Consider the following 113,509-nt stretch of genomic DNA (forward strand, 5'->3'; position numbering starts at 1 on the left):
CCAACGACGGACGGCGCATTTTCCAGGTGCAACCCGACGAGGCGCTGGCCACCCGCGTCAGCCGTCTCGTCGCGCGCGAACTGGCCGACAACGCCGTTGCGGTCGACGTGATGCGCGGCCCGGCGGATGCGCCGCTGCGCATGACCGGACTGGCTGGTTTGCCGACCTACAACCGGGGCGTGGCCGATCACCAGTACCTGTTCGTCAACGGCCGTCCGGTGAAGGACCGCTTGCTGATCGGCGCGGTGCGCGGCGCCTATTCCGACATGCTCGCCCGCGACCGGCATGCCGTCCTCGCCCTATTTCTCGAGGTTCCGGCGGAGGAGGTCGACGTCAACGTCCACCCGGCCAAGACCGAGGTGCGGTTCCGCGATCCGGCCATGGTGCGCGGCCTCATCGTTTCGGGGCTGCGCGATGCGCTGGCAGGGGGCGACCGGCGCAGCGCGCAGGCGCCGGACGCGGCCGCCATGGGCCTGTGGCAGCGCGAGGGCGACCCGGCCGGAACCGACACCGCACCGGTCGCCCGAGACAATCGCCCGCTGTTCCAGGGCTGGCAGCCGCAGCGCGGGCCGATCACGCCGCCCGTCTGGCACGAGGCGGAGCGGACGATCCTTGCCGACGACTTCATGCCCTCTGCCCGTGCCGAACAGGCATTGGAAGAGGCTGGCGACGCCGCGCGCTTTCCGCTGGGCGTCGCGCGCGGACAGATTGCCGAGACCTACATCGTTGCGGAAGCCGCCGACGGCCTCGTCATCGTCGACCAGCACGCCGCGCACGAGCGCTTGACACTCGAACGGCTGAAGGCGGCGGGGGCGGACGATGCCGTCGCCCGGTCGCAGGCGCTGCTTCTGCCCGAAGTGGTCGAGATGGAGGAGGCCGACTGCGACCGGATCGAGGATGCCGCCGGAGGGCTGGCCAGCGTCGGCCTTGCGGTCGAACGTTTCGGGCCCGATGCCATGCTGGTGCGCACCATGCCCGCCGCGCTGAAGGGTGCCGATCCCGCCCGGCTGCTGCGCGACATAGCCGACGACATCGCCCAGAACGGACCTGACGAGCGCAAGGGCGCGCTGCTGCTGGGCGAAAAGCTCGATCTCGTGCTTGCGACGATGGCCTGCCACGGCTCTGTCCGCGCCGGGCGCAGGCTTGGCGTCGCCGAAATGAACGCACTGCTGCGCGAGATGGAAAACACCCCGCGCTCGGGCCAGTGCAATCATGGACGACCGACGTGGGTCAAGCTGTCGATGGATGACGTCGAGAAACTGTTCGGGCGCAGATAGGACAAAAGGCAAGATGCGAAAGATGATGGTGGCGGCGACGGCGATGGTCCTGCTGGCCGGTTGCGGCGACGAGGCGAATCCGGCGAAGGATGCGGCCGACGTGGCGGAAATCAATGCCATGCACGACATGCCGGCGGTGCAGCCGCTGACCCCGGAATCGATCGCCTATTCCGATGTCGAGAAATTCGGGCTGAGCGGCGCGGGTTGCAGCTTCGCGCCCGATGGCGGCATCGCCGTCGTCTTCATCGGCCAGGGCGAGCACGGCTACATGCTTCAGAATGGCAAAGTCGTCGACTTCGCACCTGACAAGGGCAGCGCGAGATTGCCGGTGGCGGGATACGAAAAATACGATGGCAAGGAATTCGCCGTCGCGTTGAAGGTGACGGGGGAACCCGGCGACGGCATCACCGCCAGCCAGTATCCCGGCAGCATGACGGTGACCGACAGCAAGGGCCGGGTCGTCTACGACAAGAAGGGCGCCCTCGGCTGCGGCAGTTAGTCGCGGCCCGCCGCATCGCGCGTGCGTACCAGCCCCATGGTGCGCATGGCCATCACCGGCTCTCCGGTCGCGTCCAGCGTCTCGATCTTCTGGTCGAGGATGCCCATGCCGGTCCGCGCCTTGCTGCGCCGCTTTTCGAGCACCACCGCGCGCACCGACAGCACGTCGCCCGGCCATACCGGGCGCAGCCAGTTGAGTTCGCGCACCCCGGCACCGCCGAGGCTCGTCCCTTCGTGGCCGATCCAGCCTTCGACCAGCATGTTCATCGTCACCGCCGCCGTCATCCAGCCGCTGGCCGCCAAGGCACCGAACGGCCCTTCCTTTGCGGCATCGTCGTCGAGGTGGAACGCCTGCGGATCGTAGCGCGAGGCGAACTCGATGATCTCCTCGCGCGTGATCTCGTATCGGCCAAAATGGTGGACTTCGCCGACCTCGATGTCTTCGTAATAGGGCATGGCCGCCCGCCTAGCATGCCGGCGGGCGGCCGCAAAGCATCGCTCTAGCTGCGGAATGCCGGCTTCATGCCCGAAGGATCGAGGTCGGGAATAATGCGGTACTGGGCGAGGATGAGGCTGAAGATACCGAACAGCAGAAGGCCGATCGCGACGAGCGTGAACAGCATGCCCTGGCCGATAAGCGAGGCGACCGCATCGCCCAATGTCTTCACCTGACCCGATCCGCCCGAAAGGAAACCGGCCTTGACCAGCGACCAGCCGATGATGAGGTAGACGACGCCGCGCGCGACATAGCCCGCCCCACCGACCCAGCGGGTGAAGCTCGGCGCGCGCGGGCTGACATAGTGCATGAAGCTGCCCGAAATGCCTTGCTTCGCCTGCATGAAGGCTGCGACCAGAAACGCGATGCCCAGCAGGCCCAGGACCACGCCGCCCAGCGAAATGGACAGCAGGCCTGCCGCCATTTCCTGCGCGCCGCCGCCGGACGTTTCCGCACTGCCTTCGTAGCTGGCGAACTTGTAGGCGGTCCAGGCCAGCGCGGTATGACCGATAGCACTGCCGATGTGCCCCGCGCGCTTGGCCATGCCCTTGGAATCCGAACCCTTGTGCTCGAGATCGAAGATGCCGGTGGCAAACCGGAACAGCGCATAGGCGGCCAGACCCACGACCATCAGCCACAACAGTGCGGTACCCGCCGGGATGTTCTCGATCGCCTTGAAGATGCCGTCGGTGCCTTCGGCCATCTGGCCCGCACTGGTCAGCGCGATATAGCCAAGCATGATGTAGAGAATGGCGCGCGACAGGTAACCCAGTCGCACGAGCCATTCGAGTTTTTCGGATTTATCGACCATTTCGGCATGTCCCCTTGTGTTGGCAAGGGAACGGGCGAGCGTCCGATTGGTGCCCGCAGCCACTGCCGACATCGGCAACAGCGACGGCATGGCAAGGCTTCAGCTCAGACGAGTGGCGCCCGGATCATCAACGCCCGCGGGCCCGGATGAAACCGATCAGACGTTGAACTTGAACATCATCACGTCGCCATCCTTGACGAGGTATTCCTTGCCTTCCTGGCGCAGCTTGCCCGCCTCGCGGGCGCCGCTTTCGCCGCCCAGCGCGATGTAGTCGTCATAGGCGATCGTTTCCGCGCGGATGAAACCGCGTTCGAAATCGGTATGGATCTCGCCGGCGGCCTGCGGTGCCTTGGCCCCGTCGGGAAAAGTCCAGGCGCGCGCTTCCTTGGGCCCGGCGGTGAAGAAGGTCTTGAGGCCGAGGAGGTCGTAACCGGCGCGGATGACGCGGGCGAGACCCGATTCGTCGAGCCCCATCTCGGCCAGGAACTCGGCGCGGTCGGCCGGGTCCATCGCGACGATCTCGCTCTCGATCGCGGCCGAAACGACGACCGCCTGCGCGCCCTCTGCCCTGGCCTTTTCGAAGACCTTCTCCGTCAACTCGTTTCCGGTCGCGGCATCCTCTTCGGCCACGTTGCACACGTAGAGCACGGGCTTTGCGGTCAGCAGCTGCGCCTGGCGGAAAACGCGGGCTTCCTCCTCGTCTTTCGGCTCGGTCAGGCGCGCGGGCTTGCCGTCGCGCAGAAGTTCGAGCGTCTGGCCCAGAACGCTGGCGATCAGCTTCGATTCCTTGTCGCCGCCGGTGGCGCGCTTGGCGGCGGCGGGCACGCGCTTTTCGAGGCTTTCGAGATCGGACAGGAGCAGCTCGGTCTCGACCACCTCGGCATCGGCAAGGGGATCGACCTTGTTGGCGACATGCTGGATGTCGTCATCCTCAAAACAGCGCAGGACATGCACGATGGCGTCCACCTCGCGGATGTTGCCGAGGAACTGGTTGCCCAGGCCTTCGCCCTTCGACGCGCCTTTCACCAGGCCGGCGATATCGACGAAGGCGAGCTGCGTCGGCACGATCTTCGCGCTGCCGGCGATGCGGGCGATCTCGTCCAGCCGCGGATCGGGGACGCCGACCTGGCCGACGTTGGGCTCGATCGTGCAGAACGGATAGTTCGCCGCCTGCGCCGCCTGCGTCTCGGTCAACGCGTTGAACAGCGTCGACTTGCCGACATTGGGAAGGCCCACGATGCCGCAACGAAAACCCATGAAATGCTCCGTCAATCAGGTGTGGAGGCCCGATAGAGCCAGAGGGGCGGAATGGCTAGGGGGAATACCGGCGCCAGGGGGAACGCCGGTTTGCCGGCGCAGCGCGCGGCGCATTGCCGGATGGGCAGGGCAGGCGTAGCTTCCCCCGCGCCCGACAGGGGCGTAGGGAGACACAGACATGAAGAAGCTCGTTCTCGTGGCGGCCATGGCCGCCCTGTCCGCCTGTTCGCAACCCGCCGAACAGGCACCTGCCGCCCAGGCTACCGACACGGCGCAGGCGGCACCCGCCGCGACCGAGACCGCTGCCGCATCGATGGCGGTGGACGGCAAGCCCGACACTGGCAATTTTCAGATGTCCGGCCCCGACGGCGCCAGTTTCAAGCTGACGATGAACGGCGACGGGACGCTGGTGACCGATGTCGACGGCACGACGACCAACGGAACCTGGACCAAGACCGAGCCGGCGACCTACTGCATGACGATGGAGGGCGAAGCGGAAGCCAAGTGCTACGTCGACGTGATGGACGGCACGACTTGGCGTTCGACCAACTCCGCCGATCCGAAGGACACCTGGACCGTCGTCCGCATCAACTGATCAGGGCCATCTTTCCGCCCGCGATCGTTGGGGGAACGTCGCGGGCGGGCTATTCCCGGTCGGGGTTCGTTCTGCGATACAGCAGGCGGCGGCCCTTCGGCCGACCGACGGGAATCGGGCCGGGATGAAAGCAGAAGAGGTCGGCCAAACGCGCTCGGTCCGCTCGGTCCTGGGGCCCGGCCTCGTCACCGGGGCGGCAGACGACGATCCCAGCGGCATCGGCACCTACAGCCAGGTGGGTGCGCAGTTCGGCTACCAGATGGCCTGGACCATGCCGTTCGCCTTTCCGCTTCTGGCGGCGATCCAGGAGATCTGCGCCCGCGTCGGCGCTGTCACCGGGCGGGGGATCGCGCAGAACCTGCGGCGGCACTATCCACGCTGGCTACTGCGCACCGTCGTCCTGCTCCTGCTGGTCGCAAACATGATCAACCTGGGTGCCGATCTCGGCGCGATGGGGGCGGTGATGGGCCTGATCCTGCCCGGCCCGGTGCTAACCTACACCGTCGGCTTCGCGGTCGTGTCCGTGCTGCTGGAAGTGCTGGTCAGCTACGATCGCTACGCCGGGATACTCAAGTGGGCGACTCTCTCGCTGTTCGCCTATGTGGGGGTGCTGCTGTTCGCAGAAGTCGATTGGGCCGCAGCGGCGCAGGGGGCCTTCGTGCCCCGGTTCGCGATGGAGCAGGCGCAGCTGATGGCGCTGGTCGCGGTTTTCGGCACGACGATCAGCCCTTACCTGTTCTTCTGGCAGGCGGGGCAAGAGGTCGAGGAGCAGCATCGCCGCCACGTCAAGCCGCTGCACGCCTCGCCGCGGACTGCGGGGGCCGAACTGCGCCGCATCAGGGTGGATACGCTGGTCGGCATGGGATTCTCGCACTTGGTCGCCCTGGCCATAATGATTGCGACGGCGGCGACGCTGCACCAGAAGGGAATCACCGACATCGCATCGGCGGCGGATGCGGCGGTGGCCTTGCGCCCGATCGCGGGGGATGCGGCGTTCGCGCTGTTTGCCATGGGCATCATCGGCACCGGGTTGCTGGCGGTGCCGATCCTGGCCGGGTCCGCCGCCTATGCGGTCAGCGAAACCTTCGGCTGGACCGAAGGGCTGGGCCGACGGCCCAAGGAAGCAAAGGCGTTCTACGCCGTGATCGCGATTGCCACGCTGGGCGGAACGGCGATCAATTTCGTCGACATCGATCCGATGCGCGCGCTCTATGTCGCGGCGGTGGTCAACGGCGTGCTCGCGCCGCCGCTGATGATCGTGCTGATGCTGATGGCGACGAACCCGCGCGTGATGGGGCACCTTACGATATCACGCCGGCTTGCGGCGATGGGCTGGATTGCCGCAGCGGTGATGATCGGGGTGGTGCTGATGTTTGCCCTCGCCTGATCGCGGTTCGCGCCGGCGTTGCGAGAACAGGGAAGGGGCGGGGTGCGCCCGCCCCTCCGGCTTTCACAGGTCCTCGTCGATGCTTTTGCTGACGAGGATGTTGACCGAAACCCGGCGGTTCTGGGCCTTGCCTTCCGCCGTGCTGTTGTCGGCCAGCGGGTCCGACGCCGCCATCCCGGTCGGGCTGAGCATGCGCCACGGCTTCCAGCCGCAGGCCTGCTGAAGATAGTTGACGACCCGTCCCGCGCGCTTCTCGCTCAGTTCCTGGTTCACCTCGTAGCTGCCGGTGGAATCGGTGTAGCCGACCACCAGCAACAGCGCGTTGCCCATCGCCTCCGCCTGCGAGGCGGCGTCGCACAGGTTGCGCTCGCCCTCCGGCGTCAGGCGGTACTTGCCGCTGTCGAAATAAACGTTGGTCGTGCCCTTGACGTTATAGTTGTCGATGTCGGCCATGCGGGTGCGCAGCGCTTCGACCATCTTGGCGTTTTTGCCGATCGCCTCGTCATGCTCGCCGAATTTCTGCGCCGTGCCGTTGTGGACGATGGCGGCCATCTTCAGGTCGCTGTTCTTCATCGCGACTTCAGTGGCGACGAGGCCGTTGGCGTACTGCACCGTCTGCACCGTTACCGGCAGCCCGTTGTAGAGCGAATTGGTGTCGAGCGTCTTGCCGCCGCCCAGAAAGCCGCCCTTCGCCTTGACCTTGGTCTGGTTGTCGTAGGCGACGACAACGCGCGTGCCGTCGGGCTTGGTGATCTGGAGCTTCTCATCGGTGCGCCGCGTGATGACGCCTTCTACTTTCGGACCCTCGGCGACACGGGCACCATAGACGGTGGTGAGCACGTCTTCGTTCGACGCAAATTCCTGCGCATGCACGGTGCCAGCGACCGGCATGGCCAGCATGGCGAGCAACACGATGCGCGCCGGCCTCTTCGAAACGAAATTCATCACGGTACTCCCCTTGGTCCCCGGCCAGAATAAACACGGCGGTCCGGAAGGTAAACCGTTCCAGACCGTGGTAAAGGTGAGGTGAAGAGTTATGGTAACGGTAATTAAACCATCGCCCTGGCCGCCAACGAACCGGCTGTTCAGGGCTGTTCCGATCCCGCTTCTGAGAATTTCGCCGCGCTTTCAATGCGGTGGCGGGCGACATGCTTCTGCAGGTTGGCCAGTGCCCAGATATCGTAGAGCGTATGCCCGACGATCGCGGCGAGAAGGCTGCCCGACCAGGCGAACGGCAGCGCGATCGCGAGGCCGATGACGAACTGGATCAGCATGATCGGCGGGCGCGAAAGGTGGATGGCGGCAAATCCGGCGGTGGCGAGGATGACGCCGGGCAGGGTGCCAAGCTGGTCGGACAGCCAGGTCTGCGCTCCTGCGCGAAAGGCGATCTCCTCGCCGATCCCCGCGCAAAGCGAGAACCATAGGAGCGCTTTCCAGCCAAGCGGTTCCTGCAGGAAGGGGTAGGCCCGCGCCTGGTCGATCAGCAGGCGGTGCGACAAGTCGGGAGCGAGAGCCTGGAGACCGGCGGCGGCGGCCACCAGCACCGCCGCGATGCAAAGGCCGAGCAGGACTTGCGCCCCATCGAACGAGATCATCGCGGACAGGGGTCTGCCGCCGGCCTGCCAGACGGCACCGCCAATCACCGCGAGCCCCACGGCCTGCACGCCGATCAGCGCCGCTGCCCCCCGCACGCCGATTACGCGCGCTTCGCGGGCCATGTTCAGTCCTGAAGGCGGAGCGCGAGATCGCTCATGAAGCGGGCGTCGTCGCCCTTGGCCAGCCACTCTGCCTCTGCCGCGATGGCGCCCAGCATGTCGGCAAGGTCGTCCATTTCCGCCTTGGCATAGTTGCCGAGGACGTGGCCGGTGACGCGGTCCTTGTGCCCCGGATGACCGATGCCGATGCGCACGCGCCGGAAATCGGGGCCGAGATACTTGTCGATGGAGCGCAGGCCGTTGTGTCCCGCCAGTCCGCCTCCCATCCGGACCTTCACCTTGAAGGGCGCGAGATCGAGTTCGTCGTGAAAGACGGTCAGCGCGTCCATGCCCAGCTTATAGAAGCGCATGGCCTCACCGACTGAAACGCCGCTTTCGTTCATGAACGTCGCGGGCTTGAGCAACAGGACTTTTGCGCCGCCGATGCGGCCTTCCTGCAGCCAGCCGGAGAACTTCTTCTGGACAGGGCCGAAGTCGTGCACCTCGGCTATGGTGTCCATCGCCATGAATCCGATGTTGTGACGATTGAGCGCGTATTTCGCGCCGGGATTTCCAAGGCCGACCCAAAGCTGCATCACGGGCCCCTAGCCAAGAACGGCGCAAAAGAAAACGCCGGCCCCGCAAGGGACCGGCGTTTTCGGTGTCGTTGTCGCAAAAAGGCGGAGAGGCTCAGGCCTCCGCTTCGCCTTCTTCGGCTTCGCCGGCGGCAGCGCCTTCGGCCTTCTTCAGCGCCGAGGGAGCGACCAGCGTCGCGATGGTGAAGTCACGATCGGTGATCGCGCTTTCGCTGCCCTTGGGCAGGGTGACTTCGCTGATGTGGATCGCATCGCCGACATCCTTGCCGGTGACGTCGATCTCGATCTCGCTCGGGATCTTGTCCGCGTCGCAGACCAGCTCCAGCTCGTGACGGACGACGTTGAGCACGCCGCCCTTCTTGAGGCCGGGCGAGGCGTCTTCGTTGGTGAAGACGACCGGCACCGCGACTTCGACCTTGGCGTTCTTGCTCAAGCGCAGGAAGTCGACGTGGGTCGGACGGTCGGAAACCGGGTGAAAGGCGACGTCCTTGGGCAGGGTGCGGACCGACTTGCCGTCGATCTCGATCATCACGATCGAGTTGGCGAAGTGGCCGGTGTGGAGAAGCTTAGAAAGAGCACGCTCCTCGACGTGGATCGTCTGGGGCTCTTCCTTGCCGCCGTAGATGACTGCAGGGACACGACCGTCACGGCGCAGTGCACGGGAGGCTCCCTTGCCTGCCCGATCGCGCGCCTCGGCCGCCAGGGTAAGCTGATCGCTCATGGTTCTGACCTTCGAAACTGGTTGATACAATAACGCATGCCCAGCGCCTCCAGGGATGACCGACAGGGCAAGCGAAGGCGGGCGGCTAGACGCAAACGCGCGCAAAAGCAAGGGCGGATGCGGGCCTACTGGACGCGGGTGGCGGTGTAGCCGCGTTTCGCCAGCAGCGCGATCAGCCCGTCGGAATTGCCCATGTGGCCTGCACCCACTGCGACGAAGGGCCGGTTGCCCGACTGGAGCTGGTCGACGATCCGGCCGATCCACCGCTCGTTGCGACGGGACAGGATCGCCCCGCGAAGGCCGCTGTTCTGTTCAAAACCCATGTCCATCAGGGCGCCCAGCCGGTCGGCATCGCCGTCGATCCAGACTTGGGCCAGCTCGTCTGGCTTCATTTCCCCGGACTGGCGCACCATCGATTCCAGAAGCGTCTGCTGTTCGTTGCCCGAGAGCTGGTCGAAGATGCGGAACTGCTCCTCGGTCGTCTCGAAGCCGACGATCGGCTTGTCCCGCCAATCGGCGATCAGCGCCTTGTCGACCCCGTGCGCGCCGTCCATCGTGCTCTTCTGCTGTATCTGGGAGGCGAGCATCAGCGCCGCCGCCCATGTCTCGACGTAATGAAAGGCCTCGGGGTCGGCCCCGGCCTCGTCCATCAGCTCGTCCAGTTCGTCACGCCAGACGGGCGACACCCGCTCCTCGATCGGGGGCAGGGTGGGGTCATAGGCCAGTTCGGTGAAGTATTTCTGGCTGTCCGCCTGGTTGAGGTCCTTGATCTCGACCATGAGGACGCCGGCCTCGGCCAGAGCCTGGTCCAGTGTTTCGCCGTGCCAGTCGGTCCCGGCCGGCAGCGCGTGGATCGTGCCGAACAGCCATCCGGCCGGGGGCGAGCCTTCGGGTGCGCCGGCCTTGTCGATGCGCCACAGCGCCGGCTCCGCCTTCTGCCCGCATCCGGCCAGCAGCAGCGCCGCCGGCAGCAGGAGCCACGTCAGCAATCGATAAACCAAATGCGCGTCCCCCCCGCAATTGGCGCGTGTCAGTACGCCACGCGGCTGGCGGTCAGGCCCCGTTCGGCCAGCCGGACCTGAACCGAATCGTCGCCCGCAAGGTGCCCGGCGCCCACCGCCACGAAGACGGTGCCCGGCTGCTTCATCCGCGCGTCGATCCATTCGGCCCAACGCTCGTTCCGCTTGGCCAGAAGCACGTCGTAAAGCACGGGGGTGTCGTCCATCCCTTCGTTCAGCAAGGCGGCGGCCGCGGCGGTGTCGCCGGTCGCCCACGCGGTTTCCATCCTGGCGAAGGTCTGGTCCATGTCGCCCATCTCGTCGACGCCGGACATCAGGAACGCGACCTGATCGGCCTCGCTGAGGCTGGAGAAGAAGCCCATCTGCTGTTCGAAAGACTCCAGCCCGACCTGCTTCAACCCGCGTTGAGCCGCGGCGGCCAGCAACACCTTCTCTGCGCCCTTGTCCGCTTCGTATCCCATCAAGGCCAGCGGTGCGGCGGCCAGCGTGATCCCGGCAAACCAGGGCTGCATCGGTTCGAGAGAGGCAGGTGCTATGCCGATGCGCTGCGCGGCGACGGCGAAGCGGACATACTGTTCGGTGGAGAGAAGCTTCGACAGGCCCCGCCCAGGCGCGGCCAGCGCCGATTTCTGCAACACGGGCGCGATCGCGGCCGGCTCCGGCTCCAGCATTTCCAGCACCAGTTCGTCGGATTCGGCAAAGGCGGTGGCGACGCCGTCGTCGAACCAGACAAGATCGGGCTTCAGCGCATGCATCGTGCCGAAGAGGTAGATCGTGGTGTCGTCGTCCTTCACCACCCAGAGCGCCGGATCGGCATCGCTGCGATCGAACGCCGCCTCTTCCGCCACGGCGGGAGAACCGAAGCCGAGCAGGGCCGCAAGCGGCGCCAGGCGACGGACGAGAGACTTGAGCTTCATGGCAACCCTTGGCTGGCGAGCCTTTCGGCCCAGTCGCGACGATATATGAAGCCGAAGAGTGAACGGGAAGTGATCAGGCTATCCTTTTGCATCCGAGACGTCCGCCCTGGCCGGGACAGAAGGTACCGCGGGGCGCCGATTCCCAATGCGCTCTTGCAATACCCCGGCAGCGTCCCATTGACGCGCCGCCCGCGCTTGCGCCATGGCGCGGCGCATGACACGCGATCCCACCCGGTCCTTTCAGGACATGATCCTCGCGCTCCACGATTTCTGGAGCGCCAGGGGCTGCCTGATCCTGCAGCCTTACGACATGCGCATGGGGGCGGGCACGTTCCATACCGCCACCACCTTGCGCGCGCTCGGGCCGGAACCGTGGAACGCCGCGTTCGTTCAGCCCTGCCGCCGCCCGACCGACGGTCGCTATGGCGAGAACCCCAACCGGTTGCAGCACTACTACCAGTACCAGGTCATCCTGAAGCCGAGCCCGCCCGCCATCCAGGACTGGTATCTGGAAAGCCTGCGGGTGATTGGCATCGATCCGCTGAAGCACGACATCCGCTTCGTCGAGGATGATTGGGAGAGCCCGACGCTCGGCGCCTGGGGTCTGGGCTGGGAAGTCTGGTGCGACGGGATGGAAGTGACCCAGTTCACCTATTTCCAGCAGATGGGCGGCTTCGATTGCAAGCCGGTCGCGGGCGAGCTGACCTACGGGCTCGAACGCCTGGCGATGTACATCCAGGGTGTCGACAACGTCTACGATCTCGACTTCAACGGGCGCGGCGTCACTTACGGCGACGTCTTCCTCGAAAACGAGAAGCAGATGTCGAAGTGGAACTTCGAGGTCGCCGACACCGAGGCCCTGTTCGACATATTCGCCAAGGCCGAGGCCGAATGCAGGAACGCCCTTGCCAGCGACGTGCCGATCGCCGCCTATGAACAGGCGGTCGAGGCAAGCCACGTCTTCAACCTCCTTCAGGCGCGCGGCGTCATCAGCGTGCAGGAACGGGCCAGCTACATGGGCCGCGTCCGCGACCTGGCGCGCTCATCGTGCGAGAAATACGCCGAGAAGATGACCCCCGCCTGGCAGGCGAAATATCCGGAGTGGAGCCTGTGAGCGACTTCCTCCTCGAACTTCTTTCCGAAGAGATCCCGGCGCGGATGCAGGCCGGTGCGCGCGCCGAACTCGAACGGCTCTTCCGTCGCGCGATGGAAACCGCGGGCGTTGCGGCGGGCGAGGTTACCGTCTGGTCGACCCCGCGCCGGCTCGCCCTGATCGCACGCGCGCTGCCGCAAGCGACCGAGGCGGTGAGCGATGAAGCCAAGGGTCCGCCAGAGGGGGCGCCCGATGCCGCCATCGACGGATTCTGCCGCAAGAATGGCGTGAGCCGCGACCAGCTGGAACTTCGCGACGTCAAGGGCCGCAAGACATGGTTCGCGGTCATCGAGAAGCCGGGCAGGGCAACGAGGGATGTGCTTGCACAGGCGATCCCGGCGATCATCCGCGACTTCGCCTGGCCCAAGTCGATGCGCTGGGGCGATGCCTCGCTGTCGACAGGGTCGTTGCGCTGGGTGCGACCGCTCAAGGGCATCGTCGCCATTCTCGGCGAGGAACTGGTACCGTGCGAAATCGACGGGATCGCCGCAGGCTACGCGACGCTGGGCCACCGCTTCCACCATCCGGGCGAAATCACCATCGGCGGCGCGCACGACTACGCCGAAAAGCTGCGCGCCTGCCACGTCATCGTCGATCACGCGGAGCGGCAAGACATGGTTCGCGACGCCGCGCTGCGAGTTGCCGCGGATGCGGGCCTGACGCTGGTCGAGGACGAGGGGCTGGTGATCGAGAACGCGGGTCTCACCGAATGGCCGGTGCCGCTGCTCGGCCGGTTCGAGGACAGCTACCTCGACGTGCCGCCCGAGGTCATCCAGCTGACCGCACGCACCAACCAGAAGTATTTCGTCTGCAACGAGGGGGCTGAAAAGGATGGGGCGGGCAGGCTTGCCAATGCCTTCGTCTGCACGGCCAATATCGCCTCGGAAGACCCGTCGGTCATCGTCGACGGAAACCGCAAGGTTCTCGCCGCGCGGCTTTCGGATGCGCGGTTCTTCTGGGACCAGGATCAGAAGACGCCGCTTACCGAGCACGCGAAGAAGCTCGAGCGCATAACCTTCCACGAAAAGCTGGGCACCGTTGCCGACAAGGTCGAGCGGGTGGCGAAGCTCGCCCGCTGGCTGGCGGAAGAAGGCATCGTGCCCAGTGCCGATCCGGCTCTGACCGAGCAGGCGGCGCGGCTCGCCAAGGCCGACCTCGTCACCGAAATGGTCGGTGAATTCCCAGAACTTCAAGGGCTTACGGGCGGATATTACGCCCGCGCCGAAGGTCTGCCCGATGCCGTCGCCGAGGCAATCCGCGATCACTACAAGCCGGTGGGCCAGGGCGACGAAGTGCCGACCGCGCCGGTGACGGTGGCGGTTAGCCTGGCCGACAAGCTGGATACGCTGCGCAGCTTCTTCGCGATCGACGAGAAGCCGACCGGGTCCAAGGATCCCTTCGCCCTGCGCCGCGCCGCACTCGCCGTCATCCGGCTCATCACCGCGAACGACCTGCGCCTGGCCGTGGCCGATGGCGACCTGCTCGACTTTTTCGCCGACCGTCTGAAGGTGCAGCAGAAGGAAGCGGGCATCCGCCACGACCTGATCGACGCGGTCTTTGCGCTGGGCAACGAGGACGATCTCGTCCGCCTTCTCGCGCGAGTGAAGGCGCTGCAGGCGTTCATGGAAGGGGGCGAGGGCGGGAACCTGCTCGCGGGCTACAAGCGCGCCGCCAACATCCTCAGGAAGGAAGGCTACGAGCCGGTCGAGACCCGCATCGCGCGCACCGGCGAGGAAGACCCGCTGTCGCTGGTCGACGATCCCGATCTTGGCGAGATCTACGCGCAGCGGGGGCAGAACCCGGCCTACGACCTAGAACCTGCCGAAGCGGCCCTTGTCGCCGCGCTCGACAACGCCGAACCGGCAGCCTTCGACGCGGTGCGGGCGGAGGACTTTGCCGAAGCGATGACCGCGCTCGCCTCGTTGCGCGCGCCCATCGACGCCTTCTTCGACGACGTCACCGTCAACGATGCCGACCCCGTCAAGCGCGCCAGCCGGCTCGCGCTTCTCGCGCGCTTCGTTGCTGCGGTGCACAAAGTCGCGGACTTTTCCCGGATCGAGGGCTGACTTGGCGCAATGTAGCGCCTAAGGGGGCGCCACCGGACGAAAGACGACCTTGCGGCGCCGTCGCTCTGTTGCGCTGCAAGGTCGAGCAAAAGAGGGCACGGCCAACATGACGCAGTATGTCTACACCTTTGGCGGCGACGCGGTTTCGGACGATCCCCGGGCGAAGGACAAGACGATTACCGGCGGCAAGGGCGCGAACCTTGCGGAGATGGCCGCGATCGGCCTGCCGGTGCCGCCGGGCTTCACGATCACCACCGAGATGTGCGTCAAGTACTTGGCCGAAGGCGCGAACTTCGACGATGCGCTGCGCGCCGAGGTCGCTGCCGCACTGGGCCATATCGAGCGGACCGTCGGCAAGCGCTTCGGTGATGCGGCCGATCCGCTGCTGGTCTCGGTCCGGTCGGGCGCGCGGGTGTCGATGCCGGGCATGATGGACACCGTGCTCAACCTCGGCCTCAACGACGCGACGGTCGTCGGCCTCGCGGCCACGTCGGGCGACGAACGCTTCGCCTGGGACTCCTATCGTCGCTTCATCCAGATGTATGCCGACGTCGTCCTCGGCCTCGATCACGGCCTGTTCGAGGAAGCGCTGGAGATCGCCAAGGAAGACAAGGGCTACTACAACGACGTCGAACTGACCGCCGACGACTGGAAGGCGCTCGTTGGCGAATACAAGGACATCGCCAGCCGCGAACTCGGCCGGCCGTTCCCGCAGGACCCGGCCGAACAGCTGTGGGGCGCGATCGAGGCGGTCTTCGCGAGCTGGGATTCGGACCGCGCGAAGGTCTATCGCCGGCTGAACGACATTCCCGGCGGCTGGGGCACCGCGGTCAATGTCCAGGCGATGGTCTTCGGCAACATGGGCGACACCAGCGCAACCGGCGTCGCCTTCACCCGCGATCCGGCGACGGGGGAGCGGGCCTATTACGGCGAATACCTGATCAACGCGCAGGGCGAGGATGTCGTCGCCGGAATCCGAACGCCGCAATACCTGACCAGGGCCGCGCGCGAGGCGGCGGGCGCGCAGGCGCCATCGATGGAAGAATCGATGCCCGATGCCTACACTCAGCTGGCGCGCGTGTTCGACCTGCTCGAAAACCACTATAGGGACATGCAGGACATCGAGTTCACGGTGCAGCAGGGCGTGCTGTGGATGCTGCAGACCCGCAGCGGCAAGCGCACCGCCAAGGCGGCGCTGAAGATGGCCGTCGACATGGTCCACGAAGGCCTGATCGACGAGGCGACGGCCATCCGCCGCATCGATCCGATGGCGCTCGACCAGCTGCTCCACCCGACGCTCGACCCGGCGGCCGAACGCCACGTGCTGGCCACCGGCCTGCCGGCATCGCCCGGCGCGGCTTCGGGCAAGGCGGTGTTCGATGCCGATACCGCGGAAACCTGGGCCGAACGGGGCGAGGACGTGATCCTCGTCCGCGTCGAGACCAGCCCCGAGGACATCCACGGCATGCACGCAGCCAAGGGCATCCTGACCGCGCGCGGCGGCATGACCAGCCACGCCGCGGTGGTCGCCCGCGGCATGGGCCGCCCCTGCGTGTCGGGCGCGTCAGCCCTGTCGATCGATCGCAAGGCGCGGGTCGCCCGCATTGGCCGGACCGAGATCGCCGAGGGTGACGTCCTCACGCTCGACGGATCGACCGGCGAGGTCATGCTGGGCGCGGTGCCGACGATCGAGCCCGAACTGGTCGGCGATTTCGCAACGCTGATGGAATGGGCCGACGCGAAGCGCCGGATGAAGGTACGCACCAACGCCGAGACGCCCGCCGACTGCAGGATGGCCCGCCAGTTCGGGGCCGAGGGCATCGGCCTGTGCCGGACCGAGCACATGTTCTTCGACGCCGGCCGGATTTCCAGCGTGCGGCAGATGATCCTGGCCGAGGACAGGAAGGGCCGCGAGGCCGCGCTCGCCAAGCTGCTTCCCGAACAGCGCAGCGACTTCAAGGCGATCTTCACCGAGATGGCGGGCCTGCCGGTCACCATCCGCCTGCTCGATCCGCCGCTCCACGAATTCCTGCCGCAAGGCGATGCCGAGTTCGAGGAACTGGCCGAGATCACCGGTTACGGCGTCGATCACCTGCGCCGCCGCGCCGACGAGCTTCACGAGTTCAACCCGATGCTCGGCCATCGCGGCTGCCGTCTCGGCATTACCTTCCCCGAGATCTACGAGATGCAGGCGCAGGCCATCTTCGAGGCGGCGATCGAGGTCGCGGTGGAGAGCGGCGAGGCGCCGGTGCCGGAAATCATGATCCCGCTGGTCGCCACCCGGCGCGAGCTGCAGATCCTGAAGGCACTCGTGGACAAGGTCGCCGGAGAGGTCTTTGCCGCCAAGGGCCGCACGCTCGACTACCTCGTCGGCACGATGATCGAACTGCCGCGTGCCGCGCTGATGGCGGGCGAGATCGCGGAGGAGGGTGCATTCTTCTCCTTCGGCACCAACGACCTCACCCAGACCACGCTGGGGGTGTCGCGCGACGATGCGGCCCGCTTCCTCAACCCCTATGTCGAGAAGGGCATCTACCCCCGCGACCCGTTCGTGACCCTCGATATCGAGGGCGTGGGCCAGCTGGTGGAACTGGCGGCCGCGCGCGGCCGGGCGACCCGGCCCGGGATCAAGCTGGGCATCTGCGGCGAACACGGCGGCGATCCGGCATCGATCGCGTTCTGCGAAAAGGTCGGCCTCGATTACGTCTCGGCCTCGCCCTACCGCGTTCCCATCGCCCGCCTCGCCGCGGCACAGGCCGCGCTCAACGCCTGAGCCAGCGCAGGGGCAGAAGGCGAGGGCCTAGAGGCGAGGGGCGGGGGACCAGCCGCTCAGCGTGACGACTTCGAATCGTTCGCGGACCAAGCCATCGTCTCCGGCCCGGTCCGCGAACGCGGTCTGCGCCCGCACAAGGGCCGATTTGCCCAGCGACGGACCGGGATCGTTAAGGACATTGCCCAGCCCCTGCGCCCGCAAGTCGCCGACGAGCTGTTCGAGGCTTTCGAACGCGACTTCGAAGCCCCAGCCATCGACCACGGGGCTGGCGAAGCCGATCCGGGTCATCAACTGTCCCGCCGCGCGAACGTCGACCTGCGGGTGGATACGCGGAGCGGGGCGATCGCCATCGGCGGCCAGCATGGCCGCCCGCAGCACCGGCAGGCTGCCCGCACCAAGGAAACTGGCGAGCATCAGGCCGTCCGCCGCCAGCGCCCGCCGCATCAGCGCGAGCGCGCCGGGCAGGTCGTTGACGGTGTCGAGCAAGCCGAGCGAGACGATGAGGTCATAGGGACCGCCGGGAAGGGGGCTCTCTTCGTCGAGAGGCGTTCCCAGCATCGCGCTCGGATCGGCGCGGAGAGTTTGCGTTGAAGCGCCCAGACCCTCTGCAAAACCCCCGGTCACGTCGCCGATGACGAGTGCGTTGGTGAAGTCGCGATTGAGGAAACCGAGCCGGTCCAACGCGTCAGCCGCCAGCTCGCGCGCGACGGTCGACACGGCCTTACCGCCGAGCCGCTGCCGGGCCATGCGGGCGCGGACGGCAAGTCGGCGCTGCTTCGAAAAGATCCGGGGCGGGGGCGGGGCGACGTCCATTCCGCGCCTCTGCCGGGGAACGCGGCCGGGTGCAACCTTGCGCAGGCGGCGGCGCAAGGGCAGACGATGCGGGTGTCGCTTCGCCAAGTTCTTGCCCCGGTCATCGATTTCGTGTTTCCGCCCCGCTGTCCCGGCTGCGGCGATGCGGTCCTGGCCGATCCGCACGGCGACGATGCCCTCTGCGCCACCTGTTTCGCCCGGCTGGAGCTGCCCGGCGAGCCCAGCTGTGCGACCTGCCAGCGTCCGTTCGGGGCCGATCACTTCGCGGCCGAGGCCCGCTGCGCCCGGTGCCTTGCCGAACCGCCGCAGCACGATGGCATCGTCGCGGCGACGATCTATGGCGACGTGTCGCGCCAGATGGCGCTCGACCTGAAGCACGCAGGGCGAATCGCGCTGGCCGGGCCGATGGGCCGCCGGATCGCGGCGCGCATCGGCGATTGCGCGGGGCCGGACCCGCTGGTCGTGCCCGTGCCGCTGCACAGCTGGCGGATCTGGCGGCGCGGCTACAACCAGTCGGCGATGATCGCCCGGTCCATTGCCCGCGACCGGGGATGGAGCCTTTTGCCCGATGCGCTGATCCGCAATCGCGCAACGCGCAGCCTGGGCGGCCTGAACCCGGATCAGCGCCGAGCCGAACTGCGCGGGGCGATCGCGGTTTCGCGCCGCGCCTTGCCCCGGATCGGGGGGCGCGATGTCCTGCTCGTCGACGACGTGCTGACCAGCGGCGCGACCAGCGATACCTGCGTGCGAGCGCTGAAGCATGCCGGGGCCGCGCGGGTGGTCATCGCGTGTTATGCGCGGGTCATTGCCGGCGACCCGGTCGCGCCGCTATCGCAGGACGAAGGCTCTCCGGACCCGCCCGGAAACGCGAAACGCCCGGAACCTGTCGGCTCCGGGCGTCCCGCGTGACTAATCGGACTGTTGGCGCATCAGGGACCCCGTCGATCCCGAGCTGCCGCCCGATCCCCTCAATGTTCGGCGGAGCCCCCCGGCACCGCCAATTTCCCTGAACGTAGACCGCATCAGAGGACGTCTGCGATAACGTCTGCCCTTTCGGGCGTCCGGCTCCCTCAAGCCGTGGGCGCTTTGTGCATGGCATGGCCGCTTTGTGGAAGTGGCCATGCGTGATTGGCATGGATATTATGCAACGGTGTGCCTAACGTGCAACAACCGGTGTGTCAGACCTGTCCTCTACGCATCTTTCCCCAATCGTTTGAAAGCTCCGCATGTCCGCAGATGCCATCGATACGACCCTCGAATTCCGCCCCCGGTTCGATGCCGCCGGCCTCATCACCGCGGTTTGCGTCGACGCCGCCGGGGGTGATGTGCTGATGGTCGCGCATATGAACGAGGACGCGCTGCGCCTCACGCGCGAAACGGGATTCGCCTATTTCTGGTCGCGATCGCGCGGCAAGCTCTGGAAGAAGGGCGAGAGCAGCGGCCACGTCCTGCGAATTGTCGAAATGCTGGTCGATTGCGACCAGGACTGCCTCGTCCTCCGCGTGGAACCGCACGGGCCGGCGTGCCACACCAACGCGCGGTCTTGCTTCTTTCGAAGGGTTACAGATGACGGTCTCCAACGGCTTGCTTGACGTTGACGTCAACGTCAACTAAATCTGCGGCATGACCGACGCCTCGCACAACATGGACCCGCAGGCCACCTGGACCATCGCCGAACTTTCGGCGGAGTTCGGCGTGACCGCCCGCGCACTTCGTTTCTATGAGGAGCGCGGCCTGATCTCGCCCCAGCGAGTGGGCAGCCAGCGCATCTATTCGCAGCGCGACCGTGCTCGCCTGCACTGGATCGAGCGGGCCAAGGGCGTCGGTTTCTCGCTCACCGAAGTGGGCGAAATGCTCGATCTCTACGATCTCGACGACGGTCGCACCCTGCAGCGCCGCGTTACGATCGAGCGTTGCCGCGAACAGCTCGCCAAGCTGGAGCGGCAGCAGGAAGACATTGCATGGGCCATGGGCGTCCTTCGCGACTTCATTCACGAGGTCGAGACGCAGATGGTTCCGGACCAGCGAGAGGACTGACATGCCTACCTACACTGCCCCCGTTCGTGACAGCCGCTTCGTGCTCGAGCAGGTCATCGGCCTGCCCGGACTTGCCGGCACGCCCGGGTTCGACGAATTCGATGCCGACATGATCGCGCCGATCCTGGAGGAAGCGGGGCGTTTCTTTGCCGAGGTCGTGGCACCGACCAATCATCCCGCGGACCAGGAAGGCTGCACCCGCCACGAGGACGGGTCCGTTACGACCCCGGCCGGTTTCAAGGAAATGTACCAGCAGGTTCGCGAAGCGGGCTGGAACACGCTGGCGCTGCCGGTCGACCGCGGTGGGCAGGGCATGCCCGGCGTGCTCAACTTCGCGGTCGAGGAATACCTGACCAGCGCGAACATGGCCTTCGGCATGTACTTCGGCCTCACCGCCGGTGCGATCGAGGCGATCGAGGCGCGGGCCTCGCAGGAACTGCGCGACCTTTACGTGCCGAAGATGGCGTCGGGCGAATGGTCGGGCACAATGAACCTGACCGAACCGCACGCCGGCACCGACCTTGGCCTGCTGCGCACCCGCGCCGAGCCCAATGGCGACGGCAGCTGGTCGATCACCGGCACCAAGATCTTCATCTCCTCGGGCGAGCATGACCTGACCAGCAACATCATCCACCTCGTGCTGGCCCGCACGCCCGACGCGCCGAAGGGCACGAAGGGGATCTCGATGTTCATCGTGCCCAAGTTCATCCCCGATGCCGAAGGCAATCCCGGTGCGCGCAATTCGCTGTCGTGCGGCTCCCTCGAGGAAAAGATGGGCATCCACGCGAATTCGACCTGCGTGATGAACTACGACGGCGCGACCGGCTGGCTCGTCGGTGACGAGAACAAGGGCCTGGCCGCCATGTTCATCATGATGAACGCGGCGCGGCTCTGGGTCGGGTTGCAGGGCTTCTCGCAGGCCGAACTCGCCTACCAGAACGGGGCTGCCTATGCGCTGGATCGCCGCCAGGGCCGCGCGCTGACCGGCCCGAAGGAGCCGGGAGAGGCCGCCGATCCGCTGATCGTGCACCCCGACGTGCGCCGCCTGCTGCTCGACGCCCGCGCCCGCGTGGAAGGTATGCGCGCGCTCGGTCTGTGGATCGCGTTGCAGAACGATCTGGCCCATGCCGGGCCCGAGGACGGCCGCGCCGCGGCCGACGACATGGTCCAGCTGCTCACCCCCATCGTCAAGGCGATCGGTACCGACATCGGTATGCGAGTCGCGCAGGACATGCAGCAGGTCTGGGGCGGCCACGGCTACATCGTCGAGAACGGCATGGAGCAGTTCGTCCGCGATGCCCGCATCACCCAGATCTATGAAGGCGCGAACGGGGTCCAGGCGATGGATCTCGTCGGGCGCAAGCTGGCCATGCACGGTGGCCGCGCGATCCAGAGCTTCTTCGGCATGGTCGACAAGGATTGCGCCGACGCCGCCGATCCGCGCGTGGCGGCGCTGGCCGAGGCGCTGGGCAAGGCCAACGGCGAACTGAAGGCCGCGTCGATGTGGCTGATGCAGAACGGCATGGCCAACCCCGACAACATCGGTTCGGCCGCCTATCACTACATGGAGATGCTCGGTCTCGTGTCGATGGGCTGGATGTGGCTGCGCATGGCGAAGGCGGCGTCCGCCTCGCTGGACGCGGGCGACGAGGACAAGGGCTTCATGGAGGCCAAGCTGGTCACCGCGCGCCACTTCGCCGAAAGCCACCTGCCCGAAGCGGGCGCGCTGCGCCGCAAGCTCCAGGCCGGGGCGACGACGATCATGGACCTGCCGGCCGAAGCCTTCCTGCGCGTGGGCTGAGGCCCTTCGCGTAGGCCGGCTAGCGGGGAAAGACCTCGTCCAGCACCATCATCGCGGCGGACCAGCTCTGCCGGTCGGCCCGCGCATGATAAGCAACGGCGTCCATGCCCCGCGTGTCCGAGGCGGGATCGGTGAAGCCGTGCTTCGCCCCGCCGAAGACCAGCAAGGACCAGTCGGCTTCGGCCGCGTCCATTTCCGCCTCGAAGGCGGCGACATGATCGCGCGGCACCATCGGATCGGCGTCGCCCTGGCAGACCATGATGACCGGCGCGATCCGGTCCGAGGCTGGCGCATCGGTCTGCAAAAGGCCGTGGAAGCTGATCGCGGCACGGATGTCCGCCCCGTCGCGGGCCATTTCCAGCACCGCCATGCCGCCCATGCAGAAACCCATCGCGGCAAAGGGCATGCCCGGCGCCGCGTCCTGCGCGGCAGCGAGGTTGGCCGTCAGCATGGACCGGAAAGCCGCAGGCTCCGTCATGATGGCGCGCCCCCTGGCCATCATCTCATCGCCTTCCGGCCCGTCGATCCCGTAGAAATCGGCGATCGCCGCGACGTAGCCGGCGTCGGCCAGCATCCGGGCGCGGCGATCCATCGCATCGTTGCGGTTGAAGATCGTCGGGCAGATCAGCACCGCGCCCCGCGCTGCGCCCTCGGGCCGCAGCACGGCCAGCCCGTGTTCCGTGCCGCCGTGAACGAAGCGGCGTTCCTCGAACCCGCTCATTCCGGCAGGAAATCCGGCACCGACAGATACCGCTCGCCGGTGTCGTAGTTGAAGCCCAGCACGCGGCTGCCAGCGGGAAGGTCGGGAATCTTCTTGGCGATCGCCGCCAGCGTCGCGCCCGAACTGATGCCGACGAGCAGGCCTTCGGTCGTCGCGCACTTGCGCGCCATGTCCTTGGCCGCATCGGCGGACACCTGGATCGCGCCGTCGATGGCGCGGGTGTGCAGGTTGCCGGGGATGAACCCCGCGCCGATACCCTGAATCGGGTGGGGCCCAGGCTGCCCGCCGGAAATGACCGGGGACAGTTCCGGCTCGACCGCGTAGGCCTTCATCTGCGGCCAGACGTTCTTCAACGCCTCGGCACAGCCGGTGAGGTGGCCGCCGGTGCCGACGCCGGTGATCATCACGTCTATGGGCTCCTGCGCGAAGTCGCTCAGGATCTCGTGCGCGGTGGTGCGGACGTGGACCGCGACGTTCGCCGGGTTCTCGAACTGCTGTGGCATCCAGCTGTTGGGGGTCGCCGCGACAAGCTCCTGCGCGCGGGCGAGGGCGCCCTTCATGCCCAGTTCGCGCGGGGTGAGGTCAAAGGTCGCGCCATAGGCCAGCATCAGGCGGCGGCGTTCGATCGACATCGATTCGGGCATGACGAGGACCAGCTTGTAGCCCTTCACCGCCGCGACCATGGCAAGCCCGATGCCGGTGTTGCCCGAAGTCGGCTCGATGATCGTGCCGCCGGGCTTGAGCAGGCCGTCGGCCTCGGCCTGTTCGACCATGGCAAGACCGATGCGATCCTTGATCGAGCCGCCGGGGTTGGCGCGCTCGGACTTGACCCAGACCTCGTGGTTGGGAAATAGCCGGGACAGGCGGATGTGCGGGGTGTTGCCGATGGTGGCGAGTACGCTGTCAGCCTTCATGGTCGCGGCTCCTTCTCATGGTCACTCCCGATAGGCGGGAGCGAATGTCCTGGCGTTCTTGAGTTCGGGGAACGCGAACGCCCAAATCACGGTGACCAATATCGCGCCGGCCCCGCCGAAAACAACCGCTCCCGTCGCACCCAAAAGCGCCGCGGCAATGCCGGACTGCAACTCGCCCAATTCGTTGGAGGCGGAAATGGCGAGGCCCGACAGCGACGATACCCGCCCGCGCATGGCGTCGGGGGTGTTGAGCTGCACCAGCGACGATCGGACGAAGACCGACACCATGTCCGCCGCGCCCAGCACGACGAGCAGCGCGAGGCTGACCACGAACAGGTGACTGAAACCGAACAGCGCCGTGGCGAGGCCATAGACACCGACCGCGAGCAGCATCTTGACGCCGACGTTGTGCTCCATGGGCCGAAACGCAAACCACAGGGCGACGATGCCCGCGCCCAGGGCCGGTGCCGCGCGCATCCAGCCGAGGCCGACCGGCCCCACCATCAGGATGTCGCGCGCGAAGACCGGCAGCAGCGCCGTCACCCCGCCCAGCAAGACCGCGAAGAGATCGAGCGAGATCGCCCCCAGCAGGAACCTGTCGTGCCAGACGAAGCGCAGGCCGTCCCGTATCTGCTGGATCGGATGGACCTTGAGATCGACATCGGGCTTTCGCACCGGCTTGATCAGCGTGATCAGCGTTGCCGATACGGCCAGCAGTCCGACCGCGACGATGTAGGGCAGCGAGGGGAACACCGCGAACAGCATGCCCCCGACCGCGGGGCCGAGGACGCTGGCGAACTGCCAGGCGATCGAGTTTGTGGCGATGGCCCGGGGAATGACCTTGGCCGGCACGAGATTGGGCGCGAGCGAATTCATCGCCGGGCCGAAGAAGATCCGCGCCACGCCGTGCAGCGCGGCCAGGGCGAAGAGCAGCGGAAGCGAAAGCGCGTCGGTCCATGTCGCGAGCCCCAGCCCGCCCGCGACCAGCATGTCGATGCCAACCGAAAGGGCCGCCACCTTGCGCCGGTCGTAACGGTCGGCCACGACGCCCGCGATCGGGGTCAGCAGGAACAGCGGCGCGAACTGCACGAAGCCCAGGATGCCGAGCTGGAACGCGGCGGCCCTGCGGCTCATGCCATAGTCGGACCGGGCGATGTCGTAGACCTGCCAGCCGAGAACGACGACGAGCGACAGCGTCGCGATCACCCCGCAGAAGCGGGCCACCCAGAACAGGCGGTAGTCGCGATAGGCCAGCGGGTGGCGCGGTTCGGGCGATCCGACGCCGGCCTCGATGCTTTCTTCCATCCCGCCGGCCTAGACCGCGGGGTGGAATTCGCCGCCAGCTTCGTCGAGCCAGTGCAGCACCCCGTCCGAAATAGCGAAGAAACCGCCCCGCAACCGCAGCTTGCCGGCCTTTTCCTTGCTGGCGATGCAGGGGAAGGTGCGCAGGTTGTCGAGCGATACCTTGACCGCGGCCTGCTCCATTGCCCGTTCGGCGGGGCGCCCTTCGGTCCCGTGGCGCGCCGCGACTTCGTCTCGCGCATCGTCGAGCAATTCGATCCAGTCGGCGATGAAGCCGCCGTGACCCGGTTCGGTGCCGAGCATCGACTGCGTCAGCGCCGCCTTGCACCCGCCACACATGCCGTGGCCGAGGACGACGATTTCCTCGACCTCCAGCACCTGCACCGCGAACTCGAGCGCTGCCGACACGCCGTGGTGGCCGGGCGTCGTCTCGAACGGGGGGACCATGGCGGCGACGTTGCGGACGACGAAGATCTCGCCGGGGTCGACATCGAAGACCTGCGCCGGGTCGACGCGGCTGTCGGAGCAGGCGATGACCATGACCTTGGGCTCCTGCCCTTCGCGCAACTGCATCCAGCGTTCCCGCTGGGGAGTCCACATTTTGTCGCGGAAACGCAGGTAGCCGGCGTTGAGCGAGGCGAAGGAGGTCGAAGAATCGGTCATGCCACGCCCTTTGCCGCCAACCATTGCGGCTGGCAAGCGACCGCCTTATGTGGATCGCCATGAACGACATCGCAGATACCGCCGCCATCGCCGCGTCAGAGCATCAGGCGGAGCGCCGCCGCAAGCCCGACTGGATCCGGGTCAAGGCCCCGACCAGCAAGGGCTTTGCCGAGACGCGCCGCCTGATGCGCGATCTCAAGCTCAACACGGTGTGCGAGGAAGCGGCCTGTCCGAACATCGGCGAATGCTGGACCAAGAAGCACGCGACGGTGATGATCCTGGGCGATGTCTGCACCCGCGCGTGCCGGTTCTGCAACGTGAAGACCGGGATGCCGCGCGTGCTCGATCCGATGGAGCCGGTCAACGTCGCGACCGCCGCGGCGGAGATGGGGCTCGAACACATCGTCATCACCTCGGTCGACCGCGACGACCTGCCCGATGGCGGCGCGGGGCATTTCGTCCGCGTGATCGAAGAACTGCGCAAGCGCACGCCGGGCACCACGATCGAGATCCTGACGCCCGACTTCCGCGGCAAGATGAAGCGCGCCGTCGCCCAGATCGTCGAGGCGCGGCCGGACGTCTACAACCACAATCTCGAAACCGTGCCCCGGCTCTACCCCACGGTGCGGCCCGGCGCGCGCTACTATGCCTCGTTGCGCCTGCTCGAAGAGGTGAAGAACCTCGATCCGTCGATCTTCACCAAGAGCGGGATCATGCTGGGGCTGGGCGAACAGCGGCTGGAAATCCATCAGGTGATGGACGACATGCGCAGCGCCGACATCGATTTCCTGACGATGGGACAGTACCTCCAGCCGACGCCGAAGCATCACAAGGTCATCGACTTCGTCACCCCGCAGCAGTTCGACGCGCTGGGCCAGATCGCGAGGGCCAAGGGCTTCCTCCAGGTCGCCTCCAGCCCGCTCACCCGGTCCAGCTATCACGCGGGCGACGATTTCGCAGAGATGCGCGCGGCGCGCGAGGCGAAGCTGGCAAAGGCCGCCGGCAAGCAGTGAACCGGTTCGACTGATGCCCAACATTCGCGAATCGCGCGAGCTGCCCTACAGCGCCGAACGCATGTTCGACCTCGTCGCGGATGTGGCGAGCTATCCGCAGTTCCTGCCTTGGGTGGTGGCGACGCGGGTCAAGTCGGACAACGAGACCGAGATGGTCGCCGACATGATGGTCGGTTTCAAGGCGCTGCGCGAGAAGTTCACCTCGCGCGTGCACAAGGAGAGGCCGAACAGGATCGTCGTCGATTACGTCGACGGACCGCTCAGCCATCTCGAGAACGCCTGGCATTTCGAACCGATCGACGAGCATCGCTGCCGCATCGACTTCTGCGTCGATTTCACGTTCCGCAACGCGGTGTTCGAAGCGCTGGCGGGCCAGTATCTCGACCGTGCCTTTCGCAAGATGGTCGGCGCCTTCGAAGCGCGCGCCGGCGAGCTTTACGGACCGCCGGTCGCCTGAAGCCTCTGGTCAGAAGTCGGGTGAGCGCGCCGCTTCGCCGGTCGCCGACTTCGGCAGCAGCAGTTCGAGCGCGCAGATCGCGGCGCGGTGGCGCACTTCGGCCCGCGATGCGCAGTCGAACCGCTTGAGCTCGGCCGCCGGCTCCTTGCCATCGAGATCCTCGCGCCGCGCGCGGGCAAAGATGACCGTGCCGACCGGTTTCTTCTCGGTCCCGCCGTCGGGCCCGGCAACGCCGGTAATGGCGACGGCAAGGTCCGCGCCCGAACGCGCCAGCGCCCCCTGTGCCATCGACCATGCGACGGCGATGGATACCGCGCCGAACGTCTCGATGAGGTCCGAGGGGACTTTGAGCATCTCCATCTTCGCATCGTTCGAATAGGATACGAAGCCGCGGTCGAGCACGGCGGACGATCCGGGGATCTCCGTCAGTGCGGCGGCGACGAGGCCGCCGGTGCAGCTTTCGGCGATCGCAACCGTGGTGCCGCGTTCGCGGTGGGCATCGACCACGCGCTGCGCGAGGGCGACGATATCGGGGGGAAGAAGTGAATCCATGAAGTCCGTCAATCCGCGTCGATGATTATCAGGGGGCGGCCATACGGGCCGGGCGTCCGCTCAGCGGGTCGCCGACAACAGAACCTGTGCCTGTGCCGCGATCCCTTCGCCGCGACCGGCAAAGCCCAGCCGCTCGGTAGTCGTCGCCTTGACCGATATCGCCGCGATGTCAACTCCAAGCAGTTCGGCAATTCGTGCGCGCATAACGTCGCGATGGGGTCCGACCTTGGGCGCTTCGCACACGATCGTAACGTCCGCGTTGGCCACCGCGTAGCCGGCGTCGCGCGCAGTCCTTGCCGCGTGGGACAGGAAGATGTGGCTCGCCGCGCCCTTCCATTGAGGGTCCGACGGCGGGAAATGCTGGCCGATATCGCCCAGCGCGGCAGCGCCCAGGATCGCGTCGGTCAGCGCGTGGAGCGCGACGTCGGCATCACTGTGGCCCGACAACGCGCGATCGTGCGGCACCAGCACGCCGCAGAGCCAGACGCCGTCGCCGGGAACCAGCCGATGCACGTCATAACCGCTGCCGATGCGGAAGGCCGGCGCGCCGTGGAGCGCTTCGGCGCGGGCAAAGTCGGCCGGATGGGTCAGTTTCTCGAGCATGGCGTCTCCTTCGACCACGGCGACGGAGCCGCCCGCACCGCGCACCATCTGCGCATCGTCGGTCGCCTCGCGCCCCGGCGGCCAGGCACGATGCGCGGCCAGCAGGGCTTCGAAACGGAAAGCCTGCGGCGTCTGAACGCGCCACAGCCCGTCGCGCGGGACGACATCGCCGAGTTGTCCGTCCGCTCGCGCCAGGGTATCGACGACGGGCAGGGCGGGAACCGCCCCGTCGTGCCGGTCGAGCGCCGCCAGCAGGTCGTCCACCACCCGAAGGGGGCAGAAGGGCCGTGCCGCGTCGTGCACCAGCACGCGCCGCGCGCCGCCGTCAGCGGCAATCGCGGCCAGCGCCGCGGCGACCGAGTCGCGTCGCTCGCTACCGCCGATGACGAAAGAGGCCGTCCTGGGTGCGATGGCAGCGGCGAATTCCGCCTCCTGCCCCATGCCGATGACGAACAGCACCTGGTCGATCGCAGGATGCTCCGACATCGTCGCGAGGGCATGGGCCACCGGCGAGCGTCCGGCCACCTTGCGGTACTGCTTGGGCGCACCTTCGCCGGCCCGTTCGCCGCGCCCGGCGGCGACGATGACGGCAACCGTCTGTTCGGCAGGATGCGCGCGAGATGGGGGAGGGGACGACATCGCTCGCGCACATAGACCTTGCCGTCATGCCTTGCCAGCCCCCGATGATGCCCTGACGGGCCGCGCGGCCCTGCAGGCTTGCCGCAGGGCAGCAAATCCCGTAAGGGCTGCCCAAATTTTAGGCACTCCCCACTTATGCAGCATCCCCCTTCGCCCGGTACGTTCCCCATCGCGATCGGCCCCGTGACGGTCGCCACGCCCGTGGTTCTCGCGCCGATGACCGGCGTGACCGACCGGCCGTTCCGCACGCTCGTGCGCCGCTTCGGATCGGGCCTCAACGTGACCGAGATGATTGCCAGCCCCGCGATGATCCGCGAAACGCGCCAGTCGTTGCAGAAGGCGGACTGGGACCCGATTGAGGAGCCGGTATCCCTCCAGCTCGCCGGTTGCAGCCCCGCCGAAATGGCCGAGGCGGCGAAGCTCAACGAGGATCGCGGCGTGGCGATCATCGACATCAACATGGGGTGCCCGGTCAAGAAGGTGGTCAACGGCGATGCCGGCAGCGCGCTGATGCGCGACCTGCCGCTGGCCGCCAGCCTGATCGAGGCGACGGTGAAGGCGGTGTCGGTGCCGGTGACCGTGAAGATGCGGATGGGCTGGTGCCATGACAGCCTCAATGCCCCGGAACTCGCCCACATCGCCGAAGATCTCGGCGCAAAGCTGATCACCGTGCACGGGCGCACCCGCAACCAGATGTACAAGGGCCACGCCGACTGGGCCTTCGTTCGTCGGGTCAAGGACGCCGTGTCCCTGCCGGTGATCGTCAACGGCGACATCTGCGGCATCGACGATGCCGCCACGGCCCTGGCGCAGAGCGGGGCGGACGGCGTGATGATCGGGCGCGGCGCCTATGGCAAGCCGTGGCTGCTGGGCCAGGTGATGGACTGGCTGGAAGGCCGCGACGTTCGCCCCGACCCGACGCTGGCCGAACAACTGAACCTTATCGTCGAGCATTACACGATGATGCTGGAGCATTACGGCAGCTTCACCGGCGTTCGCATGGCCCGCAAGCATCTCGGCTGGTACACCAAGGGCCTGCCGGGATCGGCCGAGTTCCGGAACAAGGTGAACTTCGTCGACGACGCCGACGCGGCGCTGGCTATGATCCGGGAATTCTACGCCCCGCTGCTGGCGGACGAGCCCGAGCGGAGGGCCGCGTGATACCGTTCCGGCAGGCGAGCGATCTTCCCGACGCCGCCCGCCTGATCGCGAGCCTGCCGCAGGCCGTGATCCTGCTGCGCCCGGAACTGCGCATCGCCTCGGTCAATGCCGCGGCCGAACAGTTGCTGGGGCAGGGCGCGCGCCGCCTTGTCGGCAAGGCGCTGCCCGCCGTTATCGAATTCAACGAAGCCCGGCTGATCGAGATGATGCGCGACAGCGACGTGCAGATCAGCGCGAACGACATCACCGCGCGCATGGGCCGTTCGGCGGCGGCGCGGCTCGACATGGCGATCGCCCCGGTGATCGGCCACCCCGGCTGGCAGGTCCTGACCCTGACCGCGCCGACCGAGCTGGAGACGCTCGACCGCACCGGCGACGCCCAGCGCGAAGACAACGTGCTGCGCGCGCCGGAAATCCTCGCGCACGAGATCAAGAACCCGCTCGCCGGCATCCGCGGCGCGGCGCAGCTGATCGCGCGCAAGCTGAAATCCGCGGACCGGCCGCTCGCCGAACTGATCGCCGACGAGGTCGACCGCATCGCGCAGCTGATCGATCACATGCAGTCGCTTTCGCGTCGCACGCGCGAACCGGCGGTCCCGGTCAACCTGCACGTCGCGGTCCGCCGCGCCCGCGCGGTCGTGGAGGCCGCCGGTATCGAAGGCGTGGCGCTGACCGAGGAGTTCGACCCTTCGCTGCCCGAGGTCATGGCCAATGGCGATGCGCTGATGCAGGTCCTGATCAATCTCATGACCAACGCGGTCGAAGCGTGCCGCAAGGCTGAGCGCCCCGCGGTGCGCCTGCGCACGCGTTTTGCCAGCGGTATCGCGCTCCACGCTCGCGGCCGTGCCGCGCCGCTGCGCCTGCCTATCGAGATCACCGTGTCCGACAACGGCCCCGGTATCGATCCCGCCGTCCGCGACCACCTTTTCGAACCGTTCGTGACCTCCAAAAAAAGCGGCCAGGGCCTCGGCCTCGCGCTCGTGCGCAAGCTGGTGCGCGACATGGACGGCCGCATCAGCCACGACCGCGACGACAGCAGCGGACTGACCCATTTCCGCATCCACCTGCCGATGGCCGAGGCGGCGCCGCGCTCCCTCGACCGGACTGACGAGGCCATGACGTGAGCGATCCCATCCTGCTGGTCGAGGACGACATCTCGATCGCCATCGTCATCACCACCGCGCTTGAGGACGAGGGCCTGCAGACGGTGCGGTGCGACACGATTGCCGAGCGCGACCGCCTGCTGGCGAGCCGACGGTTCGCGATGATGGTGACCGACGTCATGCTGAAGGACGGCGACGGCATCGAGACGATCGGCAACGTGCGCGCCGCCGCGCCCGCCATGCCGGTCATCATCCTGTCGGCTCAGAACACGCTCGACACCGCGGTACGCGCGACCGACAGCGGCGCCTTCGAATACTTCCCCAAGCCGTTCGACCTCGACGAGCTGGTCCGCGCCGTGAAGCAGGCCATCGGCAGCACCGCCAGCGCCCCGGTGCCGGAACCGAGCGAAGAGGGGATGGCGCTGCCGCTCGTCGGCCGGTCGCCGGCAATGCAGGCGGTCTATCGCATGATCACGCGCGTCCTGCGCAACGATCTGACCGTGCTGATCTTGGGCGAATCGGGCACCGGCAAGGAACTGGTCGCCGAAGCGATACACCAACTCGGCGGGCGGTCGTCAGGCCCGTTCGTCGCCGTCAACACCGCCGCAATCCCCGCCGAACTCATCGAATCGGAACTGTTCGGCCACGAGAAGGGCGCCTTCACCGGCGCGATGAACCGCCACATCGGCAAGTTCGAGCAGGCGCACGGCGGAACCCTATTCCTCGACGAGATCGGCGACATGCCGATGCAGGCGCAGACCCGCTTGCTCCGCGCGTTGCAGTCGGGCCGGATCCTGCGCGTCGGCGGGCGGGAGGAAGTGCCGTTCGATGCGCGCATCATCGCCGCGACGAACAAGGACCTGGTGCCGATGATCGCGGACGGCACTTTCCGCGAGGATCTTTACTATCGGCTGAATGTCGTGCCCATCCAGCTGCCGCCGCTGCGTGAACGGGGTGACGATATCGCCGCGCTGAGCCGACATTTCCTGGCTCAGGCTTCGCGCGATGGCTTGCCGACCCACGCGCTGAGCGAGGAGGGCGCTGCCCTGCTGTGTCGCCAGCCATGGCGCGGCAACGTGCGCGAACTGAAGAATTTCATCTACCGCGTCGCGCTCCTCGCCCGCGACGATGTCATCGACGAGCACACGCTGCGCAGCGCGCTTGCCGAGGAGGGCGGCCATGCATCGCGTAGCGAAAGGCCCGGATCGGCATCGACAGCCCCCGCGGCCGATCGAGGCGACGACCTTTCCGGTGCTCTGGGACGGTGGCTGACCGCAAATTCTCCGGCACCGGGCGAAATCTACGCCCGCGCCATCGCCGCGTTCGAACGTCCGCTCTTTGCCCACATGCTCGACGCGACCGGCGGCAACCAGCTGCGCGCCGCACAGATGCTGGGCATCAATCGCAACACCTTGCGCAAGCGTCTTGTCGAACTCGAGATCGATCCGGAAAGCTACGGAAACCGGGGCCAGACGGGTTCTTCGCAACGCTGAGGTGACAGAGCGTTGCTACGAGCCACTTGCATTTGCGCAACAGGGCTGTTGTAACCACGCAACGATGCAAATCGACTCCGGCGAACAGATCGAACAGTCCCAAAATCGGCGCGGCAACGCGGCCGAGGGGCGCGGCTGGTCGCGCCTCACCCGGCGGGTCGGGGTAATCTGGTACCGGTCCAACGGCTTCGTCATGCTGGAGCTGCTGCTGTTCGCGCTGCTCCTTCTGGTCCTGTTCGGCGGCTGGCTGACGCTGGGCGCCGACAGGTCGACCGGCCAGCTCCTGCCGGTTTCGACCACGACTTCCTTGCTGGTCGCAACGCTGGTGCCGGCGCTGGGCCTGCTCATGCTGGCCGGGCGGCGACTGGCGCTGATGCGCGCGCGCAAGCTGACCGGCAGCACCGGACGCCTCCATGTCCGCCTCGTCTTCTTCTTCTCGCTCATTGCGGCGGTGCCGACGTTGCTGGTCGTCGCGTTCGCTTCCTACCTGTTCCAGTCCGGCGTGGAATTCTGGTTCTCCGAACGCTCGCGCGGGCTGCTCGAAGACGCGAACCAGCTCGCCCGCGGTTACTACGAACAAAACCTTCGCGACATCGGCGACGAGACGGTGGCGATGGCCGGGGACGTACGCTTCTACCTCAGCCAGGCGAACATCACCTCGCCCGAATTCGCCGAGGCCTATACCCGCCAGGTCATCATTCGCGAGCTCAACGAATCGGCGATCATCGAGCGCGGTCGGGACGGCGTGGTGCGCACCGCCGCCATCGTCGATCCGGACCAGGACGAGGGCCCGCACCGGATCGAGCCGGCGACGTTCGACCGGCTGGCGAAGGGTGAAACCGTCGTCGTGAGCGCGACGGCCCAGCGGATCGAGGCGGTGACCCCGATCGATCTTAAGCGAGGCGTCTACCTCTACACCGCGCGCAAGTCCGACGCGCAGGCGCAGAGCCAGTGGCAGCGCGCACAGTCCGTCCTTGCCAATTACGACAGCCTGATCCGCAACGCGCGCAATCTCCAATTGCGGTTCAACGCCGCGCTGCTGGCCGTCTCGCTGCTCCTTGTCGTCTTTGCCGTGTGGTTTGCCTTGCGCTTCGCCGACCGGCAGGTGGAGCCGCTCGCCGAACTCCTCGCTGCCGCGCGCGACGTCGGTTCTGGCGACTTTTCCAAGCGCGTCGAGGGACGGACCGGCAACGACGAGATCGGCCTGCTCAACCGCGCCTTTAACCGTATGACCGAGCAGATCGCCGGACAGACGCAGGCCCTGATCGAGGCCAATGAACTGCTTGTGGAGCGCCGCGCCTTTACCGAGGCGGTCTTGGATTCGGCGACGTCCGGCATCGTCTCGGTCGATTATGACGGGCTGGTCCTGCTGATCAACGGATCGGCGCAGGCCATGCTGTTCGAAGGAGGCGAGGGCAGGGCCATCGGTCGCAAGTTAAGCGACATCGCGCCCGCGCTGGCCGAACAGCTTGCTGCCGGGCGCAGCAGCGGCGTCATACAGCATACCCGCGGCGCGGACACGCGCACCCTTGCGGTGAAGATCGCCAATACGCGGCACGGCAGCGTGCTGACCTTCGAGGACATCACCCGCCAGCTTCTCGACCAGCGACGCGCGGCCTGGTCCGACGTGGCGCGCCGCATCGCGCACGAAATCAAGAACCCGCTGACCCCGATCCAGCTCGCCACCGAGCGTCTGGGCCGCCGTTTCGGCCGGCAGATCGAGACTGACGCCGAACTGTTCGCCGAACTGACCCAGACGATCATCCGGCAGGTCGGCGACCTGCGCAAGATGGTCGACGAATTTTCCAGCTTCGCCCGCATGCCCAAGCCCAGCTTTCGCGACGAGGACATGTCGGAACTGGTGCGCCAGGCGATGTTCCTGCAGGAAGTCGGCAACCCGCAGATCACCTATCGCTTCGACTCCGACGAGGGCGACACCGTCATCGCCTGTGACCGGCACCAGGTCGGGCAGGCGATGACCAACGTGTTGAAGAACGCGGCAGAGGCCATCGAGACGCGGGCGTCGGAGGCGGATGGCGACTACAAAGGGCGCATCCTCGTTCACATGTCGCCCGATCGCGAGGGCGTGACCGTCACCGTCACCGATAACGGGGTCGGCCTGCCGCTCGAAGGATCGCGCATCGTCGAACCCTACATGACTACGCGGGAGAAGGGCACGGGCCTCGGCCTTGCGATCGTGCAGAAGATCCTGGGCGAACATGGCGGCAACATCGCCTTCGAACCCGCGCCGTCGGTCGACGGAGAGCAGGGCGGGACTTGTGTCCGGCTGCGCTTCTCGCGCGATCCGCTCGCCGACCTTGCCCCGCAGGACGACGCCGACCTGACTCGACCCGACACCGGCCGATCCGACGCAGGGAAATCCGGTGACGGCAGGGAAGCCGCAGAATGATGATGGAACAGAACTGATGGCACTCGATATCCTGATCGTCGATGACGAGCGTGACATCCGCGAGCTTGTCGCCGGCGTCCTTTCCGACGAAGGCTACGATTGCCGCACCGCGGGCGACAGCGTCTCTGCGCTCGGCGCGATCGACGAGCGGCGGCCCAGCCTCGTCCTCCTCGACGTCTGGCTGCACGGCTCGCCGATGGACGGTCTGGAAGTGCTGGACGCGATCAAGCAGCGCGAGCCGGACCTGCCGGTGATCATCTTCTCGGGCCATGGGAATATCGACACGGCGGTGGCGGCGGTCAGCCGCGGAGCGGTCGACTTCATCGAGAAGCCCTTCGAATCCGAACGGCTGCTCCACATGGTCGGACGGGCGACCGAAACCGATCGTCTTCGCCGCCAGAACGCACAGCTTCGGCAAGGGGGCGACAGCTTCTTTGACGAATTCCACGGATCTTCCAGCACGATCAACGCCGTGCGGGCGACCTTGAAGCGGGTGGCCGGAACCGGGAGCCGGGTGCTGATCACCGGTCCGGCAGGCGCGGGAAAGGAAGTCGCCGCCCGGTTGCTCCACACGTGGAGCACGCGGTCCGACAAGCCCTTCGTCACGGTGAATTCCGCGCGCATCACCCCCGAACGCTTCGAACAGGAACTGTTCGGCGAGGAACAGGACGGCAAGCTGGTGCGGGCAGGCCTTCTCGAGATGGCCGACGGCGGCACCCTGTTTCTCGATGAAGTAGCGGACATGCCCGAATCGACCCAAGCCCGGATCCTGCGCGTCCTGACCGACCAGGCCTTCGTGCGCGTCGGCGGCAACCGCCAGATCCGGGTCGACGTTCGCGTCGCCTCGGCCACCTCCCGCGATCTGGAGGAGGAGATCGCCGAACGGCGCTTCCGCGAGGATCTTTACTACAGGCTCAACGTCGTGCCGGTGCAGATTCCCTCGCTGGCAGAGCGGCGGAGCGACATCCCGATGCTGGTCAACCATTTCTTCGCCCGCTTCGCCACGGCGCAAGGGGTTCAGCCGCCCGCGATCAGCGACGATGCCATGGCCATCCTCCAAAGCTACGACTGGCCCGGCAACGTGCGCCAGCTTCGCAACGTCATCGAGCGGACGCTGATCCTCGCCCCGCGCGACCGGCTGAAGCTGATCGAGGCCGACATGCTGCCCGGCGAGATTACTCAGGAGGACAGTGGTGACGGCGCCGGTATCGCGGCGATGATGGGCATTCCCCTGCGCGAGGCGCGCGAGCAGTTCGAGCGCGAATATCTTCGCATCCAGATCCGCAGGTTTTCGGGAAACATCTCGCGCACCGCGAATTTCATCGGCATGGAACGCAGCGCGCTGCATCGCAAGCTCAAGTCGCTCGGCATCACCGATCGGCGCGAGGACGAAGAATGATGCTGCGACTGCGAGAAATGAGGGTTTTCTCGCGCTAAAGCGATGCTAGAATGCTCTCGATTTTCGGTTCCGGCCTGTGCCGGGGCCAGATCGCGGACGGGAACACCCCGCCGCCAACAAGAATGGAGGCCAAACATGGCTGGCAAGACGCTTTCGATCCGAACGCCCTCTCCGGCATCCAAGTCGGATCAGGAATCTGACACCATCCCCGCAACGGATGTGCCCGCGCCTGCAAAGGCGACGACCCGCACCAAGCCTGCTGCCAAGAGCACACCCGCGCTGAAGGGAAAGAACCTGCAGGACCTGTTTCTCAACCATGTGCGCCGCAACAAGACGCCGGTGACGATGTTCCTCGTCAAGGGCGTGAAGCTGCAGGGTATCGTCACCTGGTTCGACAATTTCTCGATCCTCCTGCGCCGCGACGGTCAGTCGCAGCTCGTCTACAAGCATGCGATCAGCACGATCATGCCGACCCAGCCGGTCGACGCCGACCAGTTCGAGATCGCGGAAGACGCGAAGGGCAAGCGGCAGCTTCAGGACGTATTCCTCTCCTCCGTCCGCGATGCGGGCGTGCAGGTGACGATGTTCCTGATTAACGGCGTCATGCTTCAGGGGCGCATCGCCGCCTATGACCTGTTCTGCATGTTGCTGGAGCGGGAAGGTTATGTTCAGCTCGCCTACAAGCACGCGGTGTCAACGGTTCAGCCAGTGACCCACGTCGACCTGTCGGGCGACTGGGAAGACGAAGAGTAAGAAGAGAAGAAAACTGAACGACGACGTTACCGGAGAGGTCAGCCGCGGCGCACGCGCCGTGGTGGTGATGCCAGATATCCGTTCCGCCCATATCGCGGAGCCGGAGGCGCGGCTCGAGGAAGGCTGCGGCCTTGCGCTGGCCATCGGTATCGTCGTCGCCGACAGCTTCATCATCCCCATCCGCGAGGTCAAGGCCGCGACGCTGTTCGGCTCGGGTCAGATCGACCGGATCAAGACCGCCTGCGACATGGAGGATGCCGAACTCGTCATCGTCGATGGCGCGCTTTCGGCGATCCAGCAGCGCAACCTCGAAGAGAAGATCGGCCGCAAGGTCATCGATCGGACCGGCCTGATTCTCGAAATCTTCGGCGAGCGCGCCGCCACGGCGGAAGGGCGTTTGCAGGTCGAACTGGCGCACCTCGACTACCAGGCGGGCCGGCTGGTGCGCAGCTGGACCCACCTCGAACGCCAGCGCGGCGGCTTCGGATTTCTCGGCGGCCCGGGCGAAACGCAGATCGAGGCCGACCGGCGCATGATCCGCGATCGCATGGCCCGCCTCAGGCGCGAGCTCGACTCGGTCCGCCGCACCCGCGCGCTGCACCGCGCGCGGCGGGGCAGGGCGCCATGGCCCGTGATTGCGCTGGTCGGCTATACCAACGCGGGCAAATCGACGCTATTCAACCGCATCACCGGTGCGGGGGTGATGGCCGAAGACCTGCTTTTCGCCACGCTGGACCCGACGATGCGCGGGATTACGCTGCCCGGTATCGAAAAGGCGATCCTGTCCGACACCGTAGGCTTCATATCCGACCTGCCGACCCAGCTGGTCGCCGCCTTCCGCGCCACGCTGGAGGAAGTGACCGGAGCCGACGTGATCGTCCACGTTCGCGACATCTCCAGTCCCATGACCGACATGCAGAAAGCCGAGGTCGAACAGGTTCTGGCCGATCTCGACGTCAACACCGGCGAGGAGGGCGCGCTTGCCATTCCGGTGGTGGAGGCGTGGAACAAGTGGGATATGGTGTCCGAAGACCGGCGCGAAGACCTGATGGACCTTGCCGGCAGCGAGAACCTTCCGGTGGTGTCGATCTCGGCCCTGACCGGGTTCGGCGTGGCCGCACTGGAACGCCAAATGGCAGAGATCCTCACCGCATCGGCGCGGGTTCACACCTTCGTTCTGCCGGCGACGGACGGCCAGCGCATCGCCTGGCTGCATGCCCATGGCGAAGTGCTGCGCGAAGAGGAGGGCGCAGACGAGGGCGGCTCGCCGCAACTGGAAATCGAAGTCCGGCTCGACCCGCGCGAATACGGAAAATTTCTCAGCCTGTCAGATGGTTGAGGCGCGTTCTTCGCGTTTAACCTGATTCCAGATCGCATCCTGCTCGGCAAGTTCGAGGCTAGCGAAATCGACACCGTCGGCCTTGGCAAGCGCTTCCATACCGGCAAACCGACGCTCAAACTTGCGGTTCGCGGCACGAAGGGCGTCTTCGGCGTCTATGCCGTTCTTGCGCAGCCAGTTGACCAACGCAAAAAGCATGTCACCCGCTTCCTCGTGGCGATGGTCGGGGTGGCTGGCCGCTTCGAGTTCGGCGATTTCCTCGCGCAGCTTGTCGCCTGCGCCGCCGCTGTCCGGCCAGTCGAACCCGACGCGCGCGGCCCGTTTCTGCAGCTTCTCGGCGCGGAGCAGGGCGGGGAGGCCAAGCGCCACCCCGTCCAGTGCGCCGGCCTGCGCCTTCTCGCGGCGTTCGGCTGCCTTGATGCTCTCCCAGTTGGCGCGAACCGCTGCGGTTTCGTTGACCGCGCCTTCGCCGAAGATGTGCGGGTGCCGGCGTTCCATCTTGTCCGCAATGCCGGCAGCGACATCGGCGAAATCGAAATGCCCCGCCTCTTCGGCCATGCGCGCGTGGAACACGACTTGGAGCAACAGATCGCCGAGTTCGTCGCGCAAATCCGCCATGTCGTCGCGCGCAATCGCGTCGGCGACCTCGTGCGCTTCCTCCAGCGTGTAAGGTGCGATCGAGGCGAAGGTCTGCGCCAGATCCCATTCGCAGCCACCGTCGGGATCGCGCAGGCGAGCCATGATGGACAGGAGCCGGTCGATCGGGCGAGGAGGGGCGGAAAGAGAGTCGCTCATCCGTCCGGGCTATCCCCTCGGTGCCGTGGGGGCAATGGGCCGGGTCGCAAAGGCGTTGGACAGCAAGCCCGCTCTGGCATAACCGGGACCGGAATAGGCGGTTCATCTCGAACACGCGAAAGTGGGAGCGGCCAAGTTGGGCAATCCAGCAGTCCTTTACGAACAGTCCGGTCATGTCGTGACGCTGACGCTGAACATGCCCAAACTGCGCAACCCGGTATCCGAGCCGGAGATCATCGAAGAGCTTGTCGCCGCGGTCGACCGGATGAACCGCGACAAGGATGTGCGCGCCGCGATCCTGACCGGTGCCGGCAAGGCTTTCTCGTCGGGTGGAAATCTCAAGGCCATGGCCGCGCCGGACGGCAATGTCTACGCCGCGCCGGCTGAAAACCGGCTCTGGTATCTCAACGGCATTCAGCGGATTCCGCTCGCGTTCGAACGCCTGGAGGTGCCGATCATCGCTGCCGTCAACGGCCCGGCGATCGGTGCGGGGTGCGATGTCGCCTGCATGTGCGACATCCGGGTTGCCGGGCGCAGTGCGAGCTTTGCCGAAAGCTTCGTCAAGGTCGGTCTGATTCCTGGCGACGGCGGTGCGTGGCTGTTGCCGCGGGCCATCGGCCAGAGCCGTGCGAGGGAGATGGCCTTTACCGGCGATGCCATCGATGCCGAAACGGCCCTGGCATGGGGCCTGGTTTCCTATGTCGTCGAGGATGCCGAACTGCTCGCCAAGGCCAATGAGATCGCCGATCGCATCGCGGCCAATCCGCCAAAGGCGGTTCGGATGACCAAGAAGCTGATGACGAGTGCACAGGACATGACTCTAGAGCGCGTTCTGGACTTTTCCGCGGCGATGCAGCCGCTGGCGCACGCAACCCAGGATCATCGCGAGGCGCTGCAGGCTTTTGTCGAGAAGCGGAAGCCATCCTTCAAGGGCGACTGACGGAAAGGGGAGCGGACGGGCTCGCAAGCCGGTCGGTTCCCCAATCGCACTATTCCTAAAATGATAATATATATTATGTAAAATATAAAGCCGGAGCCAATCAGAGGCCAAGCCACCGGAAAGCCAAGGCCGCCGCCCCGAAGATCCCCGTCCAGATCGTGGCTTGGCGCAACATCTTGCCTCGGCTCACGTCTTCCGCCCGGTAGCCAGCGATCGCAAGAATCAGCCACGCCATCATGGCCACGATCGAGACGACAGCATCGGCGCTCACAGTTGGATCTCCAACCCGTCATAAGCAGGCTCGACGTGTTCCGGCGTTTCGGCATCCAGCGTCGCGTAATCGAGGCTCTTGTCGAGATGCGTCAGCACCACCCGGCGCGCACCGCACCGATCTGCCAAGTCCAGCGCCATTGCGAGATGCGCGTGCGTCGGATGAGGCTCGCGGCGCAGGCAATCGACCACCAGCAGGTCGACATCCTCCATCACATCGACAAGATCGTCCGTTATCTCACTGAAATCGGTGGCGTAACCGATCGACTGCCGCCCTCCGGAAAAGCGGAACGCCGTCGATCGCGCTGGCCCGTGCGGCATCAGGCACCAATCCACCGACATGCCGCCGATCAGGCGCAGCCGGTCCAGCGTTTCGAGGGAAACGATGGTGGGATAGCCGTGCTGGCCGGCAAAGACGTATCCGAACCGCTGGCGCAAGCGCCGCACCGTCTCCTCTGCCGCATAGCCGGGGATCGGTCCCTCTCGACCATACCGCATGACCCGGAGGTCATCGATGCCATGGCAGTGGTCGGCATGGTCGTGGGTCCAGAATACCGCGTCGACCGAAGGGATGTCGTTGGCCAGCAACTGGTGTCGCAGGTCGGTCGAGGTATCGATCAGGATCCGCTGCCCGCTGTCCGATTCGACGATGATCGACACGCGCGTTCGCCGGTTGCGCGGATTATCCGGATCGCAGGCGCCCCAGTCGTTGCCGATCCGCGGCACCCCGGTCGAGGTGCCCGATCCCAGCACCAGCAGCTTCACAGCGCCGCCTTGCTGAAAAGCGCCGCGAAATTTCGCCCGGTCGTGGCGGCAAGCGCATCCGGCGTGGTCTGGCGCAGCCTCGCCACGAATTCCAAAGTGTCAGCGACGAACGCCGGCTCGCAGGTCTTGCCTCGATGCGGCACGGGAGCAAGGAACGGCGCATCGGTTTCGACCAGAAGACGCTCGTCGGGCACTATCAGGGCCGTTTCCTGCAAATCCGCGGCGTTCTTGAACGTGACGATGCCCGAGAGCGAGATCGTCAGGCCCAGATCGAGAACCGCGTCCGCGAACGCGCGCGAAGCGGTGAAGCAGTGGATCAGCGCCGGGAAGGGCCCGTCCTCCATTTCCTCGCGCAGGATCGCAAGCGTGTCGTCCTCGGCATCGCGGCTGTGAATGATCAGCGGCAGGCCGGTCTCGCGGGCAACGCCGATGTGAACGCGAAAAAGCGCTTGCTGCACGATCCGGTCGGAATGTTCGTAGAAGTAATCGAGCCCCGTTTCGCCGATCCCGATGACCCGCGGACTTGCAGCCGCCTCCAGCAGGGCATCGCGACCGAGGTCCGCATGCTGCTCCGCCTCGTGCGGGTGGATACCGACACTGGCCCAGACATCCGGTTCCCGCTCGGCCAGGCCGACGACCTCGGCCCACTCCGAACGCCGCGTGGAGATGTTGAGAAACCCCCTCACCCCCCTCGCCCGGGCATTTGCCAGGATCTCATGCTGTCGTTCCGCCAAGCCCTTGTAATTGAGATGACAATGGGAATCGATCAACATCAGGCTGTCGCTTCCTCGGGCAGCTCAAGCCGCGGAAACACGCCGATCGGCTTGTCCACTTGGAAACCGGCATCGACCAGCCCGGCGAACCATGTGTTGTCAGCCAGCACACCGAAATCGCGCGCATCTGCCGCTACGCCCATCTGGTCGAGCAGCCGATCGGCCGATCCGGGCACGACCGGCCGAACCGCGATCGCCAGCTTGCGGACGCATTTGAAAAGGGTCATCAGCACGCCGGTCATGCGGTCCGGGTCGCTCTTGCGCAGCGCCCAGGGCGCCATTTCGTCGACATACTGGTTGCAGGCGAACACCGCCTTCATCCAGGCGTCGAGCCCGGTGCTGAAATCGAGATCTTCGAACCGCTCGATCAGCGTGGCAACGCCCTCGTCCACCGCAGCGAGCAACGCCAAGTCTTCGTCCGCTTCCGGGGTGATGGAAAGTTTGCCATCGAGGTTCTTGGAAATCATGGACAAACTGCGCTGCGCTAGATTGCCGAAGCTGTTGGCCAGCTCCGCATTGGTGCGCGTGACGATCGCTTCGGGCGAGTAGGAACCGTCCTGCCCGAAAGCGATTTCGCGCATCAGGAAATAGCGCAGCGGATCGACCCCGAACTTGTCGGCAAGGTCGACCGGGTCGGTCGTGTTGCCGAGCGATTTCGATTCCTTCTGGCCGCGATTGAGAAGGAAACCGTGTCCGAAGACCTGCCTCGGCAGCGGCACTTTCGCGCTCATGAGAAACGCCGGCCAGTATACGGCATGGAACCGAACGATGTCCTTGCCTATCAGGTGAAGGTCGGCCGGCCAGAACCGGGTGAAGTCGTCGGTTTCGTCCGGATAGCCGAGGCCGGTGAGATAGTTGGTCAGGGCATCGACCCAGACATACATGACGTGGCCGTCGGCGCCCGGAACGTGCACGCCCCAGTCGAAACTGCTGCGCGAAACCGACAAGTCGCGCAGACCGCCCTCGACAAAGCGGACCACCTCGTTGCGGCGGCTCGCCGGCCGGATGAAGTCCGGATTGTCACGATAAAGCGCCAACAGAGGTTCGGCGTAATGGGAAAGACGGAAGAACCAGCTTTCCTCGACCGTCCATTCGACCGGCGTGCCCTGCGGCGAGAGCTTTTCGCCCCCTTCCCCGTCGGTCAATTCGCTTTCGTCGTAATAGGCCTCGTCGCGGATCGAATACCAGCCCTCGTAGCGGTCAAGATAGAGGTCGCCATTTGCTTCCATCGCCTGCCAGAGCGCCTGGCTTGCGGCATGGTGCCGGTCTTCGGTGGTACGGATGAAGTTGTCGTATGAGATGTCAAGAGTGTCGAACAGGCTCTTGAAATATCCAGACATTTCATCGCACAATTCGCGCGGGGTGACGCCGAGATCCCGTGCCTTTTGCGCCATTTTCAGGCCATGCTCGTCCGTGCCGGTCTGGAAGCGAACCTCGCGTCCCCGGGCACGTTGAAAGCGGGCGATGACGTCGGCGGCGATCGTTTCGTAGGCGTGGCCGATGTGCGGCTTGCCATTGGGATAGTGGATCGCGGTCGTGATGTAATAGGGTTCGGCCATCAGGCCCTGCTTCCTTCGGATATGCGAAAAAGGGGCCGCACCGGACCCTCACCCGCTCTCCTTAGGAGGGGCGGCGGCGGCCAGCAACCCGCCAATTTCGACGACGGCAAGCCCTGCATCATAGTTGGCGAACGGGATCTCGGCGCCGAAGCGAGTCAGTCTTGCATGCGCCTCGATCAACCGGGCCTGGACCGCACGGCTCGCCAGTGGCGCGCGCTCGGCGCAGATCGCGCGGGCCAGTTCGACGCTGGCCAGGAGCCGGTCGCGATCGGGCCGCGCGCCGATGGCCGACGCCAGCGCGCCGCGCCGCGCAAAGTCCGGATCGCCCTCCGCCACGATGCCAAGCAACTCTCGGCGGATCACGGCCAGGTCGTCATCGATGAAGTCGAGTGCCGCGCCCGGCGAACCGTGTGCCGCCGCCACGGCCGCCCGCGCCGCGTCGCCCGATGCGGCAGCCCGCTCCGCCGCGACGATGCGCGCCACCTCGTCGTCTGCCAGCGGGGCAAACCGCAAGGTGCGACAACGCGAACGCACCGTTGGCAAAAGGCCGCCCGGCCGATGCGAGACGAGGAGGAATATCGTCCCTGCCGGGGGTTCCTCCAGGCTCTTGAGGAGGGCGTTTACCGCCGATTTTTCGAGATCGTCGGCGCTATCGAAGATGATGACCCGGTGCGACCCAAGGGTCGGCCGCGTGGTCAGCCGCCGCTGCATGGCGCGAACCTGATCGACGCTGATGTTGCGCTTGGTCGCGAAGGGCTTGCCGTCGTCGCGCTTCTTTTCGTCCTCGCTTGTGGCGGGAAGCCGCTGCAGGAGGAGGATGTCCGGATGATGTTCCGGCGCAGGCTGGGCCACGCCGGGCTCGGCAACCAGATCGGCGGCCGCGGCAAGGGCGAAGCCCGCTTTGCCGAGGCCGCGCGCGCCGGTCAGCAGCCAGCCATGGTGCATTCGCCCGCCGCTGACCGCAGCCCGCCATTCGCGCCAGACTTCGTCGTGGCCGACAAGACGGGTCACGGCAGGTAGTCTGCCAGCGCGGCCAGCACCCGGCCATGGACATCGTTCGGCGAGCCGGCCGCGGCAATCGGCACGAACCGTTTGGGCTCGGCCTCCGCCAGTTCGCGAAAGCGCCGCGCAACCTCGGCGTGATAGGCCGCGTCGCGTCCGCCGATGCGGTCGCCGTTACCGGCATCCCGCGTGGCGGCGCGGCTCGCGGCCTCGTGCGCGTCCAGTTCGAACAGGAACGTTCGATGCGGCAGGAAACCGTCGCTACCAATGGCGTGAAGCGCCATGATCTGTTCGTCGCCCAAAGCCCCCGCCCCGCCCTGATAGGCGCGACTGGAATCGACAAAACGGTCACACAGCACCCATTTCCCCTCGGCAAGGGCCGGGCGAATGAGATTGGCGACATGATCGGCCCGCGCCGCCGCGAACAGAAGCGCTTCTGCCCGCGCGTTCCAGTCGTGCGCCGGGTCCAATAGCAACCCGCGCAACGCTTCGGCGCCCGGCGTGCCGCCCGGTTCGCGAGTTACGACATGGGAGATGCCCCTCGCCGTCAGCGCATCGCCCAACAAACGGACCTGGGTCGATTTGCCCGCCCCTTCGCCGCCTTCGAACGTGATGAACCGGGCCTCGGTCATGTCACCAGCGAGAGGAGGCCATTGCGCATCCGCTGCCACCAGTTGGCGACGGCAACGTCATGCGTGGCGACGAGCGGCACCTCGCTCTTCACGCCATCGGGCGTGCGGATGGTGAGCGACGCCACTTTCTGCCCCTTGGCAATCGGCGCCTGTGCCGGCCCTAGGTACCGCACCGCCACCTTGGCCTCCGCCGCCTGCCCGTTCGGCGCGGTGACGAAGATCGGGCGCGTGGAGGCGACTTCGAGGCTGCGCTCCGCCCCACCCTGCAATTCGACATTCGCGACCGGCTGGTTCGCGCCGAAAAGCATGCGGGCGTGCCAGTCGTCGAAGCCCCAGTTGATGAAGTCGCGGGCAATCGCCTTGCGCGCCTGTCCGCTTTCGGTGCCACCGATCACCATGACAAGACGCCTGCCGTTCCGCTCGGCAGATCCGACGAAGCCGTAACCCGCCTCGTTCGTGAAGCCGGTCTTCAGCCCGTCCGCGCCCTCCACCGCGTCGAGGATCGGATTTCGGTTATGCTGCTGAATGCGGTTCCATTCGAACAGGCGGATGCCGAAATAGCGTTCGTACTTGCCGGGATGGCGGGTGATGATCGCACGGGCGAGCGTGGCAAGGTCGCGCGCGCTGGTGTAGGTGCGCCCCTGATCCGGCCAGCCGTTCGGGGTGCCGAAATGGCTGTCCTTCATGCCCAGCTCGCGCGCCTTGGCGTTCATCAGGTCGACCCAGTTGGGAACGCTGCCCGCCGCTCCCTCGGCCAGGACGACGCAGCCATCGTTGGCCGATACCGTCAGGATGCCCTTGAGCAGGGTGTCGACCGGAATGGCCGTGCCGCGCGCGACGAACATCGACGAGCCCTTGCCGCTCCATTCCTTGAAGGCGGCGTCGCTCACCGGCATCCGCTGGGCCAGTTGCAGCGTACCTTCGTCCAGCATTTCGAAGGCCGTGTAGGCCGTCATCAGCTTGGTAAGCGAGGCGGGCATGAAGCGACGGTCGGCCTCGCGGCTGAACAGCACGCGGCCCGAACCGAGATCGACCATATAGGCCAGCGGCGCGCCTTCGAGCGAAGGCGGGGTCGGCGGCGTCCGGCTCGAAACCACCGGCGCGCCACGTTGCGCTCCAGCCTGCGCTCCTGTCGTCACCGGCGACACCAGCGCCAGCATCGCGCCTGCGATGAGGATCGGACGAACGACGGTACGCAACATCGGCTTGTCGGCAGGCAAGATCATCGGCGGGGGCAAGCATCCACTCTGGGCGCCGGCCCGCATGGGGTCAGCGCCGGATTTGGTCTGCCAAGAGCCCTACCGAAAGGGCGTAATAGTTGGAACAGTTGTAATCGAGTATCACCCGGTAATTGCCCGTCAGCAGATAGGCGGTGTTCCCCTCTCCGTCCGGCTCCATCAGCACGGCCGTAGTGCCGTCGGGCAGGAAGCCCTGCGGCCTTACGCCAAGCGCCTTCCACTCGCCCACCGTGCGCCACTGGCTGTGCCGCGCAAAGACGCGCGGGCATCGCGGCGAGGCCAGCTGCGTCTTTATCGACGCCCGGTCGAAGCTCGAAGGGACATAGGCCTGAACGCCCCACCTTTCGCCCGGACGCCATCCGGCGGAGCGGAAATAGGCGGCAATCGAGGCGAGGGTATCGGCCCGGCTGTTCCAGATGTCGCGCGTCCCGTTGCCGTCACCGTCCTGCGCCACGCGCAGCCAGACGGAGGGCAGAAATTGCGGATTGCCGATGGCCCCCGCCCAGCTTCCTTTCAACTGCGAGCGGGAAATGCCCCGGTCCAGCATCTTGAGCGTGGCGACCAGTTCGTCCTCGAACAAGTCGCGGCGGCGTCCTTCGTAAGCGAGCGTCGCCAGCGAACGGATGGTGTCGAAGTCGCCCTTGAACGACCCGTAATTGGTTTCATGCCCCCAGATCGCGATCAGAATCTGGCCCGGAACGCCGTACCTGGCCTCTATCGCGGGAAGCAGCGAAGCGCTTGCCGCATAGGCGTTGCGCCCGCCGTTGATCCGCGCCGTATCGACGTGCTGGCGGCGATAGGGTTCGAACGGCGGTGAAACCGAATTGGGATCGTAGGCTTGCGGTCGGTCGAGATCGACGACGCGCTGGTTGATGGTCAGCCCGGACAAACCGGCAGCAATGGACCTTTCCGAGACCCCTTCCGCTCGCGCCCGCGCAGCAACGGTCTGAAGATAGGCTTCGAAACCCGCCTGGGTATAGACCTGGGCCTGGGCCGGTGCCGCGGCGGTGACAGTCGCGGCCGCAAGGGCAAGTGATTGAAGAATCGTGGTGAATCGAAAGGAAAGGTTCATGCGGCGAAGCATGGCACATCGAGCAGGCCGTGTGAATCCTTCGATGCGACGCATGCACGCATCCGCGTGACAGACCGATCCGGAGCCGCTAACGGCAGCGACACGGACAGGTGGCCGAGTGGTTTAAGGCAGCGGTCTTGAAAACCGCCGTGCGGGCAACCGTACCGTGGGTTCGAATCCCACCCTGTCCGCCAATCCACTTCCAATGCCGGAGTCTACGCGAGCGCCGGAGATTGCCGGTTGCCTTGCGGCGGGGGCCCAAGTGCGTCATGCTTTCCCCGGGCCGTGGAAGGGGAACGAACATGACGCGCAAGACCATCCTGGCAATCGCGGTGGCGAGCCTTTGCAGCCTCGCTCCCGTTTCGGGACAGGCTCAAGATGCCGCCGAATCCGCGATGATCATGTCTGGCAGCAGCCAGACCGGCAAGGCGCAGCGATCGCTCGGCAATGCCATAACCAACAGCGTAAATCGCGCCAGCAACGCCATCGCCGCAACCAACGCGCAGCGCCGGGCCCCCGTGCAACGCAGGGCCAATGGCGCGGTCCATATCGGGGGTAGCCTACCCGCCGGGGTCGATCCCCTGGAAGGCACCGACGCGACCACGTACCAGCTTGGCAGCGGGGCCTCGATCCGCACCACGGGCCGGATCAACACCGCGCCCGGATCGCGCTGCGTCAGCGAGTGCGAGAAAGTCGGCCAGGAACCGGCGAAGTAGGCAACAGCGGTCTCAGCAGGCGCGGCGCAGTTCAGCGTCCCGGAAGACTATCGGCGAACGCGGCGTCCGTCCCATGATGGATGCGCGTTGCGCCTCTCGCACGACATCTTCGACCTGAGCGCTTCCCAGCGGACGCAGAAAGCGCAGACCAACGCCTTCGCCCGTCCTGACCCAGCGCACTTCGGCCACGACATGACGCTCGCCCGGCAGTTCGAGTTCGACCGCCTCCTGCCTGCGAAGTCGCAAGCGGAAGGAGTGCAAGGCACAGCCCTCGCTCGACATGTCGGCTAGCGTTACGCGCTGAGGCAAACCGGCCCCGGTCCTGACGCGGCAGTCGGCATGCACTGCCTGGCGCTGGGCGCTTCTCCATTGCATCGTCATCTCCCGTTCTGAACGGCCATCGGGCCCTGAGACCTTCGCCCTGAGACTTTCGCCCTGAGACTTTCGCATAGTGCGCCGCCGCACCGAGAGTGCAATTTCGTTAACCATTAACGGCGCCTCGCTGTCTCGAATCCGGTCACGAGGAACAGGGGGCCGCGATCCGGGTTTGGAAAAGGAGGACGGCGGGAACACATAACGAGGAGGCGTATCGTGGAAGGCGTCAATCCCCTTATCTGGGTCGCGGTGGCGGCCGTCGCGATCGTGGTTCTGCTGGTCTGGTATCTCAGCGCCCGCAAGCGGACCGCTCACTTGCGCGAGACCTTCGGCGACGAATACGACCGTACCGTCGAGACCGTCGGCAGCACGGGCAAGGCCGAAGCGGCGCTTGCCGAGCGCGAGAAGCGCGTATCCGCCCTTGAAATCCGCCCTCTGACCGGAACCGAGCGCGACGCCTTCGCTCACGAATGGGCCGAGGCCAAGACGGTTTTCGTCGACAGCCCGCCGGAGGCCGTACTGCGCGCGGACCGGGTCCTCGCCAAGGTCATGAAGACAAAAGGTTATCCCATGGCCGACTTCGATCGCCGGCACGAAGATCTGACCGTGGAGCATGGCGATGTCGCGCGGCATTATCTGGCGGGCCATGAAATCACCGAGCGTCATTCGCGCGGCGATGCGTCGACCGAAGACCTCAGGCAGGCGATGATGCACTTCGAAGCGCTGTTCGAGCGCCTTGTCGCCGACTTAGCCCCGTCAGCCCACGGGTCGGCCATAAGCGATACTGCCCCGGTCAAGACAACCGGATTGGTGATCGACGTCCATCCGGACGAAACCCGCGCCCCTGCGATCAGTCGCCGGGTCGAGGAGGCGCGCTGAAGGTTTAGAGGCGGCGGTCAGTAGCCGGTGTAACGCCCCGGCTTGTGCCACGCGATCAGGATGCCGCTGACCGCCGCCACGCTCAGTATCGAGTAGATCGCCTTTTCCGACGGGATGGCGATAATCGCGGCGATGATGATCGCTGCATCCAGCGCGAAGCTCATCCAGCCCACGCTCCATCCCCTCTTCTTCTGCAGCCACATCGACAGGATCGTCACGCCTCCCACGCCCGTGCGGTGGCGAAGCATGGCGAGAATGCCGGCGCCCGACGCCGTGCCGCCGGCCACGGCAGCAAACGCCGGTTCGATGCTGTCGATGCTGACGCAGAGCCGCGTGACGGCGAGCCAGATCGACACAAGAGCAACCGCGGCGACTGACTTGACGAAATAAGCGCGGCCCAGCGCGCTCCACGCCAGGACGAAGAACGGCAGGTTGAGCAGCCAGAAGGCGACGTCCACGGTAACAGGGAAGAGGTATGAAAGGAGCAGCGCCACTCCGCCCATGCCCGCGGTCACGATCCCGGCGGCCTTCATCAGCGTCAGGCCGATCGCCATCAGCAGTGAGCCGGTGGCGAGGCCGTAGACATCGTCAGCGAAGCTATGCGGTCGCGCTTCGGGCAGCGCAGATGTATCGTGTTCTCCCATCGGCGCCCATTAGACGCCGCGGGATCCGGGTGGCAAGATCAGCCCTGCTGGGTCAGTTGACGGACCGGCTCACGCAAGCCGATCGTCGGGTCGGGCGTTGCATCATCGGCCATCTGCCGCGGCATTGCCGCCCGGTCGATCTGTCGCGGGACCACACGCGCTTCATGGCTGGGAAGCGTTTCGTGATCGGAAATCTCGAACTCCATGATCCTGCTCCACGTCTGGTTTTGACGGGGAAATTCAGAAACATGGCCGTTGTTCCCGGCGCAGCGACGAACTGCCACGGCGCTGCGCCGGGTCGCATTCCGGATGTCAGATATGGATTGCCCGACCGTAGGAGGCCAGCACCGCCTCGTGCATAGATTCGCTGATGGTCGGGTGCGGGAACACGGTCTGCATCAGTTCGGCCTCGGTCGTCTCCAGCGTCTTGCCGACGACGTAGCCTTGGATCATCTCGGTCACTTCCGCGCCGATCATGTGGGCGCCCAGCAGTTCGCCGGTCTTGGCATCGAACACCGTCTTCACGAAGCCTTCCGGTTCGCCAAGAGCGATCGCCTTGCCGTTGCCGATGAAGGGGAAGGTGCCGGCCTTGACCTCGAAGCCGGCTTCCTTGGCCCTTTCCTCGGTCATGCCGACGCTGGCGATCTGCGGATGGCAATACGTGCAGCCGGGAATGTTGTTGCGGTCCAGCCCGTGCGGATGGACATCCTTGTTGCCCAGTTCCCTCGCGATGGCTTCGGCAGCGGTCACGCCTTCGTGGCTCGCCTTGTGGGCCAGCCAGGGGCCGGGGGTGCAGTCGCCGATGGCCCAAAGCCCCGCGACGCCGGTGCGGCCAAGGTCGTCGATCTGGATGAAGCCGCGCTCCATCTTCGCGCCGACCGCTTCAAGCCCGATGTTCTCGGTATTGGGCACGATGCCCACGGCAGAGATGACGTGGCTGAACTCGTGGTCCGCGACCTTGCCGTCCTTGCCCTTGATCTTGGCCTTCACGCCGCCGCCCGAAGTCTCGATCGCCTCGACCCCGGCGCCGGTCAAGATGGTCATGCCCTGCTTGGTCAGCGCCTTTTCGAGGAAGGCGGACACGTCCTTGTCCTCGACCGGCACGATCCGGTCCAGCATCTCGACCACGGTGACGTCGACGCCCATGTCGTTGTAGAAGCTGGCAAACTCGATGCCGATCGCGCCCGATCCCATGACCAGCAGCTTGCTCGGCATTTCCTTGGGCGTCATCGCGTGGCGATAGGTCCAGATCCGCTCGCCGTCCGCCTTCGCAAAGGGCAGCTCGCGAGCCCGCGCGCCGGTCGCGACGATCACGTGTTTGGCGCTGATCGTTTCCGCCCCGTCCTTGCCCTTGACCTCGATGCTGGTGGCGGACTTCAGCGTCCCCTCACCCATGTGCACCGTGATCTTGTTCTTCTTCATCAGGTGGGTGACGCCCTTGTTCAGCTGCGAGGCAACGCCCCGGCTCCGCTTGACGATGGCGTCGAGGTCCGCCTCGATCGCACCGGCGACCTTGAGGCCGTAGGACGAGGCATGCTCCATGAAATGCTTGATCTCGGCCGAACGCAGCAGCGCCTTGGTCGGGATGCAGCCCCAGTTGAGGCAGATGCCGCCGAGCAGTTCGCGTTCGACGATCGCGGTCTTGAGGCCGAGCTGCGCGGCGCGGATCGCCGCGACATAGCCGCCGGGGCCGGAACCGAGGACGATCACGTCATAGCTTGCCGACATTTCTAAAGCTCCTGCCCAGTCTTCAGCGCCGGGCGGTCGATTACCGCGCGCGGGCGCCCTGTTTCATCAACGACCACGAAGGTGAAGCTGCCGGAGCATACTTCCTTCGTCGCCTCACCGTTACGTTCGCGGGCAATGCCGCGAACCTCTATATTGAGAGAGGTCGTCCCCTCTCGCGCGATCTCGGCATGGATCGACAGTTCGTCGCCCACCCCCATCGCGCCGGGAAAACGGAAATCGGTCGCGCCGATCACCACCGCCGTACCGTGCGCATGGCGCGATGCGAGCGAGCCTGCGCCCAGCGCCATCTGGCTCATCAACCAGCCGCCGAACACGCCGCCATAGGGGTTCGTGTCGGCGGGCATGGCGGTGACGCGAATAACGGGCTGGCCGCCCACGTCTATCATCAGGCGAGCAGCCCCAGCGGCTTCTCGACCAGGTCCTTGAACACCTGCATCAGCTGCGCGCCGTCGGCCCCGTCGATGGCGCGGTGGTCGAAGCTGCCGGTGGCCGACATGATCGTCGCGATCTGCAGCGCGTCGTCGACGACGTATGGCCGCTTCTCGCCCGCACCGATCGCCATGATCATGCCCTGCGGCGGATTGATCACTGCCTCGAACTGCTTGATGCCGTACATGCCCATGTTGGACAGGCTGGCGGTGCCGCCCTGGAATTCGTGCGGGGCCAGCTTGCCGTCGCGGGCGCGGGCGGCAAGGTCCTTCATCTCGGTGCTGATCTTCGAGATCGACTTCTCACCGGCATCCACGACGATCGGCGTGATGAGACCTGCCGGGATCGACACCGCGACAGAGATATCGGCGCGGCTGAAGCTGAGCAGCTGGTCGCCGGCGAACTGCACGTTGCACTTTGGCACCGCGAGCAGCGATTTCGCCAGCGCCTTGATCAGCAGGTCGTTGACCGAAAGCTTCACGCCGCTCTTGGCAAGGCTGTCGTTCAGTTCCGCGCGCAGCTTCAGCAGCGCATCCAGGCGCACATCCACGGTGAGGTAGATGTGCGGCACCTGCTGCTTCGATTCGGTAAGCCGCCGCGCGATGGTCTTGCGCATGTTGGACAGCTTCTCCGCGCTATGCGGGATATCCGACGTGGCGGGCGCCGAAGACGCTGCGGGGGACGGAGCCGATGCCGCGGACGCCGTCGCAGTCGGCGCGGCGGCGCCGGGCTTCGCACCCTCGACATCCGCCTTGACGATGCGACCGTTGGGTCCGCTGCCCTTCACGGTGGAAAGGTCGATCCCCTTCCCTTCGGCAATCCGCTTGGCAAGCGGGGAGGCGAGCACGCGGCTCCCGGACGCAGCGGGAATAGGCGACGCCGCGGGTGCAGCCTCTGCCTTGGCGGCGGAAGCCGTCGGCGCAGCGGCCGCTTCGGGCGCGGTCGATTGGGTAGGGGCAACCTGTGCGGCCGGTGCGGCGGCGATGCTGTCGGCGTCTTCGCCATCTTCGGCAAGCGTCGCGATGACGGTGCCGACCTTCACGTTCTCGGTGCCGGCCTCGATGGCGATGTCGGCGACGACGCCTTCATCGATCGCCTCGAATTCCATCGTCGCCTTGTCGGTCTCGATCTCGGCGATGATGTCGCCCGGTTCGATCCTGTCACCCTTCTTGACCAGCCACTTGGCGAGAGTGCCCTCCTCCATGGTGGGGGAGAGCGCAGGCATCTTCAGTTGGATCGCCATCGGAATCCTTAGTATGCGTGAGGGAGGATATGTGTTTTGCCGCGGTTTTGCGCAGCATCGCCGCCCGGGTCAAGGCGGGTCGCGTCCTTTTTCTTGCCAAGCGATGAACAGTGGCGCAACGATCACGCCTGTGACCAACCCCCGCATTCAAGAGGCCTGATCGTGCGCGTCTATCTTGTCATCATGGACGAGACGCCGGAGGCCCGTGTCGCCCTTCGTTTCGCCTCGCGACGTGCGGCCAAGACACAGGGCGCGGTGCACATCATCGCGCTGGTGCCCAAGCAGCAGTTCGTCGCGTTCGGCGGGGTCCAGGCAACCATCGAGGAAGAGGCCAAGAGCCGCGCCGAGGTGCTGGTCATGGCAGCGGCGGGCAGCCTTCTGCAGGAAAGCGGGAGGATGCCGACGATCTCGGTCAAAGTCGGCGACGGCGCCAAGGTCGTCGCCGAATACCTTGCCGAACATGGCGAGGTCGCCGCGCTCGTGCTCGGCGCGGCGGCGGAGGGTACGCCCGGCCCGCTGGTCAGCCACTTCGCCGGCCAGCGCGCGGGGCAGCTGCCCTGCCCGCTGATGCTCGTCCCCGGTGGCTTGTCCGACGAGCAGATCGACGCGCTGAGCTAGACCCTTACTTCCGCTTGCCCTGGTGGCGGATGTTGCCGGGGCGCCCGCGCTTGCCCTGCAGGAAACCGGTCTTGTCCTGCCGCTTGGGTCCGCCCTTGTTCTTGGGCTTGCCTTGGAACCGGCTGCCGCGCGGCTCGATGCGCCCTTCGAATTCGGGCGGCTCGAACTTCAGCGCGCCGGTCAGCGGATTGGCTTCGGCGAGGCGCAGCTTCAGCCTGTCGCCGCTGCGATATTCCGTCCCCGTCTGCTCGCCGCGCAGCACTTGCGCCCGCTCGTCGTAGTGGAACCGCTCGTCGCCCAGCACCGAAACGGGAACCAGCCCGTCGCCGCCAAAGCCGAGGATCGTCGCGAAGAGGCCGAACTTCTGCACCCCGGTGACGCGCGTGTCGAACGTCTCGCCGACCTTGCCCGCCAGCCATGCCGCGACGTAGCGGTCGATGGTGTCGCGCTCGGCTTCCATCGCGCGGCGCTCGGTCTGGCTGATCGCCTCGCTGACCCGCTCGAGCGAAGCGCGATCCCGGTCCGAAAGCCCGGAATGCGCCGGGATCGAATGGTCCTTCGGGCGTGGTTGCTCAAGTCCGTAGGCCTCGACCAGCGCGCGGTGGACGAGAAGATCGGAATAGCGGCGGATCGGCGACGTGAAATGCGCATAGGAGCCGAGCGCGAGGCCGAAGTGCCCGGCATTGCGCGGACCGTAATAGGCCTGCGTCTGGCTGCGCAGCACCTGCTCCATGATCAGCGCCTTCTCCGCCTCGTCGGCGACGTCCTTGATCAGGCGGTTGAACAGGCTGGGGGTGACGACCTGGCCCAGCGCCAGCTTGCGATCCATGGTCGCCAAGTAATCCTTCAGCGCGACGAGCTTCTCGCGGCTCGGCGGTTCGTGGACGCGATAGACGACGGGCGCAGCCTTGGCTTCCAGCGCCTTGGCCGCAGCGACGTTGGCGGCGATCATGAACTCCTCGACCACCCGGTGCGCGTCGAGCCGTTCGCGCACCGCGACTTCGGCGATGCGGCCCTTCTCGTCGAGCACGACACGGCGCTCTGGCAAGTCGAGATCGAGCGGGTCGCGCGCCTCCCGCGCGGCGTGGAGCAGCTTCCAGCAGCCCCAGAGATGCGCCAGGTGCTCGGCGGCGGTCCCGTCCTCGATGCGGGCCTGCGCATCCTCATAGGCGATGACTTCGGCAATTTGGACGATGGCACGGGTAAAGCGCCAGTCGCGAACGCGGCCCTCGCGGTCGATCGTCATGTGGCAGGCCATCGCCGCCCTCGCCTCGCCCTCGCCCAGCGAACAGACATCGGCGGAAAGGACGTGCGGTAGCATCGGCACGACCCGGTCCGGGAAATAGACCGAGTTGCCGCGCTTCCTCGCCTCGCGGTCCAGCTCCGATCCGGGGCGGACATAGAACGACACGTCGGCAATGGCGACGACCGCCTTCCACCCGCCGGCGTTCTGCGGATCGTCGTCGGGCGCGGCCCAGATCGCATCGTCATGGTCGCGCGCATCGGCAGGGTCGATCGCGACGATGGGGAGCCCGCGCAGGTCCTCGCGCCGGTCCTCGCTCAGCGGTAGCCTGGCGGCCCGTTCAGCCTCGTCCAGCACGTCCTGGCTGAAGACATGGGGGATGTTGTGTTTGTGGATGGCGATCAGGCTGTAGCTTTTCGGCGCCAGCGGATCGCCCAGAACCTCCAGCACCTTGACTCCGGAACGCGGCGACTTGCCCGCCGGCTCGGCAATGACCAGCTGGCCTTTCTCGGCCCCGCCCAGGTCGGCGACGGGAAGCGAGGACCGCACCGACTTGTCGACGGGCGCAAGCCAGCCCTTGCCGCTGCCGTCGATCTCGATCACGCCCATCAGGCTTTCGTGCGACAGCGGCAGCTTCTTCATCGGGTGGCCGATGTAGCCGGTGCCGGTCTCCTCCGTACGTGCCAGCACCCGATCCCCCCGGCGCAGGGCGGGCATGGCGCGCTGGCCGGCCTTGGCCTTGCCCCGGCTCTCGATCAGGCGGACCTTGGGCGGGGGAACGGCGTCGTCGGGCTGCCACGAATCGGGAATGGCGATCGGCTCGCCCTCCTCGATGTCGATCACGCGCAGCACCGTCACCTTGGGCACGCCGCCCATCTGGTGGAAGGCGGTGCGGTTGCCGTCGATCAGCCCTTCGTCGGCCATGTCGCGCAGCAGCGCCTTCAGCGCGATCTTCTCCTGCCCTTGCAGCCCGAAGGCGCGCGCGATCTCGCGCTTGCCGGCGGGCGTGCCGGAATTGCGGATGAAGTCCATGACCTGCTCCTTGCTGGGCAGGCCGGGCTTGTGCGCGGATGGGGTGCGCTTGGGATTTCGGGCCATGACCGCCATGTGAGCGCCCCTTGGCCCGAGCGCAAGGTGCAATGCCCCGCCTCGCTCCGTCGCTTGCTTCGTCAATAGCGCGTGTAATGGCTGTAGAGTGGATTGCCGCGCCCGTAGCGCCGGTCTAGATGGTTACAAGCAAAACCAGTCTCGCGTCCGACATCTGTGGGCAGGCGGGACAAGGATGAAGTGACTCGCCATGACCGAATTCGTACCCGCCGATACCCTGCGTGCCCGGTTCAGCGCCGCCATGTCGGCCATGTACCGCGAGGAGGTGCCGCTCTACGCCGACCTCCTCGCTATCGTCGCCGATGTGAATGCGCGCAGCGAGGCCGACCTTGCCAGCAGCGATGCGGCGCGCATGGCGCAGGAACGGCACGGCGCGATCCGGGTCGGCACCGGGGCGGAATTGGCGCAGATGCGGCGGCTTTTCGCTGTCATGGGCATGGAACCGGTGGGGTACTACGATCTCGGCGCGGCCGGGCTGCCGGTACATTCGACGGCGTTTCGCCCGGTCACCGCAGCGGCGCTTGCCGCCAATCCGTTTCGGGTGTTCTGCTCGCTGCTGCGGCTCGATCTGATCGACGAGGCCGACCTCCGCGACACCGCGGCAAAGGCGCTCGCATCCCGGCGCATCTGTTCGGAACGTCTCCTCGACCTGATGGCCATGGCCGAGGAACGGGGTGGGCTCGGCGAAGAGGATGCAGCGGCGTTCCTCGCCGAAGCGCTGGAGGTGTTTCGCTGGCATGCCGAAGCGCAAGTCGCCGGTGCGGACTATGCGCGGCTTCACGCAAGGCATCCGCTCATCGCCGACATCGTCTCCTTCAAGGGGCCGCACATCAACCATCTCACTCCGCGCACGGTCGACATCGACGCGGCGCAGGCCGAGATGATCGCCCGCGGCATCGACGCGAAGGACCGCATCGAGGGACCGCCGCGGCGCAAGTGCCCGATCCTGTTGCGGCAAACCAGCTTCAAGGCCCTGTCGGAAACGATCCGCTTTGCCGATGGCACCGGCGGCGCGCACACCGCCCGCTTCGGAGAGATCGAACAGCGCGGCGCGGCGTTGACGCCCGGGGGCCGCGAACTCTACGACCGGTGTCTCGCCGAAGCGATGGCGGCGGGCGGCGACTACGAGGCGGCGCTGGTCGCCGCCTTTGCCCCCTTCCCCGACGACTGGGACGCGATGCGGGAAGCGGGCCTCGCCTGGTTCCGCGACACACCGAACGGCTTCGAACCGCTGGTGTGGGAGGATTTCCTGCCGGTCAGCGCAGCGGGCATCTTCCGCTCCAACCTCGGCGACGAGGCCGGGGAGGCGGACGCGTCGGGTGGCAGCCAGGCCGAATTCGAACAGGCGTTGGGCGCGCCGGTCGCCGACATGTTCGCCCTCTATGCGGCGCAGGCGGACCAGCCCGTCGCCGCATGAAAAGCCCCGCTCAGTACGAGCGGCCGATGTAGATGCGCTCCACCGCCGGTTCGCCGGTGAAAAAACAGGCGCTCTCCGGCTTGTCCTCGTTGAGCGGGGTGTTGCGGATCGTCAGTTTCAGCGTCTTCAGCTTCTCGACCACCGCGTCGAGCGCGGCCCCGGTCGGGCGCGACCACGCCACCTTGACCCAGCCGGGCTTCGCCGTCGTCTCGAAATAGTGCGTCAGTCCGGCGAAGTCGTCGATGTCGCAGCGGATCGCTTCGTCCCGGCGCTGCCGGGCCTGGACGAGAAGGTTCTCCTGGATGTCTTCGAGCGTTCCCGCCGCGGCGAACAGGAAATCGTCACGCTCGGCGAAGTCGAAGTCGGTCTTGCCGTCCTCGCGCCAAAGGCGGTCGCGGCGCAGCACGGCAACCTTGCCGTTCTCCATGTCGCGCGGGCCCACTTCGACGATCAGCGGCGCACCCTTGCGGACCCAGTCCCAGCGCTTCTGCGCGACCTTGCCGGGTTTGCTGTCGAGCAGCACGCGCAACGGTTCGCGGAACGCCGTCTGGTCGACCAGCGTCTTGCGAATTTTCTCGCAGTAATCGAGAATTTCGCCATCGCCCTCGTTGCCGCGCAGCATCGGCAGAATGACGACCTGGTACGGCGCGATCCGGGGCGGCACGCGCAAGCCGTCATCGTCGCCGTGCACCATGATGACGCCGCCGATCATCCGGGTCGAAACGCCCCAGCTGGTGGTGTGGCACAACGCCTGCTGCCCGTTCTGGTCCTGGTAGCGGATGTCCGCCGCCTCGGCGAAGCCGGTGCCGAGGTAGTGCGAGGTGCCCGCCTGGAGCGCCTTGCCGTCCTGCATCATCGCCTCGATCGAATATGTCGCTACGGCGCCGGGGAAGCGTTCGTTCTCGGGCTTTTCGCCCGCGATCACCGGCATGGCCAGCACGTCTTCGGCAAAGGCGCGGTAGACCTCGAGCATCTTCAGCGTCTCGACCATAGCGTCGGCGCGGTCGGCATGGGCGGTGTGCCCTTCCTGCCAAAGGAACTCGCTGGTGCGGAGGAACATCCGGGTGCGCATTTCCCAGCGCACGACGTTGGCCCACTGGTTGATGAGCAGCGGCAGGTCGCGCCAGGACTGGACCCAGCGGCTCATCGCCTGGCCGATCACCGTTTCCGATGTCGGGCGGACCACCAGCGGCTCTTCCAGCTTCGCCTCGGGGTCGACGACAAGCGTGCCGTCTTCCGACTTCAGCCGGTGGTGCGTGACGACGGCCATTTCCTTGGCGAAACCCTCGACGTGCTCCGCCTCCTTGGCGAAGTAGGACAGCGGGATGAACAGCGGAAAATAGCAGTTTTCGTGCCCCGTCGCCTTGATCTGGTCGTCGAGCAGGCGCTGGATCCGCTCCCAGATGCCCCAGCCCCACGGCTTGATCACCATGCAGCCGCGCACGCCGGATTCCTCGGCCATGTCGGCCTGGGCGATGACCGCCTGATACCATGCGGCGAAGTCGGCTTCGCGGGTTACGTCGAGGGCGTGGCGGATGTTGGGGTTCGACATGGGGAGGACTTGGAGCCTTCTTGCCTGCGCGTGTGGTCTTCTTGAAAAGCATTCGGGGCAGCCGCAGCCGCCCCGTTCGCCGGATCACCCGCGCCCTATTGCGCGCGGGGCCGTTTGCCAAGCCGGGTTACTTGCCCAGCTTGTCGAGCTGCTTCTGCATTTCCGCCATCTGCCTGCGCAGCATGTCGATGTCGTCGCCCTTCTTTTCAGGCTCCGGCGCGGGATCGGGGTTCATGCCCATCGCCGGGCGGCCAGCCATGAACGCCTCCGTCGCGGCCTGGAACATCGCCATGTTCTGCTGCGCCAGCTTGGCCAGCGGATTGGTGCCGATACTGTCTTCGAGCGCCTTGCGCATTTTCAGCTGGTTGTCGCGAAAATGCTGCATCGACATCTCGAGGTAGTGCGGGATCATCGACTGCATCGAATTGCCGTACATGCCAATCAGATCGCGCAGGAAACTGACCGGCAGCATCTGCGAGCCACCGGCGGCCTCTTCGTCCATGATGATTTGGGTCAGGATCTGGTGCGTGATGTCGGCGCCGCTCTTGGCGTCGATGACCTGGAAGTCGACGCCGTTGCGCGTCATCTCGGCAAGGTGGTCTAGCGTGATGTAACTGGACGAATCGGTGTTGTAGAGCCGCCGGTTGGCATATTTCTTGATGATGATGACATCACCCGACTTTTCAGAATCGGCCACAGATCCCCACGCCTCCGTATGAATGCAGCCGCGATGCTGCATTGTTTGCTGCAAACGCTATTAGCACATGCACAATGAACAGACCAAGCGAATAGCGCACATTTGAAACTAGTAATGCCGGCTGTCGCTACCCGCGGGCGACAATCAGTCGCGCAGCCGGTGGCCGAGACTGGTCAGGAGTTCGTATTGGGTCAGCCCGCTGATGCGCGACGCTTCGGGAAGATCGTAGTCCACCGAAATCCAGTCGCCCTCGGCGATGTCGGGCGCCCCCGTGATGTCGACGGCGGTCATGTCCATCGACACCCGGCCCAGCACCGGCAGCACCGCTTCGCCGAAGCGCATCGTGCCCTTCCCGCTCCAGGTGCGCAGGTAACCGTCGGCATAGCCCAGCGAGACGATGGCGACGCGCGTGTCGCGGATGGCCGTGAACGTCGCGCCGTAGCCGACGGTTTCTCCCGCAGACACAGTCCGGACCTGGATCACCGCCGCTTCTGGCCAGACGACCTGGCGGATGCGCCCGGCCATGGCGAGGACGGGAACGCCGCCGTAGAGTGCTAGGCCCGGGCGGGTCAGGTCGAAATGGTATCCCGCGCCCAGCGCGATGCCCGCGCTGTTGGCAAGGCTGGCGCGGCGATGCGCCACTTGCGGCGCGATCGCGGCGAAGGCGGCCCGCTGCCGCTCGTTCATCGCGCTCTCCTCATCGGCGCAGGCGAGGTGCGAGAGGAGCGTGTCGACTTCGAGGCCGGCGACCAGCAGGTTCCCGATCTCCTCTGGACGGACGCCGAGCCTGTTCATCCCGGTATCGACCATCAGGTCACAGGAACCGCCTCCGGTGCTCTGCCAAAGCCTCGCCTGATTAATACTGTTGATCACCGGCCGCACGCCGGTGGCGCGGGCATAGGCACAGTCCGCCTCGCTCAACGGACCGTGCAGAACCGAGATCGACGCATCCGTTCCGTGCTGCGCGGCATCGGCCACTTCGGACCAGTGCGCGACGTAGAAATCACGGCATCCGGCCTGCAACAGGGCCGGCATGGCGCGCGCGATCCCGGTGCCATAGGCATCGGCCTTGACCGCGGCCGCAGTCGCGGCGCTGCCGCTCATCGCATCGACGGTGCGCCAGTTGGCGGCCAGCGCATCGCCATCGACGCGCAGGCGCAGGGCGGGCGCAGGGGGATCGGTCCGGACCGGCATCAGGTTGTCGAAACGTCGTCCTCGAAATCGCGAGGAAGCCCGGGCTTGAGACCCCAGGCCGTTACCACGAAGGCGAAGGCCACGAAGAACCACGTGTACCAGAGCCCGGAATAGACGTCCCCGGTCCGCGCGATGATGTACCCGGCGATAAGCGGCAGGAAACCGCCGAAATAGCCTGCGCCGATGTGGTAGGGGATCGACATCGAACTGTAGCGGATGCGGGTCGGGAACATTTCGCTCAGCAGCGCCGCGACCGGCCCGTAGTTGGCTGCGGAAAGAAACCCGAGCACGAGCAGAAGCGCGAAGATGCCGACGAGATTGACGAAAGGCGGCACCTGCTTTTCGAACGAATAGCCGCCACGCGTCAGTTCCCCTTCGATCCGCGCCTTGCGCGCCGCACCATCCGTCAGGTCAGCGGGCGAAATCGCAACGACGCGGTCGCCGACGGCGAGCGACAACGCCTCGGACTGTCGCAGTTCGTACGGCACACCGGCTGCCGTCACCGTCTCCATGACCTTGCCGCAAGGCGACTGGGTCTGGCCGAGAAGATCGCCGAACGGATTGTACTCGCAGGCCGGGCCGGAGATAATCACGGGCGCCGCGGCGGCAGCTTGCTTGAGGCCTGGGTTGGCCAGCGCGCCGATGCCCCACATGACCGGAAACAAGAGCAGCAGGATCGCGAAGTTCCCCCAGACAATCGGCTTCTTGCGGCCGACGCGGTCCGACAGCCGACCGATCCACAAATAGAAGCCCATGCTCACCAGCGCGGCGAGCAGAAGAAGCATCTCCACCGTGAAATCGTCGATCCGCATCGGGCCTTTCAGGAACGAGAGCGTCGAGAAGAAGGCCGTGTACCAGATCGTGGTCAGGCCCGCCGTGACCCCCAGCGCGATGAAGATACGCTTGAGGTTGCCGGGGTAGGTGAAGCTCTCAACGAACGGATTGCCCGCGGTTTCGCCGGCCGCCTTCATCGCCTGGAACACCGGGCTTTCCGACAGCTTCAGCCGCATCCACAGCGAACCGGCCAGCAGCAGCAGCGACAACAGGAACGGCACGCGCCAGCCCCAGGCGGCAAAGGCCTCCGCCGGGATCAGCGCGCGGCACAGCAGGACGACGACGATCGAAAGCACGAAGCCGCCGACGACGCTGGCCTGGATGAAAGAGGTGAAGAACCCGCGCCGTTCGGGCGGGGCGTGTTCGGCGACGTAGATCGCCGCGCCGCCGTATTCGCCGCCGAGCGCCAGCCCCTGCAGGATGCGCAGAACGATGACGATCAGGGGCGCGGCCAAGCCGATACTCTCGGCAGAGGGGATCAGGCCGACGCCGGCGGTGGCGACGCCCATGAGCGTGACGGTGACGAGGAAGGTGTATTTCCGCCCCAGCTTGTCGCCCAGATACCCGAACAGGATCGCGCCGAGTGGCCGAAAACCGAACCCGATGGCAAAGCCCGCCCAGACCAGCAGCGTCTGCAGGATCGCGTTGTCACCAGGAAAGAAGGCCGCGCCGATCAGCGCCGACAAGGTGCCGTAGATGAAGAAATCGTACCATTCGAAGATGGTCCCGACAGAGGACGCGCCGACGACGAGGCGCATTTCCGCCGCTGTCATCTCGCGCCCGTCCGTGCCGGCGAGTGTCGCCTCTGCCATCGCTCCCTGTCCTCTTGCTGGCCGTATCCGTCCCGCACGCCTTATGCCGCTTCACCCCGCGTTGCCAAGCGGCGGGTGCGAGCGATCCTCAGGCGACTGCGCGAGGCTCGCGATCAAGAGCGGCCGCGGCGGCATCCCAGGCCAGCATCATCGCGCCATGCCGCGCGGGATAATCGCGCGCCGCCGCCACGATCGAGAGACCGGGCCATTCGGGCATTGGCCCCTCCCCCGCCAGCCATTTCGCCATCCGCGCGCGCGACGATGCGATCTCTCCGGCGGTGAGACCCACCACGTGGTCGGCGAAGATGGCGGCACTTGCCTGGCCTATGGCGCAAGCGCGCGAGGCAACGCCAACCGCGGCGACGCGGCCATCGTCATCCAGCGACAGGCCCACCTCGATGCGACTGCCGCAACTGGCCGAACGCGCCTCTCCGCGCCAGGGAAGGTTGCCGGTCAGCGGCCGCGCGGCAAGCGAAACCGCCGCCGCCAGCACGTCCGATGTGTAAAGCCGGTGCGCGCTCATTCTTTCTCGTCCGCAGCGTCGGTCGCCTCGGTCGCGTCGGTCGCGTCGGGTTCGTCGGTGCCAACCAGCGTGTCCATGATCTCCTCGCGCCGCTCCGACATCGTCGTGACGAGCGCGCTGCTGGCGGCATTGATGAAGGGATAGGTCCGTGCATCCCTCACCCAATCGGGCCGGCCCTTTGCACTCCAAACCGTGTCGTACCCCAGCGTGACGATCGAGAAGGTCAGGACGACGAGCACAAGCCCTTTCAACAGGCCAAACCCGAGGCCGAGGATCCTGTCGATGAAGCCGAGCGGGGAATTGCGGGTCTTGTTGCCGAGCCAGCGGGCGGTCAGACGCAGCGCGAAGATGGGCACGATGAGCAGGATCAGGAAAGCGATCAGCGCCGCGTTCGTGCCGTTATCGCGGAAGAAGGCGGTGATGATGTCGGTGAGCGGGGCGTGGAAGACGTAGATCGCGATGATCGCTGCGAACCACGCCGCAAGGGCAAGCACTTCGTGCACGAACCCGCGCGACAGGCCGCCCAGCCCGGCCAGCCCGATCACCACCAGCACTGCGATATCGAAGAATGTCATGGCGCCATTCGCTATGGATTGGCCACGATACGGTCAACGAGATTAAGCAAGCCTGTCAGCCCTTGGTAATCCATGCCGGCCTCCGGATTAACCTTGTCCACCGCATCGCGCGGGCCGCTGGCCTTCGCGAACCCCAGTTTCGCAGCTTCCTTCAGCCGGATGCCGGCGTGGGACACGGGGCGGATTTCCCCCGCGAGCGACACTTCGCCGAACCAGACCGAGCGGGACGGCAGGGGCCGGTCGGCGAGAGCGGAAACCAGCGCGGCGGCGACGGCCAGATCGGCCGCGGGATCGGTAAGGCGATAGCCACCCGCGACGTTGAGATAGACCTCGGCGGTGGAAAAATTGAGCCCGCAGCGCGCCTCCAGCACCGCCAGCAGCATGGCGAGGCGGCCATTGTCCCAACCGACGACCGCGCGCCGTGGCGTCGCGCCCGACTGTAGCCGCACGATCAGCGCCTGGATCTCGACCAGGACCGGGCGCGTCCCCTCGAGCGCCGGGAACACCGCGCTGCCGGCGAGCGGCTCGTCGCGGCCTGACAGGAACAGGCTGGACGGGTTGGACACTTCGGCAAGACCGTGCCCTTCCATCGCGAAGACCCCGATCTCGTCGACCGCGCCGAAGCGGTTCTTCAAGGCGCGCAGCACGCGGAACTGGTGCGAACGCTCGCCCTCGAAGCTCATCACCACGTCGACCATGTGTTCCAGGACGCGCGGGCCCGCGATGTTTCCGTCCTTGGTGACATGCCCGACCAGCACCAGTGCCGTCCCGCTCGACTTGGCGAAACGGATCAGTTCCAGCGCGCAGCCGCGGACCTGGCTGACCGTGCCCGGCGCGCCCTCGATCTGGTCGGAGTGCATCGTCTGGATCGAATCGATGACCAGCAAGTCCGCCGCGTCCATGTCGCCGAGCGTCGTCAGGATATCGCGCACCGACGTGGCCGAGGCCAGCTTGATCGGCGCGTCCGCCATGCCCAGCCTCTCGGCGCGAAGCCGTACCTGTCCCGCCGCTTCCTCGCCGCTGATATAGACGACGCTGCCGCCGCTACGGGCGATCTGCGCCGCGGTCTGCAGGAGGAGTGTCGACTTGCCGATGCCGGGATCGCCGCCCATCAGCACGGCACTGCCCGGGACAAGTCCGCCGCCCAGTGCGCGATCGAATTCGGCGAGGCCGGTCTTGCGCCGCACCGGCAGCGGCACCTTGGCGTCGAGCGGCACGAATTCGATCCGCCGACCCCCGCCGGAAAGATCGTGCTTGGCGGAAAAGACCGTCTCTGCCGCCTCCTCGACCAATGTGTTCCACTCGGCACAATCGGCGCACTGGCCCTGCCAGCGGTGGGTCACGCTGCCGCAGGCCTGGCAGACATATCGACGCTTTGGTTTCGCCATTATGGCGGGCCTAATGGGAACATTTATGGAACGCAAGTGGACAAGTTTCGCTTTGCCCAGCCCCTTTTGCCTGTATCAATGGCCTGATGCGGGAGAAGGAACTGCGCATCGCCCTCGTCTGCTACGGCGGGGTCAGCCTTGCGGTCTACATGCACGGCGTCACGAAGGAGGTGCTGAAGATCGCCGAGGCGAGCCGCGCGTTCCGCGACGGGATGCCGCCTCCACCAGGGTCTCCGGGCGCTTATCACAGGCTGCTGTCGGCGATCGCGAGACATGGCCACACCCGCCTGCGGGTCATTCCCGACATCCTTTCCGGCACGAGCGCGGGCGGGATGAACGCGATCTTCCTGGCAGAAGCTCTGCTGACCGGGCGTTCGCTCGACACGCTCACTCACCTCTGGCTGGACTGCGCGGACAGCGACGTCCTTCTCGCGCCAGAGGCTCGTCCGGGTCATCGCTTTTCCAAGGCCTGGGCGCAGCCGCTGGTCGAATGGACGCTACGCCGCCCAGGCAACGCGGTGTCGCGCACGGTCGCGCCCGAAACGCGCGAGGAAGTGCGCACCAAGCTGTCGCGCCTGATGCGCAGCCGCTGGTTCGCACCGCCGTTTTCCGGCCCCGGCTTTTCGCGGCTGATCGACGATGCCCTGAATTCCATGCGCGAACTGCCGCCCGGGCCGCCGCTGATCCCGGCGCGCCACCCGCTCGACCTCTTCGTCACCGCCACCGATTTTCGCGGGTATCGCGCGCCGCTTCGCGTCAACAGCCCCAGCGGCGCGACCGAAGTGGAGCACCGGCTGCCCATCGCGTTCCGCGCCTATGGCGGCGACGAGGAACTGGCCGCGCGCGCCGAGCTGGTGCTGGCGGCACGCGCGACGGCGAGCTTTCCCGGCGCATTCCCGCCGCTGGAGGTCGCCGAAATCGACGCCCTCGTCGCCGACCGATGGTTCGAATGGCCGGGGCGGGAGCGGTTTTTGCGACGGATCATGCCGCATCACGTGAGGGCTGGCGATATCGAGAGCGTCGCGCTGATCGACGGGGCGGTTCTGGTCGGCGCGCCGTTTGCCGAGGCGATCAAGGCGCTGGAAAACCGGCCCGCCTCGCGCGAGGTCGATCGCCGCTTCGTCTATGTCGATCCGCGCCCCGACGACCGCTTCGGCGACCTGCGGGCGGATATGCGGCCGATCGGGTTTTTCAGCGCGATCTTCGGCTCGCTGTCGTCGATCCCACGCGAACAGCCGATCCGGGACGACCTGGAGCGGATCGCCCGGCACTCCGCCGACGCCCTGCGGATCCGGGGCATCGTCGACGCGCTGCGACCGGAGGTGGAGAGCACCGTCGACAGGCTTCTTGGACGAACCCTGTTCCTCGACCGACCGACCGCAAGTCGCCTGACCAAGTGGCGCCAGCGCGCCCAGCAGGAGGCTGCCGTGCAGGCCGGTTTCGCGTTCCATTCCTACGCCCAGGCCAAGTTCGCCGGGATACTCGACGGGATCGCGCATCTCGTGCGCCGGGCGATCGACATCGATCCACCGAGTCACGACGACGTGGTCGCCAGCCTGTCGCGCTATCTCGATGCGCAGGGGCTTGCAACCCTGAGCAGCCCGGGCGGCGGAGCGAAAGAGGCCGCGATCATGTTCTTTCGCACCCACGACATCGGCTTTCGCATCAGGCGTCTTCGCATGCTGGTCCGCCGCCTTGCCCCCGGTGACATCGGCGACGAACTCGACCCCGAGGCGCGGGAAGCGGCGCGCGATGCGATCTACAGGTGCCTGGCGCTTTACACCCGGCTCGAACAGACCGAGGAAATGGGGAAGGACTTCGCCAAGGTTGCCGGCCGGATCATGGTCGCGCCCGAAGAGGTGCTCACGGCGCTTGCCGAACAACGCGACCTGAAGGCGACCGATCCGCGAGTCGATGCCCTGCTGGCCGACGCGCTGGCGCCGCTGCCGCGCGATCAGCGACGACAGTTGCTGCTGACCTACCTCGGCTATCCGTTCTACGACATCGCCACCCTGCCGTTGCTGGGGGCGCGAGGGATGGACGAATTCGATCCGGTCAAGGTCGACCGAATCTCGCCGGAGGACGCGGCCACGATCCGCCCCGGCGGCGCGCCGGCCACGCTGCGCGGCATCGAGTTCTACAATTTCGGCGCGTTCTTCAGCCGGGCCTATCGCGAGAACGACTACCTGTGGGGTCGGCTCCACGGGGCCGAACGGCTGATCGACATCGCCGCCTCGACCCTCGGCATCGAAGGTCCCGTGCCACCGGACGAAATCGAGGCCATAAAACGCGAAGCCTTCCTCGCCATTCTGGAAGAGGAGCGCGCCGCGCGACTATGCGCGGCGGGACTTGTCGAAAAGCTCGAACAGGAAGTGCGAGAGCGGCTGAGATAGCCGCCCTGATAGCTCAACGCCGGCTGCCGAAGTTGGCCTTGATCCGTTCGAAGAAGCCCTGCGATTCCGGGCACTGCGAATCGGTCTCGCTCTGCTGGAACTCGCGCAGCAGCTCCTTTTGCCTGGTCGAGAGCTTGCGCGGCGTCTCGACCTTCACCTCAACGATAAGGTCGCCGCGACCACGGCCCTGCAGAACCGGCATGCCATCGCCGCGCTTGCGCAGCTGTTCGCCCGACTGGATGCCGGCGGGGATGTTGATCGTCAGCCATTCGCCATCGAGACCCGGCAAACCGACCGTTCCACCCAGTGCGGCCTTGGTGAACGTGATCGGCATGCGGGTCAGCAAGGTCGTGCCATCGCGTTCGTAAACATCGTGGCGCCGCACGTGGATGAAGATGTAGAGATCGCCCGGAGGCGCGCCCAAAGGCCCCGCTTCGCCCTTGCCGGTCAACCGGATGCGGGTGCCGGTCTCGACGCCCGGGGGAATGTTTACCTCAAGCGTCTGCGGCTGGTCCACCCGCCCTTCGCCCCCGCAGGCGCGGCACGGCTTCTGGATCACTTCGCCGCGGCCATGACAGGTGGGACACGCCCGCTCGACCATGAAGAAGCCCTGCTGCGCGCGGACCTTGCCGTGGCCGGCACAGGTCGGGCAGCGCGTCTTGTCGGTGCCGGGTTCTGCGCCCGAACCATGGCATGGCTCGCAAGTCTGCGAGACCTCGATCTCGATCTGGGTCTCCTTGCCGTGGTACGCTTCCTCAAGCGTGACTTCCATGTCGTAGCGCAGGTCCGCGCCGCGGCGCGGACGTCCGCCCGCATTGCCGCCGAACGCGCTGCCGAAGATCGTCTCGAAGATGTCGCCGATGTCAGAAAAACCGGCCGAACCGCCACCGCCCCCGCTCTGCGCCTGGGCATAGGCGGCATGGCCATAGCGGTCATAGGTCGCCCGTTTTTGCGGGTCTTTCAGGCAGTCGTAGGCGACGCTGATCGCCTTGAAACGGGCTTCGGCTTCCTTGTCCCCGGGATTGCGATCGGGATGGAAGCGCATCGCCAGCTTGCGATAGGCGGACTTGATCGTCTTGTCGTCCGCCGTGCGTTCGACTTCGAGCAGCTCGTAAAAGTCGACCTCGGTTGCCACAGACACTTGATCCCTCATCGATCAAAAGTTTTCACGAAACTGGCCCGCACACACACGAGTGCAAGCCACCGAATCGCCGCACGAAGCACCGCCTGAACATCGCCAGGCCGTGATCGGCTTCGCACGATAGACCCGGCCCGCTCACCGCATGGTTAACGCCGAAGCGTCTCCATGCAAAGATGCGGGCCGGAAATATCAAGCGATTGCCGCCATTTGCGCAGCACCGCGCGTCAGTTCTTGTCTGCGCCCTCGTCGACCTCGGAGAACTCGGCGTCGACGACTTCCTCATCGGCTCCGGCAGCGGCTTCGGCACCCGGCGAGGCGGCTTCGGCCTGCTGCTTCTCGTAGATCGCCTGGCCCATCTTCATCGCCTTTTCGGCGAGCGCCTGGGCCTTGCTGTTGATGGCGTCGACATCGTCGCCTTCCAGCGCGGTCTTGACCTCGGCCACGGCGGCCTCGATCTCGGACTTGAGGTCCGGGCCGATGGCGTCGCCATGTTCCTTGAGCTGCTGCTCGGTCGAATGGACGAGGCTGTCAGCCTGGTTGCGCGCCTCGGCACGCTCCTTGCGCTTCTTGTCCTCTTCGGCGAACTTCTCCGCGTCCTGCACCATCTGCTCGATGTCGGCGTCGGACAGGCCGCCCGAGGCCTGGATGCGGATCTGCTGCTCCTTGCCGGTGCCCTTGTCCTTGGCCGACACGTTGACGATGCCGTTGGCGTCGATGTCGAACGTGACCTCGATCTGCGGCACGCCGCGCGGAGCCGGCGGAATGCCGACGAGGTCGAACTGGCCGAGCAGCTTGTTGTCGCTCGCCATTTCACGCTCGCCCTGAAACACCCGGATGGTCACTGCCTGCTGGTTGTCGTCGGCGGTCGAGTAGACCTGGCTCTTCTTGGTCGGGATCGTGGTGTTGCGGTCGATCATCTTGGTCATGATGCCGCCCAGCGTCTCGATACCCAGCGACAGCGGCGTCACATCGAGCAGCAGCACGTCCTTGACGTCCCCCTGCAGCACGCCGGCCTGGATCGCCGCACCCATGGCGACGACTTCGTCCGGGTTCACGCCGGTGTGCGGTTCCTTGCCGAAGAATTCCTTCACCGCCTCGCGCACCTTGGGCATGCGGGTCATGCCGCCGACAAGGACGACCTCGTCGATGTCCTTGGCCGTGACGCCGGCGTCGGCGAGCGCCTTCTTCATCGGCTCCTTCGTGCGGGCGATCAGGCCGTCGACCAGCCGTTCGAGATCCGAACGGGTGATCGTCTTGACGAGATGCTTGGGACCGTTCTGGTCGGCGGTGATGAAGGGCAGGTTCACTTCGGTCGACTGCGCGCTCGACAGCTCGATCTTCGCCTTCTCGGCGGCTTCCTTGAGCCGCTGAAGCGCGAGCTTGTCGTTCCGCAGATCGATACCCTCGTCCTTCTTGAACGAGTCGGCGAGATATTCGACGACCGCGGTGTCGAAGTCCTCACCGCCGAGGAACGTGTCGCCGTTGGTCGACTTCACCTCGAAAACGCCGTCGCCGATCTCGAGGATTGAGACGTCGAAGGTGCCGCCGCCGAGGTCGTAGACAGCGATGGTCTTGCCGTCGGCCTTTTCGAGGCCGTAGGCCAGCGCGGCAGCGGTCGGCTCGTTGATGATGCGCAGCACTTCGAGGCCCGCGATCTGGCCGGCGTCCTTGGTCGCCTGACGCTGGGCGTCGTTGAAGTACGCGGGAACGGTGATGACCGCCTGCGTCACGGTTTCGCCCAGATAGCTCTCGGCGGTTTCCTTCATCTTCTGAAGGATGAAGGCGCTGACTTCCGAAGGGGACAGGTCCTTGCCGCCGGCCTTTACCCAGGCGTCGCCGTTCTTGCCCTTGACGATTTCATAGGGGACGAGCTCGGTGTCCTTCTTGGTCACCGGGTCGTCGAAGCGGCGGCCGATCAGGCGCTTGACCGCGAACACGGTGTTGTCGGGGTTGGTCACCGCCTGGCGCTTGGCCGGTTGCCCGATCAGCCGCTCACCATCCTTGGTGAAGGCAACGATCGAGGGCGTGGTGCGCGCACCTTCCGAATTCTCGATGACCTTGGGCTTGTCGCCGTCCATAACCGCGACGCAGCTGTTGGTCGTGCCGAGGTCAATGCCGATAACTTTAGCCATTTTGTGCTTTCCATCCTTTGCTTTGACACCGCGCCTTCGGGGCCCCCCATGTGCGGGCAGGCCCGCCGCGCGGCTCGTTACTGCCCCGGCGATATAGGGGCGGTTTTAAGTGGAACAAGGGTGCGCGCTCCCCTATTTGAGCGCCATCCACAACCGGTTTCGGAGCCCTGATTAATGTCCCCTGCCCCGCGTTGCGTCACCGTCCTTGCCGCGCTTTGCCTGCCTCTTGGCCTGGCCGCCTGCGGCGCGCAGGAGCCCGCGAGCCAACCCGCCGACGGGCCGGCGACAGAGGCGGTCGACGTGTCAGTCGCAGCCGATGCGCCAGCCGGCGTCTCGCTCTCTGACGCCGAAGTCCGCATGCCGGCCGTGGCCGGGCGTCCGGGCGTCGCCTATTTCCGGATCGCCTCGGAAACGCCGCGCAGGATCGTCGGCATCTCCGTCCTCGGCGCCGGTCGGGCCGAAATCCACGAAACCGGATTCGAAGGCGGCAGGATGACGATGGCCAAGGTGGACAGCGTCAATCTGCAACCCGGCGAACCGGTCGTCTTCCAGTCCGGCGGATACCACGTCATGCTGTTCGACATGGCCTCGACGCTGGCAGCCGGCGGGACGGCAGACCTGACCATCACCTTCGACAACGGCGAAACAGCGTCGATCGCGGCGCGCGTGGTCGGCCCCGGCGGCATGGCGGCGCAAGGCGCGGGGCCGGTGCTGGACCTGAGCCAGCCGGCGGGCGACATGGAGGGCATGGATCATTCGACCATGTCGGCCGACGAGATGGCGGAGATGGGCCACTGAGCGGGCAGGTTCACGCCTGTCCCGTGGGCGGAAGCCGCGGGTTGACCGACGGGGAGAAGGCGCTCGTCCGCTCCCTGTTTGGCGCGGCGGTCGATGTCGAGCCGGTCACCATCCGGCGCAGGCGCTGGTTTCCGTTGCAGCCGGTCAACACCGCGATGGCGCCTATGGGGCACATCCACTTCCCGGCGGCGCACGTAGAATACGCCGACGATTTTTCCGCCGCCCCGCTGACGACGCAGGGGCTGTTCCTGCACGAAATGACGCATGTCTGGCAGGCGCAGGAGCGGGGCCGTTTCTGGCTGGTGCTGATGCGCCACCCGTTCTGCCGCTACGACTATGCCGTTCGCCCTGGGCAACCGCTGACGAGTTACGGGATAGAGCAACAGGCGGAAATAGTGCGCCACGCATTTCTGCTGCGAAACGGTTATCGCTTGCACGGGGCGCCACCCTTGGCGCAGCTTGAGAGCATATTGCCGTTCCAGACCAAATAGCGGCTCAGGCAGGGGGATAGCGATGGGCGAAACGCGAATGAAGGTACCGGCAAGGAGCCACCCGCTACCAACGTCGATCAGCCGCGAAGCCCGCGAGGCTCTGGCGGCCATGCTGTCGGCAGAAGGCTTCGCCGAATCGAAGCTCGGCCCCGCACCCGCGCAGGACGACATCGCCGGATGGATCGCCTATCGGGAACACGGCGATGCCTGGCTCGGCGGAAAGCTGGCCGAGGTCGTTCCGGTCAGTTCCATCGAAACGACCGAAATCGAAGGCGTGACGGTGCACATCGGCACTCCGCCACACATGCCGGACGACGGCGCCGTCTTTCTGGACCTGCACGGCGGCGGCATGATCCTTGGGTCCGGGCCTTTGGCGCGGCTGGAGGCGGGGCTTTATGCCGACATGACCGGCGCGCTGACCTGTTCCGTCGATTACCGGGTTCCGCCCGAAACGCGCTATCCCGGCCCGCTCGATGACTGCGTCGCGGTCTATCGCGCGCTCGTCCATCGCCACGGCGCCGATCGCATCGTGGTCGGCGGGCTCTCGGCCGGAGGCAACCTCGCGGCTGCGCTGGTGCTGCGCGCCCGAGACGAAGGCCTGCCCCTGCCTGCCGGCCTCGTCCTGCTGACGCCCGAGAACGACCTTACCGAAAGCGGCGATTCGTTCGAGACGCTGGCGGGCGTGGATCTCATCCTTCCCGAAAGGCTGATGCCGCTGAACCTGCTTTACGCAGGCGGCCACGATCTCGCGCACCCTTATCTTTCCCCGCTGTTCGGCGATTTTGCAAAGGGCTTCCCGCGAACCTTCCTGCAGTGCGGCACGCGCGACCTGTTCCTGTCGAACACGGTTCGCATGCATCGCGCGCTGCGGCGGGCGGGCATACCCTGCGAATTGCACGTTTTCGAGGGAATGCCCCACGGCGGCTTCGGCGGAGCGCCCGAAGACTTCGAACTGGCCGCCGAGGTACGGCGGTTCGCGAACGAGTGCTGGGGGCGACCGATCGACTGACCGTCAATTCATCGTAATTTAGGGTATTTGTCGCACATCGAAGCAATGTCCGACGATAATACCTTCAAGGTCGCCCGCAGCGACTATATCGACGCATGTTCGGAAGTCGAAGTTCAGGTAGTCCGGCTGATGCAGATCGCCGAGATCGAGGTAAAATCCGACTGTCTTGGCCTTAAGCTGAAAAAGCTAGCGACGGTCCTGCCTTCGCCGCAGCGTTCCAAGGCGAATGTCACTGAAGTCAGGAATGTCTGCGCCTCACTCGAGCCGTGTCTCGCCGCAAGGGCGGACATCGTTCACTCGACGCTGCAAATCTTGACGCTAGATGGATTGAAATATGCCGCGTTCGCGAATGTTCGGCAGAACCACGCTCAATCCAAAATCTATCGCCTGATGACAGCGCACCAATTGTCGCACGAGGCGCGACACCTGAAAGAACTGGCGGATCGCCTCGCAGCGGTGAAGTGGGGAAGCACACCGCCAACAGCGAGGCCGAATGCGTCGAATTCAGCGTCATGCTCGAATGGACAGAGCGTGCGCATACCCATTCGCACCTAAAGCGTCGCTAACCCCGCGCTGCTTCAGTCCGGCTTTCGCGCCACGCCCACCATCGCCGGGCGCAACAGGCGATCCCGGATCATGTAACCCGCCTGCATTTCCTGCACGACGGTCCCCGGCTCGGCGTCGGTGGACGGGATTTCGATCATCGCCTGGTGCTGGTTCGGGTCGAGAGGCAGGCCCATGGCGGCGATGCGGCTGATGCCGTGCTGGCCGAAAACCTTGTCGATCTCGCGCTGGGTCGCCTCGATCCCGGCGACGAGGCCCTTCCACTTCTCGTCCTCACGCAGGTCTTCTGGAATTGCGGCGATCGCGCGCGAAAGGTTGTCGGACACCGAAAGGATGTCACGGGCAAAACCCGTCGCCGCATAGGCGCGCGCGTCGGCGATGTCCTTTTCCATGCGGCGGCGCACGTTCTGGGTTTCGGCGCGGGCATAGAGCACCTGCTGCCTGGCTTCGGCCAGTTCCTCTTCCAGCGCGGCGACGCGATCGCCGTCCGCTGCCTCCGAAGCTTCTTCGCCGTCGATCATGTCCTCGGGCACGCCCTTCAATTCCTGTTCGACCGCTTCGTCGCGGGTCCGTTCGTCGCTCATCGCGCTATCATGTCCTGTCAGTTTGTGCCGCCGAAACGCCCGAGGTTGCGCCCCAGGCTGCGGGCCGTGAAATCCACCATGGGGACGAGCCGCGCGTAATTCAACCGCGTCGGGCCGATCACCCCCACCACTCCGATGACCCGCCCCTCGCGATCGCGATAGGGCGAGGCGATGACCGAAGAACCGGAAAGTGAGAACAGCTTGTTCTCCGAACCGATGAAGATCCGCGCGCTCTGCGCATCGCGCGCCGATGCCAGCAGGGCCGCCACCTGTTCCGATCGCTCGATGTCGTCGATCAGCGAGCGGACACGCTCCAGGTCCTCCACCGCCGCTTCGTCGAGCAGGTTCGCTTGCCCGCGCACGATCAGCACCGGGCGGCGGGTCGCGTCTTCGCTCCACACTGCCAGCCCGCGCTCGACGAGATCGCGCGCCGCGGCGTCGAGCGAAGCGCGTTCGTCGGCAAGGTCGCGCTTCACCGCCGCGATCGCCTCGGCGAGGGTGCGGCCGCGCAAGTGCGAAGAGATGTAGTTGCCGACCTGCTCCAGCACCGGCGCATCCGCGCCCCGCGGCACTTCCAGCACACGGTTCTCGACGCTGCCGTCCTCTCCCACCAGCACGGCAAGCGCCCTGCCCTGCCCCAGGGAAACGATGCTCATCTGCGTGAGCCGCGGCTCTGTCGCCGGAACCATGACCACGCCGGCACAGGCCGAGAGACTGGACAGCATCGCCGAGGTCTTTGCCAGCGCATCCTCGACCGGGCCGGGCCGGCCCATCTCGCGCTCGATGGCGATGCGTTCGGCGGCGGTCGGTTCGGCCACCTGCATCATCCCGTCGACGAAGAGGCGAAGGCCCATCTCGGTCGGCATGCGCCCCGCACTGGTGTGAGGCGCCGCCAGCAGGCCGAGCTGCTCCAGATCGGCCAGGACCGAACGGATCGAAGCGGGAGAAAGGTTGATCCCCTCGGTCGTCGCCAGCGCCTTCGACCCGACTGGCTGGCCCGAATCGAGATAACCTTCGACGACGAGACGGAAGATCTCGCGCGCGCGCTCGTTCATGTCGTGCATCGGCAGGCTGGGCATGGCCCTTATTTAAGGCTTCCCCTTGCGGCCTCAAGCCCGTTGCGCCACACGCCCGGGCGCAAGCACGATCCAGACGAGGGAATCACCGAATATGCGCCCATCCGGCCGCGCCGCAGACGAAATGCGGGCGATCACCATCGAAACCGGCTTTACCAAGCATGCGGAAGGGTCCTGCCTGATCAGTTTCGGCGACACCCGCGTGCTGTGCACCGCCAGTATCGAGGAGCGCCTGCCGCCATGGCTGCGCGGCAAGGGCGAAGGCTGGGTCACCGGCGAGTACTCGATGCTGCCGCGCGCCACCCACACCCGCGGCAGCCGCGAGGCGGCCAAGGGCAAGCAGTCGGGCCGCACGCAGGAAATCCAGCGCCTGATCGGTCGGTCGCTGCGCGCCGTGACCGACCTGAAGAAGCTTGGCGAACGGCAGATCACCCTCGATTGCGACGTGCTCCAGGCCGACGGCGGCACGCGCACCGCCTCGATCAGCGGCGCCTGGGTCGCGCTGCGCCTTGCGGTGCAGGGCTTGATGGCCAAGGGCGAGATCAGGGAAGACCCGCTGACCCGCAAGGTCGCGGCGGTTTCCTGCGGCATCTGGCAAGGAACGCCGGTGCTCGATCTCGACTACGACGAGGATTCGAAGGCCGACGCCGATGCGAACTTCGTGTTGATCGAAGGCGGCCAGATCGCCGAGGTGCAGGCTACGGCAGAAGGTGCGACCTATGACGAGGAAGGCCTGCTCCGCCTGCTCCGCCTCGCCCGTACCGGCTGCGACGAGATCTTCTGGGCGCAGGACTCGGCAGTCCGCTGATGGGCACCGCGCGTCTCGGCTCCGGCAAGCTGGTCATCGCCACGCACAACGCGGGCAAGCTGAAGGAAATCCAGGCCCTGCTTGCGCCCCATGGCGTCGATTGCATCAGCGCCGGATCGCTGGGCCTGCCCGAGCCGGCCGAGACGGGGACCACGTTCGTCGAGAACGCGCTGATCAAGGCACGGGCGGCGGCGCAGGCATCGCAGATCGTCAGCCTGGCCGACGATTCGGGCCTGTCCGTCGCCGCGCTCGACGGGCGTCCCGGCGTCTACACCGCCGACTGGGCCGAACGGCAGTGGTTCGAGGGTCCTGCCGGACGCGACTGGTACATGGCGATGGGCAAGGTCGAGGGGATGCTCGCCGAAAAGGGTGCGGACGCGCCGCGCGATGCGTGGTTTTCCTGCGTCCTTGCCATCGCCTGGCCCGACGGAACCGAGGCCGTCTACGAGGGCCGCGTCGACGGAACGCTCACCTGGCCCCCGCGCGGTACGCTGGGCTTCGGCTACGACCCTGTCTTCGTGCCGCAGGGCCGCAATCTGACCTTCGCGGAACTGGACCCGGCGGAAAAGCACGCGATGAGCCATCGCGCCGATGCGTTCCGCAAGCTCGTCGCCGAGCAGTTCGGGATCTAGAGAACAGGCTTTCCGTAGATGTTGCCCGCGGGCCAGTAGCGGCAGACCAGCCAATCGTTGCCCCCGCCCGGCACCACCGCGCATCCGACATCGGTCGTTTCGCGCCAGATAAGCTGCGTATAGTGACCGACATCGCGCCACTGGCCGGTTTTGCTCACTTGCGGGAACTGGCCGCGCTTGAAGTGGCGCTTTTCGTTCACCATCCCCTCGATCATCTCTTCGGCGGAATAGAACCCGGCGCGCCCTGCCCACAGGTTTTCGCCCGCGCCGCCACGTTCCATGCGACTGGCGTGGACCAGCGCATTCTGCTTCGACAGCTTCTTGGCATGGGCCTGCGCCTCGGCGGCGAGCTTTGGGCTCCACCGCAGGTCGGGAACGCCGACACGGCGGCGCTCGTCGTTGTGCGCGGCCAGCAAGCGATCGGCGAAACTGCCCTTGCCGACACGCTCGGTCCAGCCGCGCTCCCTGTCGGCATTGGCGGCGGACGTTCCGGCAGTCGCGGCGATGAAGATGGCAACGGCGATGGCCCCGAAGGTTCCTGCCGCGCGAAATGTGACCCTACCCATGCGGCGCATCTTGACTTCCTTGGGTTAACAGGCGCTGAAATGGCGGCATGGCGCTGGCGCTTTATATCCATTGGCCGTTCTGCCTGAAGAAGTGTCCGTACTGCGACTTCAACAGTCATGTCCGCGACAGCGTCGACGTCGCGCTGTGGCAGGATGCGCTGCTGGCCGACATGGCGCACGAGGCGGAGGCGACCGGCAGGCGCGAACTCGGCTCGATCTTCTTCGGCGGCGGCACCCCGTCGTTGATGCCGCCCGCGCTTGTCGACAGCCTGATCGCGGCGGCCGCCCGGCACTGGGATTTCGCACCCGATATCGAGATCACGCTGGAGGCCAACCCGTCGAGCGTGGAGAGTTCCAAATTCGCCGACCTCGCGCTCGCCGGGGTCAACCGCACTTCGCTCGGCGTCCAAAGTTTCGATGACAAGGCCCTGCAATTCCTGGGAAGATTGCATGACGCTCACGACGCACAGACCGCGCTCGACATCGCTCAAAGGGCTTTTGCGCGGGTCAGCTTCGATCTCATCTATGCCCGTCCGGGCCAGACCCGCGCACAGTGGAGTTCCGAACTCGGCAAGGCGCTGGCCTTCGGCACCGGTCACCTCTCGCTCTACCAGCTCACCATCGAACCGGGCACGCGCTTTGCGACCGATGTCCGACGCGGGGCGTTCGTGATGCCCGACGAGGACGAGACCAGCGAGCTGTTCGAGTTCACTCGCTTCCGCACCGAATCGGCCGGGCTTCCCGCCTATGAAACGAGCAACCATGCCCGACCGGGCGAGGAGTGCCGCCACAACCTGACCTATTGGCGTTACGGCGACTATGCCGGCATTGGGCCCGGCGCGCACGGGCGGCGCAGCGGTATCGCGACACAGCGGCACCGCAAGCCCGAGAACTTCCTCAATGCGGTGCATTACCAGGACCACGGGATTGCCGAGGAAGCGCCCCTGCCCCGCCCCGAACAGGCAGCCGAGGCCCTGATGATGGGCCTCCGGCTGACCGAAGGTGTCGACCCCGCCGCGATCGCCGCCCGCTTCGGCATCAGCGAAGGCGCGTTGCTCGACAAGGATCGGACCCGGCTGGTCGAGACGCTCGGCTTCATCGAACGCCTCAACGGTCGCCTTCGCGTAACCGGCCGCGGCATGGTGGTGCTCGACAGCTTGCTCGCCGAAATCGTCGGCCCGAACCTGATGGACACGCCGTGAGCGGAGCAAAGCCGGATTTCGATTTCCGCATCGAAGCCATGCTGAGCGAATGGCACGGGCACCTCACCCACAACCTGCGACGATCTCCCCATACCGTAAGGGCCTACGTCGCCACCGCCGAACGTCTGCTGCGCTTCGAGGGCGTCACGCCGGAATGGGACGCGCTGGCGGGTGCGGAACAGCAGATACTTCGCCATTATCTTGCTGACCGCCGGATCGACGGCCTGTCGAACACGTCGACCGCGCGCGAACTGTCTGCCATCAAGTCGTTCCTGAAGTTCTGCCGGGAAAGATTTGGAAAAACGGGACAATCTGCACCGCGAATACGCGGCCCGCGCGTCAAGAAGGGGATTCCTCGCGCCGTAACGCCGGACGAAGTCGTGAACCTCACCGAGCTCGTCGACGAAAGCGCCAGCGAAGCGTGGATCGGCGCGCGCGACCGTGCCGTGCTGTTGCTGTTGTACGGGTCGGGTCTTCGCATTGCCGAAGCGCTATCGCTCGACGGCGAGGCCCTGCCGCTGGGTGACCGCCTCGTCGTGACCGGCAAGGGTGGCAAGCAGCGAACCGTGCCCGTGTTGCCACTGGTCCGGGAGGCGGTCGAGGCCTATATCCGGGCGACGCCCTACACCCTGAATCCCAAACAGCCCCTTTTTCGCGGCGCACGGGGTGGTCGGCTGTCGCAGGGGACCGTCCAGCGCGCAGTCGCCAGGGCGCGTCACGCGCTCGGACTGCCGCCGACGGCGACACCGCATGCGCTGCGCCATTCGTTCGCCACCCATCTGCTGGGCGCAGGAGCCGATCTGCGCAGCCTGCAGGAATTGCTCGGCCACGCCAGTCTCGGTTCGACGCAGATTTATACCATGGTCGACGCGGCAACCCTGCTCGACGTCTATCGCAATGCGCACCCGCGCGAAGCGGAATAGATTATTCGGCCGGCTCTTCCGCCGTTGAGCGCGGGCTCCAGGTGATGACCCGATAGGCATACCAGACCGCGCCGATGACCAGCATGCCGATCACGATCCAGCTCAGCGTCTTTTCGAACCCGTCGAACCATCCTGCCAGAAGGGAGGCGCCGGCGATCAGCGCGGCATTCCAGATCGCGGAACCGGCAAAGGTGAAGAGCAGGAACCGCCACGTGCTCATGCAGGCGAGCCCTGCGGGCAGCGAGATGATCGTGCGCATAAGGGGGGAAAAGCGCAGGAAGAAGACGACCCACTGGCCATGCCGCCGGAAGAACTCCGAGCTGCGCTCGACATCGCACCATTCGAGGGTAAGCCAGCGGCCATGACGTTCGACGAAAGGACGGAGGCGCTTGTAACCCAGCTTACGTCCGATCCAGAACCACATGTAATTGCCGATCGTCGTGCCAAGCGTGCCCCAGATGAGCACGGGACAGAAATCCATCCGGCCGGCATGAACCGCCACCCCAGCTACGCCCATGATGACTTCGCTGGGAATCGGCGGAAAGATGTTCTCGAGAGCCATCAGCAGCGCGATGCCGAGATAGCCGCCGCCCTCGATAAGCTGGATGATCAGGTCGTGCATGGTGTCGGGAACGGTCCGGGCAGGATAAAGGTCCGTCGGTCCGGCGCGTATGCCGCGCCGGTGGCCGTGTTCAGGCCGCCTTTTCCGACACCCTTCGCTCGATCGCGTCCCAGATCATCGCCGCAGTATCGGTGCCGTTGAAACGGTCGATCGATACGATCCCCGTCGGGCTGGTGACGTTGATCTCGGTCAGCCACTTGCCGCCGATCACGTCGATGCCGACGAAGACGAGGCCCAGTTCGCGCAATTGCGGCCCCATCGCCTCGCAGATCGCCCGTTCCTCTTCGGTCAATTCGGTCGCTTCCGCCGATCCGCCCTGCGCGAGGTTGGAGCGGAACTCCCCCTCGCCCGGCTTGCGGTTGATCGCGCCCGCCACGACTCCGTCAATCAGCACGATGCGCTTGTCGCCTTCCGCCACTTCGGGAAGGAAAGGCTGGACCATGAAAGGCTCGGGCCAGGTCTGGAGGAACATCTCGACCAGTGCCGACAGGTTCGCGCCGTCCGGGCCGATGCGAAACACCGCCTTGCCGCCGTTCCCATGCAGCGGCTTGATGACGACGCCACCGGGATAGCGCTCCGCATGCCCGGCCATGAAGTCGCGCACGTCCTCGATGCGGCGGGTGATCAGCGTCGGCGGCATGAAGCGCGCGAAATCGAGGACGTAGATCTTCTCGGGCGCGTTGCGGACCGAGACGGGATCGTTGACCACCAGGGTCTCGTCGCGGATGCGTTCGAGCAGCCAAGTGCCGGTCAGGTAGCCGATGTCGAAGGGCGGATCCTGCCGCATCAGCACGACGTCGACGTTGCGGCCAAGGTCGATGGTGCGGTGCTCGCCCATCGCGAAATGATCGCCGTCGACGCGTTGCACGGTGACCGGCGCGGCCCAGGCGGTGACCCTGCCCGCGCCCGCGCCGTCGGACTTCCAGGCCAGCGTACGAACGTCGTAGTGATAGACCTGGTGCCCGCGAGCCTGCGCCGACAGCATCAGCGCGAAGCTGGAATCGCCCGACACGTTGATCGAATCCATCGGGTCCATCTGGACGGCGACACGCAGGGGAGTGGTCAAGTCGATATTCCTTCGGAACGGGCCGGATTTCAGAACTGTCCGGCGTTCGCCAGATGGCGCGGCAGGCGGCCCGGCGCAAGAAGGACGACGTCGATCCGCATGTCGTCTCCGTCGCGCAGATACTTGTGCGCCTCTGCCCCTGCCGCCGCACATACGCGGGCAAGCCGCCGGGCATCGATGGCAAGGTCGAGGTCCTCCGCCCTGGCCCGCCATTTCACCTCGACGAATATCACCATCGATCCCCGCCGTGCGACGAGATCGATCTCGCCCGCCGGGTTGCGGACCCGTTCCGCCAGGATGCGCCAACCCTTGGCGCGCAGGTACATGGCGGCCGCGGCCTCGCCCTTGCGACCCTGCCGCTCGGCGCGGATGCGGTCGGGCGCGGGCTCGGTCACTTCAGTTCCAGCGCGCGGGCATAAAGCGTCTTGCGGTCGAGCCCATGCGCCTTGGCCAGTCGCGCTGCCGCCTGCGACGGTTTTTGCGTTGCCAGTTCGGCGCGCAAGAGGGCATCGACGTCAAGATCCACGGGCCGGGCATCGCCCGGCGGCGCGATCATCACCACGATCTCTCCCTTCGGCGGATGCGCGGTGAAATGCGCTTCGAGCTCCGCGACCTGTCCGGTTCGGCATTCTTCGAACTTCTTGGTCAGCTCGCGCGCCACGGCCACCTCGCGCCCGGGCAGCGTCGCTTCGAGCGCGGCCAGGGAGTCCAGAAGACGCGGCGCGGTCTCGTAGAATATCAGCGTCGCCCTCACCGCGCCCAGTTCGGCCAGGATGTCGCGACGAGCCTTGTCCTTGGCGGGCAGGAAGCCGCCGAACAGGAAACGGTCGGTCGGCAGGCCCGACAGGGTCAGCGCGACGATCAGCGCGCTCGGCCCGGGTATGCTGACGACCTCGATGCCGCGCTTCCGCGCCTCGCGCACCAGACGGTATCCGGGGTCCGAAATCAGCGGCGTGCCGGCATCCGATACCAATGCGACCGCCTCCGTTTCGGCCATTGCCAGCAGTCGCTCGCGCACCGCAGGGTCTGCGTGATCGTCGTAGCGTACGAGCTTCTGCCTGATGCCCGCATGGTGCAGCAGCTTGCCCGTGACGCGGGTGTCCTCGCACGCGACAGCCGCCACCCGGGTCAGCACATCGAGCGCGCGGGCACTGATATCGCCCAGATTGCCAATCGGGGTCGCCACTATATACAGACCCGGATACAGGTTCGGTTCAGTCACGAGCTCTTCTTTACGGTCCGGCATTGGACCAGGGCAGTGCACCGGGATTTCAGGGAGATGCAAGCATGATTACGCACGGGTCCTTCACGCGAAGGGGCACGATGCGCGCCGGGACCGCCGGCCTACTGGCTCTCTTGCTGGCAGGTTGCGCCGGCGTCGTGCCCAAGGGCGAAGCGCCGCCACCCCCGCCGCCGAGCCAGACCCCGGGCGGCTCCCTGCCCGACAGGGACGAGACGCGCCACCGCGTCGCCTTGCTGGTGCCGCAGTCGGGTGGAAACGCGGGTGTCGGCCAGAGCCTCGCCAATGCCGCAACGATGGCCCTGCTCGATACCAACACGTCGAACGTCCGCATCACGACCTACGACACCGCCGCCGGTGCCAGGTCGGCGGCTCAGCGGGCCATCGCCGACGGCAACCGCCTGATTCTCGGTCCCCTGCTGGCGGACGACGTTGCGGCGGTGAAAGGCGTGGCGGGGCCCGCTCGCGTGCCGATGATCAGCTTTTCCAACGATCAGAACGCGGGGGGCGATGGCGTCTTCGTGATGGGTCAGATCCCGGCCCAGTCGCTGGAACGGTCGATGCGCTATGCCGGCGGCCAGGGCATCAAGACCTTCGGCGCGCTGGTGCCGACCGGTGACTATGGCCGCGCGGCATCCGACGCGATCATGGCCACGGCGCGCTCGACCGGCGCCAAGGTGCTGGCGATCGAAACGTTCGACCGCGACACCGCCTCGCTCACCGCCGCGATCAAGCGCCTGGCTGCCAAGGGCGACTACCAGGCGATCATCATCGCCGACGGTTCGCGCATGGCGGTCCGCGCCGGGCCGCTGATCCGCAACGCCGAAAAGACGGCGAGAATCATCGGCACCGAACTGTGGAGCGGCGAGGAATCGATCGCGCAGACCGCCGCCCTGCGCGGCGCGTGGTTCTCCGCAATCAGCGACGGGCGCTACAAGCGCTACTCCGACAGCTACAAGACCCGCTTCGGCGCGTCGCCCTATCGCGTCTCCACGCTGGGCTACGACGCGGTGCTGCTGACGATCAAGGTGGCGCGGGGCTGGAGGGTCGGCGATCGCTTCCCGATCGCGAGCCTGGCCGATCCGGGCGGCTTCATCGGCCTCGACGGTGCGTTCCGGTTCGAGAAGGGCGTGGTCGAGCGCGCCTTCGAAGTGCGCGAGGTCACCGCCGGTGGGGTCAAGGTCGTGTCCCCCGCCCCGACAAAGTTCTGAGCCCGTTCAGCCCATAATTTCGGCTCCGAACTCGGCACTGGCGATAACTTGCCCGGCGCGCTTGCCTGAGCGCCGCGCCGGGCGGTAGCGTTCCCGATATGTCCGACGATCTTTTCCAGAATGCCCCCACCAGCCCCGGCGAAGCCTACGACAGCTCGGCGATCGAAGTGCTCGAAGGGCTGGAGCCCGTGCGCCGGCGCCCGGGCATGTACATCGGCGGCACCGACGAACGCGCGCTGCACCACCTCGTCGCCGAAGTGCTCGACAACGCGATGGACGAAGCCGTCGCCGGCCATGCCAACCGCATCGAGATCGTGCTGGAGGTAGGACCGGACGGCACCGCCGGATCGATCACCATCAGCGACAACGGCCGCGGCATGCCGGTGGACGAGCACCCCAAGTTCCCCGGCAAGTCCGCGCTGGAAGTCATTCTCACCACGCTCCATTCGGGTGGCAAGTTCAGCGGCAAGGCCTATGCCACCAGCGGCGGCCTGCACGGTGTCGGCGTTTCGGTGGTGAACGCGCTGTCGATCGACACCAGGGTCGAGGTCGCGCGCAATCGCGAACTGTTCATGCAGACCTTCTCGCAAGGGTTGCCGACATCGAAGCTGGAGAAGATCGGCGCCGCCCCCAACCGGCGCGGCACAACGGTCAGCTTCACCCCAGACCCGGAGATCTTCGGCGCGCAAAAGTTTCGCCCGGCACGCCTCTTCCGCCTCGCCCGGTCGAAGGCCTACCTGTTCGCAGGCGTCGAGATCCGCTGGAAATGCGCGCCCGAACTGGCGAGCGAGGAAGTTCCGGCGGAAGCGGTCTTCCAGTTTCCCGGCGGCCTTGCCGATCACCTGCGCGAACAGGTCGGCGCGCGCGAGTGCGTGACCAGCGACTTCTTCGCCGGGTCGCAGGACTTTCCCGCCAACGAGCATGGCGAGACGCAGGGCCGGGTCGAATGGGCCATCGCCTGGCCGCTGTGGTCCGACGGGTCGTTCAGCTGGTACTGCAACACGATCCCGACGCCCGATGGCGGCACCCACGAACAGGGTCTGCGCGCCGCGCTGACCAAGGGGCTGCGCGCCTTTGCCGAACTGGTGAAGGAGAAGAAGGCCAAGGATCTCACCCCGGACGACGTGATGACCGGCAGCGAGGTCATGCTCTCGGTCTTCATCCGCGACCCCCAGTTCCAGAGCCAGACCAAGGACCGCCTGACCAGCCCCGAGGCAGCCCGCCTCGTCGAGAACGCGGTACGCGACCATTTCGACCATTTCCTTGCCGACAACATGGAGCGGGGGCGCGCGCTGCTGGGCGCGGTGATGGAGCGGATGGACGAGCGCCTGCGCCGCAAGCAGGAGCGCGAGGTCAAGCGCAAGACCGCGACCAACGCCAAGAAGCTACGCCTGCCGGGCAAGCTGACCGACTGCAGCGGCGAGGGAAGCGGCGAGACCGAGCTGTTCATCGTCGAAGGCGACAGCGCGGGCGGCAGCGCCAAACAGGCGCGCGACCGCAAGACCCAGGCGATCCTGCCGATCCGCGGCAAGATCCTCAACGTCGCGTCCGCCAGTGCCGACAAGATCCGCGCCAACCAGGAAATCGCCGACCTGACGCTCGCGCTGGGCTGCGGCATCCGCAAGGACTGCGACCCCGAGAACCTGCGCTACGACCGGGTCATCATCATGACCGACGCCGATGTCGACGGCGCGCATATCGCGACGCTGCTGATGACCTTTTTCTTCCAGGAAATGCCCGAACTCGTGCGGCGCGGGCACCTGTTTCTCGCCCAGCCCCCGCTCTACCGCCTGACCGCGGGTAAGGAGAGCCGCTACGCCCGCGACGACGCGCATCGCGCGGAGCTCGAGGCGACGGTGTTCAAGGGCAAGAAGGTCGAGGTCGGGCGCTTCAAGGGCCTGGGCGAGATGAACCCGCAGCAGCTTCGCGAAACGACGATGAGCATCGAGAGCCGGAGCCTGATCCGCATCACGCTTCCCGCGGAATTCGAGCAGCGGGCCAGCGTCGGTCGGCTGGTCGACGAACTGATGGGCCGTAACCCCGAGCATCGTTTCAACTTCATCCAGAACCGCGCAGGCGAGCTGGACCGCGACCTGATCGACGCCTGAGATGCCCAATTCCGCATTCCGCGTCGCCGGAGGCACCGGCCAGCGCCTGATCGTCTCCCTGCTGGCCGTCGGTTCGCTGCTGCTCGTCGTCGGGCTGGCGGCGGCGATCATGACGATGCGCTCGATCGGCGCGGATACCGATGCCGTCGAAGCCACGCTGGAAACGCAGGCCGTGATCAACCGCATCGCCGCGCTCAACGAACAGGTCGAGACGGGACGGCGCGGTTATCTGATCAACGGTGGCGATATCTTCGCACGCACCACGTCGGATGCGCTAGACGCGCTCGACGACGTGCTCGGCAGCTCCGACGCCCTGTTCCAGAGCACCGCCGAACAGACCGCCCGGTTCGCCGATCTCGAACAGCTTGTCGAGGAAAGGGCTGCGCTGGTCCGCCAGCAGCTCCGCGGGCCCGCGATGCGCATCACGGAACGGCAGGCCGATAGTTTCAGTACCGACCGCGCCGTGCTCATCACCCGCGAGATCCGCGCCCTGACCGGCGTCATGGCGGAGCGTGAGAAAGAGCGTCTGTCGCAGCGCAACACTAACCAGTACAATTCGCTCAAGCAGTTCTACGCGATCGCCGGCATCTTGCTGCTGCTGCTGATGGCGGTGATGGTCACCGCCCTGGTCGTCGTCATCCGCTTCAACCGCGCGCTTTCCGCCGCCGAAGCGGATCTGCGCCGCGCAAACGAGGGTCTGGAGGAGGCGGTGGTCGAGCGCACCACGGAGCTGCGCCGGGCCAACGCCGAGATCCAGCGCTTCGCCTACATCGTCAGCCACGACTTGCGCTCGCCGCTGGTCAACGTGCTGGGTTTCACCTCGGAACTGGAGGCCGCGGGCAAGGTGGTCCAGGCGCACCTCGACGGCTTGCGCGAAACCCATCCGGACCTTGCGACCAAGGAGCTCGCCTATGCGGTGGAGGAGGATCTGCCCGAGGCGCTCGGCTTCATCCGCACCTCGACCGAGAAGATGGACCGGCTGATCAATTCCATTCTCGAATTGTCGCGCCAGGGCCGCCGCACGCTTGCGCCCGCCAAGCTCGACATGAACGAACTGGTCGGGGCGGTTGTCGACACCCTCTACCAGCGCGCTCACGAAGAAGGTGCCAGCATCACGGTGGGCGATCTGCCGCCGGTCGAAAGCGATCGCATGGCGGTCGAGCAGATCATGGCCAACCTGGTCGAGAACGCGATCAAGTATCTCAGTCCCGACCGCGCCGGTGAAATCCGTATCGAGGGCGGGCGCGAGCGCGGGCTGGTCCATTACGATGTCATCGACAACGGCCGCGGCATCGCGCCGGGGGATCACGACCGGGTCTTCGAACTGTTCCGGCGATCGGGCAAGCAGGACAAACCCGGCGAAGGGATCGGCCTCGCCAACGTGCGGGCGCTGGCCTATCGGCTGGGCGGCAATGTCACGGTGCAATCGGAACTTGACCGTGGCGCGACTTTCCGGCTTTCACTCCCCATCAAATTCCGGGCGGTAGAAGAAACATGAACTCCCAGCAGCACGTCAACATCGTCATGGTCGAGGATGACGAAGGTCACGCCCGCCTGATCGAGAAGAACATCCGGCGCGCCGGAATCTCCAACGATATCCGTCACTTCATGGATGGCACCTCGGCGCTCGACTATCTGTTCAACGATCCGCACGGGCCCGCGTTCAACGGCCCCGCGCTGATCCTGCTTGACCTCAACCTGCCGGACATGAGCGGCACGTCGATCCTCGAGAAGGTGAAGAGCGACGAGAAGCTGAAGCGCACGCCCGTGGTGGTGCTGACCACCACCGACGACAAGGTCGAGATTCAGCGCTGCTACGATCTCGGCTGCAACGTCTATGTGACGAAGCCGGTGAACTACGAAAGCTTCGCCGACGCGATCCGCCAGCTCGGCCTCTTCCTGTCGGTGATCCAGGTCCCCGATCCCGAAGCCTGACAGGCTGCCCGCCACATGGATGGTTGCCACCGCATCCTCTACGTCGACGACGACGCCGGACTGCGGCGCCTTGTCCAGCGCGCGCTCGACCGGCGCGGCTTCGATGTCGTGCTGGCCGACAGCGCCGACGCCGCGCTCGAATGCATGGCGGCGGAGCCGTTCGCGCTGATCGCCATCGATCACGAGATGCCGGGCCGCGACGGGCTGTCGCTTCTTGGCGACATCGTCGCAATGGAAAACGCGCCCCCGGTCGTCTTCGTGACCGGCACCGATGAAACGCGCATCGCCATCGCCGCGCTCAAGTCGGGCGCGGCCGACTTCGTGGTGAAGGCCGTTGGCGACGATTTCTTCGATCTCCTGGCCAACACGTTTTCGCAGGCGCTCGACAAGGTCGCTCTGCAACGCGCCAAGGCGCAGGCCGAACGGGAATTGCGCGCCGCGAACGAGCGGCTCGAACTGATCCTCGGCGAAATCCACCATCGCATCGCCAATTCGCTGGCCATCGTGTCGACCTTCGTGTCGATGCAGGCCCGCGCCACCGACAACGAGGCCGCCGCCGCGGCGCTGCAGGAAACGCACTTTCGCATCCAGGCGGTGGCGCAGGTGCATCGCCGGCTCTACACCTCGCCCAGCACCGATGTCGTCGAGCTCGACGAATATCTCGAAAGCCTGATCGAGGACCTGCGCTCGGGCGGAACCGCGCAAGGCGCACCGATCACGGTCAGGCTCGATGCCCAGCGGGTCGAGGTCAAACCCGACAGCGCCGTTTCGGTGGGCGTCATCGTCGCCGAACTGGTCAGTAACGCCATCAAGTACGCCTTCGCCCCCGGCCAGTCCGGCGAGATCGTCGTGACCCTGCGCCCCGCCGACGGCGGCGGCTATCGCCTCCTGGTGGCCGACAACGGTCGCGGCTTCAACATCGCCGACGCGGCCACCGGATCGGGTCTCGGCATGCGGATCATCCGCGCCACCGCCGGCGGCCTCGGCAGCGAACTGCGGCAGGAGGCCTGTGACATCGGCAGCCGCCTCGTCCTCGACGTTCCGCCGACGGCCCGGCCCTGAACGGCGCGGCGGCGGGCCTTGCCCTGCTGCGCTGCACAAGATAGCGTCCCGGCCAAATCGCATAGACCGGGATACACTTGCCACCATGACCACCCGCTTCGAAGGCACCAGCAACTATGTCGCGACCGACGATCTGAAGGTCGCGGTAAACGCCGCCGTCACCTTGCGTCGTCCGCTGCTCGTGAAAGGCGAACCGGGTACCGGCAAGACCGTGCTGGCGCACGAGATCGCCAAGGCGACCGGCGCGCCGCTGATCGAGTGGAACGTCAAGTCGACGACCAAGGCGCAGCAGGGTCTTTACGAGTACGACGCCGTCGCCCGCCTTCGCGACGGGCAGCTGGGCGACGAACGCGTCCACGACATCTCCAACTACATCCGCAAGGGCAAGCTGTGGGAGGCGTTCACCTCGCCCGAACTGCCGGTCCTGCTGATCGACGAGATCGACAAGGCCGATATCGAGTTTCCGAACGACCTCTTGCAGGAGCTCGATCGGATGAGCTTCGACGTCTACGAAACCGGCGAACGGGTGGAGGCGAAGGAGCGCCCCATCGTCGTGATCACCTCGAACAACGAGAAGGAACTGCCCGACGCCTTCCTGCGCCGCTGCTTCTTCCACTACATCAAGTTCCCCGATGCCGACACGATGCGCGAGATCATCGAGGTGCATTTTCCCGGCATCCAGAGGGCGCTCGTCACCAAGGCGATGGAGATCTTCTACGAGCTCCGCGAGGTTCCGGGCCTCAAGAAGAAGCCGAGCACGAGCGAACTTCTCGACTGGCTCAAGCTTCTCCTGGTCGAGGACATGCCGCTCGACGTGCTGCAGAACCAGGATCCGACGAAGGCGATCCCGCCGCTCCACGGCGCGCTGCTCAAGAACGAACAGGACGTCATGATGTTCGAGCGGCTTGCCTTCATGGCGCGTCGGCAGGGTCGATGAGCGCGCCCTACACCGGGCGCTGCCTATGCGGCGCGGTGACCTTGCGGGCCAACGCCGGGCCGGTCGCGACGCGCCAGTGCTGGTGCCGCCAGTGCCAGTCGCTCGCCGCCGGCGGGCCGACCAACAACGCCATCTTCCGCGTCGACGACGTGATCGTGGAGGGCAAGCTCGGCCAGTCGTCGTGGCAGGCGGCAAGCGGCAACACCCTGACCTTCCGCTTCTGCCCAGAGTGCGGGACGCAGGCGTACGGCCAGAGCTCGGCCCGCCCCCACCTGATGACCCTTCGCATCGGCATGTTCGATCAGCCGCACGACCTCAGGCCGGAGATGGTCATCTGGACCGACGATGCCCCGGACTGGGCGGTGATCGATCCGGAACTCGAATGCCATCCGCGGCAACCGCCCGCCGCTTCGCTGGCGCCGCCCGGCAATTGATCCGATGTTCCTCGCATTCCTCGACGAGCTGCGCGCAGCAGGCATTCCGGCCAGCCTGAAGGAGCATCTGACGCTGCTCGAGGCGCTCGACGCGGACGTCATCGAGCAGACGCCCGAGGCCTTCTACTATCTCGCCCGCGCGACCTACGTGAAGGACGAAGGACTGCTCGACCGCTTCGACCAGGTCTTCCAGAAGGTCTTCAGGGGCGTGCTGACCGATTACGGACAGGACGCGGTTGACATTCCCGAGGACTGGCTGAAGGCTGTCGCCGAGAAGTTCCTCAGCCCCGAGGAGATGGCGAAGATCGAATCGCTGGGCGACTGGGACGAGATCATGGAGACGCTGAAGAAGCGGCTCGAAGAACAGCAGGGCCGGCACCAGGGCGGCAACAAGTGGATCGGCACCGGGGGCACGAGCCCCTTCGGCAACGGGGGCTACAATCCGGAAGGCGTGCGGATCGGCGGGGAAAGCCGGCACAAGCGCGCGATCAAGGTCTGGGAAAAGCGCGAGTTCGCGAACCTCGACAACACGCGTGAGCTGGGCACCCGCAACATCAAGATGGCGCTGCGCCGCCTGCGCCGCTTCGCGCGTGAAGGCGCGGCCGACGAACTCGACCTCGACGCGACGATCCGCGGCACCGCGCGGCAGGGGTTTCTCGACATCCAGATGCGGCCCGAGAAGCGCAATGCGGTGAAGCTGCTGCTCTTTCTCGACGTCGGCGGGTCGATGGACCCGCATGTCAAGCTGTGCGAGGAACTGTTCAGCGCGGCAACCGCCGAGTTCAAGAACCTCGAGTTCTTCTATTTCCACAACTGCCTCTACGAGGGCGTGTGGAAGGAAAACCGACGGCGCTGGTCCGAGCGCACGCCGACCTGGGACATCCTTCACAAGTACGGTCACGACTACAAGATCGTCTTCGTCGGCGATGCGGCAATGAGCCCATACGAGATCAGCCACCCGGGCGGCAGCGTCGAGCACGTGAACGAGGAGGCCGGACAGGTCTGGCTTGGCCGGGTGACGCATACTTATCCGGCCTGCGTCTGGCTCAACCCCGAGCCGCGGCGGATGTGGGACTACAGCCAGTCGAACAAGATGATCCGCCAGCTGATGAACGACCGGATGTACCCGCTGACGCTGGATGGCCTCGACGATGCGATGCGCGAACTGAGCCGGAAGCAGGGCTAGCGCGGCGGCGGGCACACCGCTGTGCCTTCTCGAATTCGTTCGGTTCCCGGCCTATCTGCCTGCCATGACCAGACAGCCCGCCTTGTTCGTCGGCCACGGGTCGCCGATGACGATGATCACCGACAATCCCGAACGCGCCGCCATGGAAGAACTGGGACGCCGCCTGCCGCGTCCTGATGCGATCCTGGCCGTGACCGCGCACTGGGAAACGCGCGGCGAAACCCGGCTTACTTCCGGCACTGGGCCGCACACGGTCCACGACTTCCGCGGATTTCCGCAGGCGTTGTTCGACATGCACTACCCCGCGCCCGGCTCACCCGATCTGGCCCGCCGCGTGGCCGCGCTGATCGGGTCGACTGCGGTGCTGGACGATGCCCACGGCTTCGATCACGGCGTCTGGGGCACGCTTTTGCCGATGTTTCCCGCTGCCGACATCCCGGTCGTCGCGATGAGCGTCGACATGGCGCTCGGCGGTGAAGGTCATCGCCGGATGGGCGAGCGACTGGCCCCGCTGCGCGATGAGAACGTTCTGATCCTCGGCAGCGGCAACGTGATCCACAACCTCGCGCTGTGGCATGAGAGCCGGGGCACGCAGCCCGACTGGGCACTCGATTTCCGCCTGCGCACCAATGTGGCCCTGCTGGAGCGGCAGGACGAAGCTCTGGTCGGGTTCGAACCCGGCGATCGCGCGGCTGCGGCGGCGGTCAACAGCGGCGAGCATTACGTTCCGCTGCTCTATCCGCTCGGATCCCGACAGGCCGACGACGCGGTGGCGCTGTTCAACGACACGCTTGACGGCGCGCTGTCGATGACGTCGGTGCTGTGGGGCGACGCTTCGCTGGTGGCCGGGCTTTAGTAGAGGAGGAACGGCGCGATCTCCTCGCGCCATTTCGCCTCGTCCGCCCCGGCGATTGCTTCGAGGTCGGCGGGTGTGCTGACAGGGTCGTCGACCCATTCGCGCAGCGCCGGGCCGCCGTTGATGACGTCGATGGCGAGCCGGTCGAACTCGTACTCATACGGAAAGTCCCGCCAGATCGGATAGTCGGGGTAGAGCCGCCGGATCGCCTTGAACGCCAGTGCCTGCAGGCGCCACGGGCGGAAGGCGTGGTGATCGTAGAACGAGCCTTCCGCGTGGATCATCAAGGCGTTGCAGAGCGTTCCTGCGTGCTTGTGGAAAGTCGGCTCGAACCAGCACTCGCGGATCGCGCAGCCGGCGAGCCAGTCGGGCGCGAAGGACTGCATCTCGGCCAGCACCGCCTTGGCATCGATGTCGGGCGCGCCGAACAGTACCTCCAGCGGACGGGTTGTGCCCCGCCCCTCGCTCAGCGTCGCGCCCTCTATCATCACCGTCCCGGCATAGGCTCGGGCCATGTTGAGGTTGGCGGCGTTGGGGCTGGGATTGATCCAGATCCGCCTTTCGGGCCATCCGAAGCCCGGACCTTCGGGTTCCCAACCCTCCATCGCGATAACGCGATAGGCGACGTCCAGATCGAAGGTGCGGATGAACCAGTGTCCCATCTCGCCCAGCGTCAGTCCGTGCCGCATGACCATCGGCCCTGCCCCGACAAAGCTTTCCTGGCCCGGCAGGAGCAGCGTGCCTTCGACCGGACGGCCTGCGGGGTTGGGCCTGTCGAGGACCCAGACCTCCTTGCCGAGCCTCGCCGCCTCCTCCAGCAGGTAGAGCAGCGTGGTGACGAAAGTGTAGATCCGGCAGCCGAGGTCCTGCAGGTCGAACAGGAAAACGTCCGCCGTCTCCATCATCGCCGGCGTGGGTCGGCGCACTTCGCCGTAAAGGCTGAAGACCGGGATGCCGTGAACCGGATCGCGTTCGTCCGGCGTTTCGACCATGTTGTCCTGCTTGTCGCCCTTCAGCCCGTGTTGCGGACCGAAGGCGCTGGTCACGTTGACGCCCGCCGCGATCAGCGCGTCGAGCGAATGGGTCAGGTCCGCCGTGACCGAGGCCGGATGAGCGATCAGCGCAACCCTGCGCCCGGCAAGCGGGGCTCGCAGGGGTTCATCGGCGAGAAGACGGTCGATGCCGAACTGGACGGGCTTGGTGGATGCGGTGCGGTTCATGTGCGCGCTGGTGCGGCAAGCCTCGCGGTGAAGCAAGCCGGATCGTGGAAGTCGGGCCGGTCATCCCCATGTGCGAGCGCCCAATAGGATTTCACCCCGCCCTCCTCCTCCAGCACCACGGTCAGCCCGGCCCGGTCGAACAACGCCTGCTCTCCGCCCAGGAGGTCGCGCGCGCTGATCGTCACCGTGACGGCCAGCAGGCGATCGCCGCTCTGCGCGGATATTTCGGGCATCGTCGTCGGGTTGAATTCGCGCATTCCGCTTCGCCGCGCGTCGAAGTCGTAGACGGCCCACCGGCCGGACGTGGCGAAGTTGAATTCGCGATAGGCCGCGCCCGGCCCGGCGGCGAACAGTTCGAAGCAGGTCGTCTGCCACAACTCGTCCTGCCTGCCGCGGCCGGAAAAGGCTGGCAGAACCAGCGCACCGATGCCGTCGACGCGGTATCGCACCATGGCCATGCCCGACATCGCGCCGGACTGGGGAAAAAGGATATCCGACTCCACGGAACGGACGGCCAGCGGGGGGTGGGCCGGGTGCGGAACCAGTGCGAGCATGGCGGCACTTTGCCTCCGCCCCTTTACACGCGCAATCGCCTAAATGCAGGGTGACCATCCAGGACGTATACCGCTGCCCTTCGCCGCGATGCGCGCCGGTCTTTGCGCGCAGGCCCGCGCGTGCTAGGCGCGCCGCGCTATGACCGAATACAGATCCTCGTTGCTTCGCCTCCTGTCCGAACGCGGCTACATTCACCAGGTGACCGACGCCGCCGCGCTCGATGCGCTGGCCGCAAAGCAGATCGTGCCTGGCTACATCGGCTTCGACCCGACCGCGCCGTCGCTGCACGTCGGCGGCATGGTGCAGATCATGCTCCTGCGCCGTCTGCAGCAGGCCGGGCACAAGCCCATCGTCCTGATGGGCGGCGGCACCGGCAAGATCGGCGATCCCAGCTTCAAGGACGAAGCCCGCTCGATGCTGAGCGAGGACCGGATCAGGGACAACGTCGCGTCGATCCGCACGATCTTCGAGCGATTCCTGACCTTCGGCGACGGGCCGACCGACGCGGTCATGGTCGACAATGCCGACTGGCTCGACCGGCTGGAATACATCCCCTTCCTGCGCGAGGTGGGACAGCACTTTTCGGTCAACCGGATGCTCAGCTTCGATTCGGTGAAGAACCGGCTGGACCGGGAGCAGTCGCTCAGCTTCCTCGAATTCAACTACATGATCTTGCAGGCCTACGACTTCCGCGAACTGGCGCAGCGCATGGACTGCGTGATGCAGATGGGCGGGTCGGACCAGTGGGGCAACATCGTCAACGGCGTCGAACTGGCGCGCCGGATGGACGGCAAGGAAGTCTATGGCGTCACGACGCCGCTGCTGACCACCGCGGACGGCACCAAGATGGGCAAGACCGTCGCAGGGGCGGTCTGGCTGAACGAGGACATGCTGCCGAACTACGATTTCTGGCAGTACTGGCGCAATTGCGACGACCGTGACGTCGGCCGTTTCCTGCGCCTGTTCACCGACCTTCCGCTCGACGAGATCGCCGAACTCGAAACGCGCGAGGGCGCGGCCATCAACGAGGCGAAGGTGCGCCTTGCCAATGAAGTCACCGCGCTGGTCCGCGGTCCCGAAGCCGCCGCCGCGGCGGAGGCGACCGCGCGCGAGACGTTTGCGGGCGGCGGCCTTGGCGCCGACCTGCCGACGCTGGAGCTGCCGGCCGACGGGTTGACCCTCGCTGCCGCGCTCACCGCGCTGGGTTTCACGGCATCGAACGGCGAGGCCAAGCGAAAGGTGGCCGAAGGCGCGGTGCGCTACGACGACATCGTGATGACCGATCCGGCGCAGGTGCTGAAGCCGGCAACGGGCGCCACGGCGCGTCTCAGCCTTGGCAAGAAGAAGCACGCCATCCTGCGCGGCTGACGGGGTTTCCGAAAGGATCTGCGGCATCGGCAGCGCCCTTGCCTTTACCATTTATTCGCCATTGCCGCTTACCTTGTCGAAGGCATCGGACAGGAGTACGGCAACAGTGGCAGGTGGTGCACAACTTTCGGTAACGGATCTGCGCCAGGCCGCGCGGCACCCGGTCGAATTTCCCGTGCTGGCAGAGCATCGCCGCCTGGGCGACATCCACATGCACATCACCAACATCTCGTCCAACGGCTTCATGGTCGAAGGCGAAATGCCGATCGGCCGGGGCGAACGGGTGATGCTGCGCCTTCCCGAAATCGGCCGGATCGAAGCGCACGTGATCTGGGTGTCCGAGGGGCGCGCAGGCCTGCAGTTCGAGCGTATCCTGCGCCCCGATGCCTTTGCCGCTATGGTCGGCCACATGCAGCCCCGCGCCAAGCCGAGGCTGCGCATCCGCAAGTGAGGCGATGCCTGCGAGGCCGCGTGGTGCCATGACCGTCGTCGCGCAACCCGGCCTTGCAAAGATCGCCGCCCGCGCTCACATCGGCGCATGACTGACGAAAAACCGCTCAAGAACATCGCGCTTCTCATCGACGCCGACAATACCACGCCGCGCGGGATCGACCCCGTCCTGACCGCGCTCGCCCAGTTGGGCCAGGTCAACATCCGGCGGGCCTACGGCAACTGGGGCAAGCCCGCCCTGCAGAAATGGGCGAAGATCACGAACAGCTTCGGCATCCGTCCGCACCAGCAGTTCGACCTGACCAAGGGCAAGAACGCCACCGACATGGCCATGACGATCGATGCCATCGACCTGCTCTATCAGGGCAAGGTCGACGGCTTCGGCATCATGAGCAGCGACAGCGACTTCACGCCGCTGGTCAGCCGCCTGCGACAGGACGGGCTTACCGTCTACGGCTTCGGCAGCGCCAAGACGCCCGAGGCGTTCAGGAAGGCCTGCACCCGCTTCATCGACATCGACCAGCTCATCGCCGGAGCCGAGGCGGACCAGGTCGACGACGAGCCGGACGAGGACCACGTCACGACGCAGCCCGCGAAGATCGACAAGGACATGATCGACCTCCTCGGCAAGGCCTGGAAGGCCGCGAAGCGCGACGAGGACGGCTATGCCCGGCTCGGCGATGTCGGCCAGATCGCGGGCAACCGATCCAGCTTCGACGTGCGCAACTACGGGTTCGAGCGGCTGATCGACCTTTTGCGCACGCTGCCGCAGTTCGAGGTGGTCATCCGCAACAGCCAGCCCTTCGTGCGCCGACTTCGCTGAACCCGCTGAAGGGCATCGGGCAAATAGAAAGGGCGGCCCCGCGAGGAGCCGCCCTTTTCGCTTCGACGCCGAGGAATGTCCTCAGCTGGCCGACTGGTTGTTGACGTAGGCGATCCACAGGCGCGCGAGCTGCGAGCGGTTGCCGGTCGTGATCTGCTCGAACGCGGCCCTTGCGTCGGCATACTTGCCCTGGTCGGCCAGCGCTATGCCGAGACCGGTCAGCGCACGGTCCTTTTCGGCACCGGTCAGCGAACCGGCGGCCTTGCGATAAAGCGTCTCCGCCTCGGCGCTCTTGCGATAGCCGAGATAGGTGTCCGCGATGTTGAGCGCAGCCGTGCCCGAAGCGCTGGCGGCGTCGGCGTTCAGTTCCTTCAGAACCGTGTCGTAACGGGTCTTGGCGATGCCCAGCTCGTCGGCGGCAAGGCTGCCGCTCGGCTTCAGGATACCGGCGGCGATGCCCTTCTCGACCAGCGCCTTGACCTCGGCCGGGCGACGACGAGCGTCCGCCTGCTCGAGATAGGCCGAATACTGCTGCGGCATGCTCAGCGCATCGGCGCGGTACATCAGGCGCAGCAGGTCGAGTTCCTCGTCCTTGGTGTAGCGCGAGAGAGCCGAGAGGACCTTGTAGGCCTCGGTCCGGTATTCGGGACGCGGGCGGCTTTCGAGGACGCGAACAGCCCACAGCGCGGCCTGGTCGTTGAGACCGTTGTTCGCCGCGATGGCAAGGCCGCGGAAAGCGTTGGTGTCGGTCGGCGCCTCACCCGCAGCGGCGCGCAGCTTCATCGCCTTGTCGATCGAATTGAGCGCCTCGGCGAAGTTCTTTTCCTGCACGTAGACCTCGGCCATCGTGGCCGGGATCGCCGGATCGTTGGGGGTCAGCGTCGCGGCCTGCTGCAGATAGGTGCGCGCGTTGGCGTAATCCTTCTGGTTGTAGCCGAGCTGGCCGCCAGCGAGGTAGACCGACGCCTGGCTTTCGACCGGCAGCTTGCCGCTTTCGATCATCAGCTTCAGGCCCTGGTACTGCATGGCCTGGTCCTGCGTCTTGGCGCCCACGTTGTAGACGAGCTGGCCGCCGGCCAGCTTCTCGTCAGCCGAGGCGATCAGCGCCGTCAGCGACGGAACCTGCGCCTTGACCGAAGCCGGATCGCTTTCGGCCGTCTTGGACATCGGCTGGTAAACCTCGATGAACTGCTTCGAGTATTCGCCGCCGCCGCTCTTCTTCTTTTGAGCAGCCATCGCCGGAGTGGCGGTGGCGGCGACCATGCCGACAGTGCCCAGCGACAGGGCAATGGCCAGCGCGGCCCGCGAAATCGAACGCTTCATCTGATACTCCTTACAATCATCCCGACGGGCGCCGAAAGGGTCGGCCCGCCTCTCCAGTAAATCTCGGGCGTGCGGGGCCACATGCCGATTTTTGCCATGCAAGGCAACCGCACAGGTCCGCAAACGCGTGCCGTCGCCCTAGGCGAAGGCAACTGAATGCGCATTGAATAAGCGGTTCAGCCGCCCTGTCGGCACGACGGGTCGCGGATGACCGGCAATTGTGGAAAAGGCCGCGCTTTTCCGGGGGCGGTTCGGGGCTTTCGCTGGCCTTTTCGCACCCCCTCCCCTAGTGCGGAAGCCAGCATTACCAAGAGCAGCAAGAGCCGCCAGAAACGTGAACGACATGACCGATACCGCCCCCCTTCCCGGTGGCCCCGACATCGCGCCGATCGACATCGTCGACGAGATGAAGTCGAGCTACCTCGACTATGCGATGAGCGTCATCGTCAGCCGCGCCCTGCCCGACGTGCGCGACGGTCTGAAACCGGTCCACCGCCGCATTCTGTTCGCCAGCCAGGAAGGCGGCTTCGTCGCCGGGCGCCCCTATCGCAAGAGCGCGAAGATCGTCGGCGACGTGATGGGCAACTACCACCCGCACGGCGACAGCGCGATCTACGATGCCCTTGCGCGGATGACGCAGGACTGGTCGATGCGGCTGCCGCTGATCGACGGCCAGGGCAACTTCGGCTCGATGGATCCCGACCCGCCGGCATCCATGCGCTATACCGAGGCGCGGCTTGCCCGCGTCGCCAATTCGCTGCTCGACGATCTCGACAAGGACACCGTCGATTTCGCCGACAACTACGACGGTTCGCGGCAGGAGCCGACCGTCCTTCCCGCCCGCTTCCCCAACCTCCTGGTCAATGGCGCGGGCGGCATCGCGGTCGGCATGGCGACCAACATCCCGCCGCACAACCTCGGCGAAGTAATCGACGGCTGCCTCGCCATGATCGAGAACCCGGGCATCACCGTCGATGAACTGTTCGAGATCATCCCCGGCCCGGACTTTCCCACCGCGCCGCTGATCCTCGGCCAGTCGGGCGCGCGCAACGCCTACCGCGACGGTCGCGGGTCCATCCTGATGCGCTGCCGCCACGAAATCGAGGAAAAGCGCGGCGATCGCCGGTCGATCGTTCTCACCTCGATCCCCTACCAGGTCGGCAAGTCGAACCTCGTCGAGAAGATCGCCGAGGCCGCCAAGGAAAAGCGGATCGAGGGCATTTCCGACATCCGCGACGAATCCAACCGCGAAGGCGTGCGCGTCGTTGTCGACCTGAAGCGCGACGCCTCGCCCGAAGTCGTGCTCAACCAGGTCTGGCGGTATACCCCGGCGCAGTCGAGCTTTCCGGCAAACATGCTGGCGATCCGCGGCGGCCGGCCCGAAGTGCTGAACCTGCGCGACATTCTGCAGAGCTTCATCCATTTCCGCGAAGAGGTCATCACCCGCCGCACCAAGTTCGAACTGAACAAGGCGCGCGAACGGGCGCACATCTTGCTCGGCCTCGTCATCGCGGTCTCGAACCTGGACGAGGTGGTCCGCATCATCCGCGGCTCGTCCAGCCCCGCCATCGCGCGCGAGGCGCTGCTGCAGCGCGAATGGGAAATGGGCGACATCGCGCCCTACATCCGGCTGGTCGAGGCGATAGAGGATGACAGCGGGCACGAGGCTTCGGCCAGCTATCGCCTCTCCGAAATCCAGGTCCGCGCCATTCTCGACTTGCGCCTCCACCGCCTCACCGCGATGGGCCGCGACGAGATCGGCGAGGAACTGCAGAAGCTGGCCACCGACATCGAAGGCTACCTCGCCATCCTCGGCGACCGCGTTCGCCTGTATCAGGTTATGCAGGACGAATTGCGCGAAGTGCGCGACGCCTACGCCACCCCGCGCAAGTCCGAGATCGCCCCGGCCTGGGACGGGCTCGAAGACGAGGACCTGATCGAGCGCGACGAGATGGTCGTGACGGTCACGCTCGACGGCTACATCAAGCGCACTCCGCTCTCCACGTTCCGCGCGCAGGCCCGCGGCGGCAAGGGCCGCGCCGGCATGGCGACGAAGGAAGAGGACGCGGTCACCAATCTCTTCGTGACCAGCACCCACAACCCGGTCCTGTTCTTCTCCACCGCGGGCAAGGTCTATCGCATGAAAGTCTGGAAGCTGCCCGAGGGCGGCCCGGCCACGCGCGGACGGCCGATGGTGAACCTCCTGCCGCTCGACAAGGACGAAACGATCCGCACCGTCCTGCCCTTGCCGGAGGACGAGAGCGTCTGGGAAAGCCTCAACGTCATGTTCGCCACGGCCAACGGCACGGTGCGGCGCAATTCGATGGGGTCGTTCACCAACGTCCCCTCGAACGGCAAGATCGCGATGCGTTTCGACGATGACAGCGACGACTATCTCGTCGGCGTCGCGCTGCTGACGGCGGACGACGACGTCCTTCTCGCCAGCCGACAGGGCAAGGCCATCCGCTTCGCCGCCGATGACGTGCGCGAATTCCAGTCCCGCACCTCCACCGGCGTGCGCGGCATGACGCTGCGGGGCGACGACAAGGTCATCTCGCTTTCGGTGCTGCACAAGTCCGACCTCGACAAGCGCGAGGAATACCTGCGCGCCGCGCCGTGGAAGGAGAACGAGGCCGAAGCCGCCCTCGACGCCGAAACCATGGCGAAGATGGAAGCGGACGAGGAGTTCATCCTCACCGTCTGCGCCAACGGATATGGCAAGCTGTCGAGCGCCTACGAATACCGTCGCACCGGTCGCGGCGGCCAGGGCATCACCAACATCGACAATATCGAGCGCAACGGCCCGGTCGTCGCCAGCTTCCCTGCACACAAGGGCGAGCAGCTGATCCTGGTCACCGATCAGGCCAAGCTGATCCGCATGCCGCTGTCTTCGCTGCGCGTCATCGGGCGCGGATCGGCGGGCGTGCGGCTGTTCGACGTGGCCAAGGGCGAACACGTCGTCGGCGCGGCGCGCATCGACGAGCAGGAAGAGCCGGAGAACGAGGTCGAGGAGGCGATCGTCGAGGAAATGGTGGCTCGCGGCACGCCCGAAACCGCGCCCGAACCGACGATAGACCGCGACGACGCGGAACCGACCGAGGACTAGGTTCGACAGGTGGTCAGGCGGCGGCCTCGCGGCGCAGCCGGCTGACCACCCCGGTCGCGATCAGCAGCTGACCCGAATAGTATATCGGATAGATCAGCCATGCCGCCCACGCGTTGCCGCGCAGCATCGGCCCGCTCACGGCGAACAGCAGCAGTTCGGACACGACGAACATCATCGCCCCCATGCCGACCCGATAGCGCGAAAAGCGGCTGGTCCAGGCCATGGCCGCCATGATGGCCATCAACAACGCATAGCCGGCGACGAGGGTCCGCCCGTCCTCTTGAGGAACGAGGAACCAGCTGATCGCCGGCAACGCGATCACCAGCGCCAGCGCCACGCCTTTCTGCGATAAGGCAAGATGTTCGCGGCGATTGCGCGAATAGAGCCAGATCGCCAGCAGCAGCGAAAAGCCCATCAGCGTCCCCGCCGCCGAATAGACCAGTTCGGAGATGCCGTCGGCCAGCGCGGCCATCCCCATCACGCCCGCAAGGATCGTGCCGTCCGGCCCCAGATGGCGCTGAAAGGAGTAGATGGCCAGCAGCGAGAGAGGCGTCGCCTTCCACGCGATCTTGAACAGGCCGGGCACGTGATCGCTATCGCCGAAGGCCCACCAGGACAGGGCGACGAGCAGGCTCGCGAAAAGCCACGGGCGGCGCTCTATCAAGGCGCGCCTCACCACGATGCCGAACTTTTCATGACCTGCGCGCCCCCGATTTCGCTCATCGCCGCTCTTTGCATTTGCATTGGGGGATAGGCAATCGCTAACCGGCGCGCATGACCAAGCAAGTCCACATCATCGGCGGCGGCCTCGCGGGAAGCGAAGCGGCATGGCAACTGGCCAACCGCGGGGTGAAGGTGCGCCTGTCCGAAATGCGCGGCGGCGGCGACAGCACGCCAGCACACCAAGGCACCGGTCTTGCCGAACTGGTCTGCTCCAACTCGTTCCGGTCCGACGACGATACCTCGAACGCAGTCGGCCTCCTGCATCACGAGATGCGCCGGCTCGGCTCGCTGGTCATGCGCGCGGCAGCCGAAGCGCAGGTGCCCGCCGGGTCGGCGCTGGCGGTAGATCGCGACGTCTTCTCGGCCCACGTCGAACGGGCGCTGGCGCAGCATCCTAATGTCGAGATCGTGCGCGAACGCATCGACGCCCTGCCCGCCGACGGCATGACCATCGTCGCCACCGGCCCGCTCACCGCCGCCGCCCTTGCCGGCAGCATCGGCCGCGCGACCGGGGCCGACAGCCTCGCCTTCTTCGATGCCATCGCACCCATCGTCTATCGTGACAGCATCGACATGGACGTGTGCTGGATCCAATCGCGCTGGGACAAGCGGACCGACGCCTCGAACGAGGAAGGCGATTACATCAACTGCCCGATGACCCGCGACCAGTACCTCGCTTTCCGGCAGGGCCTGCTCGACGGCGAGAAGACCGAGTTCAAGGAGTGGGAGGCGAACACCCCCTATTTCGAAGGGTGCATGCCGGTCGAGGTCATGGCCGCGCGGGGCAAGGATACGCTGCGCTTCGGCCCCATGAAGCCGGTCGGCCTCGACAATCCGCGCGACGTGACGCCGGAATTTCCGCAGGGCCGCTGGCCCTATGCCGTGGTGCAACTGCGACAGGACAACAAGCTCGGCACTCTGTGGAACATGGTCGGCTTCCAGACCAAGCTGAAGCACGGCGCGCAGGTCGAACTGTTCCGCACCATCCCGGGTCTCGAGAACGCCGAGTTCGCGCGGCTGGGCGGACTGCACCGCAACACCTTCCTCAATTCGCCGATTCTGCTCGACCGGCAATTGCGCCTCAAATCCGCGCGGCACGTTCGCTTTGCGGGGCAGATCACCGGCTGCGAAGGCTATGTCGAAAGCTCCGCCGTCGGCCTCATGGCCGGGATGATGGCGGCGGCTGAGCTGATGGGCGAGGACTGGACCGGCCCGCCGCGGACGACCGCGCTGGGCGCGCTCCTTTCGCACATCACCGGCGATGCCGAAGCGGCAAGCTATCAGCCGATGAACATCAACTTCGGCCTGTTCCCTATGCCGGACGAGGATGTGAAGAAGAAGCTGCGCAAGCAGGCCTACACGCAAAGGGCAAAGCGCGACATGGCCGAATGGCTCGGTCGCCAGCGGCTGCCCGAACCGGCATGACCGCTCGGCCCTAGCAGGAACAGCGCGGCTTCGGCTTGGTCTTGGGCTTTGTTGTGGCGAATTCGGCGGGGGTCAGCCGGTCGTTGCCGTCCTTGTCGGCGCCATCGAACTTGTCGACCGTGGCGACGGCCCACTCTTCGAACGTCAGCAGGTTGTTGCCGTCCTTGTCCAGCTTGCGAAAGCCAGCAACCCGGGTCGACAGCATCTCGTTCCGCGTGACGATGAGGTCGCGATTGATGTCGTAGCGGGCAAAGCGGCGCTGCTCGTCGCTGGGCTTTTCCGCCGTGGGCAGCGCCGGTCCGCGCAGCGAGCCGGCATCGGCTCCGGCATTGGGCAAGGGTTCGGGAACGGCGGGCCCGGGGGCCGTCGGCGGGGGCAGTCCCTGCGTCTCGACGGCGCGCCCCTGCCACATGAAAAGGCCGATCGCGACCAGCATCAGCGCGCCAAAGGCGCCGAGCAGCACTCGGTTCATTCCCCTAACCTCCTGTTCGCGCCATGCTAACCTGTTGTGCGAACGAAGAAAGGTGTCCCTACCCGTTCATCACCGGCCAATCAGGCCGATCCGCAAGGCAGATGTGAAACCCCCGCCACTGGCCAGCGCATCGGCGATGGCGACCGGGCGCAGGATGCGCGGCGCGGCGCCACGCAGCGGATCGACCGTGCGGAGCAGCGCGCTGGCCCGGCCCTGTTCGACCGGATCGGAAAGATGCGCGGCGATGTCGCGAAGCGCCCAGGCGTAGCCCCGTGCGGCAGCTTCGGCGGCAAGGGTATCCTTGTCAGCGGCCCGCACCAGTGCAGCCAAGGCGTCGCCCCGCGCCCCGGCCAAGGCCGCAAAGGCCGCCGGCTCGAGCGGCGCTTCGCCCAGCATCGCTTCCCACCCGTCCGCCAACCCGGAGAGGCGCTGCGCCTGATCCCCCCAGATCGACAACGCCGCCAGCAGCGGTTCGCCCGCAGGCCACCGTCCCACCGGCGTGCCGAGCGTTTCGCGCCACCACGCAAGACGCATCTGCGCCAGCATCGGTTCGCGGTTCGACGCGAGGATGTGGGCGAATCGACGATCCAGCGCGAAAAAGCCTGTCCACAACGGCCTCGCCGTCGCCGGCGCATGACTGATCGCCATCCTTAACGGCGGCGGCAAGTCCTGCAGCAGCGAGTCCAAATTCGCCCGAAAGTCAGCGCGATGGCTTCCTAACATGCCGTTAACCCTGTTCCTTCAAGAGCCGCTTACCAGAAATCGCCTAGTTTCATCGCGTGCCACCGTGTCCGGCCCCATTCGGGCCTGCATGGACGTCAGCCTGCAAGGGAGCAACCGATGATCCTTCACAACGCGACCAACCGCGCCAGGCGGTTCTTTCGTTCGTTCAGGAAGGATACGAGCGCCAATGCCCTGATCCTTGCCGCCTTCGGCGCGCCAATGATCGTGGGCGGCGGCGGTTTCGCCGTCGATTTCGCGCAATACTACTTGTGGAAGCGCGAACTGCAGTTCGCAGCCGACCAAGCGGCCATTGCTGCGGCCTGGGACTTGGCAAATAATCCTTCGAGCACCACTTTCGTCGCCCGCGGCCTTACCGAATTCGGCACCAACGAGTCGGTGACGAAGGATTTCAACACGACCCCGTCGATCGTTCGTTCGAACTATGCCGGCGAAATCGGCAATGCCGTCTCCGTGACCGTCGAGGCCACGAAGATGCTTCCCTTCACCAGCTACTTCACACGCTCGGCGACGACTGTTTCGATCTACAGCCAGGCCGCCTTCACGGGCGGATTGAGGACGACAGAGTGCCTGAAGGCGGTCGATCCGCATGATTCGGGGGTCATCACCTTCAACGGCAACCCGGTCTTCACCGCCGGGTGCGGCATCGCGGCGCTTTCGGATTCGAAAAAGATCTGCGTCACCGCCTACGACGACGACGGCCTTTGCGTCGACAAGGCGGACGGGACCAGCGGTTGGGAAGGCGAGGATGCCATCATCGCGAACGGCACGCCGACCATCGAGGCGGGCACCATCGTCACCGCGGGCACCGTCGACGACGAGATCGAACTGCTCACCGACGACCTCATCATCGAGAATTTCGGCCAGCTCTACGACCAGTTCGCCGACCTCGTCCCGCCGATCGACAAGGTGACGACGAACGGAAGCTACGAATGCAAGTCCGTCGGCGGCGGCAAGGGCAAGGGATCGGACAGCACAAAGAAGATCGGCGTCGCGACACCCGGCATTTACCCCAACGGCCTCAAGGTTTCGTGCGACACGACCTTCCAGTCGGGCATCTACGTCATCAAGAACGCAGACCTTGACATCGGCGGCAACTATTCCACGATCGGCAGTGACATCCTCTTCATCCTGATGGACGGGGCGGGCATCCAGATCGTCGGCACGTCCGTCAACGGGACGTCGAACCAGATCAACCTGCAAGGCATCACCTACGACACCCTGATCCGCTATGGCGTCGACACCGCAAGCGCCGAACGGATGACCGGGATGCTGGTCTACGAAGATCCGGAATCGCCGGGGAACAATCCCAGCGGCGAAGGCCTGGGCAACAAGTTCGCGGGCACGTCGACCACCTGGATCAGCGGCACCGTCTACCTGCCGAAGAGCACGCTGAGCCTTGCCGGCACGGCCAACGTGGCGAACATCTGCCTCACCATCATCGCCAACAAGATCAACATGAACGGCACGGTCAACATGTCCGATTTCTGCCCCGAGGGCGAATCGCACGAAGAGGTCGTGTTCCTCGGCACGGTCCGGCTGGTGGGGTGATGGCGATGACCACTATCCTCCGCCGCGTCCGCCAATTCCTGCACGAAGATCGCGCTTCGGTCCTCATCGAAACCGCTTTCATCGCGCCCGCTCTTGTTGGGCTCACGCTGGGCGGCGTCGAAGTCGGCGCGATGTATGCGAAGCAGACCCAGCTGCAGCAGGTCGCGTCGAATGCGATGGAAATCATCCTGACCGCCGCTCCCAAGACGGAAACCGAAGGGGCGGCAACGATCGCGCAGGTGCGCGCCTATGCGGCCAGTGCCACCGGCCTGACGCCCACGACCAGCACGACACCCGAGGTCGGGCAAGTCGCGGTTTTCAAGCGCTATCGCTGCGGCAACAATTCCGAACGCCAGGCGACGTATGGCTGCTCCAATTCGACGCAGACCATCAGCACGTTCATCGTGATCTACATGCGCCAAACCTACACCCCTGTCTGGGCAAGTTATGGCATCGGTCAGGCGATGACATTCAACGTCCGGCGTTCGGTGCAGATCGGGTGATGTCATGAAGGAATTTCTCGCCCGGCTGCACAGGGACGAACGCGGCGTCTCCGTCATCGAGCTGGCGTTCCTTCTGCCGGTCCTGATCACGATGCTGATCTCGGTGCTGCAGATCGGCCTCTATCTTCAGGCGCAGAACGCGGTGCGCGGGGTGGCCGGCGAAATGAGCCGCGCAATGGCGGTGGAATCGCAGAAGCAGAACCAGCTTACGAACCGGCAGATCGAGGACATGGCCCTCGCCGTGGCGGTGTCTCCGCCCTACATCCTGAACAGCTCGCAGCTCGATGTCACGGTTGCCGACAGCGCGAGCCAGAACATCGATCGCGTTCGCAAGATCGACGTCAACCTGAACTACACCGTGCCCAACCTTCTCGGCTTCGCCAAGTGGGGCATTCTCGACGTCGTCTACACCAAGCAGGTCTTCGTCTCTTACACCGACCCGTCAGCCGGCGCAGAAACCAGCGAGGACACCGGTGGAGATCTCGGCACGATCTGAACCGGGCGCCGGACAGAAAAAGGCCCGCCGCCGGTGCATGTCCGGCAGCGGGCCTTTTCATGTGTTCACGCCGATCAGGCCTTGTAGCAGACCTTCTTCGCCGCCTCGACGATGCGGGCGGCATTGATCAGCGCCGCCTTCTCGAGGTTTGCCGCGTACGGCAGCGGCACGTCGACGTCAGTCACCCGCAGGACCGGGGCATCGAGATCGTCGAAGCCCTGTTCCATGCAGACGGCGGCAATCTCGCTCGCAATCGAGCAGGTCGGCCAGCCCTCCTCGGCCACGATCAGACGATTGGTCTTCTTGAGGCTCGCCAGCACGGTCCCGGTATCGAGAGGACGCAGCGTCCGCAGGTCGATGACCTCTGCGTCGATCCCCTCGCCCGCCAACGTCTGCGCCGCTTCGAGCGCGAGACCGACGCCGATCGAATAGGACACGATCGTCACGTCCGACCCTTCGCGCACGATCCGCGCCTTGCCGATCGGCAGGACGTAGTCGTCCAGTTCCGGCACTTCGAATGTCCGGCCGTAAAGCAGTTCGTTCTCGAGGAAGACCACCGGGTCGTTGCTGCGGATCGCCGCCTTCATCAGGCCCTTGCCGTCCGCCGCGTCATAGGGCGCGATGACGATCAGACCCGGGACGCTGGCATACCACGGCCCGTAGTTCTGCGAGTGCTGCGCGCCCACCCGGCTCGCCGCGCCGTTGGGACCGCGGAACACGACCGGGCAGCGCATCTGCCCGCCCGACATGTAGTTGGTCTTGGCGGCCGAGTTGATGATGTGGTCGATCGCCTGCATCGCGAAGTTGAAGGTCATGAACTCGACGATCGGGCGAAGACCGCCCATTGCCGCGCCGGTGCCGATGCCGGCAAAGCCGTATTCGGTGATCGGCGTGTCGATGACCCGCTTGGCACCGAACTCGTCGAGCAGGCCTTGCGTGACCTTGTAGGCGCCTTGGTATTCGGCGACTTCCTCGCCCATGACGAAGACGCGGTCATCGGCCTGCATTTCCTCCGCCATCGCGTCGCGCAGCGCCTCGCGCACAGTCAGCGAGACCATCTTCGTGCCTTCGGGCAGATCGGGATCGCGCGCCGCGACCGGGGCGGCGGCAGGCGCAGTCGTGGCCGGTTCAGCAGGCGGTGTCGCCGGGGCCGGAGCCGCGTCGGCCTGGCGCTCAGCCGAAGCAGCGGCGGGCGCAGCGGTCTCGTCGCCCTCGCCGTCCAGCACCGCGATCACGGTACCGACCTTCACGTTCTCGGTTCCGGCCTCGACCATGATCTTGCCGACGGTGCCTTCGTCGATGGCTTCGAATTCCATCGTCGCCTTGTCGGTCTCGATCTCGGCAATGACGTCGCCGGGCGAGATCGCGTCGCCTTCCTTCACCAGCCACTTGGCCAGGGTGCCCTCTTCCATCGTGGGAGAGAGCGCGGGCATCTTCAGTTCGATTGCCATCAGTATTTATCCACCAGCACGTCGGTGTAGAGTTCGGACAGTTCGGGCTCCGGCGAGCTCTCGGCAAAGTCGGCCGCCTCGCCCACTTGCGCGCGGATCGCCTTTTCGAGGTCCTTGAGCTTCGCTTCGTCGAGCCCGCGATCCATCAGCAACGCCTTGGCGTGGTCGATCGGGTCGCGCTTCTCGCGCATCTCGTTGACCTCGTCGCGGGTCCGGTACTTGGCCGGGTCCGACATCGAGTGGCCGCGATAGCGATAGGTGTTCATTTCCATGAGCACCGGCCCGTTGCCGCCGCGCACATGTTCCAGCGCCACTTCGGCCGCGCCGCGCACGGCCAGCACGTCCATCCCGTCGACGAACATGCCGGGAATGCGGAATGCGGTGCCGCGCCGGTGGAAATGCGTTTCCGCGCTCGACCGGGCGGTGCTGGTGCCCATCGCGTACTGGTTGTTCTCGATCACGAAGACGATCGGCAGGTCCCACAGGGCCGCCATGTTGAACGTCTCGTAGACCTGGCCCTGGTTGGCCGCGCCGTCACCGAAATAGGCGAGGCAGACGCCGCCGTCCCCGCGGTACTTGTGCGCAAAGGCGAGGCCCGCGCCCAGCGGCACTTGCGCGCCGACGATGCCGTGGCCGCCGTAGAAGGCGTGTTCGGTGCTGAACATGTGCATCGACCCGCCCTTGCCGCGCGAGATGCCAGCGGCCCGGCCGGTCAGTTCCGCCATGATCACCTTGGGATCGATGCCGTAGGCCAGCATGTGGCCATGGTCGCGATAGCCGGTGATGACGCTGTCCTTGCCCTCCGCAAGGGCGGACTGGAGGCCGACGGCCACCGCTTCCTGCCCGATGTAAAGGTGGCAGAACCCGCCGATGAGGCCGAGGCCGTAGAGCTGGCCGGCCCTTTCCTCGAACCGGCGGATGAGCAGCATCTGTTCGTAGAACGTCAGCAGTTCCTCGTCGCTGGCCTTGTACGAGCCTTTTTCTTCGTACTTGTCCTGCAACGACCGGAGGGCGAAATCGGGATTGTCGCCCGAACCCGCGGCGGCCGCCTGTGACGTGCCGCCGGTCGACTTCTTAGTAGCCAATCGATTACCTCGTTCGTCTTAACGCGCGCCGGAGAGGGAGGGAGAGGCCCGCGTTCAGGAACCGTATAAGATTGCTTTGCCCCCGCGCACAAGCACCGATGTCGCGCTGCGGAAAATGCGTTGCCGGCTGTGGCGCAGCGGTCAGTCCTCTCGCGAGATGACCACTTCGTCGGGGTGTGCGACATTCAGATTGCCGCGCAGCAATTCGCCGACAAGGTCTGGGTCGGCATTGTTGGGATCGAGCAATTCAACCCGGTTGGCGATGCGCGCCTTTTCCGCTTCCAGTTCGGTGAGCTGCTGCTGCCGGTGTTCCAGGACGCGGGCCGACTCGCTCCAGGCGCGAACCCCGGTCGGCCCGACGAGCGCCATGGCACCCATCACGACGAGCGCGCTGACCGCGGCGACGCGACCAAGGCGACGCTTGGGCAAGGTGGGGCGAGCCGCCATCTTGCGGCGCTTGCCCAGCTGCATGAGATTGTTTCCGGCCATTGGATTACCAGAATCATAAAATGGCCTTCCTCGCAAGCGGCTAGGCTGCCGATTGCGCCGCAGTGGACAAGTTTGCGGACGGAGCGATGCGCTTTACGCCGCCGGGAAGCGGCCTGCGTTTGCCCGATGGGTCACGCCGTGACGGTCATCTCCCGGATCGCGTCGAGCACCGCCGGGTCCTCGATCGTGGCGGGGGTCGCGAACTCCTCGTTGTCCAGGATCTTGCGCAGCGTGTTGCGCAGGATCTTGCCCGAACGCGTCTTGGGCAGGCCCGGCACGATCAGCACCCTTTTGAGCGCGGCGACCGCGCCCAACTCGCCCCGCACCGCGGCGACGATCCGGGCGGCTATTTCGTCAGAGTCTCCCGCCCCTGCCCGCAACACCGCGAAGGCGACGGGCGTCATGCCCTTCACCGGGTCTGCCGCGCCGACGACCGCACATTCGGCGACGCCGTCCTGCCGGGCGACGATCTGCTCCATCTGCCCGGTCGACAGGCGGTGGCCGGCGACGTTGATGATATCGTCGGTCCGGCCCATGATGTGGACGAAGCCGTCCGCATCGATGTGCCCGGCATCGCCGGTTTCGTAGTGACCGGGATAGGCAGCGAAGTTCTTCGCATAGCCGTCGTGGTTGCGCCACAGGGTACGGAAGGCGCCCGGCGGCAGCGGTTCCCTGATGCAAACGGCGCCGCTGGCCCCGGCGGGCAGTTCGTGGCCGGCCTCGTCCAGCACCGCGAAGTTCGAGCCGGGCACCGGAAAGCCGGCACTGCCGGGAAGCCGCCGCGTATCGCCGAGGCCGAAGCAGGTGGCGATCGCCGGCCAGCCCAGTTCGGTCTGCCACCAGTGGTCGATCACCGGCAGGCCGGTCTGCGCCTCCAGCCAGTGGATCGTGTCGGGATCGGCGCGTTCGCCGGCCAGGAAGATCGCGCGCAGCTTGCCGGTGCCGATCTCGCGAATGTAGCGTCCTTCGGGATCTTCCTTGCGGATGGCGCGGATGGCGGTGGGCGCGGAGAAGAAGGTCTTCACCTCGTGCCGGACGATGGTGCGCCAGAACGTGCCGGGATCGGGCGTGCCGACGGGCTTGCCCTCGAACAGCACGGTCGTCGCGCCGATCAGCAGGGGGGCGTAGGTGATGTAGCTGTGCCCGACGACCCAGCCGACGTCGGACGCGGCCCAGAACGTGTCGCCCGCCGCGATGTCGTAGATCGCACCCATCGACCAGGCGAGCGCGACGGCGTGACCGCCGTTGTCGCGCACCACGCCCTTGGGCACGCCCGTCGTGCCGGAGGTGTAGAGGATGTAGAGCGGATCGCCCGCCGCCAGTTCGGCGCAGGGCGGGACCGGATCCTTGGCTGCGGCTTCGTGCAGCGCGTACCAGTCGTGCTGTTCCTCTCCCGAAAGGGCGGCCGGAACCTGCGGCCGCTGCAGCACGACCACCGCGCCCGGCTCGTGCGAGGCCAGCGACAGCGCCTCGTCCACCAGCGGCTTGTAGGCAATCGTCCGGTTGCCCTCGATTCCGCACGATGCGGAAAGGAGCACGGCAGGGCGGGCATCGTCGATGCGCTTGGCCAGTTCCAGCGGCGCGAACCCGCCGAAGACGACGGAATGGATCGCCCCGAGCCGCGCGCAGGCGAGCATGGCGAAGAGCGTCTCGGGCACCATCGGCATGTAGATGACGACCCGGTCCCCCTTCCCCACGCCGAGCCGGACCAGCATGGCCGCGACCTGGCCCACCTCGACAAGCAGGTCCTTGTACGAATAGGCGTGCACCGTCCCGGTGACCGGACTGTCGTAGACAATTGCCGGCTGGTCGCCGCGACCGGCCGCGACATGCCGGTCGACGCAGTTGTGGCAGGTGTTGAGCGTACCGCCCGGAAACCAGCCTTCAGTTATGTCGTAGCCGGTGCGCGGCGGTGTCATCCAGTCGATCGCGGCTGCGGCCTTAAGCCAGAACGCCGATCCGTCGTCGATGCTTTCCCGCAGGGCGCTTTCGTAGGCTTCGCTCACCGTTTCTCTCCCGCCAATGCCATCAGGGTGCCCATGGCCCGCAACCGACGGCGCACCCGGCCGGAAACCGGGTGCGCCGCCTCGATCGAGGTTCAACCCGCGATCAATCGTCGATGTTCCGCTTGAAGGTTTCAGGCAGGAACAGCAGGCCGACAATCACGGTCAGCGCGGCAACCAGCACCGGATACCACAGGCCGTAGTAGATATCGCCGGTCGCCGCGACCATCGCAAAGGCCGTCGTGGGCAGGAACCCGCCGAACCAGCCATTGCCGATGTGGTAGGGCAGGCTCATCGAGGTGTAGCGGATCTTGCTGGGAAACAGCTCGACCAGCATGGCCGCGATGGGGCCGTAGACCATCGTCACCAGCAGCACGAGATAGGTCAGGATCAGGACCACCATCGGCTTGTTGATGCCCGCAGGGTCTGCGAAGAGCACCATCTTCGGGGCCTTATCGTCGTTCAGCGCAGCCGGGTTGTCCTTCACCGGATAGCCCGCTTCGCGCAGGGTGGTGATGACCTGGCCGCCGAAAGCCTTGATCGCGGCGGCCTTCTCCTCGCCCGTCACCGCATTCGGATCGGGCGCGGCGATCACCTTGTCGCCGATGGCAACGCTGGCCACCGTGCCCGCCGGGGCATCGACGGTGGAATAGCTGATCGCGTTCTTGGCCAGATAGGATTTGGCGATGTCGCAGCTGCTGGTGTCGAACTTGTTCTTGCCGATCGGGTCGAACTGGAACGAGCAGTCCTCTTCGTTGACGGTCACCGTTACCGGGGCGTTCACGGCGGCACGCGCCATGGCCGGGTTGGCCGCTTCGGACAGGGCATGGAACGCCGGGATGTAGGTGACAGCCGCCAGCGCGCAGCCACCGAGGATGAGATACTTGCGCCCGATGCGATCCGACAGCCAGCCAAAGAAGACGAAGAAAGGCGTACCGATGGCGAGCGCGATGGCGATCAGGATATTGGCCGTCTTGCCGTCGACCAGCATCATCTTTTCCAGGAAGAACAGGGCGTAGAACTGCCCGGTGTACCAGACCACTGCCTGGCCAGCGACCGCGCCGAGCAGCGCGACCAGCACCCACTTCAGATTGCCCCACTTGCCGAAGGCTTCGGACAGCGGCGCCTTGGAGGTCTTGCCCTCGTCCTTCATCTTCTGGAAAACCGGGCTTTCGGCGAGCTGCATGCGGATCCACATCGAGACCATCAGCAGGATGATCGAGACGAGGAACGGGATGCGCCAGCCCCAGTCCTTGAACGCCTCCTCGCCCAACC

110 protein-coding genes and 1 tRNA gene (2 of these 111 running past the window's edge) are annotated in these 113,509 nt (G+C 66.1%); 52 read left to right on the forward strand and 59 right to left on the reverse strand.

The genetic code is table 11. From position 1 onward, the window contains the following. Positions 1–1,277, forward strand: the 3' portion of a protein-coding gene (gene mutL / locus J2X37_RS11755) for a DNA mismatch repair endonuclease MutL (protein ID WP_310021433.1). Its footprint begins 583 nt before the window's first position; 1,277 of the gene's 1,860 nt are visible here — the last part of the coding sequence; its start codon lies off the left edge, out of view; the stop codon is at positions 1,275–1,277. 13 nt (positions 1,278–1,290) lie between these two features. Continuing rightward, positions 1,291–1,776 carry a hypothetical protein gene (locus J2X37_RS11760; protein ID WP_310021435.1) on the forward strand — a complete coding sequence of 162 codons (486 nt, stop codon included), beginning with the start codon at positions 1,291–1,293 and terminating at the stop codon, positions 1,774–1,776. Here J2X37_RS11760 and J2X37_RS11765 read toward each other — a convergent pair. The 3 genes from J2X37_RS11765 to ychF all read right to left on the reverse strand — a co-directional run bounded on the left by J2X37_RS11765 (position 1,773) and on the right by ychF (position 4,339). Further along, positions 1,773–2,231 carry a MaoC family dehydratase gene (locus J2X37_RS11765; protein WP_310021438.1) on the reverse strand — a complete coding sequence of 153 codons (459 nt, stop codon included), beginning with the start codon at positions 2,229–2,231 and terminating at the stop codon, positions 1,773–1,775. The genes J2X37_RS11760 and J2X37_RS11765 overlap by 4 nt on opposite strands. Positions 2,232–2,275: 44 nt before the next feature. Further along, positions 2,276–3,082, reverse strand: coding sequence for a DUF1206 domain-containing protein (locus J2X37_RS11770; RefSeq protein ID WP_310021440.1), 807 nt, complete (start codon positions 3,080–3,082; stop codon positions 2,276–2,278). 156 nt (positions 3,083–3,238) lie between these two features. Then, complete coding sequence (gene ychF, locus J2X37_RS11775) at positions 3,239–4,339, reverse strand: redox-regulated ATPase YchF (RefSeq protein ID WP_310021443.1); 1,101 nt, start codon at positions 4,337–4,339, stop codon at positions 3,239–3,241. A gap of 178 nt (positions 4,340–4,517) precedes the next feature. Here ychF and J2X37_RS11780 point away from each other — a divergent pair, with 178 nt between their 5' ends. Both J2X37_RS11780 and J2X37_RS11785 read left to right on the forward strand, forming a co-directional pair. Further along, positions 4,518–4,934, forward strand: a complete 417-nt coding sequence (locus J2X37_RS11780) for a hypothetical protein (protein WP_310021445.1) — start codon at positions 4,518–4,520, stop codon at positions 4,932–4,934. Positions 4,935–5,058: 124 nt separating this feature from the next. Then, positions 5,059–6,321: a divalent metal cation transporter gene (locus J2X37_RS11785; protein WP_310021447.1), complete on the forward strand. Its 1,263-nt coding sequence runs from the start codon at positions 5,059–5,061 to the stop codon at positions 6,319–6,321. A gap of 63 nt (positions 6,322–6,384) precedes the next feature. On the opposite strand, the gene J2X37_RS11790 is transcribed toward J2X37_RS11785, so the two are convergent. The 6 genes from J2X37_RS11790 to J2X37_RS11815 form a co-directional block, all read right to left on the reverse strand. After that, positions 6,385–7,266, reverse strand: a complete 882-nt coding sequence (locus J2X37_RS11790; RefSeq protein WP_310021449.1) for an OmpA family protein — start codon at positions 7,264–7,266, stop codon at positions 6,385–6,387. Positions 7,267–7,406: 140 nt separating this feature from the next. Then, a complete protein-coding gene (locus tag J2X37_RS11795) occupies positions 7,407–8,039 on the reverse strand; it encodes a CPBP family intramembrane glutamic endopeptidase (protein ID WP_310021451.1) in 633 nt (210 codons plus the stop codon). 2 nt (positions 8,040–8,041) lie between these two features. Further along, on the reverse strand, positions 8,042–8,611 hold the full coding sequence (gene pth / locus J2X37_RS11800; protein WP_310021453.1) for an aminoacyl-tRNA hydrolase: 570 nt from the start codon (positions 8,609–8,611) through the stop codon (positions 8,042–8,044). A 94-nt stretch (positions 8,612–8,705) separates the two neighbouring features. Continuing rightward, on the reverse strand, positions 8,706–9,332 hold the full coding sequence (locus J2X37_RS11805) for a 50S ribosomal protein L25/general stress protein Ctc (RefSeq protein ID WP_310021455.1): 627 nt from the start codon (positions 9,330–9,332) through the stop codon (positions 8,706–8,708). A gap of 125 nt (positions 9,333–9,457) precedes the next feature. Further along, positions 9,458–10,321, reverse strand: a complete 864-nt coding sequence (locus tag J2X37_RS11810) for a TraB/GumN family protein (protein ID WP_310021457.1) — start codon at positions 10,319–10,321, stop codon at positions 9,458–9,460. A gap of 41 nt (positions 10,322–10,362) precedes the next feature. Further along, a complete protein-coding gene (locus J2X37_RS11815) occupies positions 10,363–11,268 on the reverse strand; it encodes a TraB/GumN family protein (protein ID WP_310021459.1) in 906 nt (301 codons plus the stop codon). A 214-nt stretch (positions 11,269–11,482) separates the two neighbouring features. Here J2X37_RS11815 and J2X37_RS11820 point away from each other — a divergent pair, with 214 nt between their 5' ends. From J2X37_RS11820 to ppdK, 3 genes are all read left to right on the forward strand, one after another. Continuing rightward, positions 11,483–12,382: a glycine--tRNA ligase subunit alpha gene (locus J2X37_RS11820; protein WP_310021461.1), complete on the forward strand. Its 900-nt coding sequence runs from the start codon at positions 11,483–11,485 to the stop codon at positions 12,380–12,382. Beyond that, entirely contained in the window at positions 12,379–14,487 is a 2,109-nt protein-coding gene (glyS, locus tag J2X37_RS11825) for a glycine--tRNA ligase subunit beta (RefSeq protein WP_310021464.1), read from the forward strand. The genes J2X37_RS11820 and glyS overlap by 4 nt, the downstream gene beginning before the upstream one ends. A gap of 106 nt (positions 14,488–14,593) precedes the next feature. Further along, positions 14,594–17,260, forward strand: coding sequence for a pyruvate, phosphate dikinase (gene ppdK, locus J2X37_RS11830; RefSeq protein ID WP_310021466.1), 2,667 nt, complete (start codon positions 14,594–14,596; stop codon positions 17,258–17,260). A gap of 27 nt (positions 17,261–17,287) precedes the next feature. On the opposite strand, the gene J2X37_RS11835 is transcribed toward ppdK, so the two are convergent. Next, positions 17,288–18,073 carry a methyltransferase domain-containing protein gene (locus J2X37_RS11835; RefSeq protein ID WP_310021468.1) on the reverse strand — a complete coding sequence of 262 codons (786 nt, stop codon included), beginning with the start codon at positions 18,071–18,073 and terminating at the stop codon, positions 17,288–17,290. Positions 18,074–18,139: 66 nt separating this feature from the next. Between J2X37_RS11835 and J2X37_RS11840 the strand changes: the two genes are divergently transcribed. The 4 genes from J2X37_RS11840 to J2X37_RS11855 all read left to right on the forward strand — a co-directional run bounded on the left by J2X37_RS11840 (position 18,140) and on the right by J2X37_RS11855 (position 21,911). Beyond that, positions 18,140–18,982: a ComF family protein gene (locus J2X37_RS11840; RefSeq protein WP_310021470.1), complete on the forward strand. Its 843-nt coding sequence runs from the start codon at positions 18,140–18,142 to the stop codon at positions 18,980–18,982. A 317-nt stretch (positions 18,983–19,299) separates the two neighbouring features. Next, on the forward strand, positions 19,300–19,665 hold the full coding sequence (gene hisI, locus J2X37_RS11845) for a phosphoribosyl-AMP cyclohydrolase (protein ID WP_310021472.1): 366 nt from the start codon (positions 19,300–19,302) through the stop codon (positions 19,663–19,665). A gap of 31 nt (positions 19,666–19,696) precedes the next feature. Beyond that, positions 19,697–20,110 carry a MerR family DNA-binding transcriptional regulator gene (locus J2X37_RS11850; protein ID WP_310021474.1) on the forward strand — a complete coding sequence of 138 codons (414 nt, stop codon included), beginning with the start codon at positions 19,697–19,699 and terminating at the stop codon, positions 20,108–20,110. A 1-nt stretch (position 20,111) separates the two neighbouring features. Next, complete coding sequence (locus J2X37_RS11855; protein WP_310021476.1) at positions 20,112–21,911, forward strand: acyl-CoA dehydrogenase C-terminal domain-containing protein; 1,800 nt, start codon at positions 20,112–20,114, stop codon at positions 21,909–21,911. A gap of 19 nt (positions 21,912–21,930) precedes the next feature. Here J2X37_RS11855 and J2X37_RS11860 read toward each other — a convergent pair whose 3' ends face one another. Genes J2X37_RS11860 through J2X37_RS11875 form a run of 4 tightly spaced genes read right to left on the reverse strand, consistent with a single transcriptional unit; the run spans position 21,931 to position 25,511 of the window. Further along, entirely contained in the window at positions 21,931–22,632 is a 702-nt protein-coding gene (locus tag J2X37_RS11860) for a dienelactone hydrolase family protein (protein ID WP_310021477.1), read from the reverse strand. Beyond that, positions 22,629–23,546, reverse strand: coding sequence for a cysteine synthase A (gene cysK / locus J2X37_RS11865; protein WP_310021479.1), 918 nt, complete (start codon positions 23,544–23,546; stop codon positions 22,629–22,631). Before cysK ends, J2X37_RS11860 begins: the two co-directional genes overlap by 4 nt. A 21-nt stretch (positions 23,547–23,567) precedes the next feature. Further along, positions 23,568–24,851, reverse strand: coding sequence for an MFS transporter (locus J2X37_RS11870; RefSeq protein WP_310021481.1), 1,284 nt, complete (start codon positions 24,849–24,851; stop codon positions 23,568–23,570). 9 nt (positions 24,852–24,860) lie between these two features. Further along, the gene (locus J2X37_RS11875) at positions 24,861–25,511 is read right to left on the reverse strand and encodes a carbonic anhydrase (RefSeq protein ID WP_310021483.1); all 651 of its coding nucleotides are present in this window, start codon (positions 25,509–25,511) and stop codon (positions 24,861–24,863) included. 59 nt (positions 25,512–25,570) lie between these two features. On the opposite strand from J2X37_RS11875, the gene lipA reads away from it, so the two are divergent. Further along, on the forward strand, positions 25,571–26,524 hold the full coding sequence (gene lipA, locus J2X37_RS11880; protein WP_310021485.1) for a lipoyl synthase: 954 nt from the start codon (positions 25,571–25,573) through the stop codon (positions 26,522–26,524). A 13-nt stretch (positions 26,525–26,537) separates the two neighbouring features. After that, entirely contained in the window at positions 26,538–26,981 is a 444-nt protein-coding gene (locus J2X37_RS11885; RefSeq protein ID WP_310021490.1) for a type II toxin-antitoxin system RatA family toxin, read from the forward strand. Positions 26,982–26,990: 9 nt separating this feature from the next. Here J2X37_RS11885 and J2X37_RS11890 read toward each other — a convergent pair whose 3' ends face one another. Both J2X37_RS11890 and J2X37_RS11895 read right to left on the reverse strand, forming a co-directional pair. After that, positions 26,991–27,533, reverse strand: coding sequence for a CinA family protein (locus J2X37_RS11890; RefSeq protein WP_310021492.1), 543 nt, complete (start codon positions 27,531–27,533; stop codon positions 26,991–26,993). 60 nt (positions 27,534–27,593) lie between these two features. Further along, on the reverse strand, positions 27,594–28,775 hold the full coding sequence (locus J2X37_RS11895) for a bifunctional 2-C-methyl-D-erythritol 4-phosphate cytidylyltransferase/2-C-methyl-D-erythritol 2,4-cyclodiphosphate synthase (RefSeq protein ID WP_310021494.1): 1,182 nt from the start codon (positions 28,773–28,775) through the stop codon (positions 27,594–27,596). 135 nt (positions 28,776–28,910) lie between these two features. Here J2X37_RS11895 and dusB point away from each other — a divergent pair, with 135 nt between their 5' ends. The 7 genes from dusB (at position 28,911) to hflX (ending at position 38,433) form a co-directional block, all read left to right on the forward strand. Continuing rightward, positions 28,911–29,936 carry a tRNA dihydrouridine synthase DusB gene (gene dusB / locus J2X37_RS11900; protein WP_310021496.1) on the forward strand — a complete coding sequence of 342 codons (1,026 nt, stop codon included), beginning with the start codon at positions 28,911–28,913 and terminating at the stop codon, positions 29,934–29,936. Further along, positions 29,933–31,060, forward strand: a complete 1,128-nt coding sequence (locus J2X37_RS11905; RefSeq protein ID WP_310021497.1) for an ATP-binding protein — start codon at positions 29,933–29,935, stop codon at positions 31,058–31,060. The genes dusB and J2X37_RS11905 overlap by 4 nt, the downstream gene beginning before the upstream one ends. After that, on the forward strand, positions 31,057–32,532 hold the full coding sequence (locus J2X37_RS11910) for a sigma-54 dependent transcriptional regulator (protein WP_310021500.1): 1,476 nt from the start codon (positions 31,057–31,059) through the stop codon (positions 32,530–32,532). The genes J2X37_RS11905 and J2X37_RS11910 overlap by 4 nt, the downstream gene beginning before the upstream one ends. A 64-nt stretch (positions 32,533–32,596) precedes the next feature. Next, positions 32,597–34,942, forward strand: coding sequence for an ATP-binding protein (locus J2X37_RS11915; RefSeq protein WP_310021503.1), 2,346 nt, complete (start codon positions 32,597–32,599; stop codon positions 34,940–34,942). A gap of 16 nt (positions 34,943–34,958) precedes the next feature. Then, complete coding sequence (locus J2X37_RS11920) at positions 34,959–36,341, forward strand: sigma-54 dependent transcriptional regulator (RefSeq protein WP_310021506.1); 1,383 nt, start codon at positions 34,959–34,961, stop codon at positions 36,339–36,341. 135 nt (positions 36,342–36,476) lie between these two features. Beyond that, complete coding sequence (gene hfq, locus J2X37_RS11925; RefSeq protein WP_310021507.1) at positions 36,477–37,094, forward strand: RNA chaperone Hfq; 618 nt, start codon at positions 36,477–36,479, stop codon at positions 37,092–37,094. A 67-nt stretch (positions 37,095–37,161) separates the two neighbouring features. Continuing rightward, positions 37,162–38,433 (forward strand): GTPase HflX, encoded by a 1,272-nt coding sequence (gene hflX / locus J2X37_RS11930; RefSeq protein ID WP_310021509.1) that lies wholly within the window; start codon positions 37,162–37,164, stop codon positions 38,431–38,433. On the opposite strand, the gene mazG is transcribed toward hflX, so the two are convergent. Next, complete coding sequence (gene mazG, locus J2X37_RS11935; RefSeq protein ID WP_310021511.1) at positions 38,422–39,228, reverse strand: nucleoside triphosphate pyrophosphohydrolase; 807 nt, start codon at positions 39,226–39,228, stop codon at positions 38,422–38,424. The two genes, hflX and mazG, sit on opposite strands and share 12 nt — an antisense overlap. Positions 39,229–39,364: 136 nt before the next feature. On the opposite strand from mazG, the gene J2X37_RS11940 reads away from it, so the two are divergent. Next, positions 39,365–40,168: a crotonase/enoyl-CoA hydratase family protein gene (locus tag J2X37_RS11940; RefSeq protein ID WP_310021514.1), complete on the forward strand. Its 804-nt coding sequence runs from the start codon at positions 39,365–39,367 to the stop codon at positions 40,166–40,168. A 100-nt stretch (positions 40,169–40,268) separates the two neighbouring features. Here J2X37_RS11940 and J2X37_RS11945 read toward each other — a convergent pair whose 3' ends face one another. The 8 genes from J2X37_RS11945 to J2X37_RS11980 form a co-directional block, all read right to left on the reverse strand. After that, complete coding sequence (locus tag J2X37_RS11945; RefSeq protein WP_310021516.1) at positions 40,269–40,439, reverse strand: hypothetical protein; 171 nt, start codon at positions 40,437–40,439, stop codon at positions 40,269–40,271. Further along, positions 40,436–41,203, reverse strand: coding sequence for an MBL fold metallo-hydrolase (locus J2X37_RS11950; protein ID WP_310021518.1), 768 nt, complete (start codon positions 41,201–41,203; stop codon positions 40,436–40,438). Before J2X37_RS11950 ends, J2X37_RS11945 begins: the two co-directional genes overlap by 4 nt. Beyond that, a complete protein-coding gene (locus J2X37_RS11955) occupies positions 41,200–41,976 on the reverse strand; it encodes a TatD family hydrolase (RefSeq protein WP_310021520.1) in 777 nt (258 codons plus the stop codon). The genes J2X37_RS11950 and J2X37_RS11955 overlap by 4 nt, the downstream gene beginning before the upstream one ends. Then, on the reverse strand, positions 41,976–43,535 hold the full coding sequence (gene metG / locus J2X37_RS11960) for a methionine--tRNA ligase (RefSeq protein ID WP_310021522.1): 1,560 nt from the start codon (positions 43,533–43,535) through the stop codon (positions 41,976–41,978). Before metG ends, J2X37_RS11955 begins: the two co-directional genes overlap by 1 nt. 48 nt (positions 43,536–43,583) lie before the next feature. Further along, complete coding sequence (locus tag J2X37_RS11965; protein ID WP_310021524.1) at positions 43,584–44,546, reverse strand: DNA polymerase III subunit delta'; 963 nt, start codon at positions 44,544–44,546, stop codon at positions 43,584–43,586. Beyond that, positions 44,543–45,169 (reverse strand): dTMP kinase, encoded by a 627-nt coding sequence (gene tmk, locus J2X37_RS11970; protein WP_310021526.1) that lies wholly within the window; start codon positions 45,167–45,169, stop codon positions 44,543–44,545. Before tmk ends, J2X37_RS11965 begins: the two co-directional genes overlap by 4 nt. Further along, positions 45,166–46,371 (reverse strand): D-alanyl-D-alanine carboxypeptidase family protein, encoded by a 1,206-nt coding sequence (locus J2X37_RS11975; protein WP_310021528.1) that lies wholly within the window; start codon positions 46,369–46,371, stop codon positions 45,166–45,168. The genes tmk and J2X37_RS11975 overlap by 4 nt, the downstream gene beginning before the upstream one ends. Before the next feature lie 67 nt (positions 46,372–46,438). After that, positions 46,439–47,479 carry a lytic murein transglycosylase gene (locus J2X37_RS11980; protein ID WP_310021530.1) on the reverse strand — a complete coding sequence of 347 codons (1,041 nt, stop codon included), beginning with the start codon at positions 47,477–47,479 and terminating at the stop codon, positions 46,439–46,441. Positions 47,480–47,583: 104 nt separating this feature from the next. On the opposite strand from J2X37_RS11980, the gene J2X37_RS11985 reads away from it, so the two are divergent. Further along, a tRNA-Ser gene (locus J2X37_RS11985) sits at positions 47,584–47,673 on the forward strand. Between the two features lie 108 nt (positions 47,674–47,781). Continuing rightward, positions 47,782–48,195: a hypothetical protein gene (locus J2X37_RS11990; RefSeq protein ID WP_310021532.1), complete on the forward strand. Its 414-nt coding sequence runs from the start codon at positions 47,782–47,784 to the stop codon at positions 48,193–48,195. Between the two features lie 12 nt (positions 48,196–48,207). Here the strand turns inward: J2X37_RS11990 and J2X37_RS11995 are convergent, their stop codons facing one another. Further along, the gene (locus J2X37_RS11995; RefSeq protein ID WP_310021535.1) at positions 48,208–48,684 is read right to left on the reverse strand and encodes a PilZ domain-containing protein; all 477 of its coding nucleotides are present in this window, start codon (positions 48,682–48,684) and stop codon (positions 48,208–48,210) included. Between the two features lie 102 nt (positions 48,685–48,786). On the opposite strand from J2X37_RS11995, the gene J2X37_RS12000 reads away from it, so the two are divergent. After that, entirely contained in the window at positions 48,787–49,449 is a 663-nt protein-coding gene (locus J2X37_RS12000) for a hypothetical protein (RefSeq protein ID WP_310021537.1), read from the forward strand. Positions 49,450–49,466: 17 nt separating this feature from the next. Here J2X37_RS12000 and J2X37_RS12005 read toward each other — a convergent pair whose 3' ends face one another. The 5 genes from J2X37_RS12005 to J2X37_RS12025 form a co-directional block, all read right to left on the reverse strand. Beyond that, the gene (locus J2X37_RS12005; RefSeq protein ID WP_310021539.1) at positions 49,467–50,093 is read right to left on the reverse strand and encodes a YitT family protein; all 627 of its coding nucleotides are present in this window, start codon (positions 50,091–50,093) and stop codon (positions 49,467–49,469) included. A gap of 38 nt (positions 50,094–50,131) precedes the next feature. Next, positions 50,132–50,299, reverse strand: a complete 168-nt coding sequence (locus J2X37_RS12010) for a hypothetical protein (protein WP_310021541.1) — start codon at positions 50,297–50,299, stop codon at positions 50,132–50,134. A gap of 106 nt (positions 50,300–50,405) precedes the next feature. Continuing rightward, positions 50,406–51,821, reverse strand: coding sequence for a dihydrolipoyl dehydrogenase (gene lpdA / locus J2X37_RS12015; protein ID WP_310021543.1), 1,416 nt, complete (start codon positions 51,819–51,821; stop codon positions 50,406–50,408). Positions 51,822–51,823: 2 nt separating this feature from the next. Beyond that, positions 51,824–52,228: a hotdog domain-containing protein gene (locus tag J2X37_RS12020; protein ID WP_310021545.1), complete on the reverse strand. Its 405-nt coding sequence runs from the start codon at positions 52,226–52,228 to the stop codon at positions 51,824–51,826. Next, positions 52,228–53,514 carry a pyruvate dehydrogenase complex dihydrolipoamide acetyltransferase gene (locus J2X37_RS12025; protein WP_310021549.1) on the reverse strand — a complete coding sequence of 429 codons (1,287 nt, stop codon included), beginning with the start codon at positions 53,512–53,514 and terminating at the stop codon, positions 52,228–52,230. The genes J2X37_RS12020 and J2X37_RS12025 overlap by 1 nt, the downstream gene beginning before the upstream one ends. Positions 53,515–53,676: 162 nt before the next feature. Between J2X37_RS12025 and J2X37_RS12030 the strand changes: the two genes are divergently transcribed. Continuing rightward, positions 53,677–54,132 carry a universal stress protein gene (locus J2X37_RS12030; protein ID WP_310021551.1) on the forward strand — a complete coding sequence of 152 codons (456 nt, stop codon included), beginning with the start codon at positions 53,677–53,679 and terminating at the stop codon, positions 54,130–54,132. Positions 54,133–54,136: 4 nt separating this feature from the next. On the opposite strand, the gene rnr is transcribed toward J2X37_RS12030, so the two are convergent. Further along, positions 54,137–56,473, reverse strand: coding sequence for a ribonuclease R (gene rnr / locus J2X37_RS12035; protein ID WP_404979620.1), 2,337 nt, complete (start codon positions 56,471–56,473; stop codon positions 54,137–54,139). Positions 56,474–56,672: 199 nt separating this feature from the next. Between rnr and J2X37_RS12040 the strand changes: the two genes are divergently transcribed. Next, a complete protein-coding gene (locus J2X37_RS12040; RefSeq protein ID WP_310021555.1) occupies positions 56,673–57,899 on the forward strand; it encodes a VOC family protein in 1,227 nt (408 codons plus the stop codon). 10 nt (positions 57,900–57,909) lie between these two features. Here J2X37_RS12040 and proS read toward each other — a convergent pair whose 3' ends face one another. The 7 genes from proS to radA all read right to left on the reverse strand — a co-directional run bounded on the left by proS (position 57,910) and on the right by radA (position 65,474). Further along, positions 57,910–59,451, reverse strand: a complete 1,542-nt coding sequence (gene proS, locus J2X37_RS12045; protein WP_310021557.1) for a proline--tRNA ligase — start codon at positions 59,449–59,451, stop codon at positions 57,910–57,912. Between the two features lie 127 nt (positions 59,452–59,578). Next, positions 59,579–60,148 (reverse strand): polyhydroxyalkanoate synthesis repressor PhaR, encoded by a 570-nt coding sequence (gene phaR / locus J2X37_RS12050; protein WP_310021558.1) that lies wholly within the window; start codon positions 60,146–60,148, stop codon positions 59,579–59,581. Between the two features lie 144 nt (positions 60,149–60,292). After that, positions 60,293–61,342, reverse strand: coding sequence for an alanine racemase (alr, locus tag J2X37_RS12055; RefSeq protein ID WP_310021560.1), 1,050 nt, complete (start codon positions 61,340–61,342; stop codon positions 60,293–60,295). Beyond that, positions 61,342–62,988 carry an MFS transporter gene (locus J2X37_RS12060; RefSeq protein WP_310021562.1) on the reverse strand — a complete coding sequence of 549 codons (1,647 nt, stop codon included), beginning with the start codon at positions 62,986–62,988 and terminating at the stop codon, positions 61,342–61,344. The genes alr and J2X37_RS12060 overlap by 1 nt, the downstream gene beginning before the upstream one ends. Before the next feature lie 88 nt (positions 62,989–63,076). Beyond that, on the reverse strand, positions 63,077–63,511 hold the full coding sequence (locus J2X37_RS12065) for an iron-sulfur cluster assembly scaffold protein (protein WP_310021566.1): 435 nt from the start codon (positions 63,509–63,511) through the stop codon (positions 63,077–63,079). After that, entirely contained in the window at positions 63,508–64,086 is a 579-nt protein-coding gene (locus tag J2X37_RS12070; protein ID WP_310021568.1) for a CvpA family protein, read from the reverse strand. The genes J2X37_RS12065 and J2X37_RS12070 overlap by 4 nt, the downstream gene beginning before the upstream one ends. Positions 64,087–64,097: 11 nt before the next feature. Beyond that, positions 64,098–65,474: a DNA repair protein RadA gene (gene radA, locus J2X37_RS12075; RefSeq protein ID WP_310021571.1), complete on the reverse strand. Its 1,377-nt coding sequence runs from the start codon at positions 65,472–65,474 to the stop codon at positions 64,098–64,100. An 86-nt stretch (positions 65,475–65,560) separates the two neighbouring features. Here radA and J2X37_RS12080 point away from each other — a divergent pair, with 86 nt between their 5' ends. Beyond that, positions 65,561–67,867, forward strand: coding sequence for a patatin-like protein (locus J2X37_RS12080; RefSeq protein ID WP_310021574.1), 2,307 nt, complete (start codon positions 65,561–65,563; stop codon positions 67,865–67,867). Positions 67,868–67,880: 13 nt separating this feature from the next. Here J2X37_RS12080 and dnaJ read toward each other — a convergent pair whose 3' ends face one another. Both dnaJ and dnaK read right to left on the reverse strand, forming a co-directional pair. Then, positions 67,881–69,002 (reverse strand): molecular chaperone DnaJ, encoded by a 1,122-nt coding sequence (gene dnaJ / locus J2X37_RS12085; RefSeq protein ID WP_310021575.1) that lies wholly within the window; start codon positions 69,000–69,002, stop codon positions 67,881–67,883. Positions 69,003–69,232: 230 nt separating this feature from the next. After that, positions 69,233–71,200, reverse strand: a complete 1,968-nt coding sequence (gene dnaK, locus J2X37_RS12090; protein ID WP_310021695.1) for a molecular chaperone DnaK — start codon at positions 71,198–71,200, stop codon at positions 69,233–69,235. A 114-nt stretch (positions 71,201–71,314) separates the two neighbouring features. Here dnaK and J2X37_RS12095 point away from each other — a divergent pair, with 114 nt between their 5' ends. The 4 genes from J2X37_RS12095 to J2X37_RS12110 are packed head-to-tail and all read left to right on the forward strand — an operon-like array spanning position 71,315 to position 73,993. After that, positions 71,315–71,938: a copper chaperone PCu(A)C gene (locus J2X37_RS12095; RefSeq protein ID WP_310021578.1), complete on the forward strand. Its 624-nt coding sequence runs from the start codon at positions 71,315–71,317 to the stop codon at positions 71,936–71,938. A gap of 41 nt (positions 71,939–71,979) precedes the next feature. Next, complete coding sequence (locus J2X37_RS12100) at positions 71,980–72,429, forward strand: vgr related protein (protein WP_310021580.1); 450 nt, start codon at positions 71,980–71,982, stop codon at positions 72,427–72,429. 22 nt (positions 72,430–72,451) lie between these two features. Beyond that, positions 72,452–73,438: an alpha/beta hydrolase gene (locus tag J2X37_RS12105; RefSeq protein WP_310021582.1), complete on the forward strand. Its 987-nt coding sequence runs from the start codon at positions 72,452–72,454 to the stop codon at positions 73,436–73,438. Between the two features lie 27 nt (positions 73,439–73,465). Further along, positions 73,466–73,993 (forward strand): hypothetical protein, encoded by a 528-nt coding sequence (locus J2X37_RS12110; protein WP_310021583.1) that lies wholly within the window; start codon positions 73,466–73,468, stop codon positions 73,991–73,993. 23 nt (positions 73,994–74,016) lie between these two features. Here J2X37_RS12110 and grpE read toward each other — a convergent pair whose 3' ends face one another. Continuing rightward, a complete protein-coding gene (gene grpE, locus J2X37_RS12115; RefSeq protein WP_310021585.1) occupies positions 74,017–74,586 on the reverse strand; it encodes a nucleotide exchange factor GrpE in 570 nt (189 codons plus the stop codon). A 17-nt stretch (positions 74,587–74,603) separates the two neighbouring features. Continuing rightward, positions 74,604–75,665 carry a heat-inducible transcriptional repressor HrcA gene (hrcA, locus tag J2X37_RS12120; RefSeq protein ID WP_310021587.1) on the reverse strand — a complete coding sequence of 354 codons (1,062 nt, stop codon included), beginning with the start codon at positions 75,663–75,665 and terminating at the stop codon, positions 74,604–74,606. Between the two features lie 91 nt (positions 75,666–75,756). Here hrcA and rph point away from each other — a divergent pair, with 91 nt between their 5' ends. Together rph and rdgB are read left to right on the forward strand one after the other, a co-directional pair. Then, a complete protein-coding gene (gene rph / locus J2X37_RS12125; protein ID WP_310021589.1) occupies positions 75,757–76,470 on the forward strand; it encodes a ribonuclease PH in 714 nt (237 codons plus the stop codon). Then, entirely contained in the window at positions 76,470–77,102 is a 633-nt protein-coding gene (rdgB, locus tag J2X37_RS12130; protein ID WP_310021591.1) for an RdgB/HAM1 family non-canonical purine NTP pyrophosphatase, read from the forward strand. Before rph ends, rdgB begins: the two co-directional genes overlap by 1 nt. Here the strand turns inward: rdgB and J2X37_RS12135 are convergent. Continuing rightward, on the reverse strand, positions 77,099–77,677 hold the full coding sequence (locus tag J2X37_RS12135) for a CAP domain-containing protein (RefSeq protein WP_310021592.1): 579 nt from the start codon (positions 77,675–77,677) through the stop codon (positions 77,099–77,101). The genes rdgB and J2X37_RS12135 overlap by 4 nt on opposite strands. Positions 77,678–77,715: 38 nt before the next feature. Here J2X37_RS12135 and hemW point away from each other — a divergent pair, with 38 nt between their 5' ends. Both hemW and J2X37_RS12145 read left to right on the forward strand, forming a co-directional pair. After that, a complete protein-coding gene (gene hemW, locus J2X37_RS12140; RefSeq protein ID WP_310021594.1) occupies positions 77,716–78,870 on the forward strand; it encodes a radical SAM family heme chaperone HemW in 1,155 nt (384 codons plus the stop codon). 38 nt (positions 78,871–78,908) lie between these two features. Beyond that, complete coding sequence (locus J2X37_RS12145; RefSeq protein ID WP_310021596.1) at positions 78,909–79,793, forward strand: tyrosine recombinase XerC; 885 nt, start codon at positions 78,909–78,911, stop codon at positions 79,791–79,793. Position 79,794: 1 nt separating this feature from the next. Here J2X37_RS12145 and J2X37_RS12150 read toward each other — a convergent pair whose 3' ends face one another. From J2X37_RS12150 to rsmI, 4 genes are all read right to left on the reverse strand, one after another. Next, complete coding sequence (locus J2X37_RS12150; RefSeq protein WP_310021598.1) at positions 79,795–80,415, reverse strand: DedA family protein; 621 nt, start codon at positions 80,413–80,415, stop codon at positions 79,795–79,797. Between the two features lie 70 nt (positions 80,416–80,485). Beyond that, positions 80,486–81,481, reverse strand: coding sequence for a glutathione synthase (gene gshB, locus J2X37_RS12155; RefSeq protein ID WP_310021600.1), 996 nt, complete (start codon positions 81,479–81,481; stop codon positions 80,486–80,488). 29 nt (positions 81,482–81,510) lie between these two features. Next, positions 81,511–81,876: a YraN family protein gene (locus J2X37_RS12160; RefSeq protein WP_310021602.1), complete on the reverse strand. Its 366-nt coding sequence runs from the start codon at positions 81,874–81,876 to the stop codon at positions 81,511–81,513. Next, positions 81,873–82,727, reverse strand: a complete 855-nt coding sequence (rsmI, locus tag J2X37_RS12165) for a 16S rRNA (cytidine(1402)-2'-O)-methyltransferase (RefSeq protein ID WP_310021604.1) — start codon at positions 82,725–82,727, stop codon at positions 81,873–81,875. The genes J2X37_RS12160 and rsmI overlap by 4 nt, the downstream gene beginning before the upstream one ends. Before the next feature lie 41 nt (positions 82,728–82,768). On the opposite strand from rsmI, the gene J2X37_RS12170 reads away from it, so the two are divergent. The 9 genes from J2X37_RS12170 (at position 82,769) to ygiD (ending at position 92,450) form a co-directional block, all read left to right on the forward strand. Continuing rightward, positions 82,769–83,932: a penicillin-binding protein activator gene (locus J2X37_RS12170; RefSeq protein ID WP_310021605.1), complete on the forward strand. Its 1,164-nt coding sequence runs from the start codon at positions 82,769–82,771 to the stop codon at positions 83,930–83,932. Between the two features lie 98 nt (positions 83,933–84,030). Continuing rightward, the gene (parE, locus tag J2X37_RS12175; protein WP_310021606.1) at positions 84,031–86,040 is read left to right on the forward strand and encodes a DNA topoisomerase IV subunit B; all 2,010 of its coding nucleotides are present in this window, start codon (positions 84,031–84,033) and stop codon (positions 86,038–86,040) included. A gap of 1 nt (position 86,041) precedes the next feature. Beyond that, positions 86,042–87,538, forward strand: coding sequence for an ATP-binding protein (locus J2X37_RS12180; RefSeq protein ID WP_310021608.1), 1,497 nt, complete (start codon positions 86,042–86,044; stop codon positions 87,536–87,538). Continuing rightward, positions 87,535–87,975 (forward strand): response regulator, encoded by a 441-nt coding sequence (locus J2X37_RS12185; protein ID WP_310021611.1) that lies wholly within the window; start codon positions 87,535–87,537, stop codon positions 87,973–87,975. The genes J2X37_RS12180 and J2X37_RS12185 overlap by 4 nt, the downstream gene beginning before the upstream one ends. 15 nt (positions 87,976–87,990) lie before the next feature. Beyond that, complete coding sequence (locus tag J2X37_RS12190; protein WP_310021612.1) at positions 87,991–89,037, forward strand: histidine kinase dimerization/phosphoacceptor domain -containing protein; 1,047 nt, start codon at positions 87,991–87,993, stop codon at positions 89,035–89,037. Between the two features lie 85 nt (positions 89,038–89,122). Further along, entirely contained in the window at positions 89,123–89,974 is an 852-nt protein-coding gene (locus J2X37_RS12195; RefSeq protein WP_310021616.1) for a MoxR family ATPase, read from the forward strand. Next, a complete protein-coding gene (locus tag J2X37_RS12200; RefSeq protein WP_310021618.1) occupies positions 89,971–90,408 on the forward strand; it encodes a GFA family protein in 438 nt (145 codons plus the stop codon). Before J2X37_RS12195 ends, J2X37_RS12200 begins: the two co-directional genes overlap by 4 nt. A gap of 4 nt (positions 90,409–90,412) precedes the next feature. Beyond that, positions 90,413–91,594, forward strand: a complete 1,182-nt coding sequence (locus J2X37_RS12205) for a VWA domain-containing protein (protein WP_310021620.1) — start codon at positions 90,413–90,415, stop codon at positions 91,592–91,594. A gap of 64 nt (positions 91,595–91,658) precedes the next feature. Beyond that, the gene (gene ygiD, locus J2X37_RS12210) at positions 91,659–92,450 is read left to right on the forward strand and encodes a 4,5-DOPA dioxygenase extradiol (RefSeq protein ID WP_310021622.1); all 792 of its coding nucleotides are present in this window, start codon (positions 91,659–91,661) and stop codon (positions 92,448–92,450) included. Here the strand turns inward: ygiD and J2X37_RS12215 are convergent. Together J2X37_RS12215 and J2X37_RS12220 are read right to left on the reverse strand one after the other, a co-directional pair. Further along, positions 92,447–93,670 (reverse strand): DUF1343 domain-containing protein, encoded by a 1,224-nt coding sequence (locus J2X37_RS12215; RefSeq protein ID WP_310021624.1) that lies wholly within the window; start codon positions 93,668–93,670, stop codon positions 92,447–92,449. The two genes, ygiD and J2X37_RS12215, sit on opposite strands and share 4 nt — an antisense overlap. Beyond that, positions 93,667–94,224 (reverse strand): DOMON-like domain-containing protein, encoded by a 558-nt coding sequence (locus tag J2X37_RS12220; RefSeq protein WP_310021626.1) that lies wholly within the window; start codon positions 94,222–94,224, stop codon positions 93,667–93,669. The genes J2X37_RS12215 and J2X37_RS12220 overlap by 4 nt, the downstream gene beginning before the upstream one ends. A gap of 139 nt (positions 94,225–94,363) precedes the next feature. Between J2X37_RS12220 and tyrS the strand changes: the two genes are divergently transcribed. From tyrS to J2X37_RS12235, 3 genes are all read left to right on the forward strand, one after another. Next, positions 94,364–95,593: a tyrosine--tRNA ligase gene (tyrS, locus tag J2X37_RS12225; RefSeq protein ID WP_310021628.1), complete on the forward strand. Its 1,230-nt coding sequence runs from the start codon at positions 94,364–94,366 to the stop codon at positions 95,591–95,593. 106 nt (positions 95,594–95,699) lie between these two features. Further along, positions 95,700–96,044 carry a PilZ domain-containing protein gene (locus J2X37_RS12230; RefSeq protein WP_310021630.1) on the forward strand — a complete coding sequence of 115 codons (345 nt, stop codon included), beginning with the start codon at positions 95,700–95,702 and terminating at the stop codon, positions 96,042–96,044. Between the two features lie 87 nt (positions 96,045–96,131). After that, positions 96,132–96,866: an NYN domain-containing protein gene (locus tag J2X37_RS12235; RefSeq protein WP_310021632.1), complete on the forward strand. Its 735-nt coding sequence runs from the start codon at positions 96,132–96,134 to the stop codon at positions 96,864–96,866. An 81-nt stretch (positions 96,867–96,947) separates the two neighbouring features. On the opposite strand, the gene J2X37_RS12240 is transcribed toward J2X37_RS12235, so the two are convergent. After that, the gene (locus J2X37_RS12240) at positions 96,948–98,189 is read right to left on the reverse strand and encodes a tetratricopeptide repeat protein (RefSeq protein WP_310021633.1); all 1,242 of its coding nucleotides are present in this window, start codon (positions 98,187–98,189) and stop codon (positions 96,948–96,950) included. Positions 98,190–98,532: 343 nt separating this feature from the next. Here J2X37_RS12240 and gyrA point away from each other — a divergent pair, with 343 nt between their 5' ends. After that, the gene (gene gyrA, locus J2X37_RS12245) at positions 98,533–101,295 is read left to right on the forward strand and encodes a DNA gyrase subunit A (protein WP_310021635.1); all 2,763 of its coding nucleotides are present in this window, start codon (positions 98,533–98,535) and stop codon (positions 101,293–101,295) included. A gap of 13 nt (positions 101,296–101,308) precedes the next feature. On the opposite strand, the gene J2X37_RS12250 is transcribed toward gyrA, so the two are convergent. After that, positions 101,309–101,959 carry a lysoplasmalogenase family protein gene (locus tag J2X37_RS12250; protein WP_310021637.1) on the reverse strand — a complete coding sequence of 217 codons (651 nt, stop codon included), beginning with the start codon at positions 101,957–101,959 and terminating at the stop codon, positions 101,309–101,311. Positions 101,960–102,069: 110 nt separating this feature from the next. Here J2X37_RS12250 and trmFO point away from each other — a divergent pair, with 110 nt between their 5' ends. Further along, positions 102,070–103,443 carry a methylenetetrahydrofolate--tRNA-(uracil(54)-C(5))-methyltransferase (FADH(2)-oxidizing) TrmFO gene (gene trmFO, locus J2X37_RS12255; RefSeq protein WP_310021640.1) on the forward strand — a complete coding sequence of 458 codons (1,374 nt, stop codon included), beginning with the start codon at positions 102,070–102,072 and terminating at the stop codon, positions 103,441–103,443. Positions 103,444–103,453: 10 nt separating this feature from the next. Here the strand turns inward: trmFO and J2X37_RS12260 are convergent, their stop codons facing one another. Both J2X37_RS12260 and J2X37_RS12265 read right to left on the reverse strand, forming a co-directional pair. After that, a complete protein-coding gene (locus J2X37_RS12260) occupies positions 103,454–103,915 on the reverse strand; it encodes a hypothetical protein (protein WP_310021642.1) in 462 nt (153 codons plus the stop codon). Between the two features lie 69 nt (positions 103,916–103,984). Then, the gene (locus J2X37_RS12265; protein ID WP_310021643.1) at positions 103,985–104,563 is read right to left on the reverse strand and encodes a hypothetical protein; all 579 of its coding nucleotides are present in this window, start codon (positions 104,561–104,563) and stop codon (positions 103,985–103,987) included. Between the two features lie 192 nt (positions 104,564–104,755). Here J2X37_RS12265 and J2X37_RS12270 point away from each other — a divergent pair, with 192 nt between their 5' ends. Genes J2X37_RS12270 through J2X37_RS12280 form a run of 3 tightly spaced genes read left to right on the forward strand, consistent with a single transcriptional unit; the run spans position 104,756 to position 107,206 of the window. Then, positions 104,756–106,207, forward strand: coding sequence for a pilus assembly protein TadG-related protein (locus tag J2X37_RS12270; protein ID WP_310021645.1), 1,452 nt, complete (start codon positions 104,756–104,758; stop codon positions 106,205–106,207). Positions 106,208–106,212: 5 nt separating this feature from the next. Next, complete coding sequence (locus J2X37_RS12275; protein ID WP_310021648.1) at positions 106,213–106,710, forward strand: TadE/TadG family type IV pilus assembly protein; 498 nt, start codon at positions 106,213–106,215, stop codon at positions 106,708–106,710. Positions 106,711–106,714: 4 nt separating this feature from the next. Continuing rightward, on the forward strand, positions 106,715–107,206 hold the full coding sequence (locus J2X37_RS12280; protein WP_310021650.1) for a pilus assembly protein: 492 nt from the start codon (positions 106,715–106,717) through the stop codon (positions 107,204–107,206). Between the two features lie 74 nt (positions 107,207–107,280). On the opposite strand, the gene J2X37_RS12285 is transcribed toward J2X37_RS12280, so the two are convergent. The 5 genes from J2X37_RS12285 to J2X37_RS12305 all read right to left on the reverse strand — a co-directional run. After that, positions 107,281–108,657: a pyruvate dehydrogenase complex E1 component subunit beta gene (locus J2X37_RS12285; RefSeq protein WP_310021652.1), complete on the reverse strand. Its 1,377-nt coding sequence runs from the start codon at positions 108,655–108,657 to the stop codon at positions 107,281–107,283. Beyond that, positions 108,657–109,742 carry a pyruvate dehydrogenase (acetyl-transferring) E1 component subunit alpha gene (gene pdhA, locus J2X37_RS12290; protein ID WP_310021654.1) on the reverse strand — a complete coding sequence of 362 codons (1,086 nt, stop codon included), beginning with the start codon at positions 109,740–109,742 and terminating at the stop codon, positions 108,657–108,659. The genes J2X37_RS12285 and pdhA overlap by 1 nt, the downstream gene beginning before the upstream one ends. A gap of 141 nt (positions 109,743–109,883) precedes the next feature. After that, positions 109,884–110,231: a septum formation initiator gene (locus tag J2X37_RS12295; RefSeq protein ID WP_310021657.1), complete on the reverse strand. Its 348-nt coding sequence runs from the start codon at positions 110,229–110,231 to the stop codon at positions 109,884–109,886. A gap of 131 nt (positions 110,232–110,362) precedes the next feature. After that, the gene (locus J2X37_RS12300) at positions 110,363–112,237 is read right to left on the reverse strand and encodes an AMP-binding protein (RefSeq protein WP_310021659.1); all 1,875 of its coding nucleotides are present in this window, start codon (positions 112,235–112,237) and stop codon (positions 110,363–110,365) included. 103 nt (positions 112,238–112,340) lie between these two features. Next, positions 112,341–113,509, reverse strand: the 3' portion of a protein-coding gene (locus J2X37_RS12305; protein ID WP_310021661.1) for an MFS transporter. The gene runs 550 nt beyond the window's last position; the window shows 1,169 of its 1,719 coding nt (coding positions 551–1,719); its start codon lies beyond the right edge, outside the window; the stop codon is at positions 112,341–112,343.

Origin of the sequence: Croceicoccus sp. BE223, assembly GCF_031457155.1 — a bacterium.
GTDB lineage: Bacteria > Pseudomonadota > Alphaproteobacteria > Sphingomonadales > Sphingomonadaceae > Croceicoccus.

Coding starts and splice junctions, on each gene's coding strand:
- J2X37_RS11760 (WP_310021435.1), top strand. CDS start 1,291: ATGCGAAAGATGATGGTGGCGGCGACGGCGATGGTCCTGCTGGCCGGT.
- J2X37_RS11765 (WP_310021438.1), bottom strand. CDS start 2,231: ATGCCCTATTACGAAGACATCGAGGTCGGCGAAGTCCACCATTTTGGC.
- J2X37_RS11770 (WP_310021440.1), bottom strand. CDS start 3,082: ATGGTCGATAAATCCGAAAAACTCGAATGGCTCGTGCGACTGGGTTAC.
- ychF (WP_310021443.1), bottom strand. CDS start 4,339: ATGGGTTTTCGTTGCGGCATCGTGGGCCTTCCCAATGTCGGCAAGTCG.
- J2X37_RS11780 (WP_310021445.1), top strand. CDS start 4,518: ATGAAGAAGCTCGTTCTCGTGGCGGCCATGGCCGCCCTGTCCGCCTGT.
- J2X37_RS11785 (WP_310021447.1), top strand. CDS start 5,059: ATGAAAGCAGAAGAGGTCGGCCAAACGCGCTCGGTCCGCTCGGTCCTG.
- J2X37_RS11790 (WP_310021449.1), bottom strand. CDS start 7,266: ATGAATTTCGTTTCGAAGAGGCCGGCGCGCATCGTGTTGCTCGCCATG.
- J2X37_RS11795 (WP_310021451.1), bottom strand. CDS start 8,039: ATGGCCCGCGAAGCGCGCGTAATCGGCGTGCGGGGGGCAGCGGCGCTG.
- pth (WP_310021453.1), bottom strand. CDS start 8,611: ATGCAGCTTTGGGTCGGCCTTGGAAATCCCGGCGCGAAATACGCGCTC.
- J2X37_RS11805 (WP_310021455.1), bottom strand. CDS start 9,332: ATGAGCGATCAGCTTACCCTGGCGGCCGAGGCGCGCGATCGGGCAGGC.
- J2X37_RS11815 (WP_310021459.1), bottom strand. CDS start 11,268: ATGAAGCTCAAGTCTCTCGTCCGTCGCCTGGCGCCGCTTGCGGCCCTG.
- J2X37_RS11820 (WP_310021461.1), top strand. CDS start 11,483: ATGACACGCGATCCCACCCGGTCCTTTCAGGACATGATCCTCGCGCTC.
- ppdK (WP_310021466.1), top strand. CDS start 14,594: ATGACGCAGTATGTCTACACCTTTGGCGGCGACGCGGTTTCGGACGAT.
- J2X37_RS11835 (WP_310021468.1), bottom strand. CDS start 18,073: ATGGACGTCGCCCCGCCCCCGCCCCGGATCTTTTCGAAGCAGCGCCGA.
- J2X37_RS11840 (WP_310021470.1), top strand. CDS start 18,140: ATGCGGGTGTCGCTTCGCCAAGTTCTTGCCCCGGTCATCGATTTCGTG.
- hisI (WP_310021472.1), top strand. CDS start 19,300: ATGTCCGCAGATGCCATCGATACGACCCTCGAATTCCGCCCCCGGTTC.
- J2X37_RS11850 (WP_310021474.1), top strand. CDS start 19,697: ATGACCGACGCCTCGCACAACATGGACCCGCAGGCCACCTGGACCATC.
- J2X37_RS11855 (WP_310021476.1), top strand. CDS start 20,112: ATGCCTACCTACACTGCCCCCGTTCGTGACAGCCGCTTCGTGCTCGAG.
- J2X37_RS11860 (WP_310021477.1), bottom strand. CDS start 22,632: ATGAGCGGGTTCGAGGAACGCCGCTTCGTTCACGGCGGCACGGAACAC.
- cysK (WP_310021479.1), bottom strand. CDS start 23,546: ATGAAGGCTGACAGCGTACTCGCCACCATCGGCAACACCCCGCACATC.
- J2X37_RS11870 (WP_310021481.1), bottom strand. CDS start 24,851: ATGGAAGAAAGCATCGAGGCCGGCGTCGGATCGCCCGAACCGCGCCAC.
- J2X37_RS11875 (WP_310021483.1), bottom strand. CDS start 25,511: ATGACCGATTCTTCGACCTCCTTCGCCTCGCTCAACGCCGGCTACCTG.
- lipA (WP_310021485.1), top strand. CDS start 25,571: ATGAACGACATCGCAGATACCGCCGCCATCGCCGCGTCAGAGCATCAG.
- J2X37_RS11885 (WP_310021490.1), top strand. CDS start 26,538: ATGCCCAACATTCGCGAATCGCGCGAGCTGCCCTACAGCGCCGAACGC.
- J2X37_RS11890 (WP_310021492.1), bottom strand. CDS start 27,533: ATGGATTCACTTCTTCCCCCCGATATCGTCGCCCTCGCGCAGCGCGTG.
- J2X37_RS11895 (WP_310021494.1), bottom strand. CDS start 28,775: ATGTCGTCCCCTCCCCCATCTCGCGCGCATCCTGCCGAACAGACGGTT.
- dusB (WP_310021496.1), top strand. CDS start 28,911: ATGCAGCATCCCCCTTCGCCCGGTACGTTCCCCATCGCGATCGGCCCC.
- J2X37_RS11915 (WP_310021503.1), top strand. CDS start 32,597: ATGCAAATCGACTCCGGCGAACAGATCGAACAGTCCCAAAATCGGCGC.
- J2X37_RS11920 (WP_310021506.1), top strand. CDS start 34,959: ATGGCACTCGATATCCTGATCGTCGATGACGAGCGTGACATCCGCGAG.
- hfq (WP_310021507.1), top strand. CDS start 36,477: ATGGCTGGCAAGACGCTTTCGATCCGAACGCCCTCTCCGGCATCCAAG.
- hflX (WP_310021509.1), top strand. CDS start 37,162: ATGCCAGATATCCGTTCCGCCCATATCGCGGAGCCGGAGGCGCGGCTC.
- mazG (WP_310021511.1), bottom strand. CDS start 39,228: ATGAGCGACTCTCTTTCCGCCCCTCCTCGCCCGATCGACCGGCTCCTG.
- J2X37_RS11955 (WP_310021520.1), bottom strand. CDS start 41,976: ATGTTGATCGATTCCCATTGTCATCTCAATTACAAGGGCTTGGCGGAA.
- metG (WP_310021522.1), bottom strand. CDS start 43,535: ATGGCCGAACCCTATTACATCACGACCGCGATCCACTATCCCAATGGC.
- tmk (WP_310021526.1), bottom strand. CDS start 45,169: ATGACCGAGGCCCGGTTCATCACGTTCGAAGGCGGCGAAGGGGCGGGC.
- J2X37_RS11975 (WP_310021528.1), bottom strand. CDS start 46,371: ATGTTGCGTACCGTCGTTCGTCCGATCCTCATCGCAGGCGCGATGCTG.
- J2X37_RS11980 (WP_310021530.1), bottom strand. CDS start 47,479: ATGAACCTTTCCTTTCGATTCACCACGATTCTTCAATCACTTGCCCTT.
- J2X37_RS11990 (WP_310021532.1), top strand. CDS start 47,782: ATGACGCGCAAGACCATCCTGGCAATCGCGGTGGCGAGCCTTTGCAGC.
- J2X37_RS11995 (WP_310021535.1), bottom strand. CDS start 48,684: ATGGTTAACGAAATTGCACTCTCGGTGCGGCGGCGCACTATGCGAAAG.
- J2X37_RS12005 (WP_310021539.1), bottom strand. CDS start 50,093: ATGGGAGAACACGATACATCTGCGCTGCCCGAAGCGCGACCGCATAGC.
- J2X37_RS12010 (WP_310021541.1), bottom strand. CDS start 50,299: ATGGAGTTCGAGATTTCCGATCACGAAACGCTTCCCAGCCATGAAGCG.
- lpdA (WP_310021543.1), bottom strand. CDS start 51,821: ATGTCGGCAAGCTATGACGTGATCGTCCTCGGTTCCGGCCCCGGCGGC.
- J2X37_RS12020 (WP_310021545.1), bottom strand. CDS start 52,228: ATGATAGACGTGGGCGGCCAGCCCGTTATTCGCGTCACCGCCATGCCC.
- J2X37_RS12025 (WP_310021549.1), bottom strand. CDS start 53,514: ATGGCGATCCAACTGAAGATGCCTGCGCTCTCCCCCACCATGGAGGAG.
- rnr (WP_404979620.1), bottom strand. CDS start 56,473: ATGGCCCGAAATCCCAAGCGCACCCCATCCGCGCACAAGCCCGGCCTG.
- J2X37_RS12040 (WP_310021555.1), top strand. CDS start 56,673: ATGACCGAATTCGTACCCGCCGATACCCTGCGTGCCCGGTTCAGCGCC.
- proS (WP_310021557.1), bottom strand. CDS start 59,451: ATGTCGAACCCCAACATCCGCCACGCCCTCGACGTAACCCGCGAAGCC.
- alr (WP_310021560.1), bottom strand. CDS start 61,342: ATGCCGGTCCGGACCGATCCCCCTGCGCCCGCCCTGCGCCTGCGCGTC.
- J2X37_RS12060 (WP_310021562.1), bottom strand. CDS start 62,988: ATGGCAGAGGCGACACTCGCCGGCACGGACGGGCGCGAGATGACAGCG.
- J2X37_RS12065 (WP_310021566.1), bottom strand. CDS start 63,511: ATGAGCGCGCACCGGCTTTACACATCGGACGTGCTGGCGGCGGCGGTT.
- J2X37_RS12070 (WP_310021568.1), bottom strand. CDS start 64,086: ATGACATTCTTCGATATCGCAGTGCTGGTGGTGATCGGGCTGGCCGGG.
- radA (WP_310021571.1), bottom strand. CDS start 65,474: ATGGCGAAACCAAAGCGTCGATATGTCTGCCAGGCCTGCGGCAGCGTG.
- J2X37_RS12080 (WP_310021574.1), top strand. CDS start 65,561: ATGCGGGAGAAGGAACTGCGCATCGCCCTCGTCTGCTACGGCGGGGTC.
- J2X37_RS12095 (WP_310021578.1), top strand. CDS start 71,315: ATGTCCCCTGCCCCGCGTTGCGTCACCGTCCTTGCCGCGCTTTGCCTG.
- J2X37_RS12105 (WP_310021582.1), top strand. CDS start 72,452: ATGGGCGAAACGCGAATGAAGGTACCGGCAAGGAGCCACCCGCTACCA.
- grpE (WP_310021585.1), bottom strand. CDS start 74,586: ATGAGCGACGAACGGACCCGCGACGAAGCGGTCGAACAGGAATTGAAG.
- hrcA (WP_310021587.1), bottom strand. CDS start 75,665: ATGCCCAGCCTGCCGATGCACGACATGAACGAGCGCGCGCGCGAGATC.
- rph (WP_310021589.1), top strand. CDS start 75,757: ATGCGCCCATCCGGCCGCGCCGCAGACGAAATGCGGGCGATCACCATC.
- rdgB (WP_310021591.1), top strand. CDS start 76,470: ATGGGCACCGCGCGTCTCGGCTCCGGCAAGCTGGTCATCGCCACGCAC.
- J2X37_RS12135 (WP_310021592.1), bottom strand. CDS start 77,677: ATGCGCCGCATGGGTAGGGTCACATTTCGCGCGGCAGGAACCTTCGGG.
- hemW (WP_310021594.1), top strand. CDS start 77,716: ATGGCGCTGGCGCTTTATATCCATTGGCCGTTCTGCCTGAAGAAGTGT.
- J2X37_RS12145 (WP_310021596.1), top strand. CDS start 78,909: ATGCTGAGCGAATGGCACGGGCACCTCACCCACAACCTGCGACGATCT.
- J2X37_RS12150 (WP_310021598.1), bottom strand. CDS start 80,415: ATGCACGACCTGATCATCCAGCTTATCGAGGGCGGCGGCTATCTCGGC.
- rsmI (WP_310021604.1), bottom strand. CDS start 82,727: ATGCCGGACCGTAAAGAAGAGCTCGTGACTGAACCGAACCTGTATCCG.
- J2X37_RS12170 (WP_310021605.1), top strand. CDS start 82,769: ATGATTACGCACGGGTCCTTCACGCGAAGGGGCACGATGCGCGCCGGG.
- parE (WP_310021606.1), top strand. CDS start 84,031: ATGTCCGACGATCTTTTCCAGAATGCCCCCACCAGCCCCGGCGAAGCC.
- J2X37_RS12180 (WP_310021608.1), top strand. CDS start 86,042: ATGCCCAATTCCGCATTCCGCGTCGCCGGAGGCACCGGCCAGCGCCTG.
- J2X37_RS12185 (WP_310021611.1), top strand. CDS start 87,535: ATGAACTCCCAGCAGCACGTCAACATCGTCATGGTCGAGGATGACGAA.
- J2X37_RS12190 (WP_310021612.1), top strand. CDS start 87,991: ATGGATGGTTGCCACCGCATCCTCTACGTCGACGACGACGCCGGACTG.
- J2X37_RS12195 (WP_310021616.1), top strand. CDS start 89,123: ATGACCACCCGCTTCGAAGGCACCAGCAACTATGTCGCGACCGACGAT.
- J2X37_RS12200 (WP_310021618.1), top strand. CDS start 89,971: ATGAGCGCGCCCTACACCGGGCGCTGCCTATGCGGCGCGGTGACCTTG.
- J2X37_RS12205 (WP_310021620.1), top strand. CDS start 90,413: ATGTTCCTCGCATTCCTCGACGAGCTGCGCGCAGCAGGCATTCCGGCC.
- ygiD (WP_310021622.1), top strand. CDS start 91,659: ATGACCAGACAGCCCGCCTTGTTCGTCGGCCACGGGTCGCCGATGACG.
- J2X37_RS12215 (WP_310021624.1), bottom strand. CDS start 93,670: ATGAACCGCACCGCATCCACCAAGCCCGTCCAGTTCGGCATCGACCGT.
- J2X37_RS12220 (WP_310021626.1), bottom strand. CDS start 94,224: ATGCTCGCACTGGTTCCGCACCCGGCCCACCCCCCGCTGGCCGTCCGT.
- tyrS (WP_310021628.1), top strand. CDS start 94,364: ATGACCGAATACAGATCCTCGTTGCTTCGCCTCCTGTCCGAACGCGGC.
- J2X37_RS12235 (WP_310021632.1), top strand. CDS start 96,132: ATGACTGACGAAAAACCGCTCAAGAACATCGCGCTTCTCATCGACGCC.
- J2X37_RS12240 (WP_310021633.1), bottom strand. CDS start 98,189: ATGAAGCGTTCGATTTCGCGGGCCGCGCTGGCCATTGCCCTGTCGCTG.
- gyrA (WP_310021635.1), top strand. CDS start 98,533: ATGACCGATACCGCCCCCCTTCCCGGTGGCCCCGACATCGCGCCGATC.
- trmFO (WP_310021640.1), top strand. CDS start 102,070: ATGACCAAGCAAGTCCACATCATCGGCGGCGGCCTCGCGGGAAGCGAA.
- J2X37_RS12260 (WP_310021642.1), bottom strand. CDS start 103,915: ATGAACCGAGTGCTGCTCGGCGCCTTTGGCGCGCTGATGCTGGTCGCG.
- J2X37_RS12265 (WP_310021643.1), bottom strand. CDS start 104,563: ATGGCGATCAGTCATGCGCCGGCGACGGCGAGGCCGTTGTGGACAGGC.
- J2X37_RS12270 (WP_310021645.1), top strand. CDS start 104,756: ATGATCCTTCACAACGCGACCAACCGCGCCAGGCGGTTCTTTCGTTCG.
- J2X37_RS12275 (WP_310021648.1), top strand. CDS start 106,213: ATGACCACTATCCTCCGCCGCGTCCGCCAATTCCTGCACGAAGATCGC.
- J2X37_RS12280 (WP_310021650.1), top strand. CDS start 106,715: ATGAAGGAATTTCTCGCCCGGCTGCACAGGGACGAACGCGGCGTCTCC.
- J2X37_RS12285 (WP_310021652.1), bottom strand. CDS start 108,657: ATGGCAATCGAACTGAAGATGCCCGCGCTCTCTCCCACGATGGAAGAG.
- J2X37_RS12295 (WP_310021657.1), bottom strand. CDS start 110,231: ATGGCCGGAAACAATCTCATGCAGCTGGGCAAGCGCCGCAAGATGGCG.